Source organism: Paenibacillus jamilae (assembly GCF_050482105.1).
GTDB classification, from domain to species: domain Bacteria; phylum Bacillota; class Bacilli; order Paenibacillales; family Paenibacillaceae; genus Paenibacillus; species Paenibacillus jamilae_B.
This window is the reverse complement of sequence record NZ_JBCNHI010000003.1, coordinates 56,879-172,221: the sequence shown is the minus strand read 5'-3', so window position 1 is coordinate 172,221 and position 115,343 is coordinate 56,879. Positions and strand designations below refer to the sequence as shown.

Here is a 115,343-nt window from a genome sequence, read left to right as displayed (position 1 = left end):
TCGACAAAAGAGGCAGAAAGGGGAAGGTCTGGCATGACAAGCAAAAGGTTCGGAATCATCAGTCTGGTAATGGTTATGATGGCATCTATGATCGCTGCTTGCTCAGGAAGCTCGGCTAAGGAGCCTGCGTCGGGAGATAGCAAGGAGAAGGTCACATTCACGTATTTTAATGCCACTGCGGGAAGAGACATTAATACCAATGAAACGCGGATTGGGAAAATACTGGAAGATCAGACCGGCGTGAACTGGAAGCTAGAGCATTTGGTAGGGGATTCGAATACGAAGATCGGCACGTTTATTGCCAGTAATGACTACCCAGACGTGATTGTACCAGATGGCGCGATTAATAAACTGCTGGATGCCGGGGCTTTTATTCCCCTGAATGATTTGATCGATAAATATGGGCCAAATATCAAGCGTGTATACGGATCGTATTACGACCTGATGAAAGCGGAGGATGGGAATATCTATTTACTGCCGTTCAGTGCGGTAGTCGGCGATTATTTGTCTGCTCCTAACATAGAACAGGGAGCTTTTTGGATACAGCGCAGAGTGTTGAGGGAGGCGGGATATCCAAAAATAAAAACTTTAGATGAGTATTTGGCTCTCATTCGGAACTATGCAAAAAAGCATGCAGGCGAGGATTTAACCGGGTACTTGGTGTTAACCACGCAGGATAGGTTTTATGCGCTTACGAATGCGCCGATGCATCTGGCAGGCTATCCGAACGATGGCGGCACGATTATTGATGGGGAAACACACCAAGCGACGGATTATGGAGATAAGGAAATCACAAAGTGGTATCTTCAGGAACTGAATCAGCTTAACGCAGAGGGCCTGTTTGACAAAGCCTCCTTTGTAGACAATTACGATCAATATTTGGCGAAGCTAACCTCGGGTAAGGTGCTGGGCTTTTTCGATTATCGCTGGCAGGCAGGGCAGTCTCTAAATAACCTGCAGGAGGCTTCCAAGCGTTCGGGTAATGATGATCTGGAATATGTAGGGCTGCCTATTGTATACGACCGGAATATAAAGGATCAGTATCTTGATCCGTCGTCATTTGTTAATAACCGAGGCGTCGGAATCACGGTCAGTGCCAAGGACCCAGTACGTATCATCAAATTTTTCAACAATCTGCTGACCGACGAAAACCAGGTATTATCCAACTGGGGGATCAAAGGTGAAACCTATGATGTAGATAAAAAGGGGCGCTTTTATCGGACCAAGGAGCAAATTAAGAAGACGGGTGAGGATGCGTTCCGTGACTCATTTGGGTTCAAATATTTTGAATACAGCTGGCCGCGGTATGGTAACGGTTCTTCCTTGCCCGACGGCAACTCGGCTAGCCCCGGGCGGCAGCCTGAGGTTGCACGGATGTCGTATACCGAAGGTGATAAAAAGCTGCTTAAAGCGAACGGTGTAGAGTCCTTCTCACAGATGTTTTCCGCACCTGACGAGCGTCCATGGTTCCCAGCCTGGAGCATTCAGGTTGCCCAAGGCTCGCCTGCGCAGATTTTCCAGCAAAAGAAAGGAGACCTACAGCGCAAATATTTCCCGCGCTTGGTACTGTCTGCACCGGCACAATTTGATGCCATTTGGAATGAATACACCACCGAGTTTAACAAGCTGGATGTGAAGGCCTTCGAGGAGCTAATCACGAAGGAGGTTGCCAAAAAAGTCAAGATGGTCGGGGATAAATAAAGGAGGAAGCAGCTATGAGCTACACGTCACCGCCACCTGTTACGACCTCCTCGGGCCATTTGCCGCTCTCACGGCGAACCGGCTTTAGGGGATTTATACACAAGCTGAACCAGCAACGTGCACTCGTATGGATGTCCGTCCCTTTTTTAATCTGGCTGCTTATTTTTAAATATTTACCTCTTTGGGGCTGGGCGATTGCCTTCCAGGATTTTAAGCCTGCCCGCAAGCTGCTTGATCAGCAATGGGTTGGATTGAAGCATTTCCGTTTTCTGTTTCAGGATGAACACTTTTTACGGGTGATGCGCAATACGCTGGCGATGAGCTTTATTAATCTGGTGTTGGGGTTTGTCACCGCTATAACACTAGCAATTGCTGCGTCAGATTGTGTCCAAGCGAGTGGTGTAGACGATCAGCTACTTGCCACATTTTATTTCGTGGGTAGTTGCGGCCAGCATTATTAGTACGGTGCTATCAGCAGACGGCGGCATTGTCAATGAGGTGCTGATGTGGCTTGGACTCATTAAGGAACCTATTCTGTGGTTGGGTGAGGGAAGCTACTTTTGGGGGATTCTTGGAGCGTCGGAGGTATGGAAAAATGTCGGCTGGAAAGCCGAGCTTGTAGAATGAAGCTCCAAAACTTGGGCAGGCAAGAGAGTTATCTCAGGTAACACAAAAAAGCAGGCTATTCTTACATGCTCGGACATGTAAGGATAGCCTGCCTTGTTATCGTAAAGAGAAAAGCGGTGTTATTCCAAGTTGGCGTGTTGACCATACATAGATTCAGAGGTCAGCTTGCGAAGCTCCATCGTTCTGAGCACCAACGCATCTCCATACAGCAGCAGGGTTTGCTCAAACAGTGAGCCCATGGGCTGAATGGTCTGGTAATCTTTGTTGGAAGGGTCCTTGGGTGCACCGGGCAGCTTGACGATGATATCGGCCAGTTTGCCGATGGTGGATTCCGGCGAAGTGGTAAGCAGCGCCAGTGAGGCCCCGAGCTTCTTCGCTTTGTCTGCCATGGAGGTTAGGCTTTTGGTTTCACCAGAGCCTGAACCGATAATCAGCAGATCGCCCTCGCCCAAGCCAGGGGTTACGGTTTCCCCAACGACGTAAGCTTGAATTCCCATATGCATCAGCCGCATGGCCAGCGAGCGAATCATGAACCCTGAGCGCCCCGCTCCTGCTACGAATACCTTATTCGCAGCAGCGATGGATTGGATTAGCTGTTCCGATTCGGTATCGCTAATTAGCTGTGGAACCAATTGCAGCTCCTTGATTACCTCGGATAAATAGTGAGAGGTCTCCATTGGGATTAACCTTGGTTGATGAGCTGTTGCATTTGCGAAGCCACAGCTTTTTTGTCATCTTCGCCAGTGATACCGCCGCCTACGATTACCAGATCCGGTTGAGCTTTTACCACTTCAGCCAGAGTACTCAGCTTGATACCGCCAGCTACGGCTGTTTTGGAGTTTTTTACGACTTTTTTGACGGTTTGCAGTGCCTCAAACGGACTTTGCCCTTCTGCTTGCAGATCGTAGCCTGTATGCACACAAATGTAATCAACGCCTAAAGCATCGATTTCTTTTGCACGTTGCTCCAGGTTTTTAACACCGATCATGTCCACCAGGATTTTTTTGCCGCCTTGTTTCTTAGCTTCTTCTACAGCACCTTTGATCGTTGCATCTTCAGCTACAGCCAAAATGGTCACGATATCGGCACCAGCCTCGGAAGCTTTCAGCACTTCATAGCCCCCTGCGTCCATAACTTTCAGGTCAGCCAGCACTTTTAGATTAGGAAATGCTTCTTTCATTGCTTTTACAGCATGAAGTCCTTCATTGATGACAATCGGCGTACCGATTTCTACGATATCAATATACGATTCCACTTCTTTTACCAATGCAATACCTTGTGGGATATCTACCAAGTCTAAAGCCAATTGAAGTTCCATGTTATTAACTTCACTCCTTAAGTGAATTTGTATTTTGGTGAATAGGTACATGCTTTGTTGAGTCTTACTTATACTTTGTTTTCATGCACAGGTTTGATTGTAAGGCTCCGGTATTCGGTTGAAAAGTACGCACTAATTCGTAACGTAGTTACCCTGACGATACTATAGATCATGAAAACCACCCATAAGAGAGCCATTCTTTTGTCTTCTTTAGCATTATTTCAATAATGAAAATCATCTATTCGCAACCCGTAAAATATACACATCCATGTCAGGTTGCAAAAGTATGGAAATACCGATAATTGAATTGACTTCAAGTTAGGTTTTGACTATATTTGTAATATACTGGTATGTAAAAAGGAAAGCTAACAGCATAACTACCCTGAAGAATAGCTACTAGGCTAGGGGTGTCACGTAATTTTCAGGATAGGGAGGCGGGGTTTAGTGGATGAGGTCCTGAACCAAAGGGAAGCTATTTATTTGTTGTCGGACAGCCACGCGCTCGATAAAGCTTGCGAATTGTTTAGAATCAGCTACACGCATAATGATTGGGATGAAGCGAACAAGGTTGCAGAATATTTACATTCATTGGCTGAAAGCCTGTATCACAACCAATTGAGAAATGCTGCGGACGGCAAGTACGAGACATTGGACACCAAACACCCGCTGGTGTTTTATTATGCTTACAGCTATCTGGCGAAATCGATTTATTATCAGAATATGGGCCAGTATGACGAAGCCAGAGATTATATTATGAAATATAGCGAAATGGGCTGGTTTATGGGGCTCGATCAAAACGGTTATGAAGAAGTAGAGAGATTCCGTTTTCTTGCCAAGGCCAATTTATATACGATTGATCTACTTTCGGGGAAGAAGGAGCTTTTACCAGAGTATGTTCAGTTTCTTCATGACAATGACGAGGAGCTACTACCGGGAATGGTTAGCATTGCCGAAGCAGCTAACTTGAATAATTGGGATATTGACGACCTGCTGAATGACTTTGCCGATGATATTGAGATTTTTGAAGGTTATGAAGATAGAGCTAACCGCGTATATTATTTAAAACTGGTCAACCAATTAGCTATTTACCATTTGAAAAAGAAGCAGTACACCGTTGCCTTGAATTATGTCCTTGTTTCGCTGCACTTCTCTGTTGGTGTGGAAGCAGATGCCGATTTCAGGACACTGGTAGCACTGTTTGAGACTTATCGAGATATGGCAACATCGTCACAGCAAGAGCAATATCACACCATTTTATTAAGGGGGCTTCATAATGAAAAAGGCATTAATCTCGATAACTATGGCCTTAGCGTTTCTTAGTGTTGCTCTTCCGCTAGGAAATACATTGGGCGAACTAGACTCCGTGTATCCTTCGAATCATGGTGTTTTTTCTTATACTGCTTGAGTTTGGATTTGGTTGTCAGACCCAGTAGGGATTTAGTAAATAAGGGGAGCGCACTTTTACGCCATTTGCGGATCAGTGAGCTCCCCCTTCTCATGTCAATAAATGATTTTATTTTACAATATAAGAAGTCAGGTTATCAGCCAGATGTTGCATCGTTTCGCTCGCCTTTTGCATACGCTCCATGACCTCGGTGAAGGAGCCTACCAGGGTGGCCTGCTCCTGAGAAGAAGCAACAATTTGCTCTATTTCCTGCTCCATTTGACGAATGGAGTTTTGCACATCCTTCAGGGCCCCCTCAATATCGACCGTCGCCTTTTTGGACTCTACAGATAGCTTGCGCACTTCTTGAGCAACGACACCGAAGCCTGCCCCTGCTTCTCCGACACGTGCAGCTTCAATCGCGGCATTCAATCCAAGCAGATTGGTTTGATCGGAAATTTCCTTGATGAATACAGCGACCTGATTAATTTTACCCGAGTTTTGTACAGCAAATTGGGTGTTCTTTAAAATGTGTTCACTGGTAGCTTGTAGCTCTTCTGAATGTGCTGTTACATGCTGTACCATTTCAATGAGCTGCTCGGTAATGGAGTGGTTCTCGGATACGATTTGGTCCAGTTGATTTCTGTTGGTCAAATTATAGGAGGCGGCAAACGCTGCAATGACTTCCCCGTTATCGTCAAACACAGGAATACTGATCATATCGAGAGGATAGCCCAGCAATTCAGCCGGAATGTGGGTCAAGCTGGCCTCATGTCCATTTTTAAGCATGGCGAAATTTTTGTAGCCCTCCAGCAGCTCGGAGCCTGTCTCAAAGCCGAGATCCATACCCTCCGATTGAGAGTAAGCCAGAACGTGAGTACGGTCAAAGAGAGCAAGAGTTACTTTTTCACGCATAATCTGTTGTATATAGGGAATGGCTGCAATTAATGCATCTATTGTATTCAAGTGTATTGCCTACCTTTCTTTACTAAATATATTTTTTATAGTCTTATATAATGTCGGTCTAAAGACGGATAAAAGTTATAAAGGTATTGAAATTTAAAGGGAAATGAGTATTTCAGAAAAAAAGGCATATCGTTTCGTAATCGAAACGATATGCCTTCCTATTTAATCTGATCATGTCCGTGGTGTGTATAGGTGGTTCACTTGCCGCGCTGCTCGAACAATTGTGCTATCTCCACAATAACCTTGGTTGCAAGCACCATGTTATCCACTGACACATACTCGTACTTCCCGTGATAGTTCTCCCCACCTGTGAAAATATTCGGTGTAGGCAGTCCCATGTAAGACAACTGTGAACCGTCTGTGCCTCCACGAATCGGCTTGATAATGGGCTCAATATTCAGCTTTGTCATTGCTTCATGTGCGATATCGACGATATGTTTGACAGGCTCGATTTTCTCTTTCATGTTGTAATACTGGTCTCTCAGCTCCAGCGTGATACGGTTGTCTCCATAGACAGCCTGAAGTTCTTTTACGATATTCGTCAAATAGGCTTTCCGGTTCTCAAAGCTCTCGCGATCAAAATCGCGGATAATATAGTATAGCTTGGCTTGTTCTGCTGTGCCAGTAGACTCCAACAGATGATAGAAGCCATCGTATCCGTCGGTATATTCCGGTGCTTCATTCGCAGGTAATCTACTATGCAGTTCCATAGCGATTTTGGCAGCATGGATCATTTTGTTTTTAGCCGTACCGGGATGCACATTCACACCGTGAATGGTAATATGAGCAGCTGCAGCGTTAAAGCTCTCATACTCCAGTTCTCCAAGCGGTCCACCGTCTACCGTATAAGCATATTCAGCACCAAAAGCGGCTACATCAAAGCGTTCAGGTCCTCTTCCAATCTCTTCATCCGGTGTAAAAGCAACGCGGATTTTGCCATGCCTAATCTCTGGATGGTCAATCAAATAATGGATCGCTGTCATGATTTCCGCAATGCCGGCTTTATTGTCTGCACCGAGTAGGGTGGTACCATCTGTTGTGATCAGGGTGTGGCCTTTATATTGAGTCAATTCGGGGAACTCGCGTGGAGAAAGGACTACACCAAGCGAGGCATTCAGCGTAATATCGCCCCCATCATAGTTTTCCGTTAACTGTGGCTTTACTCCTGCACCAGTTAGCTCAGTAGCCGTATCGAGGTGGGCCAGAAAACCAATGACAGGAACCTCCTTATCCGTATTGGAGGGAAGGGTCGCCATTACATAACCATGATCGTCGATAGTTACGTCTGTCATACCGATAGCTTTCAGTTCGTCCACCAGGAGGTTGCCCAATGTGAGCTGTCCGGGTGTGGTGGGGCAAGTGTGGCTGCTTTCGTCGGATTGGGTATCTACCTGAACATATGTAGTCAGGCGGTCAATCAGTTCCTGTTTCATGTGCTGATCCTCCTTGTGTCTTTTCCATCATGGTACGTATTTTATCATGATTGGACTTATAATATGAAAAATTGGTTTAACTTTTCAAAATGACAGGCTGTGTAGGAGCAGTACATACAAAGAGATATCAATCTATAAGTCTCTTAAATTGTGTCTTATTACTGAGTCACTTAACGTTACGTTGATAGATTGGAAGCATAGAATACATTATCAAACGCAAGGGAGGTGAAGACGATGGCGATTCTTTTACCTTCGCAATTCTACAATCTTGCTGCTGGTGTGGGTAAGTCCTTTTTTGAAAACCTGAGAGGCGGTAATAATGCTACGATTACCGTGAATAATACAGGTGCTAATCCGGTTGATCTTGTGGTCACCCGTGTCAATGCTCCTGTGATCACTTATACTATTCCGGCGGGCAATAGCCTTACGTTAGAAGTTGCCTTGCTGCTGGTAGCTGCACTCCAAGCTACTCCAGCTGGAGCAGTAACCGGTACCATCCAAATTGCTACCGCTGATTTTTAATTTGTAACGACTTGAACCTCTAACTCTAGCTTTGCCGAAAGGCAAGGTTAGAGTTTTTTTATTGTTTGAAATTTTCTGAAACTTTTTTCAGGTTGTGCCGATATATACATATGGCATTATAAATAACACACATTGAAAAGGAGTACCCTGTATGAGCTTTAGCAATCCGGTTTTACGTGATGACATTTTTTTGCGTGAAGATGAAAGAGAAGCTAGCGAGCAACGTATGAGCATTGGAGGAACGGTGAACAGAACGTTGCTTCTGCTGGTCCTGCTCATCGCCTCTGGCAGTATTACCTGGTATATGGCCTTCCACGGAACCGTAGAGGTGCTATCGTTGCTGACAGCAGGCTTTATTGGGATGGCAGGCATAGCACTTGCTATATCTTTTTTTCCCAAAACGGCTCCATTACTCTCACCTGTATATGCGATTTTGAGTGGCTTTGCTTTGGGTGGCGTTTCCGCTTTTATGGAATATGAGTACCCTGGAATTGTGGTTAATGCTATTTTGCTGACTGTGGGTATCTTGTTCCTGATGCTCTTTATGTATACACAGCGAATCATCAAAGTGACACGTGGTTTTATCTCATTTGTTGTCTTGTGTACGCTTGCGATTTTTCTGGTGACGCTGGTTGATTTTATTTTGAACCTGTTCGGTATGAATGTTCCGTATATGCATGAAACGGGCTGGGTGGGTATCGGCATCAGTTTATTTATTGTTATTATTGCAGCCTTGAATCTACTCGTAGATTTTAATTTCATTGAGGAACAAGCTGATCAAGGTGCACCCAAATATATGGAATGGTATGGGGCCTTTGCATTGCTGGTCACTTTAGTGTGGCTATATGTAAGAATATTGGATCTGTTAGCCAAGTTTAGCGAGAGAGATTAACGTTTAAAATTACTTCTTAGGGTTCAAATAGAACGAGAAGAAAAGGACGGCTGAATGTCGTCCCTTTTTTGTACAAAAGAGGCGGTTTAAAAAACACATTTTACGTTAAATACATAGAAGTTGGGTAAAACATAGAGGATAGACAGGTAAGGAGGGAAGTATATGTATCAAGTGGTGCTGGTCAGACATGGAGAAAGCGTGTATAACCAACAAAACCTGTTCACAGGCTGGACGGATGTCGATCTGACCGAAAAGGGAACCCATGAGGCCATCGAGGCAGGACGTATCCTCAAGGAGGCTGGGTATACATTTGATTTGGCATTTGCTTCTGTGCTAAAACGTTCTATCCGCACGTTGTATCACATCCTGGATGAGCTGGATCATCTGTGGATACCCGTGCAGAAGTCATGGAAGCTGAATGAACGCCATTATGGTGCTCTTCAAGGGCTTAGCAAGCTGGATTCAGCCGTCCAATACGGAGAGGAACAGGTTCATATATGGCGACGTAGCCTGACGGTGCGGCCTCCTATGTTGGATGCACAGGATGAACGGAGTCCACGCCGGGAAGAGCGTTATCGCCATATTAAGCCGGAGGAGCTGCCGCTCGGGGAGAGTCTGGAAGACACTGTGCATCGGGTCGGTGAGTTCTGGAAGCAACGGATTGTACCGTTGATTCTAAAAAAGGACCGGGTTATCATTTCCGCACACGGTAATACTTTACGGGCCTTGATCAAGTACATGGAGAATCTGGACGAAACCGCATTGCTGGATTTGAACATTCCGACAGGCATCCCACTGGTGTATGAGCTGGATGAGCATATCGATCCTATCCGGCGCTTCTATCTTGGTGATCCGAGTCATATAGAGGCCAAGAAACAGGCTGTGGCCAACCAAAGCAAGGTGACGGAATAAATGAATTTCGATAACACAAAGAGGACAGGGCGCTTTTTTTGCCTCCTGTCCTCTTTGTGTTATATACATTAAGCGTTCGCAGTATCCTCTTTTTCCAGGCTGTCTTCCTCGGCAGGTAGTGCCCATACCGATACACTGCCGGCACGAACAGGAAATATGCCGTAACCATCCTGTTCGATCTTTACGGTATGATCGTGATGACCGGTCAAATCAATCCATTTTTCCCCTGCGCGTTGTTTACCCACGAACATGCTCTTTTTCCCGTCATTTGCATTAGTGATCACCACAGCACAGCCAGAGCCGTGCAATTCGGGAACGCCCTGACGAACCCACCCAATCGTATGTGGATCATCAAAATAATCTTTCTGCTCACCATAAGCTTTGTGGTACCGGGCATACAGGAGCGGGTCTAGCTCAGCCTGCTTGCCTTTCACAGGCGTTTGTCCTCGGATACCGTAGTAATCCCCGTAGAATACGCAAGGATAACCATCTTTGCGCAATAGAATGAGTGCATAGGCACTGGGCTTGAACCAGTCCTCCACCCAAGATTCGAGCGCTTCATGCGGCTGGGAATCATGATTATCGACAAAGGTAACCGAGTTCAGCGGATGGGTATGAACCAGCGTATCCTCAAAAATGGTGCTTAAATCGAAATCCTTGCCACCTAAGGAAGCGCTATGTAGTTTGTAGTGGAGGGATACGTCAAACAGGTCGATTTTATAATCAATAGTATCCAGAAACTTTTGACACGATTCCAGATCCGGTTTCCAAAACTCACCTACCATATAAAAATCCTGCCCACGTTTTTTAATCATTTCTGTAGCAAATTCTCGTACAAATTCATGATTAATATGCTTGATCGCATCGAGACGGAATCCGTTGCATTGTAGAGTATCCACTAGCCATTTGCCCCAGCGAATCATTTCCTTGCGCACATCCTGATGATTATAGTCGATATTGGCGAACATTAAATAATCATAATTGCCGAATTCATCATCTACATTATCGCTCCAGCTTTTATTTTTACCTAAAATACGATAAATTCCTGTCCGGTCCTGACTTGCATCGTAATCCGTTCCGTTAAAATGTTCGAAATTCCATTGAAATGTGGAATACTGACCTTGCCGGCCGGGAAATGTAAATTTAGTCCAGCCTTCGATATCAAAGGGTTCGGAAATGACCTCGTTACGGTTATCCGGATTGACCTCGACAACCTTGAATACTTCGGTTTCATCCGCACCAGCCTTATGATTCATGACCAGATCGACATAGACGGCTACGCCGTGACGAACACAGGCTGCGACAGCCTCCAGCAGGTCTTCCCTGGTTCCGTATTTGGTGCGTACTGCACCTTTTTGGTCAAATTCGCCCAGATCGTAAAGGTCATAGACGCCGTAACCCGTATCCTCGGGCGATTGGCCTTTGGTGACAGGTGGAATCCATATCGCGTCAATTCCTTTGGCCTTCAGTTCCGGTGCCAGGCGGGCAAGCTTCTTCCAGTGAGAACCGTCAGCTTCGACATTCCACTCGAAAAATTGCATCATCGTATGGTTCCTTTTCATGTGCGTCCCTCCTTCATATATAACAAGTTACCCACCAAGTGAGGGGGGCTAAACGTCTGATGGTCAATATGATGTGAATGAAGAACTTCGATCGCTGTATAACGTATGCTAAATCATTAAAATTTGTTATACCTGGAGTGATCCCACCGCCCCGATGGCTAGAAAAGGAAACGTGAAAACGGTAAAATGAATCTAACTTAGCAAGGGTTCGGATTGCGGACAAACCGTGAAGCCCAAACAAGAGAAGGAAGGAGGAATGGACGTGACCCATCCGCAGCAGAATAAGGATGAAGCCAAAGAACCGCTGATGAAAAAATGTACGTATTGTCAGGAGATAAAACCATTAACTGACTTTCAGCGCAGAACCGGTCGCCGGGCGGGTCCATATTCCCGGCGTGGTCCTTGCCGTTCCTGTCGGGGGTTAGCGCCGCAAGAGCGGGCGGTTACGTTCGCTCCTTCCTATGAAGAAACGAAACCCTTGGCTGCTCCTGTAGAGCGGTATAGTTCCGAAGCAGATACGGCTATACACGCGTCCGCGCAGCCTGCCAATGATCCTCAACGCCCCCGCAGAAAGCCCGTCACGGACAAAGCGCGTGAGCGCCATCGGCAACGGGTTCGTCATTTGCTCAGTAGGCTGAAGCCTGCGGATACCCGTGCGTTGCGGCTTAATCGCAACGGCATGATACGGCTAAGAGGCAAAACCGACCAAGGAAGACGCTGGCATCAGGAGATTGAGCTTGACTTGGCGATGATTCTGGTCAGAGAGCGTATGGCGGTGATTGTAAATCCGTACACGGTCCGCAGACTTTATAGCAATAAGGAATTCCGCCAATATGTGCTTAAACGTGATCGTTATACCTGCTTTTTTTGCGGTGGCTATGGCGACACCATTGATCATTTACTTCCTCGGGCTAAAGGTGGACACACCACGCCAGTAAATTGTGTATGCGCCTGCAACGAGTGCAATCAAGTTAAAGCTGCCCGTGATGTAGAGGAATTCATCGAGTCTGGCGTGCCGCTGCCGATTCCTGATGATTTTGAGCCTCCAAGTGCTCCAAATGCTCCCGATGCTTCTGAGGACACCTTACGAACCTAGACCGATTCCTGAGGAATCGGCTACAGTCCGTTAGTAAAGTTCTACATCAAAGCCGGATTCCTTCCAGGCTGTTGTTCCGCCTTCAATAAAGGCCACATTGGTAAAGCCCATCTGCTGGAGTATATAAGCTGCCAAAGCGGCTTGTCCGCCTGCTCCGCAAGTAGTGATCATCGGGCGGTTGCGGTCCCGTAGGCGTTCGTCACGCAAATTCTGTGGAACGTCCAGGTCAGCGCGGATGGGGAGCATGCCCAGTGAAATATTGGCGCTTCCGCGAATCAGGCCGCAAGCACCTGCATCATGAGAGTCTTGTACGTCGATAACGAATGTATCTGGATTCGATTCAATTCGCCGACGTGCCTCCTGTGAATCAATGCCCTGAACGTGCTGTCTCGCTTCTTGAACCATATCTGCAAATGTTTTAGCCATCGATTAAAACCTCCGTAGGAATATATTTTGTATTGGTTTTCATATTAATGAACAGAAACTCACTCTCCTTATTACCCATCTCTAGTATAAAATGCCCCTTTTTTTAAGGTAAACTTGGACAAAAACCGTGCTTATTCTAATTTTTATCTAAAATAACAATAAAAAATTTGCAGAAATTTGTGCAAATTTAAAATTTCTTCGACGATTGGGTTGTGAAAGGTGTAATATAGAGGTATAGGGTTCCGTTTCGGCCTGTTGTAGTCACGAGGGAGCGCTTCGTGAGATATTCCGCAGCAGTAACAACAACAGAATAACGTCCAAGCAATATACAATTGGCATCTGCGATCATCAGTCTTGCCCTTTAGGGTATAGGCCGGTTTAAGCTGTGCTTCTTGCATGTTTAAGGGCGAATTCATTTGAACGTTTTATTGCTAGAGTTTATGATGCAGGTTACGAGAAAGGAATGGACTTCTATTTTCACAGTAAAGGAGGACGTTCACGCATGTCTGAAAACCAACAAGAGGTGGCCGTAACACAAGAAGCTACCAAAGAGTCTCGGGATGTACTGGACCAATTGATGAAACCGGAGGTTCAGCAATCGCTAACCGTGCTGGTAGAGAATCTGCCAAAGTTGACTGAGATGGTTACTTTGATGACCGATGCTTATGATGTAGCACGCAGTCTGGCAACTGACCCTGTCTTTATCGGAGATATGAAAAACTCCATGGGAGAGTTTGTGAAGCCTGTTACAGATTCGGCTAAAGGATTGGCTTCTGCTGCAATTGAAGCAAATGACCGTGTACAAACTACGGACGGCAGTGTAGGTCTGTTTGGCCTGCTCAAAATGCTTAAAGATCCTAATGTACAAAAAACGCTGCGTTTCAGCCAGGCTTTCCTGGATATTCTGAATGAGCGCCAACGCGAAAGCAAATAATTACCTGATCGAGAACGGAGGATGGACATGTCGAAGCAAATTTTGATCTTGGGCGGCGGATACGGCGGATTGCTGGCCGCTCTTACAGCACGCCAGCATATGGACGCTAGCCAAGCAACCATTACAGTGGTAAACCGCTTTGCGTCGCACCAAATTATTACGGAACTGCACCGTTTGGCGGCAGGTACAATTGCCGAAAAAGCTGTGGCGCTTCCTTTGGAAAAACTGCTGCGTAACAAAGATATTATCCTGAAAGTGGATACTGTTTCCGAAATCAAACCGGACGATAAGAAAGTAACTCTGGCCAGTGGTGCTACGTTGAGCTATGACGCTCTCGTTATTTCCCTGGGCAGTGAAACGGCATACTTCGGTATTCCGGGGCTGCAAGAGCATAGCTTCACACTGAAATCAGTGGCAGAAGCCAATCGCATCCGTGCACATGTGGAAGCTCGTCTGGATGCTTACAAGCAATCCGGCAACAAAGCAGACGCTACCATCGTTATCGGTGGCGGTGGTCTGACTGGTGTTGAGCTGGTGGGCGAATATGCTGACAAACTGCCTGCAGTTTGCCGTGAAAAAGGTATCAACTACGAAGATATCAACTTGTATTGCGTAGAAGCTGGACCATCTATTTTGGCGGGCTTCCCTCAACCACTGGTTGATCGTGCAGTAACAAGCCTTGAAAAACGTGGCGTTCAAATTGTAGCGGGTGTTCCGATTACAGAAATGAAAGCTGACGAAGTTCTCCTGAAAGACGGCCGTTCGATCAAAACGAACACACTGATCTGGACAGGCGGCGTACAAGGTAACGCACTGGTTGGCGCATCCGGTATTGAAGTAAACCGCGGTCGTGCAACTGTGAATGGCGCACTGCAATCGACTTCCCATGAAGACATCTTCCTCGCTGGCGACAGCGCAGTGGTGTTCCCAAGTGAAGGCGAGCGTCCATACCCTCCAACTGCACAGTTGGCTTGGCAAATGGGCGAAACAGTGGGTTACAACCTTTTTGCTCACTTTAACGGAGCGAAAATGGAACGCTTTACGCCAGTGTTCTCCGGTACACTGGGCAGCTTGGGTAGAACAGACGCGATCGGTACTGTAGGCGCGAATGGCACCCAACTGAAAGGCGCTGTAGCTACTTTGATGAAAGAAGGCAGTAACATCCGTTACCTGTCCCATATCAAAGGACTTTTTGCACTGGCCTACTAATATTTATATGGTTTATTAAAAGAGAGCGCTGTTCAGCGCTCTCTTTTTTTCATTCTTCGACACTAGCAATGCTTACACATTTCACAAATAGCCTTAACTCACTTCATCTGGGCTAACTCCTCCACCTGTGCTGGAGGGAGCGCGCCATCAAATATACTCAGCTCATCTATAGATCCTTTGAAAGCAGGGTCCCACCAGTTGACCCCTAAGCTGAAGGTTCCCGATTTAGAGGTAAAGACATCCGGGAATCCTGTTCCGGTAAACTGAATTTTGCCATTCACATACACCTCTAACACTCCATGATCTACAGTGAAGGCGAGATGCGTCCATTCATTGGTTTTGATCTTTAGGCCGGTACTACCAGTATACCAAGTTGAACTGCCGGACCAGACCATAGTGTTATCCTTCTCGGGTCCTCTGGGCAGAAGGCTAACCCAGTGGTTGCTATCCATAGCTCCAAAAAAAGTTGGTGTATGCACAGTCAACTCGCTAGGTTTTACCCATAGTGACACAGAATAGGCTGAGCTGGATATGAGTCCTTCAGGCAGAGCAATACCTGACTGTCCATCAAGAACTAAGGCTTGGCCCCTTACGCCTTCAGCATAGGATACATTTCCTCCTTGACGATCAATCCGGTCACCAATAACCTTACCATTGGCAAAAGCATCATTCTGATCCTTTAGATTATTTTCAAATGGATACGAAGCGGTCAATCTTGCCTTCTCATAAGGAGATGCCGTAATGTGAAAAGTTTTGTCTCGACTGCTATCCCCTTTAGCAATAGTAGCTGTCAAAGTGGCGGATACAGCCTTTTCACCGATTGCGGGGCGCTTGATTTCGCCTGTATCGGAAATGACGCCTGGGTCTGAAGTTTTCCAAGTAATCGAGGATCGTCGACTGCCTTCCTTCGGAAGCGTCAAATTAGCCGTCACCCGGCTCGTATCACCAAGATCTAATTCACGATACACACTGTCAACGACTGTCGTATCCGGCATATCAGGGAACTTACTGCCCCAGGCCATTTCACCTTTACTGGATAGAACTGTAAACGCCAAAATATATTGATTCGTTACCTGGTCCCATTGTCTCAGGAATACTCCATCAAACACAGTGCCATCCAGTGTGAGTTGGATATTCGCATCCCCTGACTTACGCCATGTTCCTTGTACATCGCCTTCAATCGTATGATCAGCTCTAAGCTGAATAAACTGCGTATTTTTGATCGTTGCCGAAGAATCACTGCCATGGTTTATATATTGATAATCGCCAATGAATTGTTTCTCATCCAGCTTTGTAAGCGTCTCGCCGCCGTAACGGTAAGGAGCCACCACAGGCCAGTCATCCTGATTCATGAACATTTGGTGTACACGCAGCTCATGAGTCTCCCCCTGCTGAGGGAATCGGGTATGGAAGACAACAAACATCTGTCCGGTTGCAGGATCGGTGTACACCGAGTTATGCCCAGGAGATACATAGCCGTAGCCCACACCTGTACCTGGATCGCCTATTTTGTTATCGAACAAGAAGTTACCCATTAATTTGTTGCCATAAGCTACATTTTTAGTGTTTGCTGGCAGAACAGCGTTCTGTCCTTTGGCATCCTTATAAGGTCCCGTCGGATTCTTGGAGCGAAATAACCTCATGTTATACCCACCGTCCGCTGCAAGTCCGCCGTAGGTTACATACAAATAGTAATAACCCGTTTTTGGGTTGTATTCAATATACGGACCTTCCCCGGACTCACCGTATCCACCTGCAATCTTGGTGCCAAAATAACGATCAATCAGCCGGCCATCCTCTGTAGTTCCATCTTGGCCTGGGTAGATCGGTTTGCCAGTGGCTTTATCCAGCTCCAGCAAAAATATTCCTCCGGACCATGAACCGTACGTCATCCATAAGCGCCCATCTGTATCATAAAAGACTGCTGCATCGATTGCATTTGGAAACACCCGATTCGCGTAAGAACCATCAGCATTAAACCATCCTGCTCTGGGCCCCTTCAGCTTGCCTTCATTAATAAGTTGAGAAATCGGCGTATTTGTCCACTTTTTATCCACTTTGCTATCTTTATCGAATGCAGTTTCCTTTGTAAAACCAGTATTCACAATAGTATCCACATATTGATAGGGTCCTTCAATGTTGGGGGCAACGGCAATACCGATCGCGGAACGTATATAGGTGGAGGAGGCACTATAATAAATCATGTAGGCCCCTTTTGTACCATCCTTATTGACATAATGCTCATTCCAAAACACATCGGGCGCCCATACCGAGAACCCTCCTTTGCTGTCTGCATCATTCTCACCCGCCCAAGCAAAAGATCCAGCCAGATTCTTGGATAAATCTCCGTAAAGGGTATTCCTGGGTGTTGTGTAACCGTTTGCAAAAGAAGTCCAATTTGTGAGATCTTTGGACTTCGCTGCGGCGATATGCGACCCAAATACATAATAAGTGTCACCGTCTTTGACAATCGAAGGATCATGAACCGATACATTAGAGAAGGTAGGCACATCCTGCTTATTGTTCTGGTTCGGCTCTGCTGCTGCAATGTCTTTTGTACCTAATGGTACGGTTGCAATTCCCAATAATAAAGCCAATGTTAATGCAATACTCGACCTGGCTCTACGTTTAACAAAACTTCTCATCGTATACATTGTCCCCTTTCTAAATTGGAATACAGTGATACATTCTGCTTTCATCGCTAAAATACCTTTATATTTATAAATATTATTAATGTATTTATGAATTACATAGCTGTAGGAAAGAAAGAATAATCTATAATTAGGTATATATTATAAATTATGGTTGACGGTATGCGTTTGTGGAGGTACGTTATATATGAATAAAACAGTTATGTTTGTTTGTGAGCTGTTTATGAAAAAAGGAGGGTATTATGAAAATCAGGTTATTCGTATGCTTTATGATCTTAATTAGTATTGCTACTGCACACTCGAATTCGACATCAGCCCAAGCTCAGACCCCTATACACCTGAAGGTAAATAATCATTTCGTTTTATACACCTATCCTGCATCACCTTTTGTGGATACGAAGGGGAGATTACTTATACCGCTTCAAGCGGCTGAAGATATATTGGGTGGTAAAGTAACTTACAATGCAGCGAGCAAAACCGCTTCTGTTGATATTTTGGGGCGTAATGTAACGGCTACGATCGGTTCACCTGAAATATCAGTTAACGGTGAACTGTCGACGATGGACACAGTACCCATCATGAAAAGCAACGCGATGTTTTTACCAGTATCCATTTTGTTAAAGGATACAGATGCGCAGATGGAGTGGGATTCGAAGCGAGGTTTATTAAAGCTAAGACATGATAGCTTTACGGAAAGCCCAGTTCTTATGAAATTTATGGGACAAGATTTAGCCAAAGTCATTGATGCGAATGCGTTTGATCTTACTTCCTTTGACTGGGATCAAAAGCAGGGCGAATTGAATATTCATGCTACGTATAAGAGCGACTTATCGCCCGTCTTCAAACAAGTTGACTTTAATCCTATGATTGTGTATAGCAAAGGGACCTATAGTGTAGATCCTTATTCTAAACCCGGTTCATTTCACAAAGTCAAAATAACCAGCGCAGGTCATTTGGTGTATACAAAAAATATCGGTACAACTAATGCCGATAGTGATTATATAAAATACATTACTTCTGTAGGCAGGCTGATTCAATAATTGAATTCATGATGTTTGTACATCATAAAAAAGCGACAAAGGCTATAATGCCTTTGTCGCTTTTTTAAAAGATTAATTTTTAGAAGGTAGTGATTTGGCTGCTGTTGCCTTTATTACGTACATATCCAACGACTTTGGATACAGACTGTCTGTCTTTAAGGTAATCACTAACGCCATCTGTCAGGTTGTTTTTTTGGTTGTTCGAAAGTTTATTCCAGTCATCCGAATTTACATAAACCTCGACGATAGCTTCACTGCTGTCGCCTCTTACGGTGAAATCAAAGCCGACTCCGTTATAGGTACCATATCTATCAGACAAGTTACGTTGGATCGTGCTTGTATCCAGAGAAGAAGCTATCTTTTTAATCGTTACATCGCCTTTGCTGTTCGTTGTAAAGGTCGCCAATTTATCTCTATTACTGGAGTTCTTCACTGTGCCGTCAATATCGGCATCCTTAAACTCTTTCAAAATATCATCTACGATGTCTTCCAGGTAGCTTTCCTTTCTGCTATCGGATAGGTCATCCCATCTGGCTTTTGTCATTTCGATGGTCACGTCAATATCACTTTTGTTACCATCCAGTGTGATATCCGAGTTCGTATTGTAGGAATCACTGTAATCCTTGTTCAGTTGCTTTTGTAGATCTTTCAAGGTGCTTGAGCTATTTTTGCTCGCATCATCTTTTAACGTCTGATTGTCTTTTTGCAACTGGGCAATGGTAGCGTCTTTCGTTGTGTTCGCTGCTTTGGCTGTGTTCAGTTCCTGAGTCAGCGTTGTAATCTGGTTGTTCAGTGCTGTAACCGTAGATTGATCAATAGGAACGCCGTTGTCAGTAATGACTACGCGTTTGTTTGTGCCATCCCAGGTTACTTTTTTATCCAAAGCTGTACCTGCCAGCTTCAGCGGGATATACGTCACGCCATCCAGCAGAAACGGTTCAGTTTTTGCATCCGAGGCAACCTCGGTTCCGTTATAGATAATTTTAATATTGTTATATACTGCTTGGATCGGCTTAGTTACTTGCGCAGCATATGTAGATTGGCTGAACAGAGCCCCAGAGATGGCCAAGGCCGACACGGCAGTGATGATGACTGGTTTCTTCATGGACTTCAATGATTTCATTCGTTGGTCTACCCCTTTATTTAAGAATTATAGCGTGATACATAGACTAGAGTAACATTAATACATACAAAATCCAACAGGTTGGAAGGGTTGTTATTGATTGTGCTTATATTAGTTAGACGCAAAAGCGATTGTAAAAGTTGCCCTGTTTGCGTAAATAATTTTCCAAGAGTAACCGAACAAAATAAAACAAGCTCGCTGCACAAGACAGCGAAACTTGTTGGTAGTACAGTACATTAAAGCTCAAAAGTCCGATTATTTATGGTCCTTCAGCTTGCCTGCTGTTTCCTGAAGATGACCTTTGGCTTTATCCAATTTACCTTCGGCTTGAAGGGACTTATTATCCGTGGCGTTCCCAATTTGATCCTTGATTTCGCCTTTAGCTTTATTAACATTACCTTTGATTTTATCGCTAATTCCGTTATCCTTCATGGTATAGCCCTCCTCATATAATCAAACTTTCATTCAGCATGCTGTAGTTAGTCATTACCCGAGCGAGGGTAATACGAAACGTAAGGCTGTAGATCACAGACAGGGGCATAATGTTAAATATGGAGTTCATTAGATCGTGAAATGGGGAGTGAGCATATGCTCAAAATTTTATTGTTTATTCTCGTTATTCAACTTATTTATGTATCGGCGTACACACTGCGCATGATTTTGACGCTGAAAGGACAGAAGTACATTGCTGCACTCATCAGCACCGTGGAAGTTACAGTTTATGTGTTGGGTTTGAATGTCGTGCTTAAGTATCTGGATCAAGTGGCAAGTCTTGCGGTATACGCTATAGGCTACGCAGTGGGGATTCTTATTGGAGCGTGGATTGAGGAAAAAATAGCGCTCGGTTATGTCACCGTGAAGGTAATCAGCAATGAGATCAATGGAGGAATTGCCAATGCGCTTCGAGACAAAGGCTACGGCGTTACGGCTTGGCTGGGCAGTGGACGTGATGGAGAACGCCTAGTGATGGAAATATTGGCCAAACGAAAAAACCAGGATAAGCTGTATCAATCCATTCTAAAGCTAGACCCCAAGGCTTTTGTCATTACAGTTGAGCCGAAACAATTTCATGGTGGTTTCTGGACCAAGGCCATCCGCAAATAAGGATTTTGGTAAAATGCGCATATTTTCCGTAGATTGGAGCATATTAATACCCGCACAGGAGTGAATTAACAGTATGCCGACAGGGGATGTTCCCCTATAACAACCGAGGGGGGATATAGATGTACAGACGCCAGGCCCCGGAAATCATTCCAGAGGAAAATACGGCTATTTGGTCGTGTACCAACGAGGGTTGCAACGGATGGATGAGAACGGATTTTACCTTTTTGAGCGAGCCGGCTTGTCCACTTTGCCAAGCCTCGATGGGGCAGGAAATGCGGATGCTGCCGATTCTCAATCGAGCGGGCAATTCCTTTGTCGCTCAGCGCTCTTAAGTGAAGGGTAAGCCCATGATTACGCTGTAAAGTTTATAAACGCCAAAAGCCGCTCCAGCGACATGCTGAGCGGCTTTTGGTTGTGGAATATTCACGAATTATGGCCTCTTGAGGGACTGCACGGAATCACGATATACAATATGCCCCTGTACAAGGACTCGACCAAAACGACTGCCAGGATGGCTTATTTTTTTCATCATTGAGTCCACCGCGGTACGTGCCATTTGCTCAATGTCTACTCCGACTGTGGTCAGTTGCGGAACAATAAGCGTGGCGTATACATCGTTATCAAAGCCGACTACAGAGCAGTCCTCAGGTATGCGGTATCCCAGACCCACCAGCTGGTGCACCAGATTGTGAGCGACCTGATCGCAGTTACACACAAAGGCGGTCGGCAGCGGCTGAGGCAGCTCCATTTCAACATAAACTCCTTCGTCGTCCCGGTCACTGAGCACCCACTCGTTACGGAGGGGCAGCCTGTGCTCCAGCAAGGATTTATAGTAGCCGAGGAAACGATCCTGGATACTGCTGGTGGAATAGATATTACCCACATAAGCAATATCCCGGTGCCCCTGGGCAATCAAATAATTGGTCAGCTCGTAGGCACCGTAGAAATTATCCGTCACCACAGAGTCGATATCGGCATGCTCATCATAAAAATCAAGAAACATTTTAGGCTGGTCCATGGTTTGTACCAGCTCAATATACGGCTTGCTCACTTGTCCCAAAAGAATGAAGCCATCCACCTTACGATCGTAATAAATACGTGGCAGATTAAGCTGTTCTTCGTCCTCACGATGGAGGATGTGAAGGATACCGTAATAGCCGTATGGCTCCAATGCCCGTGAAATTTGCTGATAAATGTGCAGGTAAAACGATTGGCCGGGACCGGTAAAACGTTCAGGGATGATCACACCAATGTTATAGGTGAGCCCCTCCTTCATGGATTTGGCAACGGTATTGAAACGATACCCCATCTCGCCTGCGAGCGTCTTAATACGTTCCTTTAACTCCTCGCTAACCCCATCCTTGTCATTGAGCGCCTTCGACACGGTCACGCTGCTTATTCCCAGCTTATCCGCAATATCCCGCATCGTTACGTTGCTCTTCATTCCTGTTCCGCCTTCCAATTTTAAAAAGATACGCATTTTGCCTATAGCCAGTTAACGGTTACAAAATGCTGATGTGAATATGAATAGCTTATCCGCTTGTAGAAATTCAATTAGCTTAGCGGTGCAGCTGCTTGGTTTAGATACAAGGACTAGCCGTATAGCTGCCCATAGAACAACGATTAGCCTGCGGGTAACAGTTGTTCTATGGATAGTATACATGGTTCGGCAAGCAGGATAAAGCTTACGGCTTAGATCCGCTGGGAAGGACGGTTGCTTGCTTGCAATAGCGCTTCATTACGATGGATCAACTCACGCCGGACAGCGGCGCTGCCGAGAGAACGCAATGGGTCGGACGGTGTATTGAAGGTGTAGTCCTCCAGACGGGCGATGGTGGTCTTCGCTACGTGGATACGGGTATCACTGGATGCGTAGTATATAAAGACTTCATCTTGCTCGTTAACAACTGCCCCATTGCAAAAAATAACATTCGAAACGTCGCCCACGCGCTCCTCATCGTAAGGAGCCAGAAAATGCCCACCGGGCTTGGCAATGACGCGCGTAGGGTCTTCCAGGCTGGTGGCAAAGGTATACAGCACATATCGCAGACCAGCAGCTGTATTGCGTACCCCGTGAGCGATGTGAATCCAGCCGCGGCTTGTTTTGATTGGGGCAGGACCCTGCCCGTTCTTAACTTCGTATACCGTATGATAGCAACGCTCATCAATGACTGTCTCATGTTCAATCACGGGCTGTGTTATATCTTTGCAGAGGCCGAACGCGATGCCTCCGCCTGAGCCGGTGGAAATAAACCCATCTTGGGGACGAGTATAGAAGGCGTACTGACCGTCCACAAATTCGGGATGCAGGACAACGTTGCGTTGCTGCGGAGACTGGGTAGTGATGTTGGGAAGCCGGGTCCATGTGCGAAGATCACGAGTACGGACCAGTCCAGCCTGGGCGACAGCGCTGGAGGTATCGTGGAATGGCGCGTCAGGGTCCTTCTTTTCCGAGCAATAAATACCGTAAATCCAGCCGTCCTCATGCTTCACCAGTCGCATATCGTACATATTGGTTTCTTCCGGGTCGATATCATCCCACACTAGGGGGGCGTCAACGAATCGAAACTGATCAATGCCGTTATCGCTCTCTGCTAAGGCAAAAAACGACTTTCGGTCCAGTCCTTCGGTGCGCGAAACAAGAATGTATTTTCCTTCATGATAGATCGCTCCAGGATTCAATGCCGCATTTACACCCAGGCGCTCCATGAAAAAGGGATTGGCTTGTGCATCCAGATCAAACCGCCAGTGAATAGGGACATGATGGCGAGTCAGCACCGGATAGAGGTAGCGTTCGTAGATGCCGTTATAAAAGGAGGTTTTAACCTCATTGGGACGTGTAATCAGTTCTTCTTGCTGCTGCAGCAGCTCATTGTATTTGTTATGGATCATTGTTTTTCCATCCTTTCTAGCATTTCTATGCAAAAACGGCTGTTATGATATGGGCACTTCCAAGGGCCCGCGATTTCTCTGGCGTCAGGCTTACCATCCGCTTGAACTGACCAGAACCATTCGCCTCTGGCGCGTGGATCAATGATATATTGCCGGGTATAGGTCCATAAATTTTGTACAATTTGCAAAAATCGTGCATCCTGTGTCCGCTGAAACGCATTGTAAAAACCAACCATTGCCTCGGCCTGTACCCACCAAATGCGTGAAGTATCTATCCGCTCTTCCTCCCGCTCGTTGATGAGCGATCCGTCTGGCTGAATAGCCCGCTCAGCTACCGCGCTCGCAATATCCACCACCATATTTACATACTCGGATGGATGATAATCCAGCACATTCATGGCGTCCTCCATCAGCCAGCTGGCTTCGATGTCGTGACCATATGAGGTCAGATCAAGCAGAGAGTGCCATTCACGGTCGAAGAATACTCCCAACTGCCGCGCGGAAGCATCGTAAACACGATGATATAAAATGTCCAGCACGTTTTTCAGTGCAGTTCGAACCTCTTCGTTTGGCTGGGCGCGCAGTAATTGGGTATACGCTTCCAAAACATGAATATGCGTATTCATAGTAATATGCGCGGTGACTCCATTTTCGCTGAGCAGCTCATTAGGCTGCGCGTTCCACGAACGATCATATTGTTCGCCGTATGCCTGTAGAGCGGAATCATATCCTTTTTGCTCTACTAGGTGAAACAGTTCCATTGCCAGTGGTAGTGCATTTGGGTCATCCGTAGCTCTTGCATACTCTGCCAGTGCATAGATCGCAAATGCCTGTGCGTATACATGCTTGCACGTATCTACAGGTTGCCCGGTGTAGTCCACCATCCAGTATATTCCTCCGTGTAATGGATCGAGCAGATGATCTTGCAGAAATGTAAAGGCATGGCGTGCCGCATCTGCATAAGCGCGTTCACCTGTTACACGGGCTGCTGCTGAAAAAGACCAAAGTAGCCGCGCAGTAGCGATGCCACCTTTGTCCGCTTGTTCATGGATGTGTAGATCCACGTCTACCTCGCCATAAAATCCACCATGTGCTTCATCCTTCAAGCCTAGCCAGAATGGGAGTATGTGTTCCTTCCATTCTTGTCTAATTTCGTGTACTAGTGTTTCCAAGAGACAAAGCCTCCTTCGGAAATGATTTATTAGTTTATCGATAACTTTACAATAGTATCATATCTATGCGTTTATAAACTGTCAATCATGACAAATCTATGTTTTTTATAAGTACAGCCTAAGTTTATCAACAAAAAAATATTGTAATTGACACAGTAAGCGCTAACATAATAGAATGATTTTGTTAGTTTAACGATAACCTTATTAAAAACAACAGGAGGGGTCGTCTCATGAAGTTGTCCAAGGTTTTGATGTCATTGCTATCTGTGCTTTTGTTAGCGGGGCTGTTTACTGGCTGTACCTCAAAGAAGGATGCGCCAGGCGCCAGTTCTGATTCGAAGGGGCCGGAAGGGGAAATTACGGTGATCACACAGCGGACAGATATTGTGGATACCGTATTTCAGGATTACGCCAAGGAATTTAACAAGCTTTATCCGAACGTGAAGGTTAATTTTCAGGCATTGGCCGATTATGACGGTCAAATTAAAATTCGGATGGGAACCCGGGATTACGGAGATGTCTTACTGATTCCTGGCAGTATCCCCATTGAAGAGCTGCCCAATTTCTTCGAGCCTCTAGGTACTTATGACGAGATGAAAAACAAGTATACCGGCATTGAGGAGCGTACGGTGAATGGTAACAGCTACGGCATTCCGATTGCGATGGTTTACTCTGGTGTGATTTATAACAAAAAAGTGTTCAAGGAAGCAGGAATCACAGAAATCCCCAAAACACCAGATCAATTCCTGAAAGCATTACAGCAAATTAAGGACAAAACGAAGGCAGTGCCGCTGTTTACGAACTATGCTTCTGGTTGGGCACTGACCCAATGGGAGTCTAGCTTGGCAACAGTAGCGGGTACAAAGGAATACGTAAATGTCACACAACCGAATTCAGATGACAATTTTACGAAGGGTCAGCCTCATTATGATCTATATAAGGTTCTGTACGATGCAGCTAAAAATGGTCTGATCGAAAAAGATCCAACAACTACAGATTGGGAGACCTCCAAGGCGGATCTTGCTCAAGGCAAAATCGGTACGATGGTGCTTGGCTCTTGGGCGATTGATCAGATCAAAAGCGTAGCTTCTAACAAGGATGATATCGGTTTTATGCCTTTCCCAACGAATGCCTCCAAGGTCCTTGTGCCGCTGGCAGGTGACTTTAACCTCGCTATTAACGTAAACAGTGAAAATAAAGAGGCAGCTCGTGCCTGGGTGGATTGGTTTACCGAAAAGTCCAACTATGCTGTAGAGCAGGCAGGTAGCATTAGTCCACTGAAGGGTGCCGCAATGCCTGCCATTTTGAAGCAGTATGAAAATGAGGGAGTTGTTTTTGAAGCGCTAACCCCGTCTCCGAAGGGGCAGGAAGGAATTGTCGATAAAATCGATAAAATGGGCGAAATCGGCTTATGGCAGCCTGATTTCAAGAAACGCATTATTGAGGCAGCGGTGGGTAACCGCTCGGAATCGTATGACACCATTATGAAGGATCTGAACGATGCATGGGTGAAGGCGCGTGCTGAAGTGGCAGCCAAGGAAGCAAAATAGCCATCTGAACTGAACATAAGAAGAGATTGATTGACAGTCGATGGACGGATAGCCAGGAGGTGCAGCATGTTTAAATTTTCGAATCTCAGCTACTCCAAACAAAGAATAGCGATTATTGTTGCCTTTTCATTTATTCCGCTGGCGCTGCTGGTCACTTTTGCGTACTTGCCGGTGATCAATATGTTTAAATACAGCTTTTCGGATTGGAACGGCTATAGTAAGCGTCTGGAATATGTGGGCTTTGAAAACTATATCAAAATCTTTACCGACCCCGAGTATTTCTCGGTGTTTAAGGTCAGTCTGTATTACTTTGTAGCTACGTTTGTACAGATGGGTTTGGCCCTTTATTTTGCAACCATTCTCAGCTTTCAAACCTGGTTTAAAAATTTCTTTAAAGGCATTTTGTTCTTTCCTTCCCTGATGAACGGGGTGGCGATTGGTTTTATTTTTCTATTCTTCTTTAAGCCGGACGGTACCCTCGATACACTGCTTCAGGCAGTGGGGTTGGGTTCATATGTCAAGCTGTGGCTGGGCAACCCGGAAATTATTAATATTTCGCTGTCAGGTACGTCGATCTGGAGATACATGGGTTTTAACTTTATTGTGTTTCTAGGCGCGATTTCTTCCATATCCAGTGATCTATATGAAGCAGCCGATATCGACGGAGCCAACCGCTGGCATCAGTTCCGCTCTATCATTTTGCCGACCATCAAGCGAATTTTGCAGTTGAACTTGATCTTGGCGATTAGCGGCGCGATCAGTGCATTCGATATTCCTTACATTATGACCGGTGGCTCCAACGGCAGTAAGACATTCGTCATTCAGACGATTGATGTCGCATTCAAATACAGCAAGGTTGGTTTAGCCTCCGCGATGGCGGTTGTTTTGCTGCTGATCGTAATTGCTGTTACGCTGCTTCAGCGGTTGCTGATTCGGGGGGAGGAGGACTAACTATGTATAAGCTAAAAAGAGTGCTGGCTAACAGCATCAAGTATGGCGCGCTATTGCTAGGTGCGTTCATTGCTCTACTGCCCATTGTTGTGATTTTGTTTGCATCATTGAAGACGAAGGCTGAATATGCGGCAACCAGTCCTCTGACTCCCCCGGTGAACTGGCTGAACTGGGCAAACTACGCCAAAGCTTTTGTGGATGGAAACATGCTAACCGGATTTATGAACACAGCTTTTATTTTGCTGATCTCCATCATCGGGGCTACATTGACCGGTTCCATGATCGCGTATATTTTGAATCGTTTTAAATTTAAAGGTAAAAGTCTTATGCTGGGTGCGTTCCTGCTCGCTACGCTTATTCCAGGGGTGACGACACAGGTATCGACCTTCCAGATCATTAACAAGCTGGAGCTGTTTAACACGCCTTGGGCAGCTATTTTACTGTATTTGGGAACCGATATTATTGCGGTGTATATTTTCCTTCAGTTTCTGGATTCCATCGCGGTGGCGCTGGATGAGTCGGCTATGCTGGATGGGGCCTCCTATCTGACCATCTACTGGCGTATTATTTTGCCACTGCTGAAGCCTGCCATTGTGACGGTGATCATTATCAAGGGTGTTAATATTTACAACGATTTTTACACCCCGTTTCTGTATATGCCCAAAACAAGCCTTCAGGTGATATCGACGGCATTGTTTAAGTTTAAAGGGCCCTATGGATCGCAATGGGAGGTCATTAGTGCGGGCATTATCATTGCGATTATTCCGACGCTGGTTGCGTTTTTATCATTACAAAAATATATCTATAACGGATTTGCACAGGGCTCAGTGAAATAGAAAGAAATAAAATCAAACGTGTAGGTGAGAGGAGAGTCAAGTATGAGTAAATTAAATGTGGATTTGAATGTAGGTAATGTACGAATTGTAGGAGATAGCCTGTCCAAAATGCCATGGCAGGATAAGCCGGAAGGCAGCGAGGCCCCGGTATGGAGGCATACGGAAAACCCGGTCATTGGACGAAATCCGGTGCCTGGCATTGCCCGTATTTTCAACAGTGCAGTAGCCCCGTATGAGGGACGGTTTGTAGGGATATTCCGTGCTGAAACGATTAATGGACGCCCACATCTGCACCTGGGCTGGAGTGATGACGGATTAGCTTGGGATATTGAAACGGAACGTTTGCATATGGTTGATGAGGAAGGGAATGAGTATCAGCCTAATTATGCTTATGATCCGCGTCTGGTTCGAGTGGAAGACACGTATTATATCATCTGGTGCACAGATTTCTATGGAGCAGCGCTGGGGATCGCACAAACGAAGGATTTCAAAAGCTTTGTACGATTGGAAAATCCGTTCTTGCCGTTTAATCGCAACGGAGTGCTGTTGCCTCGCAAGCTAAATGGAAACTTTATGTTGCTATCCCGTCCGAGTGACAGTGGTCATACGCCGTTCGGGGATATTTTCCTGAGCGAAAGTCCTGACTTGGTCTATTGGGGTAAGCACCGTCATGTAATGAGCAAGGGTGGCCAGGGCTGGTGGCAATCGGTGAAGATTGGCGGCGGACCAGCACCGATTGAGACAACCGAGGGCTGGCTGATGTTCTACCACGGAGTGACAGGTACGTGCAATGGGCTGGTATACAGCATGGGAGTAGCCGTTCTTGATCTGGATGATCCGTCTAAGGTTAAATATCGTTCCTCCAACTTCGTATTGACGCCGGAGGAATGGTACGAAGAACGGGGCTTTGTGCCAAATGTGGTGTTCCCGTGTGCTACACTGCATGATGCGGACACTGGAAGAATTGCTATTTATTATGGAGCCGCTGATACGTATGTAGGTATCGCATACACGACAGTAGCTGACATTATGAAGTATGTCGTCGCAACGGATGAAGTAGTCGCAGATGACCGTGAGTCAGGCCGGATGTAGGAGGAAATTTACATGCCGGAGGATATGTCTTTACAGCAGCTACAGTCCTATATGGGAAGCAGTCCCAAGCCGCAGGATTTTGATACGTACTGGGAACGGGCACTACAGGAGCTGGAACAACAGCCACTGGAGTATACACTGGAGCCCGCCGATTTTGTCTCTCCGCTGGTGGAGTGTTACCATCTGTATTTCAATGGAGTAGGCGGAGCAAGGGTTCATGGGAAGCTGGCTCGTCCCAAGCATTTTACGGAACAAGGTCCAGCCTTGGCTATGTTTCATGGGTATTCCTGCGACAGTGGCGACTGGTTCGACAAGGTGAGCTATGCAGCACACGGATTCACTGTGCTGGCCATGGATTGCCGAGGGCAAGGCGGGCTGTCCGAGGACAATTTGCAGGTTCAGGGAACGACGGTTCGCGGCCAGATTATTCGCGGAATTGACGACCCGGACCCGGATCGGTTGTATTACCGCAACGTATTTTTGGATACGGTACAAACGGTGCGCATTCTCATGTCTATGGAGCAAGTTGACCCTGAACGTATCGGTGCATTTGGCTGCTCCCAAGGCGGGGCGCTGACGGTTGCTTGCGCTGCATTGGAGCCGCGTGTCCGTGTGGCTGTCCCGGTATATCCGTTCCTGTCAGACTATAAAAGGGCCTGGGCACTGGATGCAACGACATCTGCATACGAGGAATTGGTATATTATTTTCGTTGGTTTGATCCCAATCATGTACGTGAGGACGAAGTGTTTAACCGCTTAGGCTACATCGATATTCAACATTTGGCAGATCGGATTCGTGGTCGTGTGTTGTTTGTGACGGGGCTGTCGGACATCATCTGCCCACCTTCCACACAGTTTGCAGTGTACAATAAAATCGTATCTAACAAGGAGATGCTCCTGTATCATGAATACGGTCATGAGTATTTACCCTATCTATCGGATCGAGCCATGAGCGAATTTTTGAAGCTGTAGGGGTTGAACTTAACCAAGGGCTCCTTTATAGTAATAGCTATAACCTTCGTGAAGCGTAATAAATGAATGCCCCATTTGTATAACCTCAATAATATGGTTTGAGGGTCTCTACCAGGAACCGATAAATCCTGATTACAAAAAGTGTACGTCTTGTACATTTCTTGTGGTCAGGATTTTTTTGCGTGTTACGAGGGATTTACATGACAGCAAAGGAGCTAATGTAATGAACTTCAAAGTAGCTATTCTAACCATTGCGACCTTTACGGTAGGTCTGGTGGAGTTGATTATCGGGGGCGTGCTGCCCCAGATTGCACAGGATCTGAATGTCTCTGTAAGCACGGCAGGACAGCTAATCATGATCTATGCGCTCGTGTACGCTATCGCCGGACCGACTTTGTTAGCGTTAACCGCCAAAGTTGAACGAAAACGACTGTACTTGTGGTCGATGTTTATCTTTATCCTGGGAAGTCTGCTGGCTTTCTGGAGTCCGAACTATGCTGTGTTGTTTATATCTCGTATCATTACTGCTGCCAGTGGGTCGTTGATCGTGACATTGTCACTGACCATTGCGGTTAAAGTGGTGTCCAAAGCTTATCAGGCCCGCGTCCTCGGTGTAATCTCCATGGGGGTCAGTTCCTCTATCGTGCTAGGCATCCCAGCCGGGGTGCTGATTGGAAATGCGTTTGGCTGGCGGGTGCTTTTCCTGATTATTGCCTTGTTGACGGTAGTCTCTATGATCATTATGAATTTGTTTATGGAGCGGATTCCAACGGAACACGTTGTGCCTATGCGTGAGCAGTTGAAGTCCCTGAAAAACGTTAAAGTGATCAGTGCTCATCTGGTAACCACATTAACATTAGCAGGGCACTACACGTTGTATGCTTATTTCACACCATTTTTGGAAAACCTCATGGGTTTGAACGCCTCATGGGTGAGTGCAGCCTACTTCGTCTTTGGCCTGGCGGCAGTGAGCGGCGGCTTTATCGGCGGTTCTTTGGCGGACCGATTCGGCACAGCGAAAAGCATTCTAATCGTCGTGGGTGTGTTTATCGCCGTGATGTTCCTGCTGCCGTTCTCGATTCACTCGATGTATATGTTTGCACCACTCCTGATTATCTGGGGGATTTTGAGCTGGGCCTTGTCGCCCCCGATGCAAAGCTATCTTATTGAAAATGCACCCGAATCGGGCAGCATTCAGCAAAGCTTTAATTTCTCTGCACTTCAGGTTGGGATTGCTCTTGGTTCTGCCTTGGGAGGGGCAGTGATTGAGAATAGCGAGTCTGTTGCCACCAACGCTTGGGTAGGCGGGGCATTTGTGATTGTTGCCTTTGTCTGCGGCGTATTTTCCATTACCAGAGCGGGGACATCGCAGACAGTCAGAGGACACCATTCTGTTTCATAGTGCGATAGGCTATCGCCCTCTTTTATAATACGAGAAAACATGCTATACTACACACAATTATGAAGAAGGAGGTGAGGTAGGTGAATCACGAGATGCTGAACAACCGTATTAGCCAGCTGCCGATTGCTATGGCTGGCATTGTTCATGCTTTTCCATACAACGGGAGAAGTCTGTCCAATTTTAATCATACGGTTGTAAACATCGCGAGAAGACGCCTACCTTAACTCGAACGGATTGCTATATCTTCCGAAGAGTCGCGGGGTTGCTCCTGCGGCTCTTTTTGTGTTACCCGGGTAAGGGTCTTCCTAAATAAAGGAGAGCCTGAACATGCATATTATAAACGGTCAACAATTGAAAAAATACCACGCTGCCAACCTGATTTTGGATGGTGCAACGTTTGATATCCATAAGGGAGAAAAGGTGGGGCTTATCGGTCGCAACGGAAGCGGCAAAACGACTTTATTACGCCTAATTGCACGCTTGTCCCACCCGGATGAAGGGCAGCTCGTCATCGCCAAGGATACGAGAATCGGTTACCTGCCGCAAATCCCGGCGGAGTTTGATAGCTTCACCGTATATGAACCGCTGGCTTACGCCTATCGTGAGCTGCGGGATTGCCGTAACCAGATGAGCACGCTGGAACGAGAAATGTCTGATCCGATGGTGGCGGCGAATCCGGGGCTTTTGGAAAAGCTGCTGCAAACATATGCTTCCCTACAGGAGCATTTTGAGCGTAACGGCGGCTACGAAATAGATGCCAATATAGATCAGGTAGCGGATGGGCTACGTATTCCCAGAGCTATGTATACGCGCAACTTTGGATCACTTTCAGGCGGAGAGAAAACAAAAATAGCGCTGGCGTCACAGCTCATTGGACGACCGGATTTGCTGCTGCTGGATGAGCCAACCAACCATTTGGATCTGAAAGGACTGGAATGGCTGGAGCAATTTTTGCAGGGCTACACAGGTGCGTGTGTGGTTGTATCTCATGATCGTTATTTTCTGGATCGAGTTGCTGGTAAAATAATCGAACTAGAGGACGGCGAGGCCTTTACGTACTATACGAATTACAGCGGCTACATCAAGGAGAAGGAAGAACGTCTGCTGCTGCAATTTGAGGATTATAAGGAACAGCAAAAGCGGATTAAAAAGATGAAGGAGGCCATTCGGCGTTTGGAAGAGTGGGGACGCAATGGCGACAATGAGAAGTTTTTCAAAAAGGCAGCCTCCATCCGCAAGGCGCTCGAACGAATGGAGCTGGTGAAGCGGCCTGTACTGGACCCGCAGGGAGCGGAATTTAACTTAAAGCTGGAGGATCGTTCCGGTCGCAGGGTGCTTCAATTCGAGGGCATCACCAAAGCCTATGGAGAACGTCAAATATTAAACGGGGCAACAGGCAGCCTGGAATTTGGTGAAAAGGTAGCCTTGCTGGGCGATAACGGCACAGGCAAAACGACGCTGCTCAAGCTATTGCTTGGTCAGGAAGGTGTAGATGCAGGCACGGTCCAATGGGGTGCGCGCGTCGAGTACGGATATTTGGCGCAGCAAGAGAGAGAACGGGATAGCCGGGCGACGGTGCTTGCTTACTTCAAGGAGGAAGCCGGGCTGGAAGAAGGCGAGGCACGCGGACAGCTGGCGAAGTATTTATTTTATGGTGCGGATGTGTTTAAACCCGTGAGCATGCTGTCCGGTGGGGAGTGGTCCCGCCTGCGGCTGGCGCTGCTGGTTATGAAAAAGCCGAATTTGTTGGTGCTGGATGAGCCGACCAACCACTTGGACATCGACTCCCGCGAGGCCTTAGAGGAAGCGCTGAGCACCTACACGGGAACGGTGCTGGCGATTTCCCATGACCGCTACTTTGTGAACAAGTTGGCTGAGCGCGTGTGGGAGCTGGAAAATGGGAAGCTGTCCTTTTATCTGGGCGGCTTTGATGAATACCGCGCCAAGAAGAGGGAGCTGGATAACGCCCGCCTGCTGAGCGAGGCGGATGCAGGAGTACGTTCGGCACCTGCAAGTAGAGCCGCATCTGGTGGCGGCTCGGTCGCGGGTTCGGCTGCGTCTACGGGTTCAGCCAGCCGTGGCACGGGGACGGCTGCGCGGATAAGAGCGACCACGGGAGCCGATGCGAGCTGCGCTCGCTCCGGGGCGGCAGGTCACTTGGGGACGCCCGATGCCTGGAGTGGGGCACACGGAGCGAAGGCCGCGAAGCCATCTCGCCATCCCGCTGCGTTGCGCGAGCGGTTGGAGCGTGCGATTGCCGCCAAGGAAGCTGCATTGGCGGCGACAGATGCCGAGCTGGAGCTACTCGGCACAAGCAGCGACACAGCGCGCATGGCGGAGCTGTGGAATGCCCGCGAGCAGCTGCAAGCGGAGCTGGATGCGCTGCTTGGCGAGTGGGTTGAACTGGATTAGATGATAGGCTGGTTGCTGGGCCAGCAATGTATATTTGCATTAAAGGATAGCCCTGAGGTAGCACGCCTGCTGAGGGGCTATTTTTGTATGGTAAAGAGAGTGAGTGAAAATAGAATAACCATATATTTAAATAATTTGATATTAATAAATTATTATCTTTTTATTTTACATATAAAGTGAACCGTTTACATTTCGCAACATGTGATATTTTTAAACTGTATGGTTAATATGGACCATTGTTAACTGAAGTTTACATCATCGATAGACATCTTATATATCTAATGCCCGCGTTGCGACTATTTTACGATTCGTTATGGATGGGGGAAATAGTATGTCGGACTCCTTGCTGGAGGTTAGCCAGGTGACGAGAAAAATGGGAAAAAGGTATTTGTTAGATCGTGTTTCTTTTAAGCTTCAAAAAGGAAAGATATATGGATTTATTGGACCTAATGGGGCCGGTAAAACCACAATGATGCGAATCATGACTGGATTAATGCAGCCAACCAGCGGTTCTGTAAAGATAGCTTCATATGATGTGCACACGGATCGGGAAAAGGCGCTATCCAAGGTAGGGGCCATCGTTGAATCTCCGGTCTTTTTTGATTATATGACAGGTAGGCAGGTTTTGCGCAACTTGTCACGGCTGCACTCTGAAATTGCACCCTCTGATCGGGAGGAACATATTGAAGAATTACTTACAAAGGTGAGATTAGAAAAACGAGCAGATGACAAGGTGAAAACCTATTCTCTCGGAATGAAGCAAAGACTAGGCATTGCGCAGTCCATGCTAGGTGCTCCTGAACTGCTGCTGCTGGATGAACCGTCCAACGGTCTTGATCCCATGGGGATGAGAGAGTTGCGAGATATTGTGCTTCAGCTGCGTGCTTCAGCGAATTATGCCTTTTTTATCTCCAGTCATCTACTGGATGAATTGCAACAGATGTGCGATGAACTCATCGTAATTAAAGAAGGCAGGCTAGTTTGGCAGGGGCCAGCTGATCAGCTGATCAAGGAAGGCCAACGTCTGGAGGACGCTTTTATGGGGTTAATGGGACTATGAAGCAATTAATATACAGCGAGTTCGAGCGATTATGGAGACGGAAATGGTTCTGGCTTTTGGTATTATGTACACCAATGCTAGCCTGTTCGACAGGAGTATATTTCTTGCGCACGATGAAGATTCCTGTAGAGGTATTATCCTTAAACTTTGTCGTTACGGGTCTGCGTGAGAATTTGTTTTTAGCATGTAATATAGCTGTGGCTGCTTTAGCGGCTGCTGTATACACAGAGGAATTTCGAAGCGGGCAACTGCGTTTGTTGTTTATGCGCCGGTTTACCCGCGGTCAGATTTTCTGGAGCAAGCTGTTGGTTTTGAATACATCTATCTTGTTTCTTCTCATGGCATTTGCAGTATCCTCGCAGGTGATCGTTGAAGTATGGACTCTTTCATATAATATAAGTGATGAGGGGCTGTCTGGATCTCAGGGATTGCAGATGCTTGAATACTATGGTTGGGCACTTGCCTCATTATTAGCGATAAGCTCCTTATACTGCTTTGTTGCTATGTACAGCAAGAGTGTAACGTATGCAATTGGTGTTTGCATGGTATACAATCTGGGCTCACTGTTATTTGATTCATTGTATTTAAAATTGGCTGCTTTGGTTTCTCATATCCCCTACTTATACAATGTGATTGCATTTATGATTGTTCCATATATGCAGCATACAGGACTAGATAGGTCCTTAATGGGGAATTCGTCTGTGAATGGAGCGATTATCACTGTTGTTAGTCTATATCTTATCTTTTTTACTTGGGGGGCATACCGCCGTTTTGTGACCGATGACTATCTATATTAGGAGGATTTCCTCGTGCTAGGAATCTGGCGAAGTGAAATGGAACGAATTTGGAATCGTAAATCCACTTTTTTATTATATATAGCCTATATATTAATCGTAATTGCAATTATATGGAGTCATAAAGTAACGGGTACGAAGGTCTTACGTTTTGGTGAAGGAACTGTGGTCGTAAATAATCTCAACCTGCCGTGGCTGATGATGAGTGAGGCTGCTTTATTTCTCCTTACAGCAATCCTGCCCATTCTGTATGTAGATCAATTAAGCGGGGATCTCTATTCTGGAGCCTATAGGCTGTATATGATACGACCGTATCGACGTTTTAAGTTCTGGCTCGCCAAGTTGCTCGCACTATCAGCCTCGACAGTCATTTTCATAGGAACAAGCTTGCTTATAGGTGTAATCGCTGGATGGATATTTTTTCCGCACAGCTCTACTTTTTTTAAATATGGTTCATCTATTGCTTCTCTCCGGTCGGATGCTATCCCCTACATACTTGCGTTTTATTTGGTATTAACGCTGGTTTGCCTAGCAAAGCTCATGTTGAGTAGCGCTATATGTTTATTTGTGTCACGACCGTTATTTGCCTATATAGTGATTCTTATCTTATCCGTATTTCTCTTCGAGTTGTTTAGGCCACTCATTATGTTTATGGATCCATTTCGAGAAATATTGCTTGCTCTAAGGGTTGACAACTCATTTGAATTTTGGATGTGTGCAGGAGGAATGATTATAGCCTGCATGATGGTTAGTTTTACACAATGGCAAAAAAAGATTGTTTAGAAATAAGACTTTGCAACCTAAACATTATAAAAGCAAAAAAGATCCAGGTAACCTTTTGAAGGTTACCTGGATCTTTTTTTATACGCATGTTGTTGGAATTCGTGCGGCAGTGCTAGATAGGCTTGTGTATTAAATCCAATATAAGGGTTCCCATTGTGATGTGGAAATGCGGTGTATCGTTTCTTTTCTGCAAAGGACGGGTATTAATTGTCTAGTCCCGCATAGATTGACATAGGGGAAAAGGAGGTATGAGCATGTGGAATGGGATCAAGAAGCTATCTACACTAGCGGCGATCTTGCTGCTAGCGGTTATTGTAAGCGCATGCAATAGGAGTGACGCTTCAGGCAAGGTGCAAATTGAGTTTTTCCAAAACAAGCCGGAGGCCAAGGGTTCATTCGACAAGCTGATCGCACAATTCAATCAGGAACATCCCGATATTGAAGTGACACAGGTCAATCCGCCAGAGGCAGAAACGGTGCTATTGACCCGGGTGGTCAAAAACGATGTACCTGACATTGTGGGGCTTGGGGCCACCGATACCTACTCCATTTTGGCGCAAAGCGGTATTTTTACGGATCTGGCGAATACAGAATTACCGCGTACGGTGGACCCGATTTACCTCAAAATGCTGAAGGATGTGACCGGGGTCGATCCTGTGTATGGAATTCCTTATGCTGCGAATGCGAATGGTGTGATGTATAACAAGACGCTTTTTAAGGAAATGGGATTACAGGTGCCCAAAACATGGGATGAGTTGATTGCAACGGCGCAAAAAATCAAGGCTGCTGGCAAAATCCCGTTCTATTTTACATATAAAGATGATTGGCAAACGAACCTTCCTTTTAACGCACTGGGTCCGAACCTGGTGGGTATTGATTTTTTTCTGCAACGGCGTGAGAATCAGGTCACCTTTCAGGACAAGTACCGCGAGGTTGCGGAAAAGCAACTGGAGCTACTGAAATACGGACATAGTGATAACTTTGGCAAAAACTATGCTGACGGTAACCGTGCTTTCGCTAACGGACAGGGACTGATGTACATTCAGGGCTCATGGGCTATATCTGAAATTCGCAAAGCTAACCCGAAAGTGGAACTCGGATTTTTCCCATTCCCCACAGGGAACGACGCAAAGGCGGTCAAGCTGGTGTCTGGTATAGATACGCTATTGGCCGTTTCGGAAAGCACGCCGCATAAAAAGGAAGCTGAAGAGTTCATTGCCTTCCTATTGAAGCCGGAGAACAGCAAGCAATACATTACGGAACAAACATTGTTTTCAGCGGTGAAGGGAGTCACGCAGGATGATCCGAGTGTGGCAGAGCTGCTGCCGTATTTTAAATCAGGCCGTGTCATTGATTTTGCCGATCATTATATTCCCAAAGCGGTCCAATTGAATTCTATTGTGCAGGCTTTCCTGCAAAACGGAGATATCGACGCCTATCTAGCCAAGCTCGACCGTGAGTGGAATAAGGTAGCTAACCGCCGATAGGGGAGGAGGATGAGACATGAATAAGCGACTGACGACTTTTTACTGGATGACGCTGCCGGCGGTGTTATTGTTTTTTGTATTTTTGACCTTACCTGCCTTGCAGGGATTTTATTATTCGCTTACCAATTGGAATGGATTCGGGCATCAGTATCACTTTGTCGGATTTAAGAACTATATTAATTTGTTTCAGGACGACAATGTGGGTAATGCTTACTGGTTTACTTTCAAATTTGCGATTGTGGTTACCATTGCGATTAATATTCTCAGCTTGTTGATTGCCATGGGTCTGAACGCTAAAATACGGTTTCGCAACTTTTTTCGGGGGATTTATTTTTTGCCTAATATTTTGAGCGTATTGATTGTAGGTTACATATTTAATTACCTGTTCTCGAACGTGTTTACGATTTGGGGACAAAACCTGGGCATCAGTTCATTATCGACGAATATCCTGGGTAGCGAGCAGTTGGCTTGGGTGGGGGTGGTCATCGTAGCCGTATGGCAGGGCATTGCCTTTAATACGATTCTCTATCTGGCAGGACTGCAAACGATTCCGACTAGTCTGTATGAGGCATCCAACCTGGACGGTGCAGGTAAATGGCGCGAATTCTGGAGCATTACCTTTCCATTGATTGCTCCATTTTTTACGATCAATATGGTATTGGCGATGAAAAATTCTCTAATGGTATTCGATCAGATCGTGGCCTTGACGAATGGCGGACCAGGACGGGCCACGCAGTCGATTTCTCATCTGATATACACCGGGGGCTTTAGAGGCGGAGAATTTGCTTATCAGTCGGCTAACTCCGTGATTTACTTTATTGTGATCGCGATCATTTCCATCTTACAGCTGCGATTCCTCCAAAGAAGGGAGATGGATAACTGATGAAAGCAAGCAGACGTACCAACTGGCCTGTGCTGATTCTGGTAGCGTTGGGGACAATATTTATCTTGTTCCCTCTCTATATGACGGTGACGATTGCGCTTAAAAATCCTGAGCAGATGGCGCATTCCGCCTTTGCCTTTCCGACTGAGCTGCATTGGGAAAACTTTAGTCGTGCAGTGGAAATGACTAATTTTTTCAGTGCTTTTCGGAATAGTGTGATGGTGACGACATCGACGGTCGTACTCACTTTGCTCACCAATTCCATGGTTGCTTATGCGATTGCCCGTAATATGCAGCGGCGTTTCTTCAAGGGATTATATTTTTACTTTGTGAGCGCCATGTTTATTCCGTTCCCGATCATCATGCTGCCGATTGTAAAACTGGCCTCGGGCCTTCATATGACTAATCTGTTGGGTCTCATTATGCTGCATACGGTGTATGGTTTGGCGTTTAATGTCTTCGTGTATGTCGGTTATATTCGCTCCATTCCGGTGGCATTGGAAGAGGCAGCCACGGTAGATGGTGCGACGACATGGGGTACTTTTTGGCGCATTATTTTCCCGCTGATGGCGCCGATTAGTGCTACGGTGGGGATTCTCACTTGTCTGTCTACCTATAACGACTTCCTGCTGCCGCTCATTATTATCAGCGATGCGGAGCAATATACGCTACCGCTTGTTCAGTATGTGTTCCAGGGGCAGTTCAATACCGACTTTAATCTGGCCTTTGCCTCGTACTTGATGGCCTTGTTGCCGATGATTGTTGTCTACCTGATTGCTCAAAAATGGATTATCAATGGTGTTACGCAAGGTTCTGTGAAGTAGGGCGGGAGCCAATCATTTCAGGGAGACGTGCCTTCCTAGGAAAATAAAAAGGGGATCTCTATGCCATGGTTCACACAGGTATAGAGACCCCTCTTTTTATAGCGTTGCTATTTAGATGCTTTGCTGTTGCTTGTCAGTGGCTGCAAGGGTACGGTTGTCTCTGCTTCCGGGTCGTCCGTCGTGTAGTAGAACATATAGATAGAAGCTTCCTTCCCTTTGAAATTCTTGTAGACATCCACTGCCTTGTTATTGCCATCTCCGGCGAAATTGGCTGTGATCGGCTTGCCAATGATCCGCTCTTTATCCAGGCCAATATGCGTCTGGTTAATCCCTCCAAACCGAGCATCTTCGCTCTCTGTTTCCACAAACAAATCTGCCCCTTGTTTGTAATAGGTCCATTTCACAGGATAGCCACCGATTTGCGTGGTTAGCGTCTGCTTCTGGTCCGAAATATCAGTTAAACGCCGGGGCGTTTTGTCATCCGAATGGGTCGTAACCTTGTATTTTCCTGTAAATGTAATAGGAGTATCCTTGGTAATCACAAGATGGGCTGGTCGTTCAAAACGGATCGTGTACAGATCGTGTTCCTGATTAGGTGAAGACCAACGGTTACCCTCTAACGTTGTGCCGTTCACAGACAGAAAGTACTTTTGATAAGGTATCATGGCGAATTTCTCCTTGCTTCTGATCGTGACACGGATTTGTGTGGGTGTGACAATCATTTGTTTTAGCAAAACATTCCGATTGTCTTTTTCCAATGGGGTATTCAGCACACTTTTAATCGTCCCGCTTTCCATCTTCTTCTTGCTTAGCTGCAGGTCGAATTTTATGGGTTCATGTATACTTTTCTTGGTTTGCGCATATTGCAGTTTGAAAGCAGTCTGTCCTTCCGGTATATCTGCTTTAGAAAAATACTGCTGGGCTGTATACTCCCCGTTATCTCCGGGTTTGCCAAAAGTCCCCCCAGGCTGCGACATCACAGGCTTGCCGCCTTGGTAAGCAACGATTTGCGGATTATCCCATCTCTTGGGTATCGACGTATCGAAGGTGATTGCCGAGGACAGCATCAGCTTATCCTTCCCTTGTTGAAATACCTGTACCTTCATATCTTGTAAGCCGTTACGATCCAGCTTGAATGTCTGCATCTGAGGCGATGTGACATCGAGCGGCAATTCTAGTTCCTGAATGCTGGTGAGCTCTATATGATCTACGTTCAGCCGTACGTTCTCTGTTTCTTGCTGCGGTGTCCAGTCACTTTCAAAGTATCCGTTGTACCGTTGATTTTTCGGGTCCCATTGCTGAAAGTTATATTCTCCTGCACTGCTTTTTCCCGCAGCATTTTTAAGCGATACACCTTTGACATTCCAAAATTCGTTGTCTGCGCGTTTTCCGATCTCCAGGCTGTACAGAATCACGGTCCGGTTCTCATCGACAATAGCGGTATGCAGCGTCAGCTTCACTCCGTCTTTGGTTACGGATTGCTCCAACGGTTGCCCCAGGTCTTGAGCTAACGCCGTCTCAATTCCACTTCTTCCGTGCAGCAGATTGCCCCAGTTATAATGGATGGCGGCATAGACGGGAACGGCAACGAGGAGTGCGCTCAGCGAGGCGGCGATAGCTATTTTCCGCCAATTTCTATGGCGGTGCGGAGTGAATGAATCGGAAGCGTCGGTTAGCGTAGGGGCGGTATGTCCTGCCTGTTCCATCCGATTCCACATCTCATCAAAGTTAGGATAAGCCAATTCCGAATCATCATTTAACTTGCGCTTCAATGCCTTTTCTACGTTGTTCATGGTTCTCTCCTTCCAGCTTGGGAATCTGTGCGCCAGCCTCCCGCAGTATTTGTTCCATTAACTTTAGCCCTTTGTGTGTTCTGGATTTGACGGTCCCTAGTGGAATTTCCAGTAATTTGGATATTTCCACCAGCGTAAAATCGTGCATGTAGCGAAGTGTCAGCACAGCGCAGATTTTGGCCGGAAGGCGGTTCATGTAAACGGCCCATTCCTCAGCCGACTCGCGTTCCTCCACCTGCCTGTCCACAGGCTTGCCTTCTGTTCCAGTAAAGAGATGGGGATTAGCCGATACCTTCAAATGCAGGCTTTTTTGGCGTTTAAGATGGTTCAGACAATGATTGACCGTAACTTTCATGATCCAGGCTTTTAGTTGCTCGATATGCTCGCGATTGCTGTGAAACAGAGTAATAAACACTTCCTGCGTCAAATCCTCTGCATCCGAGGCGTTATGGACCATGTAGTAGCAGGTTCGGTATACATCCCGTTGATACAGATCAAACAACTCTCGATTACTTTGCAATGATGGCTCTCCTTTCTCGTGCAGTTTATCTATATAACAACTGGAGTCCTCAAAAGGTTCATTTGGTTATGAAAAATAAATCGTCTACTTCGAATGTGTCCATTTTTTCTCCAATGTACCACATAAAAAAAGAAGCCTGTAAATCTCAAAACTGCAGATTTACAGGCTTCTTGTATGTTTCAATGCTAGACCGCTAGACCCTACGGGATGAGCACTCTTTCGCGCAAGAGCACGTCAACGGATAGTTTGCGGGCATACTCTTGCTTAATCAGCTAGCCGTACAATTGTTCTACCCTGAGAACGGGCTGCGAGGATGTCTTCGAGTGCGCTTGGCAGGTCAGCCAAGCTGATTTCGCGCTCAACGAGCTGCTCTAGCTGCTCCGGCTTCCAATCACTGCCGAGATGCTTCCAGATCGCTACGCGGGTGTCATAGGGGCAGAAGACAGAGTCTATGCCCAGCAGATTTACACCGCGCAAAATAAACGGCAGTACCGTCGTAGGCAGCTTGGTGCCTGCTGTCAGGCCGCTCACAGCAACAGAGCCGTTGTAGGTGATCTGGCTGAGCAGCGAAGCGAGCGGCTTTCCGCCTACAGGATCAACAGCTGCTTGCCAAAGCTGCTTGCCTAGCGGTCGGATGCTCTCGCCACCGTCGTAGACCTCCTCACGCGAAATAACCTCGACTGCTCCGAGCGCCTTGAGGTAATCATGCGAATCAGCCTTGCCACTGCTGGCTACGACATGGTAGCCCCTCTTGTGCAGCAAGGTAATGGCAGCACCGCCTACGCCACCTGTCGCACCGGTGACGAGGACCTTACCCTTTTCCGGCGCAACGCCGTTTTGCTCCAGCCGATATAATGACAAGGCTGCGGTGAATCCGGCTGTCCCGAAAATCATCGCCTCTCTCAGCGTGAGTCCGTCTGGGAGCGGGACCACCCAGTCCGCAGGTACTCGCGCATATTGGCTGAATCCTCCGAATTGGGACACACCCAGCCCGTACCCGGTAACGAGTACCGCTTGTCCTTCGCTAAAGCGGCTATCCTCCGAAGAGACGACGGTTCCCGAGCAATCTATGCCGGGTACGAATGGATAGGCTTTGACAATATTGCCATCCTTGCGGGCGGCAAGCCCATCTTTATAGTTGATGCTGGAATAAGCGACACGAATCAATACCTCTCCAGCAGGTAAACTGCCAGTTTCCAAAGAACGAACCTCTGCTTGAACTTCACCGTCCTGCGTCTGATCGACGACAAGGGCATGAAATGACTGAGTCATCTGTAAGAGCCTCCTTTATTACCATTTAAGCCTATGAATGGCCTATATATTCCATCTCTAATATACAAATTATGCTTATGCAGCATACAACAAATCTGCATAGCCTGTCAGCGGCAATGCTCACAAGCTCTCAATCTATTATACCCTTTAGCTTATAATCACGTCGAAAATACCGGATTATGGATATATTCTTGCAATAATCTATTTCAATAAAGTTCGATAATCAATTATAAAGAGAGTGATAAATGAATTCTTACGCATTTTTCAAATCATTTTACGTAAACTGGATGTATTTTCAGAATGACTGTGCTAACATACCCTTTGATCGTTAAATATTCTATGAAGAAAGGTGAATGAATGACAACCAGAGCACTAAAAAATGGTTCGGTATTGTCCGAAGCCAAGGAACTGAATTTGTTCCGTTTGACATGGCCTATTTTCCTTGAATTATTCCTGTTTATGCTGATGGGAAGCGTCGATACATTCATGCTCAGCTCTGTATCTGATAATGCAGTGTCGGGTGTGGGCGCATCCAATCAAATTATTTCAATTGCCATCCTTGTATTAGAGGTTATCGGCAACGGCGCTGCTATCGTCGTAGCTCAATATATCGGTTCTAAGAAACTAGTCGAAGCGGCCCAGGTGACGGGTACGGCCATTACTCTGAATTTAATGGTAGGTCTTTTGCTAAGCGTCATTTTTCTTGTGTTTGGTACTCATATGTTGCAATGGCTGAATGTCCAGGGGGATATTCTGACTTATGCGGAATCCTATATGAGCATCGTCGGGGGAGCCATTTTCCTTCAGGCATTGATTAACTCGCTCGCAGCGACCATTCGTACGCACGGTTTTACCAAAGAAACGATGTATGTATCGGTTTTTATGAACGTGATCCACGTGGTCGGCAACTATGTTTTGATTTTGGGACATTGGGGAATGCCTAAACTTGGAGTAGAGGGTGCTGCCATTTCTACAGTAGGTAGCCGCTTTATTTGTCTCTTGATCTTCTTCTGGCTGATGTACCGGGTAACTGAGGTCCGTGTCGAGTGGAAATATTACGTCCATTTATCCAAAAAGTTTATCTTAAAAATATTGCGTATTGGTGTGCCATCTGCGCTGGAGTCCATCATGTATCAGTCGTGTCAGCTCATATTCACACTGTACGTGACCTATCTGGGTGCAGAAGCGATGGCGACACGTCAATACGCCAATAATATTTCGAGTTATATTTATTTGTTCAGTATGGCAGTTGGTATGGGAACGGCTATCGTAGTGGGAAGACTCGTGGGAGCCAGAGAGAAGGATACGGCTTATAAGCGTGTATTGAGCAGTGTGAAATGGGCGCTGCTCGTGACTGTGATCATTGATGCGATAGTTATCTTTTTCCGTGTACCCTTGCTCGGTTTGTTTACGGAAAACCCTGAGATTATTCGTTTGGGTGCACAGGTTATTTTACTTAGCATTCTGCTGGAAACGGGCCGGACGACGAATATCGTCATTATTAACTCGTTGCGTGCTGCTGGAGATGCCAAGTTCCCGGTCTTTATGGGCCTGATCTCCATGGTCTGCATGAGCTTGCCGCTGGGTTATTTGCTGGTGTTCAAGCTGGATATGGGACTCGCTGGTGTGTGGTTGGCGATTGCTGCTGATGAATGGACTCGCGCTGTCATTATGTATGCCCGCTGGAGAAGCCGGTTATGGGAAAAGCATTCGCTGGTCGAGCACGATGCACCGGATCAGCCTGCAACGCCTGTTCCCGCACACTAATTTCGGTTAGCTGGAACATAGCTTTTCGATAGAGTTGTATACGTGGAGGCAGTTCAAGAGAACATCTTGAGCTGCCTCTTTTTGCTGCATAGAGAGGAAATAGCAGAAACCCCCAAATTATATATGGAAAACGGAATAGGGGGAATGGTGCTGTACAAGTGAAGCGTGGCACCCTTCGTCCGCGCAGTGGCACCACAGGTAAACTTTAAGCTCAGAGCATATCATCATGGCATTCATAAATAGAAGTGTGGTAAATTTACTAAAAAAAAGATATACTTTTGTTGCACTAACGCAGTACATGAAAGACAAGGAGTGTACCGATGAAGAAGCCAACGATTGAAGATGTTGCCCAGAAGGCGGGAGTGTCTAAAAGCACGGTCTCGCAATTTCTGAACAAACGATATAAATATATGAGCGACCAAACCAAAGACCGGATCGCCGAGGTTATTCAAGAGCTGAATTATCAGCCTAACGGGCTGGCCCGCAGCTTGAAGCAAAACCGGACATTTATGGTGGGAGTCATTGTAGCCAACATTGATTACACGCTGTCGATTCAGTCTATCCGTGCGATTGAGGAGGAATTGCAGCGCTTTGGCATTCAGGTGATCATTTGCAACGCCGATGAAAACCCTGACAAGGAAAGTCAGTATATTGAGATGCTCAAGGCCCGTCAAGTGGACGGCTTAATCATCTTCCCGACAGGAAAGCATGCAGACATTTACAACCAACTCATTCGTGAAAAATATCCGTTGGTGTTTTTGGATCGCTTGGTGGATGGTGTCAATACACGCAGCCTGCTGTTGGATAACGAAATGGCAATTAAGCTGGCGATTCAGGAGCTTGTGGTTCACAAACATGAACGAATTGCGCTGATTACCCTGCCCCTTGGCTTAAATCGGATTACTCCACGAGTGGAGCGGCTCAGCGGATATAAAAAGGCGCTGGAGGAGCATGGCCTGCCATTTCGTGAAGAATATACGCACAGCGTGCCGAGAGAAGAAATCCAGCAGACGCTGAAGGAGCTATTCCAACTGCCGGAGCCGCCGACTGCGTTGTTGGCCGGGAATGATATCGTGTTGGCTGAGGTGTTGAAGTATGTGAATGCCCGTCGCATACGTATTCCGGCAGAACTGTCCATTATCGGGATTGACGATGCGGAGTTTGCCCATATTTACAATCCACCGATTACGACCATTACACAACCGATTGCGGATATGGGGAAGCAAGCGGCAAAAACGCTGCTGTCCAGCATTGAGGAAGGCGGCGAGTCGGTTCCGATTATTTATCGATTTGTGCCGGATATCAATCGGGGGGAATCTGTCAAAACGCTGTAAACGAGCACCATGTCACATATTATAAAAATAGCCCGTATTCCTTTGTACAACCTGAGTATGCGCATGCTGCTCAGGTCACACAAATGTGGATACGGGCTATTGGAAGTTAAGGCTGACTTTGGATCTGGCCTTGTTGAGCTTGCGCTCATAACGGTGAAGGTTATGCGGGGAATGGACCCAGACTAATTTGTGCTGGCGCTGAGCAAAAAAGCTTCCAGTTCGGCTCGCGTCGGATAGCCATCCATGTCTCCAGCCGACATGACAGCCAGTGCGCCAAGTGCATTCCCTCGCTTGACCGCTTCTGCCAGGGATAAGCCCTCCAGCAGAGCGCTGATCACACCTGCGGCAAAGCCGTCACCTGCGCCGACAGTATCCACAACATGATCTACGCGGAAACGCTTGACATATCCCTCCGCATCTGCGGATTTGTAATAGGCGCCTTCGGTTCCCAGCTTGATGATCACCAGCGAGGTGCCGCGATCGAGGTAGAATGAAGCGATATCTTCAGGTGAAGTATAGCCTGTTAGTATTTTACCCTCGTGAATGCCTGGCAGCAGCCAGTCGCACCCCTCAGATGCTTCGTTAATCGCCTTCACCATCGTTTGTGTGTCAGGCCATAACTTAGGTCTGAGGTTGGGATCGAAGGATACAGTTTTGCCTGCCTTTTTCATAAACTGCTTCGCATGTCGGGCAAAGTCGCGACATTCAGGTGAAAGTGCGACAGAAATACCTGTAAAGTGCAAGTGGCGAGCCCCAGCAAAGTAAGCTTCGTTAAAATCAGAGATGCTCAGTGTGGAAGCGGCGGAATGCTTGCGAAAATATTCGACCTCAGGGTCGCCGCTGGTAACCTTAGATTTTATTAGCATCCCGGTAGAGTGATCTTTGGTAAACATGACATTTTGAGTGTCAATCTTCTCCTGACGGAGTGCATCGGCAATGAACTTGCCGAACGTATCCTCGCCGAGCTTGGTCACAAGCCCAGCTCGTAGTCCCAAACGCGACAAACCGGCCGAAACATTTGTCTCCGCCCCGGCCAGCGCTTTGGTGAATGAACGCACCTCATCCAGAGAGCCTGCTTCATTGGCATAAAACATGGCCATAGGTTCTCCGAAGGTGACAGCATCCAATGTTGCGGTCATTTGAATTCCTCCTTATGTTTAGTAAACTTAATCTGTAAGCGTATGCACCACTTGAATAAAATGAAATTATCACATAAATCGGTTTTTCACAATGAGTAAGTTGATATATTTGCTAAAAACTTTTTGGGGAATATAGATAAAAAAATGTATTCTTGTTTATCAAAAGGTAAAAAACGTGTAAAAATTCGCGATTATTAAGGATTTTTCTAGGAATAATGAAGTTTTGGGTTGACACCCTCTTAGATAATTATTACAATTCTAGCTAAGAAGTAGAGTTAGAAACCGCTTTTATAACAATTCCGTTGATAAAAAAGTTTATCTAAACAGGAGGAATGTTTTTATGGAAATGCGTTATTCAACTCATCCCGAACATGCCAAGCATTTTACAACTGAAGAGTTGCGTCAGCACTATCTGATCCAGGAGCTTTTTGTACCTGAGGAAGTAAAGCTGGTTTATACGCATGAAGATCGTGTTATTATCGGGGGCATTCATCCCGTGAATAAATCTGTTGCACTGGAAGGCAGCGATCAAATCAAAGCGGATACTTTCCTGGAGCGCCGCGAACTGGGTGTGTTTAATGTTGGCGGCAGCGGTACGGTTAAGGTGGATGGTGAAACCTACGAGCTGGCCACAAAGGACTGTCTCTACGTAGGTAAAGGTGCCAAGGAGTTGATCTTTGAAAGCGATTCCAGCGTAAAACCTGCGAAATTTTATATCGTTTCAGCCTTGGCTCATACCACGTATCCAACGGCAAAGCAGTCTTTTGCCGATGTGCCGTCTGAAAGTTTGGGTTCGCAGGAAACAGCCAATAACCGCACGTTACGCCGCTTTATCCATGACGAAGGCATTCAAAGCTGCCAACTGGTTATGGGTATGACCACGCTGGAAAACGGCAGTGTGTGGAACTCCATGCCGACCCATGTTCATGACCGTCGCATGGAAGTGTATTTCTATTTTGAACTGGACGAAAACGCCAGAATGTTCCACCTGATGGGTGAGCCGAACGAAACACGCCATCTGGTCATGAAAAATGATGAAGCCGTTATTTCTCCGCCTTGGTCTATCCATTGCGGTGCAGCTACAGGCAGCTATACCTTCATTTGGGGCATGGCCGGTGAAAATAAAACATACAAAGACATGGATCAGGTAGCCATGAGCGAGCTGCGTTAATCCGGTCATTGCATTGGAGCGTAGGCCTGCAAGCGGCTGAGGAACCATGGTCATCCCATTCGTGGAAAGGATCAGGAACATGACGAAAAAGAAAGTTTTGGAGCATATCACTTCGGTTGGTGTTGTCGCAGTCATTCGGGGAAATACAGCGGAGGAAGCGTATCAAATGTCCAAAGCCTGTATTGAAGGCGGCTTGGATAATATTGAGCTTACGTTTACCACACCGGATGCAGATCAGGTCATTCGAAGATTGAGAGACGAATTTAAGGATCGGGCCGTTATTGGTGCAGGAACTGTACTGGAGTCACTGACGGCGAGAATTGCCATTCTGGCCGGAGCAGAATTTGTCGTGAGTCCTTCTTTTGAAGAAGAAACAGCGAAGCTCTGCAATTTGTATGCGATTCCTTATATGCCTGGCTGCATGACGCTGAATGAGATCAAGGAAGCTATGAAATTGGGTAGTGATGTCGTGAAGTTGTTCCCGGGCAACACGATGGGTGCGGACTTTGTTAAGGCTGTCAGAGGACCAATGCCCCACGTACAGATTATGCCAACCGGTGGCGTTGATCTGGATAATATGGAAACCTGGCTGCGTAACGGATGTGTGGCCGTGGGCATTGGAGGCAATCTGACGGCTCCAGCCAAGGAAGGCCGCTACGACTTGATCACAGAAAATGCAGCGCGTTATGTAGCCAAATACAAAGAAGTACGTGCAGCGTTGTAGGCTTCAGAAAAATAGGGTTTTATACTAATTGGTGATGGAGGCGTAGGCATGGGTCTGAACGATTTTTCATTGGATTTTTTCAGTCTAAAAGGTAAAACGGCGATTGTAACAGGGGGCAACAGTGGCTTAGGTCAAGGATATTCTGTAGCTTTGGCCAAAGCAGGCGCAAACCTGTTCATTGTAGCTAACAATGATGATTATGAAGAAACAAGACGTCTGCTGGAGCCAACGGGTGTGAAGTTTGCTTTTCACCAGGCTGACCTGACTGAAAAAGCATCCCTTAAAAAACTCGTAGAAGAGTGCATCAAGGAATTTGGCAAAATTGATATCCTTGTCAATAATGCGGGTACGATTCGTCGCGCTCCTTTACTGGAGTATAAAGATGAAGATTGGGACGCTGTTATGGAGATCAACCTGAATGCTGTATACCATTTGAGCCAGGAAGTGGCGAAGATAATGGTAGAGCAAAAAAGCGGGAAGATTATCAATGTTGCTTCTATGCTTGCTTTCCAGGGCGGTAAGTTCGTTCCGCCGTATACAGCAAGTAAGCACGCCGTGGCTGGCATAACCAAGGCATTTGCGAACGAATTGGCGGTTCATAACGTGCAGATTAATGCGATTGCCCCGGGTTATATTGCTACGGCGAACACAGCTCCAATTCGTGCGGATGAGAATCGCAATCAAGAGATTTTGTCACGTATTCCTGCGGGTCGTTGGGGTGATCCGTCTGACCTGATGGGGGTTGTTGTTTTCCTCGCCAGCCAAGGTTCAGACTACATGAACGGTCATATCTTGGCGGTGGATGGCGGCTGGCTGGTACGTTAACAGCGCCGATCACATCGAAGCAATGAACTGAAAGCTGCCTCAAAAGGAACTTGTCCTTTCAGGCAGCTTTTATTTGTTTGATGAACCTGTAAGCTGAATATGAAGATTTGGGGCGTTGTGTCGATCCGTCCTATGCATATGGCACGAATGCCTTTATAATTTAATGAGATAAAAATTGCCTAGGCTCCAGCCGTTACACTTGGTTGGAGCCTTTGAGCATAATACAGAATGGATTGGAGAATGGAGAGATGAGTTCACAGCAACACCAACGAGCTTTAGTATACAAATCGTTATGGCATGCCGGTCCTTGGCTGCTTGCCGCAGGGATCATCCTGGTAGGTGCCAATCTGCGCGCCTCGATTACTTCGGTAGGACCTCTTATCGGTTTAATTAAGGATTCTTTGCATATTTCGAATACACTAAGTGGTCTGTTAACGACATTACCGCTGCTTGCTTTTGCACTGCTGTCGCCTTTTGTAGCCAAACTGTCGCGCCGCTTCGGGTCGCCGCTTGTTATTTTTGCAGCCTTACTGCTGTTGACCGCAGGTATTGTGGTGCGCTCGACGCTGGGAGTGACTGCACTATTTGTCGGGACTGCGATGCTGGGACTAGCTATTGCTGTGTGCAATGTTTTGCTGCCGAGCTTGATCAAAGAGGAGTTTCCCCGCAACAGCGGACTGATGACTGGCGTATATTCCGTATCCATGAATGTGGTCGCTGCAACAGCATCCGGTCTGAGTATACCGCTGGCTCTGAACGGAGGGATGGGCTGGCGCGGTGCTTTGGGAATATGGGGAATCGTGGGTGTCATAGGTATTTTACTCTGGGTGCCCCAGCTTCTGAAAGTGCGCCGAACGGCTAACCAAGCGGCAGTGTCTGCCCGAACGGTGAATGTGTATAAATCGTCTTTGGCTTGGAAGGTAACGCTGTTTATGGGACTGCAATCTGCCCTCTTTTATGTTCCTGCTGCCTGGTTTCCCGAAATGATGAGCGGACAGGGAATGAATTCAGAGACTGCGGGATGGATGCTGTCTGTGATGCAATTTTCACAAATGCCATTTACTTTTATTGTGCCAATTTGGGCGGCGCGAGTGAAGGATCAGCGGATTTTGGTTCTGATTATGGCTGTGCTCTATTTTATCGGTCTGGGTGGATTTCTGATTGGGGCTACACAGTGGAGTGTAATTTGGGTCATTTGTATGGGTGTAGCCGGTGGTTTCGCTTTCCCGCTAGTCATGATGTTCTTCAATTTGCGGACGCGGACACCGCAGCAGGCTGCAGAGCTGTCAGGTATGGCGCAATCCTTTGGTTATTTGCTGGCAGCGACAGGGCCGACACTATTCGGTTATTTACATGATGCGACACAAGGTTGGACAATTCCGCTGCTTTTACTCTTGTGCTTGAGTGTTCTGCTTATGTTTACAGGACTGGGAGCAGCCAAGAAACGATATGTCGGAGGCGAGGTGGATGATCAGGCTGCAATTTGATGCAGATGGCTATAGTGTAGTCTATAATGCAGATCGTGTTATGTTGTTGGCTAAAGAGTTTGCGTTGTTGCGCTTTTTATACGATAACCGGAATCAAGTGTTCACCCGGGAGCAACTGCTGGATCGTGTGTGGCCACTGGAATATCCAGTGGAGCGTACAGTGGATGATCATATCTACAGATTGCGCAAAAAACTTAAGTCATGGACGGGACTCCGTATTCATACGGTTAGAGGATATGGCTACAGCTTAACCCTGACTGGCATACAACCGCGAAATCATCCTTCTTTGCACGATCAGGAAGTGCAGGACGCCGTTCATGGACTTTTCCGAAAATATCACCTGCTGGGACAGGGCGGTTCCATCAAAGCACTGGCTGAACAGCAGGAGCAGATGGGTTTCCAAATGTCTGCCTATTATCAAATGTATACCCGTTTTGTACAGGCGGATGTGGCGTGGTTCTTAAAGCAAGAGGATTTCGCCCCCGCAGACCGTCTGTACTGGATGCTATTGCTATATACAGGCACAGCGGGGGTAACGGATCACGGGCTTGCTCTATGTGAGCGTGCGCTTATTAGCGGATTGCTGTCCAGTGATCAAGAGCGTGAATTGCGCATCCTTAATATCCTGGAGGCTTATGTGGAAAATGGACAACCTGAACGCGCACAGGTAGGTCTACCCCTGACCCTCAAGGTCATGGAGCGGGATGATCTCGATAAATTTGTGATGCCGGTTGCGCTCATGGAGATGTACATGTATCTGGTCGCCAATCATATGGAAAAGGCTACCGAACTGTCTGATCGTCTGGAAGGCATGCTGTCGGAAGCTCCGTATTTGCGCGAACTGGGCCGTTATCGCATGATGCGCGGACTTATGCTTTTGCGTACTGGAGATGTGGACCAGGCCGAGCGGCTCATGGATGAGGGGCTGGTCACCCTTGATATGGCAAAACAGGAACTGCTAAAGATCAAAGCGGTTAGTCAAATTCGCAGTTTCTTAAAGCTGTGCGGCCCGTATCCTATGCTGGAAGAGAAGTATGCGGCTCAATACGATCAACTTGATCGGGACAATAGCTTAACACTGCATCGTTCGGCGCTGAGGTGCTGGCTGGAGCAGATCCTTTTTGTGGCCTGATTTTTTTAGCTGTCTGATTTTCCTCTGATATAGGCCCGCTAGAATGTTCTTATTGCTAAAGAAGCAGAAAATGAGAGCAGGGTGAGTAGAAATGAAGGAAAATAAAGAATTGCAATCCACGCCTAGCATTTGGCGTAATGGTCGTTTTCGGCGGATGTTTGCGGCACATACCGCTGCTTCCTTTGGCGATTGGTTCGATGCTATCGCCATTCAGGTGCTTGTAGCTTACCGCTGGGAAGCGGATCCCATGCTGATTGCGCTGATCCCGGTAGTTATGGCGCTACCGGGTCTGCTGCTCGGTTCCATTGCGGGCACGTTAGCCGACCGGGTACATAAGGCCCGACTGATGATCGGCTGCGATGCGGCTATCGCCTTATTGACGCTGGCCATTCTCGCCGTCCCTGGTCCGGCGTGGCTGCTGCCTTTGCTTGGTTTGCGCGCGGCAGCTGGCGTATTCCAGATGCCTTCACAGCAAGGCTTGACCCGTACAGTAGTCGCCAGTGGCGATCTGTTCCGTGCAACCTCACTAAATGGGCTGGTCAACCAGGCTTCCAAAGTAGCGGGACCGTTGCTGGGCGCCTTGACCTTGACTGTGTTGTCCCCGCAAGCATGCATTATCCTGAATGCACTGCTGCGCCTCTGCTCCGGCCTCTTACTATGGCCGCTTCGTGGCATCGGCCCGGCGCTGGCCAGCACAGACCAGCAAGCGATTGCTGACGAGCAGCTAGAAAAATCGACATCGGTTACAGCGCATGAGTCCGATGATGCCAAGATACAGGCGGAGCCTGCTCGCGCGTCCCGTTTTTTCAGCCAGTGGCGGGAGGGATGGTCATTCCTCTGGCGCAGTCGAATGCTATTGCACACCCTCGTATTCGGGCTATTCGGCTTGATCGCCATTCTTATGATCGACTACCAGTTTCCTACGCTGCTGCGAGTGCTCGCCCCAGGCAACGAATCGCTGCTCGGCTGGCTAGTTTCAGCTATAGGTGCTGGCGCAGTCGGCTGTATGCTTGTGCTTAATCGCTTGAATCGTATAAGTGCAGGCTGGGGACTCGGTGGAGGGTATGTACTGATTGGCGGAGCGATTGCCGCTTTAGGCTGGGCGCAACCCGGGACAGGACTACCCGTACTGCTTACGATCGGGGCCATGCTAGGTGTGGGGAATGGTCTGTACATTATCACCCAGAATTACATATTACAAGCCAAAACCCCTGCTGATATGGTGGGGCGTGTCTTCGGTATTCAAAGTACCGTGATTGGAGCGATCATGGTCATTTCGCCGCTTGCCGGGGGCGTATTGATCCGAATAGCAGGGGCAGGAACGGCTTTTGTCTGGATCGGGATGACTGTTGGAATCCTGGGTTTGGCAGGACTTCTGCTTCAATCCGTAATTTGGCGCGAGTCTCTTGCTGATCCTACCCCTTCGACTGAACAAAATGTCGATCTAGCGTAATCGTTTGCTTCCATCTAAACAATTTATATTATTGCAGCATCAATATTTTTAGCATAGGAGAGATCATGTTGACTGAAAATTATTCGTCCGCAACGCCAGTGGCACGACTGCTTGAAGGATCACGAGTGTACTTGCGTCCCATTAACGTGGAGGACACCGAGCTGTATTATAATACGTTGTTTCATCAGGAAGTGCGGAGGCTGACGGGCACACAGAGAAGCTTTACCAAAGAGCAAATTGCTCGTTATATAGAAGCCAAAGGGCAGGATTCCTCAAGCCTGCTGCTGCTCATTGCACTTCAGGAAGATGATCGTGTCATCGGGGATATTGCGCTACAGGATATGGACAGCCTGAATCGCAGCGCCAACATCCGTATTGCGATCAATGAGCAGGGGAATCAAGGTAAAGGCTACGGCACCGAAGCGCTTGTGCTCATGCTAGGCTATGGATTCGGCATTTGTAACCTGCATCGGATTGAGCTGAATGTATTTGATTTTAATGAACGGGCCATCCGTTGCTATGAAAAAGTAGGCTTTAAACGTGAAGGTGTGCAGCGGGATGCTCTATTTTATAATCATCAATACCACGATTCGATTTTGATGAGTATGCTGCAGCATGAATACTGTGCCCGGTATGTGGAAAAAACAAAAAGTTGACTCAATGACGTTTACAGGGGTTTAAAGAAGAGATATAATTAAATGATAAAGTTACTTGTTTGCGCAAGGATGACCGACAACATCAAATGAATATATGAATTATCGGAGGAGCCTGTCACCAAGGCTCCTTTATGCCTTTTTAGGGGAACCTGTGCTGTATGCGGGTTTCCCTTTTTATTTTGCGAGTTGTTGGTCTGTTTAAGGTCAGACACATATTTTGGATGATTGTTCTGCATTTTATGGTTATCCGTTTTCTTCAATTGTAGATGCTGCGCAAATGAGTTTAGGGATTAAATAAAAGGAGGCTATGAGCCATGCAATTTATTTTGTATCTTCTTTTGATTCTATTGTTTACAAAAATAGCCGGTCATCTATCAGTTAAGCTCGGTCAACCTGCGGTATTGGGGAAGCTGATCGCTGGTATCGTACTGGGCCCGGCAGTTTTGGGATGGGTGCAAAATGATTCGCTGATTCATGACATGTCTGAAATCGGCGTGTTGCTGTTGATGTTCATTGCCGGGCTGGAAACGGATCTGGATCAGCTTCGGCGCAACTGGAAGCCTGCGGTAGCAGTGGCTGTCGGGGGTATTATTTTGCCGTTACTCTGTGGTTTTGGGGTTGGTGAAGCCTTTGGGTTTTCAGTGCATGAAGGATGGTTTTTGGGGATTGTCTTGAGCGCAACTTCCGTAAGCATTACGGTGCAGGTGCTCAAGGATATGAACAAGCTGAATACCCGAGAAGGCTCGACCATTTTGGGCGCAGCGGTATTGGACGATGTGCTCGTCGTGGTGCTGCTTGCGGTCATGATGAGTATATTCGGTATGGGTGGAGAAACTTCGCTGGGACTTCTTGTTGGCAAAAAGCTAGTTTTCTTCGTAGTAGCTATTTTGGGTGGCTGGTTTGTTGTTCCATGGATTATGAAAATACTTGCCCCTCTCAAAGTGACAGAAGCTGTGATTACTGCTGCGTTGGTCATTTGCTTCGGTTTTGCGTATTTTGCAGATTTGATGGGTATGGCGGGCATTATTGGAGCTTTTGCTGCGGGGATTGCCATTTCGCAAACAAGCTTTAAGCATGTCGTAGAAGAAAAGGTGGAGCCCATTGCTTATTCCATCTTTGTTCCTGTATTTTTTGTCAGCATTGGCTTAAATGTATCTTTTGAGGGAGTGGGGCAACAGCTTGGGTTTGTTGTTGTTTTGACATTGATAGCACTGGTGACGAAGTTGGTCGGAGGAGGCATCGGTGCACGGCTGACAGGTTTTAATACCCGTTCCTCGCTTGCGATTGGTTCTGGCATGATATCTCGCGGAGAAGTTGCACTTATTATCGCAGCCACGGGGTTACAAACAGGCCTGCTGGCACAACAGTATTTTACATCAGTCATCATTGCCGTTATTTTGACGACTTTGGCTGCACCTCCAATTCTTAAGCTAAGTTTTAGTGACAGGAAGGCTGTAAGCCAAGTTAAACAGTAGAAGATTGGACGAACCAGACATACAGTAAGACCCTTCTGATTCATTTTCCCAGCAGGATGGAAAGTGATCGAAGGGTCTTTTATGTCGGAATGTTCAGTTCAGTCGCAGAATTAGGACTCGGACACGACAGTGAAACGTTGGTTCAAATGTTGTGGTTTTTCGATTTCGTCAACTACGGCAACTGCATAATCCTCATAGCTGACATAGCTTGCACCTTTGGAATTAACCAGCAGTGTGTCTTTGCCCACTTGGTAAGAGCCTGTACGTTGGCCCAGAGCAAATTCCGCGGAAGGACTAATGAACGTCCAGTTCAGGTCGCTGGTGCCGCGTAGAATCTCGAGGTTTTTCCCTTGGTTATGAGCTGTTGGATATACAAAATCAGGGAATTCGGGGGTATCCTTGACCAAGAGCGTCTGGGACTCATCCGTAAACAAGCTGCCTGCACCACCTACGACAATCAGGCGAGTACCGGATACATGGCGGAGAGCCTCAATCAGCACGTTACCTGCATCTACATGCAGATGCTCTTGTCCGAGAGGAGCGGCAAAAGCATTAACAACGACGTCAAAGCCCTTCAGATCATCTGTTTTCAGATCAAAAATGTCCTTTTGTACTACAGCAGCACGCTTGTCCGTTACTTTAGCCGGATCACGGACGATGGCGGTGACTTCATGCCCTCTGTCTAATGCTTCTTTTACGATATTACTTCCTGCTTTACCGCCTGCACCAATAACTGCAATTTTCATAATAGAATAGCCTCCTATAAATAGTTTGGGTGATATATTGGCTTGATTCATGCGTTGCATGATGTTCATACTTGAACTTTAACATGTAACTATTATAGTTACAATATAAAATAAAAGTCAAGCTCTTCTGACGGGCAAACTAAAGTCCTCCGATTGGAAAGAGAGGAACTCGTTTAAATATAAGGTGATACTGAATGAGTAAATGTAAACCATATTGAATACATGTAGACCGCAAATAAGAAAGGAAGAGTGAAACGATATGAGTAAAAAAGTACAGCTGGAGCCCGCAGCGCAAAAATTCGCAGACGATAATGCCAAGCCTCCGTTTTTGTATGATTTGGGCCCTGAAAAAGGACGTGAAACGGTCAATGAGGTTCAATCCGGTCCAGCAGATAAACCTGCCGCAGATCTGGAGGATCTGTCGATTCCAGGTGGCCCTGGCGGTGAGGTAAAGGTCAGAATTGTTCGTCCCCAACAGGTGACAGGCGATCTCCCGGTCATTGTATATATCCACGGAGCAGGCTGGGTATTCGGTAACGCTCATACGCATGATCGTCTGATTCGTGAACTGGCGGTGGGCTCACAGGCAGCCGTTGTATTCCCGGAATACAGCTTGTCGCCTGAAGCCAAATATCCAACGGCGATTGAGGAAATTTACGCGGTCGTCCAATGGGTGGCACAGCACGGGCGCGAGCATGGGCTGAAGCCCGATACGCTGACGATTGCCGGAGATAGTGTCGGTGGTAACATGACCGCAGCTGTAACTCTGCTGGCCAAAGAACGCAGTGGCCCTGCCATTCGGCAGCAGCTGTTATTCTATCCGGTGACCGACGCTTCTTTTGATACGGAGTCGTACCATGAGTTCGCGACAGGGTACTTCCTGAGTCGCGAAGGCATGCAATGGTTCTGGGATCAATATACGACAGATCCCAACGAACGGGCGCAGATCACGGCGTCCCCATTACGTGCCACTATTGACCAGCTCAAAGGTCTACCACGTGCACTGGTTATTACAGGCGAGGCCGATGTATTGCGTGATGAAGGGGAAGCCTATGCGAACAAGCTGCGTGAAGCAGGGGTAGATGTAACCGCTGCTCGCTTTCAGGGCATCATACATGACTTCGTGATGCTGAACCCATTGTCAGAAACTGTGGCCAAGCGTGGTGCGATCATGCTTGCCACCTCGTGGCTGCGCCAAGGATTTGAGGGCTAGATTACTATAAAGCAATGCAAATGGCTCCTTTATTTGTGATCTGATCGTGTCCTATAAAGGATGAGGCTGTCTTCTCCTGTAGATTCTAAAGCAGGGGGGGCGGCCTTTATACATATCTCCATTGAAACCGCTTCACGTTCGTCGAACAGAGTGATAATATAAAATTTGAACGAGTTTGACCGACATTTGGCCTAAGGGGGATATCCATGCCATTTCAGGGACAACGCATTTTACCTGCAGCTAAGCATATGAAGCAATTGGAGCATATTTTGGACAGCTCTTATGAGTATGCTGTTTTTCTGGATACGCACGTAGCGCAGCTGCGCAACCTATATCAGATGGCAAGGAGCCGCAATAAACAGATGCTTCTGCATGCCGACCTGGTGCAAGGATTGAAAAATGACGAGTACGCCGCTGAGTATTTGTGCCAGGAGATTAAGCCATTTGGGATTATCTCGACCCGTTCCGGGGTCATTGCGACCGCCAAAAAAAAAGGGATTCTTGCTGTACAGCGAGTGTTCCTGCTGGATACGATTGCGCTGGAAAAAAGCTACGCACTGGTGGAAAAAATGCGCCCCGATTATATTGAGGTGCTGCCCGGCGTTGTGCCACCGATGATTGCGGAGGTTAGTGAGCGTACGGGTATTCCAATTTTGGCAGGCGGGCTTATTCGTACCCCTGAGGATGTGGAAGCGGCATTGGCAGCTGGAGCCGCAGCTGTTACGACCTCCAATAAACAGCTGTTTGAGCACTATAAACGATAGCTTTTATTTGAATCAAGTGGGCGACCTACATAACCAGCAAGGAGATTGGAAAATGACAGAGCAGTACATTCTTGCCCTGGATCAGGGCACAACCAGTTCGCGGGCTATCTTGTTTAATCGGCAGGGAAAAGTAGTGTACAAGGCACAGCGGGAGTTCCCGCAGTATTTCCCCCAGCCGGGATGGGTAGAGCACAACGCGAATGAAATATGGAGCTCTATTTTGGCCGTCATCGCCTCCTGTCTGTCGGAATCAGGTGTGAAAGCCAGCCAAATTGCTGGGATAGGCATTACCAATCAACGGGAAACCGTGGTGGTATGGGATAAGCATACAGGTCTGCCTGTATATCACGCGCTGGTATGGCAGTCACGGCAAACGGCCGCGATTTGCGAGGACTTGAAAAGCCGTGGGCTTGATCAAACTTTTCATAGTAAAACTGGCTTACTCATTGATCCCTACTTTTCGGGTACCAAAGTCAAATGGATACTCGACAACGTGGAAGGAGCGCGAGCCCAGGCGGAGCGCGGTGAGCTGTTGTTCGGTACAATCGATACCTGGCTGATCTGGAGACTGTCCGGCGGTAAAGCGCATGTAACGGACTACTCTAACGCTGCTCGTACGTTAATGTACAACATTTATGATCTGAAATGGGATGAGGAGCTGCTGGATATTCTCGGCGTTCCTGCGTCTATGCTGCCTGAGGTAAAATCGTCCTCCGAAATATATGCGAATACAGTGGATTATCATTTTTTTGGACAGGAAATTCCCATTGCCGGAGCGGCGGGCGATCAGCAAGCAGCTTTGTTCGGTCAGGGCTGCTTTGACCAGGGCATGATTAAAAATACATACGGTACGGGATGCTTTATGCTGATGAATACTGGAGATGAACCCTGTGAATCGAAGCATGGATTGATTACGACCATTGCATGGGGGTTGAACGGTCAGGTGAAGTATGCGTTGGAGGGCAGCATTTTTGTAGCCGGGTCTGCTATTCAGTGGCTGCGAGACGGGCTGCGTATGTTCCGCGAGGCCAAAGATAGTGAAGCGTATGCGGCGCGGGTGACCTCGACGGAGGGGGTATATTTTGTCCCGGCCTTTGTGGGGCTTGGCAGTCCGTACTGGGATAGCGACGTGCGCGGCGCGACCTTTGGCTTGACGCGGGGAACGTCCAAGGAGCATTTTATCCGAGCGGTACTGGAATCACTGGCCTACCAGACCAAAGATGTTCTAACCGCTATGGCGAGCGACTCGGGTGTACCTGTGCGCTCATTACGTGTAGATGGGGGTGCAGTGATGAACGAGTTCCTGATGCAGTTCCAGAGCGATATTCTGGGTCTGCCTGTGGAACGACCTGCTGTGAACGAGACCACTGCACTGGGGGCGGCGTATTTGGCAGGGCTGGCAGTCGGCTTCTGGGACAGTTTGGATGAAGTCCGGGGATATGCTCAAAGTGACCGAACCTTTACTCCAACCATGAGCGAAGAGGTGCGGGCTGAACGATATGGTGGCTGGAAAAAGGCGGTCCATGCCGCAATGGCGTTCAAGTAAAAGTGTTTTTACGAGAGCAGGCAGTCATCTGGCAACAGGCAGATTTCCCTTTTCATCGTGAAGGGTGTGTGCTACGATATAGATAAGTTAATACTCGTCAGGAGACTTGGAGAGACCATAAGCCGCTCGGCATCCGCCGCAGCGATGTTCGTGGTCTTTTTTTGTACCTTTTGATGATTCGGTGTCAGATTATATAGCAGACATGTACAAAGTTGGAGGGATAGATGATGGGAGAACAGGGATTTGCTGCACAGGAGAGAACGGCCGCTTTGGAGCGTATGGAGCGTGAGCATTTTGATATTTTAATTATTGGCGGCGGCATTACAGGGGCGGGAATTGCGCTGGACGCAGCGGACCGCGGGTTGAAGACGGCTCTGGTGGAAATGCAGGATTTTGCAGCAGGCACATCCAGTCGTTCTACCAAGCTGGTGCATGGCGGTCTTCGTTATTTGAAGCAATTTGAGGTTAAAATGGTAGCCGAGGTCGGGAAGGAACGAGCCATCGTATTCGAAAATGGTCCTCATGTGACCATCCCGGAGCGTATGCTGCTTCCTTTTCACCAGGGCGGCACATTTAATGCGTTCACCACCTCGATTGGTTTGCTGGTATATGATTTCCTCGCCGGCGTGAAGCGTAGTGAGCGCCGCCGCATGCTGGACATCCAGGCTACGCTGGAGCGCGAGCCTTTGCTGAAGAGAGAAGGACTGAAGGGAAGCGGTAGTTATGTGGAGTACCGCACAGACGACGCTCGACTGACGATTGAGGTGATGAAGGAAGCCGTTACACGCGGGGCGCTGGCCGTGAACTATGCCAAGGCTGACAAGCTGCTATATGACAGCGGGCGAATAAGTGGCGCCAGTGTAACCGATCGGGTAACGGGAAAGCCGTACGAAATCAGGGCTTCACTGGTCATTAACGCTGCCGGGCCATGGGTGGATACGTTGCGGGAAATGGATCGCTCCAAAGAGGGCAAGGTGCTTCGCCTGACGAAGGGTATCCATTTGGTCTTCGATGCGGAGCGCTTCCCACTTCAACAGGCCGTGTACTTCGATACACCGGATGGACGCATGGTATTTGCGATCCCGCGTGACGGCAAAACCTATGCAGGTACGACCGACACGGTGTATGAGGGAGATACGGCGCATCCCCGGATGACTGCCGAAGACCGGGCGTATGTGCTTCAAGCGATCAACGGGATGTTCCCGGATGTGAAGCTGACGGTTGCAGATGTGGAATCCAGTTGGGCAGGGGTACGCCCGCTCATTTATGAAGATGGTAAAAGCCCTTCAGAAATTTCACGCAAGGACGAAATTTGGGAATCCCGTTCAGGTCTGATCACGATTGCAGGCGGCAAGCTGACAGGCTACCGGAAAATGTCCGAACTCGTCGTGGATCGTGCGGTACGGAAGCTGGGCCGCTTGCATGGGCAGAGCTTTCGGGCATGCCGCACGAGGCACATCCCGATTTCGGGCGGCAGTGTAGGTGGCTCGGCGGGCTGGGACGCTTTCGTGAGCAAGCAAGCCATAGCGGGCGCTGCGCTTGGTCTGCCGCCAGAAACCGCCAGAGCATGGGCTGTTCGCTATGGCTCTAATGCGGAGCAGTTGTTTGCCATAGCGATACGGAGCATGAAGAACGCCACCGAGACGGAAGCGGCGTTGCCTATAGAAGTGCGTGTTCCGCTATTGTACGCGATGGAACAGGAAATGACGGTGACGCCGTCTGACTTTTTCATACGCCGAACCGGGGCACTGTTCTTTCAGATTGCCGAGGTGAAGCGCTGGAAACAGGCTGTCGTCACGTTGATGTCCGAACATGCAGGCTGGAGCACCGAGCAAGAACGCCAATATACGACTGAGTTGGATGCTTACCTGTACGAAGCGGTGACCCCTGTAGAGGTAGAGGCGAAACCCGGCGTTGTTAAAGCTATCTGACAGGAATGACGATTGTGTATGCCTGAGCGCTCCGCTTCACCACAATCGTTTCTGTTCTCACTGCAGCTTGAAGTGAAAAAGGGACCTACAAAACAAAAGCAGCGATTCTCTATTTATAAGAGAATCGCTGCTTCTTTGTATAAGGATGGCTTACAGTATCAAGTGGAACAGGAACGGCGCAGCCGCCAGGGTAAAGAGGGCGGCGAGCACCATCGAGATGCTGGAGATGGTACCTGTCAGCGAACTGAATTCGAATGCTTTGGAAGTACCCGTACCATGAGCACCGGTACCGAGCAACACCCCACGTGAAACTTCATTTTCAATCCGGAACAGCTTGACGATCATCGGGCCAATAATAAGACCGCTCAATCCGGTCAGAATAACGAATACAGCCGTGACTGTCGGATTACCGCCAATCGTCTGCGATACATTCATCGCAATAGGTGTCGTAATGGAGCGAGGAATCAAGCTGCTCAGCAGCGAAGAATCCAGGTGCATCCACTTGGCGAGCGCCATGGAGGATAACACGGCTATGACCGATCCAGATAACACACTAAGCACGATTTGAGCCGCGTGTTTTTTTAACACAGGGAAATATCGGTACAAAGGGACAGCAAATGCAATCGTAGCTGGCTGTAGCAGCATGGATAGAAAATGAGCGCCTGAATTATAAGAACGGTAGTTCACACCCGTCAGCGTCAAAATCAAAATGATAACAACAGGTGTAATGAGCAATGGGGACAAATACACCTTGGGCAATGTGCGGTACATACGTTTGGCCATCCAGTAAATAGCAAGTGTCAATATAATACATAGAAGACCGGTCATGATGATTTATGCTCCTTTCGTTTACCAAGCAGACTGGCGATCATACCTGTGCAGGCCATCACCAGAAAGGTGCCAAGCAGCACGACCAGCATAATGCTCATGCCGTCGTGTTCCAGCATCGGCCAATAATTCATAACGCCAACAGCAGAGGGAATAAAGAATAATAGCAGCTCGGCCAGCAACCAGTTTGCGCCAACCTCGATCCAGCTCAGTCGGACCACGCCCGTTTGCAGCAGGATAAAGAGAATCAACATACCGATGATACTACCGGGTATAGGCAGGTGGAGCCAGGAGACCAGCGCGTTCAGGATGAGCGAAAAGGCCATCAGGACGGCGATCTGAAGGACACCGCGTATGAAGCTTTTCATATATAATGTCTCCTATCTTTGAGATCCGTTATTTTCAAACTGTAATGAAATTTTACATCACAAGCTTTCATGAGTAAAATGCATATAAAGAATGAAATCTATTCCGTTTGGCTATGAGGGAAGGTGTAGTTTTGGATATCCGACATTTACAATATTTTTTGGAAGTCGCGCGGTTGCGCAGCTTTACCAAGGCAGCTCAGAGCATGTTTATTACTCAACCGACGATCAGTAAGACGATTAAAAGCCTGGAAGAAGAATTGGGAGTTACTTTGTTCGATCGTATTGGCAAAAAAATCGAACTGACGGATGCAGGCAAAGTCATTGAGCTTCAGGCACAAGCGATTGTGAAGTCATTCCAGAGCTTATCCTCAGAACTGAGTGATTTGATGAACCTGAAAAAAGGACATATCCGCATCGGTCTGCCTCCTATGGTCGGGTCTAGCTTTTTTCCGCGTGTCATTGGTGAATTTCACAAGGCTTTTCCTGATGTGACGATTCAATTGTTCGAGGATGGAGCGAAGAAGGTGGAACAGGACGTAGAAGCCGGGGCGCTGGATATCGGGGTGATTGTGCTGCCTCCGGTTGGAGATATGTTCGAGACATTTCTATTTGTGGAGGAAAAGCTGAATTTGCTCGTTCATCCAACGCATGCATTGGCTGAGTGCAAGGAGGTGCCGCTATCCGCATTAGCGGAGGAGGCATTTGTACTATTCCGTGAGGATTTTACGCTACATGACCGTATCATTGCCGAATGTGTTCGTGCTGGCTTTCAGCCGCGTGTAGTCTATGAAAGCTCCCAATGGGATTTGATCAGCGAAATGGTTGCTGCCAACCTGGGAGTAGCGTTATTGCCAGAGGCAATATGCCGGGATTTGGATTCCGAACGCTTGCGTGTTCTTCCGCTCGTTGATCCTGTCATTCCTTGGCATTTGGGGATGATTTGGCGGAACGATCGTTATCTGTCCTTTGCCGCCAGAGAGTGGATTTCTTTCACACAACGCTTGTTGCAGACAGCATATGGCGGAAGTCGTCGGTGAGAAGGACGGATGTGGCTTACATCATAAAAAAGCTGCCCCGAGGGGCAGCGAAGTAGCTTGCTTCTATGAGTGTGTTTGGTTGATTGCGCGCTTGGTGTGAAGGTACTTGTCCATAATACGGTCAAGCCTGGAGGATTTGTCCAATACACGTTCATCTCTTAATCCGTGTAAGTCAGCCATGCGATTCAGTTCACGGCGTTCCTTTTCCATGAGTTTTTCCAATTGTTCGAGGTCCACAAAGCCCACCCCCCATGTCGATTGTAAGGCATGTCTCCATTAGCGGCAGAAGTTTTTATTAACGATTGTTATTTCCATTTTACCACTTTTTATTAACATTAATCCAGCTTTCCTGACATTTAGCGACTAATAATTATGGTTTTGCCATTTTTACCTGATTACGTCCTGAACGTTTAGCTTCATATAATGCCTCGTCTGACTTTTCCAGTAAGTGCCTTGATGCAATGACAGGAGAACTGCCTGCGCCGATGGATACGGTTAAAGAGATCACGGTTCCGTCATTCAAGAGAAAACATTCATTTTCCACAGCTTTCCGAATCTTTTCGGCAAAGCTTGCTACTTTCTGACTATCGCAATTTCCAATTATAATGGCAAATTCCTCTCCACCTTTACGGGAGGGATATGCTCTCGTAGTCGACTCCCGGTTTAACAGAAGTCCCAGCTGGCTTAAGACGGTGTCTCCGTTCAAATGACCATACGTATCATTAATTTTTTTAAAGTGGTCAATATCTAGCATCACAAGTCCAAAGGGTTGTTTCGTAGCCTTGGAGGCATGAAGTGCCTCTTCAAACAACGCATCAAAGGCACGTGGACTGTATAGCCCGGTTAAATGATCACGATTTGCAGCTTCTTCTAGCAGATGAATAGCCCGTTCTGTTTTTTTGATATGGGACATCATAAAATAAGTGAACAAGCCGCCCAGCATCTTAACGGTTGTGATTATTATAATAGTTTCCGAATTCGGAGGATTAGCCACAAAGAAAGTAGATAACAGCGACACAACAACAGCTCCGAGCACGGCTGACATCCATTTGCTGAGTGTTAGCCTTTTTTCTCGAATAAAGATAAGTGAAACGATTAATGTCATGAAGCAATTGACAGTAGCAGTCAGAGAAATATCCGTCCAACCCCCTGTGAGGTAAATACGGTACAGACTTATGATCAGGGTGGTCAGCAGACCGGATACCGATCCTCCCATATAAACAGATATGATAATCGCCAATTGGCGCAAATCAACCACAAAGTACCCCTGGATCCATAAACCGGTCATCATTAACAGAATGCCAAACAGGCCCAGCATTAAACCGTTGATTACCTGATGAATGAGTGCATGGTTTGTCAGGTAACGTTCATATTTCCGTGAAAACAAATTTCCAAAGAATAAGAAGCTCGTTAATAACGCAAAATTGTTAATTAATTCTTTTAACATATCCCTGTCCTTTATGCTGTGATGTGAGTTGTAGTATCGTTGGGAATAAAGTAAAAGGCCTCATTTTCTATATTTCGGTAAAAAGTAGATATGAATGAATACCAATCGACCACAAACGATTCTTATGTCCCTTACGTTTCGTTGATCTACGTGGTACAGTGTAAGGACTATGACCGGAACGGGTGATCGTATGAAGGAACCAATTCACATATCGGTGCGTCCACTTGTGGAATATGTGCATCGGAGTGGCAGCATTCAGAGCGGCTTTCGCTCGAATAGCAGTATGCTGGAAGGAACTCGCGTGCATCAGGTTATCCAAAAGGGTTACAAAGAGCATGATCGCAAAGAGGTACATTTACGTACAGAAATTTCGCATAAGGGCGAATTGTTCATCATTGAAGGTCGCTGTGACGGGCTGATTGAGCTGGACGGCGTATGGACGGTTGACGAAATTAAATCGATCTCTCTGCCCCTCGAAGATATTCAGGGAGACGGCCAGCCCGTGCACTGGGCACAAGCATTTCTGTACGCCTATATGATTGCTCGTGACGAGCAACATCATTCCATGCAGATTCAACTTACTTATGTACAAGCGCACAGTGAAAATATTCGCCGCTTTAGACGGATGCTATCTTTTGCAGAGCTGGAAGCTTTCGCTCAGGAGATGATTGCTGGTTATGCACCGTATGCATTCCTGCTGAGAGCACATGCGGAGAAGAGGGATGCCAGTATTGCTAGGTTAGACTTTCCCTTTGACACGTATCGCTCAGGTCAGCGAGCTTTAGCAGGTTCGGTGTACAAGACGATTGCCGAAGGAGTCAACTTGTTTGCCAAAGCGCCCACAGGCATTGGTAAAACCGTTTCCACCTTATTCCCTGCGATTAAGGCAATGGGCGAAGGGCTGGCTAGACGAGTATATTATGTAACGGCTCGTACCACAACCCGGGCAGCTGCTGAAGAGGCTTATGCCCGAATGCAGGCCCAAGGGCTGCACATGCATGTGGTAACGCTGACGGCGAAGGATAAAATTTGCTTCAAGGATGAAAATGATTGCGATGCAGGAGCATGCAGCATGTGCGAGGGCTATTACGACCGGATCAACGGTGCGGTGTCCGATATTTTGGCGAATGAGACGTTAATGACGCGGGCGGTGATTGAGCATTATGCGCGCAAGCATAAGGTATGCCCCTTTGAATTTTCACTAGATGTGGCATATGCCTCGGATGGTATAATCAGTGATTATAATTATGTTTTTGATCCACGAATTTCTCTGAAAAGATTACTGGAGGAGCACAAGCGAAAAGGTGTTGTACTGGTGGATGAGGCACACAACCTGGTGGAACGTGGCCGGGACATGTTTTCGGCGGAAATCCTGAAATCTTCTTTTTTGGAACTGAAAAGAGAATTTAAGTCACTAAACCCGGAGATTGCTGCGGCTGCGAGTGCGGTGAACGCACAGATGATTACGCTGCGCAAGCTACATGCGGATACAGGAAAAGCAGTGGAAACAGCAGCACCGCAAGAGGTGCTAGAGCTGCTAGTGCCTTTTGTGGAAGCCGCTGAACGTGAACTGGTGACGGGGAGCAGTACAAGTCGCGCAAGCAGTGAGGGTACGGCCTACGCATTGCTTCTGGATACGTATTTTACCGCTCAAAATATGCTGCGAATCGCTGCTTTATACGATGAACGTTACGTTACTTATATTGAAGCGGGGCGCAGTGAGGTGAGGATCAAGCTGTTCTGCCTCGATCCTTCGCACTTGCTGGGACAGGCTGTAAAGAACTACCGCTCAACTATATATTTTTCGGCGACATTGACACCGCTTGCTTATTACCGGGACATGCTCGGAGCAAGCGAGGAAGACTATACGTTACAGGTCCCTTCCCCTTTCCATCAGGAGCAATGGGATGTACGTCTGCTGCCGCTCTCCATCCGTTATCGGGATCGTGAGCGTTCCAAAGGAGCGATAGCGGATATGCTGGCTGGATTGGTTGCGGAGCGGAAAGGGAATATCCTTGTGTTTTTCCCGTCTTATCCATATCTGCGAGAGGTATATGAGGAATTCATGCTTCGGGACGTGTGTGCAGATACGCTGGTGCAAAGTCTAGGCATGACCGAACCCGAGCGGGATCGGTTCCTGGAGGCCTTCCAGCCTGGGCAAGAGCACACCCTGCTTGGCTTTGCCGTACTGGGTGGTGTGTTTGCTGAAGGCGTCGATTTACCGGGTGATCGCTTAAACGGGGTAGTGGTCGTCGGCGTCGGCTTGCCGCAAATTGGAGCGGAGCGGGATGTGCTGCGGGATTATTTTTCGGAACAGGGACGAAATGGTTTCAACTATGCGTATGTATATCCGGGAATGAACAAGGTTCTTCAGGCAGGTGGCAGACTTATTCGCACAGAGCATGACGAAGGGCTGCTGGTCCTGGTAGACGATCGTTTTGCCAAGGAGCCGTATGCTTCTTTGTTGCCAGATGAATGGAAAAGTTACCATTTGACAGAACAAGCAGGATTAAGGAAGGAATGGATGGACTATGAATTTTAATTTTCATAATGACTCCATACGCGGGGTGCTGCGTAGCTTTGGGCATGAGGATGCCGAGTTGGATAATATAGAGACTTTTGTGACATTTGCGCGCTTGGCTAACGGTATTTTCAGGGAAATGGATACAGATTTGACCAAGTTGGGGGCTTCTCAAGGTCGGATTATTGTTCTTAGCCTGTTGCATTGCCATGCGCCGCATCGCATGACACCATCGGAGTTAGCGGAAAAAGCGGATGTCACGCGTGGGACCATGACGGGACTGATCGACGGTTTAGAGCGAGATGGAATGATAGAACGTGTGGCTCACGAGAGTGACGGACGGATGGTGACTGTCGGATTAAAAGAGACGGGACGAGAACTTCTAAGCAAGATAGTCCCTTATTATACAAAGTTGATCCGTTCGTGTATGTCTGAGTTTACGCCACAGGATCATAAGATGATGAAGAGTTTGCTCGGAAAAATGAAAAACGGTTTTGAGCGGTCGTTGCCGAAATGCTGATTTCCTGGTGTCGGGAATAAGGAATAGGAGAGAGGGAATATGTTCTTTTATACAGATGAGGTCTATGAATCCCGTGATTTTGGCTCAATGGATGCCAGAGAAGGCGAGTGGAGAAATTGCGAGTTTACCCGATGTCGCTTTCGGGGCGTAGAGATGAATGAGTCGCTTGTAGAAGACTGTACCTTTGTGGACTGTGATTTTACCGGAGCCATTCTGAATGCATCTCACTACAAAGAATCTGCTTTTACGAATTGTCTATTCACCAGCGCCAATCTGTTTGTAGTCCGGTTTGATAACTGCAAGCTGGTAGGTTCAGATTTTGCGGGTGCCAATATGGACGGCATCACGATTACGGGTGGAGACTGGTCTTATACGAACTTGCGTCATGCCGATTTAAGAAAACAGGATTTGCGAAAAATACGATTTAAAGAAGCTGACTTATCCGAATGCAATCTGGAAAAGGCAGATTTGCGGGAGGCGGATCTTACCCGGGTAAGACTGCACAAAGCCCATCTTCAAGGAACGGACCTGCGAGGTGCGAAGATGGAAGGTGTCAATTTTAAAGATTTGAACATCACCGGAGCCAAGTTGGATATCGAGCAGGCAGTAGCAGTGGCACGCTCCTATGGAGCCAAGGTAGATAGCTAAAAGCACGGAGATACAGGAGCTATCCGACCTGTGTTACTCCGTGCTGGACAAATTGAGGACTACTAAATCTATTAGATTAATCTTTATTGGATACCGGTAGTAGTGGAATCGCTGCTGCCGGATTCTGATTGGGCAAACGATCAGCTCCCACGGGATCTAAAGGTTGTTGTGGTACCGTCCAGTTGCGTGCCGTATCTACGGCAGTTTGCTGTTCCAGCAGGCGCTTAGCCACTTCATAGCACTCTTCGACATGCCGATTGCCAATGGTTCGCATGGCAGTAAAGCCAATCGCCGCGGCTAGCCCTTGTCCCAGTAGCGGGACAAACTTGCTAACCTGCTTGGTGGCGATGCGAATTCCCATTTTCCGCAAAATATTCACAATGGCTTCTCGGGTGATAAGTCGCCCGATCAGCTTGCTGCCAACCGAGGTGATAAAGCCATACACCATCGACTTGGTTTCTGCATCCAGACCCTCCAACTGCTTTTCAGATAATCCGAATTTTTCATTAATGGCAGGCAGCAGCTGCATCAATATGCCAACATCTGCGAGAACGTCAGCTCCCGGAATCGGGACCAATACAGCTCCTCCCGAAGCTGCAGCCCTTTTCGTCACCATGGATTTGCACTCTTTGCGGATCTGCTCCAACTCTTCTATTGTTCGAAATGTCATATGCATCTCTCCTTCATACGCTTCCGATTAGGACCTATCATTCTACCCTGTTATTACACACATTTCTACCTTGATTAAGCACGGAGCAACAAAAAAACGCTCACTCAGGCTCTATCGCACATTTACTCCTGTGAAGCGATCAGGCATAATGAAGGATGGTTGCCGATAAAAGAACAAGCCTGTTTTACGGGGATAAAGGAAGGAAGAGACAGATGAGTCAGACAAACGTTTATTTTAATCATGATGGTGGAGTGGATGATCTAGTATCCCTGTTTATGCTGCTTCAGATGGAACAGGTTCATTTGACCGGAGTATCGGTTATTCCAGCAGATGGTTACCTGGAGCCGGCGACGGATGCCAGCCGTAAAATTATTGATCGTTTTGGACAAAATAAAGGCCCTGTTGAAGTCGCCAAGTCTAATTCACGCGGTAAAAATCCGTTTCCTGCCGCTTGGCGTTTACATTCCTTCTATGTAGATGCATTACCCGTGCTGAATGAATCGGGCCGAATGGAAGCACCACTTTCATCCCTGCCAGCTCATCAGCATCTGATCGAAAAAGTACGCGGAGCTGAAGGTAAAACGCTGTTGCTATTCACTGGACCGCTAACCGATCTGGCACGGGCGCTGGATGAAGCACCGGATATTGAAGCCAAGATTGAAAAGCTGGTATGGATGGGCGGCACCTTTGAAAAAGGGAATGTGGAGGAGCCGGAGCATGACGGTACCGCAGAGTGGAATGTGTTCTGGGACCCGGAAGCGGCATATCGGGTATGGCAAAGCGGCATCACCATTGATCTGGTAGCGCTGGAAAGCACAAGCAAAGTGCCTTTAACTCCTTCCGTACGCAATCGTTGGGCTGCCGAGCGCCGATATGAAGGCATTGATTTCCTGGGCAATTGCTACGCAGGATGTCCTCCGCTTGTGTACAGTGAGACCAACTCAACATATTACCTATGGGATGTACTGACTACTGCATCTGTAGGACGCCCAGACATTGTCAAGAAAAAGACCGTGCATTGCAGCGTTATCGCAGAGGGCCCAAGTCAAGGCAGAACGGTGGAGCAGGCGGATGGACGTCCTGTGAATCTGGTATATGATACAGACCCTGAAGCCTTTTTTACGTATATGGCGGATTTGGCTAAGCTGGCTGCGCCCAAACGTTACTAAGCCAACGGTTTACGGACCTGTGGCATAAAGTGATCATACTGTTTAGTATGTATTCATAGCTAAAACCCGTGACGTTATCGGTCACGGGTTTTATTACTATAATCTGCGCCCCATATGATTACAAACCTACTGCTGTTTCAGGCTGACTCCTGGTATATTTTCAGAGTAAACTGGAGCGTGATCTCCGTCCCTCTGCCAGGTTCGCTAATCCCTGTCATTTTACCATTCATTCGTTTCAACAGCTGTTTGGTAATCTGCCAACCCAAGCCGGGATTGTCATATGAGGGAGAGTACCCATGGTCATGCTCAAGCCACAATTTCAGCTTATTCGGAGATATACCAATTCCGGTATCCTTCACCCGTACTTCCAATTCAACCTCAGGCGCATCGGTCACAGATTGAGTGGTCGCAGATAAGATGACTGATCCTGTGCTTGTAAACTTCACTGCATTATCCACCAAATTAATCAGCATACGCCGAATTTTAGCCTCATCCCCGATAAAAATAGGCGAACTGGCAAGATTCCAATCCAGCTTCAATTCTAAATTCCGTTGCACAGCTACTTCTGTGTACAAGCTCAACACATTTTCCATCATCGTTCTCAGGTCAAACGGGTCCTCAAGATCATCAATCTGTCTGGATTCAATATTGCTATAATCCAAAATATTATTCAACAGCATCATAAGTGAGCGACTGCTCGACTCCATGATACTCATATATTGCTGTTGTTCTTCTGTTAACTCCGTGGTCAGCATGAGATCCGTGGCTCCCCAAATTTCAGTGAGCGAAAACCGAATTTTATTACTCAGGGAAGAAATCAAATCCAGCTTGTTCATAGAAGAGACTTCAGCATCGAACTTGTCTTTTTCCAGTTCTACCACATAACCCAGAAATACAGCCATAGCCTGAAGAGCCTTTATTTCCGTTTCTGTCAAATGGGCAGATGGCGCATCCAAAACACAAATGGTTCCGTAAGCCTGACCATCTTTCATGCGAATAGGAATTCCTGTAAATGAGTGGTTCCCAATGGTTTTAGTCACATCTAAACCACATGTATGCGGGTGAGTAGACGTTTCCGAAATGGTGAGATAATCGGCTGAATGCTTCAGCACCAGACTGCAATAGCTAAGCTCAAAAGGAAGCTCCTCACCATTGCGAACCAGTACCTCTTCCCGGTTAAATGAATCTAAGATCACATTGGTAACCCCATCGTTAGCGGCAATAAAAATGGTATTTACATGTAAAATATCACTCAGCACATCAATGACGTGTGCGGTAGCTTCTTGAATACTATTATAAAAACCTGTAGGTGAAGTAGTCATGTGTCTCCAATCCTGATGCAAAGTGGTGGTGATCAAAACTCTAGTAGTTTGTGTACCCCATTCCCGGTTCTCTGAAAGTGTTGTTGGAGCGTATCGTTAATTATACATGATTATTTCATTATAAACCGAGCTTTCTACTTCGATTTACCTATTCATTTGCACAAACCTTCATCTCCTAGGTCTAGTCTACAGTTTTTCTGAGAGGTATGGGGTATGCGAGTACACATTTATGAAATCATAAAATGATTTTTTTGGTTTTTTATACATTCGTTTGCAATCTCATCATATGAAAAAAGTGTAATTAAATAGGAGGATAGAACCAGTAAAATCATGTAAATATTCTATATAATAGGTTCAGAGGTGGAATTATGAATAGACTGGAAGCCCTAGATCACTTCCATAAGACCTATGGGGAAGCTGTGTTGAATCAGAAATTACATCAGGTGGCGTCTTTGTATGAGCACAGAAAAGAAGAGCTTATCTTCTCTTTTATCCAGTCCTTTCAATTGATCTGCCTGCAAGCGAATTCTGCAGAAATGGCCAAAATAAGCATCGGATATATTACCTATTCTATGCGGCGCACATATCTGATGGATCGCAATTATAACTATGTCATCGAGGTGTATGGTAAGGATTGGTACTTTGACCCTCAACCTTGGCATGGAACCTATGATGCAGGCTGGGCGTTCAGCTTGTTGGCAGAACTGGAGGACGAACTGAATCAGCTTCGAAAACCTTATATGAATAAGGTTATTCAGCCTGATGTCGAGCGATATGTCCTTCAGGCTGTGTGGGAATTTCATCAATACATTTTGAAATTAGCTAAAGACGCTATACAGCAGGCTGTACAACTCCCTGAATTCCAAGCATTGAAATGCGAGAACGATTTGGAAATAAGAATAGGAGAGTATAAAGGAATCAGTGAGGTGGTGTATCCAACAGCTTATGGAGTACTACATGATTCAACAGGATAATCGTATTACAGAGTATATGTTTCCAGTAGAGACAAATCGTAGACAAATGTTGGAATGGGCAGAACGCTCATTGTGTACTGATGAAGAGTCTATTTTGCAATGTTATGTATCAGGCGATGCGGACTATATTGATTTTATAGAGCAACCAGTAGCCATTGTTTCTGAGCAACTAAAGGAAATCTTTGATATATACCAAGCCGGATTACGCTGGAAGCTGATTGTTTTTGCTGATATGCAGCGTATGCAGCAAACGAGGTATTGGCTGACTCATCCGCCTAGCCTGATGTGTTTATCACCACTTAGCGAATGTCATAGGGACGGTACACTGAAGAAAATCATTTTAGATGAATATGCAGTCGAGAATCATAAGATATTCAGGGTTCAGCATGCCAATCAGCATATCATTGTGGACCTAGATGTGGCTGAATGCATGTTGAAGTTTAATCTGACAGGGATGAAATTACAAAAGGTCGATACGGAGAGGCCGTCTATATAAAGGAGAGTCCGATCATGAGTGAGAGCTATGTGGTGGATGGGGCGCAGATACACTGTACCTATGGAAGTCATTCGGGCAGGTTTAGTGTTTCATCTAACAGGGGGATTAGTATTGGTGATAAATTGCAGGGGAATATTCAGGATTTTCACCCGCAGACGCATATCCAATCTTTCGGCATGTGCCGTAGTATGCACAATCCTGCAGTTTCTTCTGCTAACAAGGGCAATTCTGGGAGAATCATTCCGCAGCCCTGCAAACCGAGCGTGTCAATGCCTTGGTTGAATGGAAAGAAGGATGTATACGTAGATCAATCTCCGGCTCTGATGAGCTGCTCCACGAACCTATGCATGTGGTGCGGAAAAATTTCATTCACGTCAGATGGGCAGGAATAGCTACTCATTGTAGAAACATCACATGCTAAGACAAATGGGGGGAGTAAGATGGGACTGGCAGGAGCTGTGCTGACTTATGGAAATATTAGAGTGAATGCGCCGTATGAAATTGTCCGTCTGCTGGATATTCAATTGACACAGAAGGTAAATGAGCACGGCAAAGTGTACATCACGGCTCTCATACCGGATGAAGATCATGCGAAATATGATGGTTTAGCCCATGATGAGGATGTGCTAGAGGTATACGAGATGGATGAAGATCGAGGCACAGTAAGCATCTTTAAAGGAATCGTCACCCATATTAGAATTGGTTTCAAAAATGGTGTATATCACATGTACATAGAGGCAGCCTCTTTTACATATATGCTGGATCGACAACGGAAAAATCGTTCGTTTCAAAACAGCAGCTTGACGTATTATCAATTGTTTAGGGAGCTTATAGATAGCTATCCACACGGCGATTTTATTGACATGACGGACAGTAACCAAAAGCTCGGCGGCTTTACTATTCAGTATGGGGAGAGTGATTGGGAGTTTCTGAAAAGGATGGCCTCTCATCTGCACACTGGTCTGATTGCCGAGATTACATCCGTATTTCCGCGACTATGGTTAGGTACCTCCAAAGAACAGGTGAAAGGTGAGCTGAGCAGCATTAACTTTTCAATCCAAAAAACAAAGTCAGGCCCCCAGTATATGTATGCTGAAGTGGAGGATACAAAACGTTTTGAACTTGGAGATGTGGTCTTGTTTCGGCGAAAGCATTGGGTGATTGATCAGATTCATGCAGAGATGAAGCAAGGTATTATGACATATGACTACGTTCTCGTTCCAGAAGCGGGCATTCCGAGGGAGGTTATACATAATCAGTTTATCAAAGGTGCTTCTATTGAAGGGAAAGTTATTGAATTAAATAGCGAAAACGAATCCGTTAAACTTCACTTGTCCGTAGACTCCACGCAGTCCAAGGCTGAAGGGTGCTGGTTTTCTTACCCCACTATGTATACCGGTGATGGGATCGGCTGGCATTGCATGCCCGAGCTTGGGGATCATGTTCATTTGTATTTTCCATCCAATAAGGAAAAGGAAGCTCGTGTAGTTCAATCTCTGCGTAAGAGAGACTACACAGGAGATGAAATCAGCCAGCCGTCTAGAAAGCTGTTTCATACCAAAACACAAAAAGTGGCGAGATTCGATGATAAGGAATTAGCCCTCTCCACCCAGAAAGACAAGATACTTGTACGCTTAAATCCTGCTTCGGGTATTCACGTGTACAGCCATCATGATCTTACATTTCACGCCGATACAGACTTGGTGCTGCATGGCAAAAAGGTACAGATGACCGCTACTCGCGAAATATCTCTGGCGTGCAAAAACAGCTATATCCGAACCGATGGAACGCTCCATATCAAGGCTAGTAAGTTCATGAAGAATCAGATGCCTGATGCCGAACTGAAAGCTTATCAATCCCTGATTCAAGAATTAAAAGGGAAGGGATCTCCACAGTGGGTGCAGGATTTGCTGCTTCAGTACAAAACCGACTACTACAAGGCCGTGGCAGCAGGGGACAAAAAGGGGGCCAAGGAAGCAGCAGCCAGGGCCAAGCAATTGCGTCAGCAGGTGGCAGAAATAGATCGTATGCCTGCCTGGGCCAGAGCGCAAATGCATGAATACACGTCCCAGTGGTGGGAAGCGCACGGCGCAAGCGACAAGGCCAAGCAAAAGCAGATGCATCTTCTTGCCAACCAACTGCGTGACCATGTGCTAATTAACGAACTGATTCGTGGGCATTCAGCTAAATCCTATCTCGATGCGAATCGGCTGGAGGAGCTTTCCGGGCAATACGCCGATGCGGCTCATAAGCTGACCGTTGCCGACCAAAAGGCTATGGCTAAGGAAGCGGTGGCCCTGCGGAGTAAGTATGGCGTGAACAGCCAGCTCGCTAGAGAGAATTTGAACAAGCTTGCCAAAAAGTATCCAGACAGCTTCTCGTACAAGCTACCAACTACAGGTGATTGGGATAAAGAGCTTAACGCCGCACTGCACGATTTTGCGAAAAAATACGGCCTGGAGAATAAGGGCTATGGTCGTGATGTGCTGGCCGTATACCTGCATCAAGTAGCCAATGGCATTCTTCCATGGCCTAAGGTTAGCAAGCCTGCAACGCCAGCAGTTCCAACAACGAAAACGGAACCGGGCAAGAAGACGCCGACTACTCCTGATAAACCGTCGAAAGAGGAAACGAAGCCATTAGATCCTAAGGATTATAAAGATGGATTGGTAGCGGTGAAAAAGATTGAAAGCTATATAAGTAGTAAAGGCATAAAAGGTAATCAAGCCCGGGCTCTGTACAGAGTAAACGATTATACCAATAACAGTATCATTCAAAAGAAGCTGTCCTCGAATCGTAAAGCACCGCTTGTGTTTTTCTTTGAAGGGGATGGTTCTTATAGTTATAAGCAAAAAGATCATCCAGAGGGTCGATATGGAGCTATGGCAATTGTGGTGATAGATGGCGAGATTAAGTATACAAGTAAAACTGCTAGTACGCTTCCTGACTATGAAAATGAGGACGCCACGGTAAATGATGGGGTATATGAATTTGTAGGTGGATGGCACAAAATTAATAATCTAAAAAAGAGGTATCCAGCGTTACGCGTTAGAAATGGAGGAGTGGTACCTTCAACGAAAGGTAAGAACAGGAAGCCCCATAATGCAACTGGTATCAACATTCACAAGGGTTACGATGAAGATAAGTTGCCTGATAAAACTTCAACTGGCTGTATTACGATCCATAAAGATGAGTTTACACAATTTCTTATTGTGCTAGGTGTGGTGAAGCATTCTTTAAAAGAAAAACCTAATGAATCGATTCAAGGACTAGCTATAATTGACCGAAAAGACAGAGAGAAATAGTATAAGCAATGAAAAAAAGTAGTGTGTAGGAGGGAGGGGGTTGAATGAGGAAAACAATAGTATGTTGTCTGGCGTTTTCAATTTTATATGGTTGTGTCCAACATAATGATAGTGCAACACAGAGCGAATATAACAAAAGTAATACAAAGCAGGTAGTAAAACCAATACAGAATAATAAACAGACAAAGTGGATGTGGCTTCAAGGAGAAAATGATAGTGAGTCTTTAGACTATTTGGCGAATATGGATGACTCTACAGGCAATACCTATATTGATTTAGATGACATTGTAGATGAGTTATATGTAAACAATAAGGAGAATTTCCCTAAAAGTGAACTGGAGATACACCGAATCTCTGATGATGGCAAAGTCATAGTTTTATACAGAGAAACAAACTATTTGAATTATAGTGCTTTCCTAATCTATGACTTATCCACGTCTAAGAAATTATATCAGTTCAATATACCAAATAGCTACTATGCTGTGGTATCCCCTGATTTAAGTAGATGTATTTATACAAAGAATGGGGACTTTTATCAATATAGTATTCAGGAACGACTTACTAAAAAGCTCAATGTTTTGAGCTATACAGGCACAGATGATTCTGCTCTTTTTGATCATTTTTCTCCAGATAGCAAGAAGCTCTGTATACAGGATGGGTATAATAACTTAATCATTTTCGATCTACTGAACAATAAAGAAATTAATCGAATCAGCATGGGGCAAGAGAATATACAGGTTAAAGAATGGCTTAAGAACGACCTACTGGTCTATACCAACAACGATACTAACCGGACATTTATGTTGAATTTAAAGAATGAGCAGAGGAGGTTGTTGGAAAAGGCCTCTGAAGCTCCTGTTTTAACCTTGGATAGCCGCGTGACCGCTTATTTGAACTCGTCGGGAGAAGTAGAACAACATGATACTCAAACAGATCTGCGTATGAAATACCCTGATATCATGCATAGGATAGGATTCCCCACCGTTCCTAAACAATGGGTGCAGACTACAACGAATTTGATGCGATATCAGAAAAGTATTCCGGCAAAGAAGATTAGCGCATCTTCTACGCTTTCTGACCAAGCAGGGAACTCCTATGCTGCCCGTAACATCATGGATGGAGATGCGAGCACAGCTTGGTGTGAAGGAGTTAAGGGAGACGGAATTGGAGAGTGGATCAAAATTGATTTTGGTTCTGTACAAGAACTGAACGGTTTCAAGCTTATCAATGGTTTAGCTAAGTCATCCAATGCCTTCCAAGCAAATAATAGAGTTAAACGAATGAAACTGGAGTTTTCAAATGGACAGACCATGATGATAGATAATGATTTTATAAGAAACGAATTTCTGGATAAACCTATTCATACTTCTTTTGTGAAAATAACGATTGAGGCCGTAGAGCGAGGAACCAAATATCACGATACATGTATGTCGGAGATACGATTCTTCTAGCATCCCTAACAAAGGAGATAGCCTATGAAATGGAAAGAGCCAACGTTTGGTGCAACCCCTATGTTGAAAGCTTTAACAACCGCTAATGCACACAGAAAAGCACAGGCTTTTGATCTGGTGGCAGAACAGAAGAAACAGAAACTGAATTACCCCGACTGGGCCCAGTCCTGGCTGCGTAAATACAAAGAGGACTGGTACATCGCTCAAGCCAACGGTGATGAGGTAGGCATGCGTAAAGCACAAAAGCTAGCAGAGGGGCTACGAAGCAAATTACGTGAAATGGCCACATTCCCCAAGTGGGCTCAAGAGGAAATGAAAAAAGAAACAATCCGCTGGATGACTGCAGAGGCAAGCGGGAATATCAGGGAAAAGTTAGCTGCTGAGAAGGTGGGACGAGCCATTCGAGAGAAGTTGGGGCTGATCGATACTAGTATTAAAGAACCACCAAAAGAACCAGTTACCAATAAATCAAAGGATGGTTCTAAAACTGAACAAGCACCTCCTGATAAATCAGGAAATGATAGCTTTGAAGCTGAGCTTGCTAAATTTCCGGAATCATACAGGCCAGCTCTAATAAAATTACACAAGCAGCATCCTTCTTGGCGCTTTATAGCAGAAGAAACGAATGTAGATTTTAATAGTTTTCTCAAGGCAGAAATGAAAAATGGACTGGTGTGTACGGAAGTAGACAAATATGGATATTCACCATCTTGGAGAGACCCTAAGTTCAAATATGATAGAGGATATAACGCCGCTTCCCCTAAAGCAGTTTCATATTTTTTAGACCCGCGTAACTTTCTGACTGAATCTCGTGTATTTCAATTTTTGTCGGGAAAGTATGATAAGAACACTCAAAATAAAGATGCTGTTAATAAAGTGCTCAGCAAGAGCTTGGCTAATAAAGGGGATGTATTCTTAAAGGCAGGTGGCAATGAAGCGAGTGCAGTATTTTTAGCAGCAAAAGCTATGGTTGAATCAGGGGGCGGAACTTCAACTTTAGGTAAGGGACAGGTTCCGGGATATATCGGATGGTACAATATGTATGGCATTGGCGCAAACGATGGGAGTGCGCTCAAAAATGGTGCAAAAAAAGCTAAGTCAGAGAATTGGAATTCTGTCGATAGTGCAATAATTGGTGGAGGTAAATGGATTTATAGAAATTATATTCAAACAGGGCAAGATACGCTTTATAGCTTAAAGTGGAATGTAAATTCCTTTAGGAATAACGGAACTGTTAGTAAGCAGTATGCCACGAATATTATGGATGCTTATGTAAAATCGGATCGCTTTTCCAAGGGTCTTAAAACCGTAGATGCACCTCTTACTTTTAGAATACCCGTATATAAGAATATGCCTGCAACGGCTTGTCCTGAACCTACACAGGCTTCATCAAGGTAATCAAACTATCATAAAATAGGCATTTTGAAAGAAGGGAAAGTGTGATTAGTGATAAGTTATTTGCACTCGTTTTAGTTGTTTTAATTCTTAGTGGTTGTGGTGTGAATAAAGAGGCCGAGGTAAAAAATATCGCTCCTAAACCATCTACATCAACTGTTGTTAGTCCTGAGATAACGGAAGATACTAGTAAAGTTACTGTGGAGGATACTGGGAAAACTAATGTGCAAGATTCTAACACCTTAGATCAGTTTATAAAGGAAATCCAACCCCCAAATGAGCAGCTTCAGAAAATGCTAAGAGAAGATTTGGACCTTGATGGAAAGCCGGAATACGTGCTTGCTTTTGGGTTAGAAAAAGGGGTGATTGACAACATATTTGTAGTCCGGAAGGATGCTGGCTATCATATCATTGGTAAATTAGAGGACCCAGTTATGGTTGCACATCTTAATACAGACATGAAAATTATGAAATTAGATCAAACAGAACAAAAATTTATAGTTGTATATTCAACTAGCGAAGTGAATGAGGCAGAAGGCTTCTCTATATTTGCTTTGAACCATAACCAAATTAACAACCTTAATTACAGTTATCCAGAAGCAACAGGGCAAGGGAGCAGGAAGCTAGAGGACATTAATAAAGATGGTGTTTTTGAGGATGTGAGTTACTACCGTTTTCAGGATATTCAACAACATACGATAATAACATATCAAAAATTCGACAGCACCGGACCCGAAAAAACAAAAGTACTATACGAGAATGGAAATAAAAAATTTGTATATCCCACGGTTCCCAAAGATATTATTCAAAATTATTTGGAAGATCGTTATCTTATGAATCGCTTCTTGATACACTTGCCTGAAATGGCGGAATTCACTGCGTTGTCAGCAAGCTCGAAAAATCATTTTGAAGATATCATAGATTTTTCCGCTATGGACTATACGGGATTAGATCTGAACATAAAAGAGATTGCTAATGAGGCTAATCAGCGGGTGTTTTTGGTAAAGAGTAGCTCAGAAGAAGAGGAATCAAACCAAGGACTTCTATTTACATTAGAAAAGCAGTCAGGCAAGTGGAAGATTATGAGTATAGAGATGAACGATAAATTGTAGAAAGTGTGATATCCAGCATGAATTACTTGAAGTACGGGCGAACTTGTTGCGTCCTGTTACTACTCATTTCCTGTGTAGTGCTGAATGGGTGCATGAAGGGACAGGATTCTCCAGCAACTGAAACAAATCATGTACTATCTCTCCAAAATGACGATAAAACAACTTCCTATTCGAAAAAGCTGGATACGTTAGTGAAAAAACTTCATATAGTCAACGATGAAAATAAGGATTCTGATACCAGACAAAATAAGCTTGAGGAGTTCACACAGGAACTTAATTCGTTGTTAAATGATCCTGAAAGTTCAGAGATGAAGGATGAAGAATTAGTAGAAAAGTTCGATAATAATCTCACTATCTTAACAAAATCGTTTCAGTTAAAAAGTGGGCAGCTAAACGTTAGAATTGTGAATTATAGAGCACCTAAAACCCTGACAGATACGATCGGAGATAAATACACATTTATTCAGTGGTGGAGTTCGAAGCAACTTGTACACGCCCAGATGATTGAGGATGGCGGGCCAGAATTGACTACAGACTTTGTGGTTCGAGATTCAGACCAAGGAATACAGTTGTGGTTAGGGGGACATGTTTCCATATATCATCCAGATCCCGTATTTGTTGCGTTGTGGGAATTCTCCAGAGAAAAATGGACACAGAAAGAAATAGTAACAGATAAGATAAAGCTTCCGGATGCGTGGGAATTGAACGAGAATACAGATGAGTTTATTTTAGAGAATCGACAACATGATAGCATGAGTATCGGAGTTTTAGACCACGGCGATGGTTTCTTAATAGACAGTGATGATTCTGAACAAAACCTTATCATTGAGTTCTCCAAAAGTGGAGAAGTCCGTATTGATTCCGAATATAGCAGCGCCTTGAATACTTATAGTGAACGGCAAAGTTATGAACTCATTCAAAAAGAATATTCAAGAAATGGAATAGTGATTAAATACCCTCAAATTATAAAACTCAAGGATATTGCAAAGCAGAAATCTTTAAACCAAATTCTTAAGACTGATGCTTTAGAAGGATTACAAAACTATGCGGATTCCAATGCCGGAGTCCATGTCGAAATTGATTATGAGATCAAACGACAAAGTGAACGATTCTTGAGTGTTCAATATACGGGTATTCATTATATGAAGGATGCAGCCTATGCTACTCATATGTTTTATACCACGAACCTGGATATGAGGCAGGTTTCAAGAATAAGATTGAGAGATCTGATAAAAGTCGAGAAACCTTTTATTGAGCTTATAAAAAGCGGGAAGATTACAACTGTTCAGCCGGAGCAACAAGGGTTAATCGGTGATTTCACAAAAGATGACTTGATTCAATTGTTAACAAATGCGGATGCAACCAAAGGTTCGCTTGCGGAAGTAGAAATGGAATCGTTTAGTTATCTCACAAATGATTCGTTGGGAATGAGTGTACCTATGGCTCATGTAGTAGGGGACCATGCGGAGTATGAAATTCATTTTGCACAAATTCCAGAGAATATCAGGCAGAATGAGAAACTATGGAGTGAGCTAAGTTCTGTTGAGGATCAGTCTGTTTCCACAGTTGGCGGTGAAAAATTGGATACCGACCAATATGAAATTGAAGAGTCGCAGTCTTTTCAAACTACTCTCGAAGGCTTTGGAAAAGTACGTTTTGTATCCACATATGGGTATTCAGAAGGTTTTCGTAAATTCTTTTTCTTCCTACTGGATGACCAAGGACATATTCTATATCCATTCCCCAATTTCTACGGGAACCGTGAGTGGGTTGCACGTTACGGAGGAGTAGAAGCAGTGGCCTTCAAGGATGTGAATAAGGATGGATTGAAGGATGTTATCATCATTGCCGATGTTGACAACGGGATTCATGGGCCTGGTAGAGTTGATGAATTCCCTATAGCGGATATTTATTTTCAGAAAAAAAATAAAACTTTTACCACGCTCCCTGCATTAGATGAGACTCTTAACGATCAGGGACATAATCAAACCATTAAAGATGTCGTTCAATACGTAAGCAAACAACGGATAAACGTAAACTAACCGATAAAAAGGAGCGGTAACATGGGATATCCAATCATCAAGTATAACGGGACGGTTTTATCTCTTAAAAATCCGAAAGTTAAAGTTGTACAGAAAATGAATGAGCATGTGAAAGTCTTTTTGACAGGTGTGTTAACTGGGACTCAAATGGAAGAGTACACAGATCATATGGAGGCAGGGGCGAAGTTAGTTGTTTCTTATATGAATGATGATCATACACAGATTGTGTTGTTTCGGGGATTAGTCACACAGTTCAGGATCAAGTTGGTGTCCAATGTAGCTCATTTGGTTGTCGAAGCTCTATCCTATACAAGCCAGCTGGATGAAGTGCTGCATAGACAATCTTTTCAAAATGTAAAGATGAAGCTGCAAGCATTGCTTGAACACGTGCTCAAATCCTATCCCAAAGCCAATTGTACGAGCCGGTTGAAGGATCAACTTTTACAGGAATTTACGATGCAATTTGATGAGACGGACTGGTTGTTTCTGAAACGTATAGCGTCACGGCTCGGTTGGGGACTAATACCTGATCCGATTGGAGAAAAACCTCAGTTTTATTTTGGATTACCAGACGGCGTCAATCAAGGGGAGCTCAGGCAGTATAACTACTCCATGACCAGAAAAAACAAACCAGGGGCAGGTAAGGACGACAACCTTTTGTATTATAAAGTGCAAACGACAGGGGCCAAAGATGTCCTGCTGCAAATGGGGACTGAGGTTAAATTTAAAGGGAAAACTTTATACGTCCTGCAGTCTGTGGCATTTATACGTCATAGTGCTTTGTGGCATGAGTATGTGCTGACTACAGCGGATGGAATGAAACAGGATTTGATTGAAAATGAAAGTATTCGTGGTATCTCGTTAAAATCGAAGGTTATTGGAATCGAGCAGGACCACGTGAAGGTTTTCTTTTACGAAATGGACAAGGTTAAGCCGAACGTTAAGGAAACCTACGCTTTTCCAACGGCTACATTTTATACATCAGAAGGAAACACAGGATGGTACTGTATGCCGGAGTTGTTTGACTTTGTAGACATTTACTTTCCGACCGCTAAAGAAAAGGACGCCCTTGTAACCCACTCGATCCGCAAGAGATCCAAAGGCGGTGATTTTATTAAGGACCCGTCCACGAAGATTTTTATGACCAAGTACCGCAAAGCTATTATTTTTGAGAAAAATGAAATTTTAATCACGGGGAACGACGATGAAGTAGTGATTCGGCTACTGGATGACCACGGGATTGAGTTGCGGAGTAAAAAGGACATCCGTGTTAAGGCAGATGGAAACCTAGTATTCAATGCGGGGAACACCATTCAAGTCACAGCCAAAGATGCCATCGGTTTAAAATGTAAAACGAGCTTGGTCGAAATGGACGGTAACATTAAAATGACTGGAGAAAAGATAAAGACGCAGTAAATAAAATCACCAAGAGAGGGGGAGAAGCATGGCTAAAGAAACTACAGGAGCAATCGTGAATGAGAAAGCGCCAACTCAGGAGGATATCGTCCAGGAATGGAAACGTAAAATAAGCAAAGGCGAATATCCCTTTATTTATGTAAATCAGCCTCTCACCCAAAGTGACAAACGGTATACGGGTCAGGCAACGAGTAATAAGGCTCCTTAGGAGCCTTATTTACTATTTTTAGTAGCCCAACTAAAGAGAATGTTCATCTGTGCAACTTTCACCTAACATACAGTTACAAAGACCTATTCCGCCCAAGCTATGTACTGTGACCAGAAATACTGAATTCAATGACTTTATACTTATTTTTCCTCTCGACTATATCACTCGTAAATAGGATGCACTATAATTATACTACTTCTTAATTTGGTAAAAATTAGACGTAACATTTATAATAGCTCTTCTCAGGAAGAAAGGGTCTTGTATTTGGGAACTTCGCTGTTGATAAACCAATCTGGCCCAGAGACGTCGATCACTTCTTTGGTTTTATAACTATAGTAGATGGTAATTTTACTGTCTTCGTGACCCTTAATGTACCCATACAGATATATTCTAGAGTGGACAGCAGGATCATCTACAACATAATCCTTTAATATGAAGTCGGCATTATAGTGCTCTTTAATGAATTCCACAGCGATAGGAGTGGCAACGGTTATTAATTCTTTTTCTTGAGATACTGTGGACCCGCATCCTGCTAGAATAAGTGGCGCCATAAAAAGTATTAGACATAGCTTAAAAGGTATGTTCATTTATGTACTCTTCTCCTAACATACAGTTACAAAGTCCCAATCGTTATTAGGTATGAACCGCGACCAGAAATGCAGTAACCAACGACTTTATACTTATTTTCACCTTCATCTATACCACAAGTAAACAGGAAATATTATAATGATTTTACTTCCTTAGATTGGAAAAATGTATTCTTGAACTGGAATGAACTTAATATGCCTTTTTTTCATACAAATGGTTGATTTTTAAAATGGTGGAACATTCTTTTTAGGGTATCGACTGTCAATGAACCAATCCGGTCCGGTTACACTAAGCACTTCCTTTTTTTCAAAATCGTAAGCAATAGATATCGATTGACCTTCATGTCCTTTTATATAGCCGATTAGATGAACTGTATTATTAACATAGCTACCTATATAGTCATAACTCTTAAATATGAAATCAGCTCTATAATATTTTTTGATGTATTCTTTTCCAATAGGAATACCTGTTCTAACGGCTTCTTCTTTTTTTACATTTGATGCGTACTGCATGTAATAGAGAGCTCCTACTAGGATGAAGATTAAGATAAGAGCAGTAACCCAAAATTTTTTCTTTTTCAATTTTTAGATGCTCCTTTTTTGAAAGTATCAACTTTTTCTAACTTTATAATATATTAGGTGATTAGACAAGGTGGGGAAATAATTGCAGTATATTAGCGAAAAAACGTACTGGAAGATAGCAGATGAGGCTTACCTATTGGATATTGATCCAAAGACTTATAAAAATGAAGATATTCCTGGTTGGAGGGTTGTTGATTTAGACGAGAAACTATTACATGACACAAATGGTTCTGGATTCGATGCGACCGTTTTTCATAATGAGGATAGCAATCAGGTGATCATAGGGTATAGGGGTACAGAGCCAGGAGGAAGACCACTATGGAGTAGAATGATGGACATAGGAACAGACATCAACGACGTCGTGGGTGGACGAGCAAAAAATTTAAACCAAGTTCACGATTATTATGTAAATAATCAAGAAGAGATAAAAAAGTTCCCCCCACAGGTACAAAGTTCATTTCATCAGTATGAGGCCCAGTATCAGGATAATCAATTTACAAAAGCTCAAACACTGTACGATGAAGTGAAGAAGAAGTATCCCGCTGCTGAAATATCTACGACAGGTCATTCTTTAGGCGGTGCAGAAGCAGAATATATTGCAGTGAAAAATGGTTTATCATCCGTGAGTTTTGCTGCTCCGGGCATTGTACATTTATTGCCTGAAGATCTTCAAAAGAGGGTAAAAGCAGGAGAATTCAAGAAGACTAATGTGGCTTTTGCCCATCCCGGAGATAGCGTTGGTGGGGGAGCCACTAAGGCTAACCAACATGTGGGGGAAACATATCATATTGGGAGTGATTATAAGACTGCCAACGTAGCCAAGTTTACTATTCCTGTTTCAATTCCCTTGGAAAGAAAAACCGAATTGGAAAGACTTTTTCTGGGCCCCAAGTGGACTCCTATTGTTTATGTTCCGATTACATTGCCTATGATGCAGCAAGATGCATTCACCAAATTCTATAATTCTGTATTAGGTGGAGAGCACACTCACAGTATGAAAAATTTTACATTTGATGAAAACGGCAATATTAGCAATCCGTTGTACACCATGGATGGACAATTGGTCGAAGGAAATCCGCGGGTCCAGGCGTACGAGCAAATGCTGGCTGCGCAGGCAGAGCTCAAGCAAGTCATGGGCGATTTGGTCGAACGCTACGGTGGACAGTGGGGTGCCTTGGGACAGTTCGCTGCTAATGCACTAGGTGTGAATTTGATGGGGGCAGGACAACAAAATGGCCGCGTTAATAGTGGAGCTTATTTTGTAGGCAATAAAAATGGGGGAACAATTCAATTAACACCCGAAGAGCTAAAGCATGCGGCTAATCAGATGCGTTCTAGCTTGCATGGATTTTCTAGCGATACAAGAGCTTCCATTCAGTTGTTTCAGGCTCATATCGGCACAAGTGAAAGTCAGTCTTTGACCCCGCTTGCGCATAGTGCTACGGCGACACTGGATCGAATTAATCGCTGGTATCAGGAATCGATTACTGAGATAGCAGAGTATATCGATCGCAAGGGCCAGGAATTTGCGATGGTGGACCAATAAGAAAGCGCAGCTGGAAGAACACAACGGGAGGCGAAAGAGATGAGCAGAATATCTTTGAGCCTGGGGGATCTGCGAAGGGCTGTACAGCAGTGCGAACAGCTAAAGCAAAGACTTCAGCATCAGGAGCAACAGATGAAAAATATATATAGCCGTCTGCAAGACTGGCGGGGCGAGTCGGCTGCGGAATTAACACGTAAAATGGAGATGTTTCTCCAAGGAACCACGGCACGGATACAAGAGCTGGATGACCACAAAGAGCAGCTTAAACGTTATATTCGCAAAATGGAGGAAGCCGATCGACGGGAAGAAAAACGTAAACGGGCAGCCCAATGGTGACAAGCATAACTTTCTGCTACTGTAGCCAGTTACATAACTTAAAGGAACCGTACAACCGCTAGGGGGGATTCTGCGGAGTACGGTTTAATTTGTTTACATAAAAACTACATATATAGTAGAAGAAATATATAGTAGAAAAAAATGATCGCTCCGCAAATGGCAACGAAAGTACCTGTGAAGTCTACAGCTTTAAGGTTGCTGTTATTGTTGGAGCATTGTTATGCTCACTACAGTTAATGTAAGTTTCATAGGATCAATGGAAATAGCTACTTATTTCCTTTCGTTGTTATCGGTCCTTTGGTAGGATGGATCTAAACCGAGATTTTTGAAATCGGTAAGTGTAAAAAATGTTCTAAAGCTACAAAGTTCGACATATTGTTCGTTTTTTCGCGATGTATACTATTGAATCAGGGATTTTAGTTTGCTATTTATCGCATATTTATGTATAATCTATCGTGTTGAAAGATTGATTGTACGTAATATGCTGATGAGGGTGGGTTCATGACGCTGCTCGACAGTAACGAAAGTAAGAAGCGGATGTGCCAGATTTACAATGAAGTGTCAAAGGAACTGTTCGGCTTCGGGACTACGCTGTTGCGGGCCACCGTTGAGAACAATATTGTTACCTTTGTTGCGAAGCACCGGCGTTCTCCACGCTCGGCGGCATTGGAAGTGGAAGCCCCCGGCTTGAAGCTGGAAGTGGATTTCCGAATGTCCATGCTGTATAAGAAGAGACTTCGCGAGAAGCTGATTGAGGATATGGAGCTCGATATAGAAGCTTTACTGCGCGACTATGATTCAGCAACGCAGTGGGCCATTACGAACATCATACTGAAGGAATCCTAATAAAATTGGATATTCGGCTTTTCGCTTCGGATCTATCTGAGGGGAGAACCTGTTATAACGCGCAGCGGGATCAACTTATTCTTTGTTTACGAAGAAAAGTATTCTTGTTTTACAAGAGTACTTTTCTTTTTTGTGTCATAAAGGTGTGCAGATTAAAAACAGGGGGAGTTTCATATGAAAAAGTGGTTTAAAGGATTTATGGCTGTGACCTTGGCATCTGTGGTACTGGCAGGTTGCGGCAGCAATGCTACAGGTGGTCAGGCAGATGGAAAAGATGGCTCAGCCGACGGGAAAAAGAAACTGGTTATTTCCACATGGGGCTTCTCCGAGGACTTTTTTAATAAAGAAGTGTACGAGCCTTTTGAAAAGGAACATAACGTTGATATTGTTGTAGAAATCGGAAATAACGCGGAACGGTTGAACAAAATCAGCCAAGGCAGCAGTGACGTCGATCTGATTTATCTGTCTGATTATTATGCCCAACAAGGAATTCAACAAGGGCTATTCGAGAAGTTGGATCGCAGTAAGGTGCCAAACCTGAACCAAATTTATGATATCGCCAAAGCACCACTGGGTGAGGAATATGGCCCTGCTTATACAGTCGGACGCCTCGGTATTGCCTATAATCCGGAGCTGGTGAAGAAGAATGTGACCTCCTGGGTCGACCTGTGGGGCAATGAATTCAAAGGAAACGTGACTCTGCCGAATATTACGGCAACTGCTGGACCGATGATGGTGGATGCAGCTTCCAAGGTGGCGGGTAGCAAGGAATTTAATGAAGATCAAGCCTTTGGGAAACTGAAAGAGCTGAGTCCGAATATTGTTAAGTTTTATAGTAAAACGTCCGAGTTTGTGAACATGTTTAGCCAGCAAGAAATTGCAGGCGGCCCGATTATGGAAATGTACTTCAAAGATTTGCAGGCTGCTGTGCCAGGAGCGAAATTCGTAGCTCCTAGTGAGGGTGCCTACGCAGTAATGAATACGATTAATGTAGTGAAAGGGTCAGATCAGAAGGAACTGGCTGAGGAATTTATCAACTGGCAGCTGAGCAAGGAAGTTCAAGAAAAATCCGCGAAGGCAAAGGTTGATTCTCCGGTGAACACACAGGTGGTACTCTCCGGTGCGGATACAGAGGGAATTACGTACGGTGCAGATGTAGTGAATAAGCTGACCAAGCTGGATATGAAATTCGTTAACGATCACATCAAGGCATGGACAGATCGCTGGAACCGGGAAGTTGCACAATAATGAAGAAGATCATATTAGATGTAGATACAGGCATTGATGATGCGTTGGGTATTTTACTCGCAGCCAAAAGTGGCCAGCTGGACATCCAAGCGATTACTACGGTATGCGGTAATGTTTCACTTAAACAAGCAACATTGAATACTTGCAAAATCCTCAATCTGCTGGATAGACCGGATATTCCGGTCTACCAGGGAGCAGAGGCACCATTAATACGCAAAGGCCTGCACGAGCACCGTGTTCATGGAGAAGACGGCATCGGAGGCGCATTGAGTGGAGTGGTCCCAGCCATCTCTGCATCCGAAGGTTTTGCGCCGGATATCATCATTGATACCGTGATGGCTCACTCGGGGGAAGTAACGCTGGTTTGTACTGGACCGCTTACTAATCTGGCGTTGGCGCTGCTGAAGCGTCCCGATCTGACGAATCACGTCCATGAGGTCATTTTTATGGGCGGTGTTATTCACGGGTGCGGCAATATTACACCTGTAGCGGAGTATAACATGTATGCGGATCCTGAGGCCGCACGGATCGTATTTCACGCAGGCTTTGGTCGTTTAATACAGGTGGGGCTGGATGTAACACGGAAGGCGCTGCTGACTGCGGATCATGTTGCTCGTCTGACCCGTCCGGAGATTCGTAATTATGTAGCTGAAAGCACGGCTGTTTATACCAAGCGTTATGAAGAACGCAATGGGGTAAAAGCGTGTGCACTTCATGACCCGCTTGCCGTAGGGGTCGCACTGAATTTAAGGTTAGTAGATACCTCGTTGTTATATGTCGACGTGGAAACCTCCAGTCGTATATGTGACGGACAAACGGTAGGCGATGTGCAGAACCGGCTTAATCATAGTCCCAATATGACGGTGTGCGAACAGGTGGACAGCGAAGCTTTTCTGGAGCTGTTTATCCAGGTGCTGAACAAGGAATAACATTTTGATAACCGCAAGGAGCTACCCATGAAGAAAACATACTTGTATTGGCTGCTGCTGCCAGGTTTGCTCTTTCTGGCGGTGTTCATGGTCATTCCGATTGTGTTGACGATCGGTTCGACCTTCGTACAGAACAGCTCATTCACCCTAGAAGGCTATCTCCATTTCTTCAAGGACCCTTATTTTCTGAAAATACTGCTGACTACGCTGGAGGTCAGTGTCGTAACGACCCTCGTATGCGTATTGCTCGGTTTTCCGACGGCTTATTATATTTCACAAAAGGCCCCGCGTCGTAAAGGGATTTTGCTAGCGCTGGCCATCTTTCCCTTGTTGACGAGCCCTGTAGTGCGTTCATTCAGCTGGATGGTCATTTTGGGCCGCAAGGGCTTATTAAACAACGTGCTAATCAGTTTGGGGCTCGTCGATGAGCCGCTGAATATTTTGTACACTCCGGCAGCGATGATTATTGGTCTGGTTCATTTGTTTTTGCCGCTGATGATCATTTCACTGATTGGTGTGCTTGAAAATATCGACGGTGACCTTGTCCATGCTGCGCAGAGTCTTGGAGCCTCCAGATTCAGCGCATTTCGTAAAATTGTATTCCCGCTATCTGTTCCAGGACTGATCATTGGAAGCATTCTTGTTTTCGTGGGCAGCTTGACGGCTTATACGACTCCAGCATTGCTGGGAGGAAAACAGCGGGTTATCGCTACATTTTTGTATCAAAATGCGATGACGCTTAACGATTGGTTTTTAGCTTCTGTTATCGCGACAATTATGATTGCTATTACATTTATCGTGGTCGGTCTCTTAAATAAGGCGGCCCATAAACTCAATCCGAAGGGGTAGGTGGATATGCGGGAGAAACATTACGGACTAGGCTTCTTTAGCCTGCTGGTCTTCATCTTTCTGCTCGGTCCGCTGTTGATCATATCGGTCACTTCTTTCGAGCCGGGCACGGTATTAAAATTTCCTCCGCAGGGCTTTTCCTTGCGCTGGTATGAAAATATTTTCGAAGTGGATTTGTTTATGTCCACATTCAAAACATCGATCGTCGTCTCTTTGCTGGGCAATATCTTGGCGCTGCTCATCGGTATGCCAGCCGCTTATGCGCTTAGTCGTTTTTCGTTTCGCGGGAAGGATGCGCTGAATGCCTTGTTCCTTTCCCCGCTGCTTATACCCGGTATTGTGCTTGGTTTTACACTGCTGCGTTATCTGATCATTGTGTACCATTTGCCAGTATACGCTGGACTTTTGATCGGACATACGGTGATTATGTTGCCGTTCATTATAAGGGTCATTGCCTCCAGCTTGTCTAACTTTGATTTTGCGATTGAGGAAGCAGCGCTTAGTTTGGGAGCTGGACGGCTGGAAACCTTTTTCAAGGTGGTTCTACCCAACATCCGTTCAGGTATTATTGCGGCTATCCTGATTGCCTTTCTGGAATCATTCAACAATGTCGACATTTCCGTCTTCATGACAGGACCGGGCTTCAGCACCCTGCCTATTCAAATGCTGACTTACGTCGAAAATTATTTTGATCCGACGATTGCAGCAATTTCGGTTATGCTGATGATTTTAACGGGTATCCTGATGTTCTTGATTGAACGACTGATGGGATTGTCTTACTTCACTAAAAGGTAATGGAGGCTTCAACCTTATGGCACTGCTTACTCTGGATCGCGTTTCGGTCGCTTATGACAACCAACTGATCTTGCAGGATTTCGATTTGCAGCTCGAACGAGGGCAATTGCTCTCGTTGCTTGGACCGAGTGGTTGTGGCAAAACGACTACACTTCGTCTTATTGCAGGATTTCTCGAAGCTAAACAAGGGACATTTTTGTTTGGCGATAAGGATTATACCCGAGTCCCAGTGAATAAACGGAACTTTGGTTTTGTATTTCAAAGTTATGCGCTTTTCCCGCATTTGTCGGTTTTTGATAATGTCGCCTTTGGTTTACGCTTGCGTAAAGTAAAAGAAGATGATGTAAAACGACGTGTTATGACCATGCTGGATACGGTGAGCCTGGCGGGATTCGAAAAACGTTTCCCTGGCGAACTATCAGGCGGACAGCGTCAACGTGTCGCAATTGCACGAGCACTGGTAATTGAACCCGACCTGCTATTGTTTGATGAACCTCTAAGTAACTTGGATGCTAACCTGCGTGTGAATATGCGTGTAGAAATCCGCCGTATTCAACAGGAACTGGGCATCACTACCGTGTATGTATCGCATGATCAGGAGGAATGTTTTTCGATTTCTGACCAGGTTGCGATTATGAATAAGGGGAACATCGAGCAATTAGATGCTCCATCGACCATTTTTAAATATCCGACGACCGAATTTGTCGCCCGTTTTATTGGGTTTAATAATTTTCTAAGCTTTGACGAGCGTACGGAAGAAGGAGAGCGTATTCGACTGAATACAGGTGACCTTTCGTTTAGCGTAATACGTAATCAGGGTACAGTCCAACCGGGTGCTCGCCAAGGTGCTATTCGCCCAGATGATTTGGTCATTCGAACAGAAGGCAACGAGACAGGGGAAAATGAGCTTCCCGGTATCATTAAGGTAAGTACTTACCTGGGGCGTAGCTACCAGTACGTGGTAGAGACGGCGAAGGGAAACTTTACGGCTAATCAGGAAATGGATACGCCTTACTTGAGTGGTCAACGGGTTACCCTGCATTTTCCGGCAGATAAAATGGTGCTGGTCCAATAATCAGCGGGTTCGATGAAGGAGATACATCATGCGTGCAGACAAAATGATTTTACAAGTTAAGGTGTATAACAGCTACTACAAAACGTTCGAGGAAGGCAATGTGGCTATACTTGACGGCAAATTTATGTACATTGGTCAGCGCGGTCTGGAGTCTTTTGAGGCTACTGAAATTGTGGAGGGACACGGGAAATATATGATTCCCGGCCTGATCGATATCCATTTGCATATCGAAAGTACGATGGTCACCCCCGCGACCTTTTCCTATGGACTCATTCGCAATGGGGTCACGACAATTGTACCGGAACCGCACGAAATGGCGAATGTTTTTGGATTGGAAGGCATTCGGGAAATGATGGAAGCCAGCAAAGATTGCGTGGCTGATATGTTTTACGGGATTCCTAGCTCTGTACCGGCGACGCCATTGGAAACCTCAGGGGGCGAGATTGACATCCCCGAGATTGATACTTTGTTGCAGACGGGCGAGATGATCTGTCTGGGTGAAATTATGAATTATGTGGATGTCATTCGTGATCCTGAGAGCAAAACGAACCGCATCTTACGTCATGTGCGTGAGCACTACCCAGAGCTGATTATTGAAGGTCATACACCGCAGCTGCTTGATCTGGATCTGCATCAGTTGATCTATGCAGGAATAGGCTCGGATCATACCCATCAAAGCATTGAAGGTATGAAGGCCAGAATGGCCGCCGGGATGTTTATTGAGATCCAGGAAAAATCCATGACCCCTGAGGTGATGGACTATCTCATTCAGGAGGATGTGGCACAACATTTTTGCTTCGTAACGGATGATGTGATGCCGGATTCTTTTGTAGAGCGAGGACATCTGAATCACATCGTAAGTAAAGCGATCGGGATGGGAATGAAGCCGGAGGATGCGATTTATGCAGCTACGTATACTCCTGCTGCCCGTATGCGTATGCATGACCGCGGTACCATTGCCCCAAGCAAAATAGCCGACTTTGTCCTGCTATCGGATTTGGAGCAGTTTGATGTGGAGCAAGTCTACAAGGATGGTCACAAGGTATTTGATAAATTTGAGGAATACCATCAGGCACAGGTAAAGTGCCAGTTCCCTGCCCACTTTTATCAAAGTGTAAAGCTCAATCCGCTTATGGAACAGGATTTTACTGTGAAGTTGGATGTAGCGGATGGCACACATTCATGTCGCATCATGATGGTCAAGGATGGATCTACTTTTACAAGCGAACGGATTGCACCTGCACAAGTAGAGCAGGGTGAACTGTTATGGGAACATGGTGAACATGCACTCATTGCTACGTTTGAACGGTATGGCAAGAACGGTAACCGTGCTTACGGTTTAATCGGGGGAGATACGATTAAACGTGGCGCAGTGGCTACCACCTATTCGCACGATAACCATAACTTGCTTGTCGTGGGGCATAACAAGCAAGATATGATATTGGCTGCGAATACCGTTCTATCCAGCCAAGGGGGCTTTTGCGTAGTTGAAAATGGCAACGTGCTGTCCCATTTACCGTTAACGGTGGGCGGAATTTTAACAGAAGGGCCGCTAGAAATGGTTGCTGCCCACGTGAAGGAGCTGCGTTCAGCCTTACTGTCGCTGGGCTATCGCCATTATAATCCAATCATGTCGCTGAGTACTCATTCTTTGCCAGTCAGCCCGGCATTGAAAATTACCGATCACGGCTTGATTGATGTAAATGCAGGCAAGGTTGTGTCCTTGATTGTGAATCCTTCCGAAATACAAGAATAATTAAAGAGTCGACCCTCTGCGGGGCGGCTCTTTTTTTGTTGTGGTTAGAATATGGAGTTCGGCTCTGATTGGTATGTAGCGTTTGCTTTGACAATCAATTCACGTAATCTTCATGATTTAACCATAATAAAGCCTTGCAATACACATAGATAGTGTTATAATTAAAACAGGATTTAGATTAAGTCTAAATTAATTGCTAAATATTTTTTGGATTCACGCATGGGATTTAGAAGAAAATCAGACACTACTGTTAGCGAGCATCCAGCATCACTCAACTATACTTTGAATAATAATGAGAGGGGATTTTACACATGAGTACATTAAATCATACGAACGCACCTACACAAGAGGCCATTCAAGAACTGCACAAGGCATTGAACCGACACGTGGCTACTTGGTCTGTACTGTACACGAAGCTGCATTATTTTCACTGGTATGTGAAAGGACCTAAATTCTTTACACTGCATGCTAAATTCGAGGAGCTTTATAATGAAGCAACAGCTAATCTGGATACGATTGCCGAACGTTTGTTAGCTATTGGCGGCCGCCCTGCTGCGACCTTGAAGGAGCATTTGCAACTGTCAGCTATTCAGGAGTCCGCCGGTGAACAGACAGCTGACGAAATGGTGAAGGCTGTTGTAGCCGATTTTAAAACGATTACTGTTGAATTGGCTAATGGTATGGAAGCAGCTGAAGCGGCACAGGATAAAGCGACAGAGGACCTTCTGAATGGCTTGAGAGAAGAAGTGGATAAACATATCTGGATGCTTAACGCATATCTGGGGTAATTTTTTGGGGGTGATTTCCACGGATATGGAGATCAGGTGAACAAGCTGCACATCCCGTTGGTTCCAGCCTGCTACAGGAGTATAATGACGAAGAAGCATGAAAGACCACAGGCTCATGGGCAAGCGAGCTACCGGGATGGGGTGTAAGTTATGGAAGTGAAACAACAGCTTTTGCATGAAGCGGAGCAGTTTATATATACATGTTATGAGGAGCTGGGCCGAAGCCGCAATGATGCGGAAGCCCGGCTTCTTGATATTCGTCATGACATAGAGACTACTGGAACGTACGATCATACTTACGAAGAGCTGGAACAAGGGGCACTTATGGCTTGGCGGAATAGCAATCGTTGTATCGGTCGCTTGTTTTGGGACAAGCTTTTGGTCAGGGATGCACGGGACGCATCAGATGCGACGCAAGTGTTCCACGAGCTATTGGAGCATATCCGCATAGGAACGAACGGCGGTAAAATTAAACCAACACTTACTGTATTTCGCGCCTCCCAGCCGGGACAGCCGAATATTCGTATCTGGAATCATCAGCTTATTCGTTACGCTGGATATGAAACGGATCAAGGGATTATTGGAGATCCGATCTCGGTGGATTTCACCAATGCTTGTAGGGATATGGGGTGGCAAGGAGCGATGACTGCTTTTGATGTATTGCCGTTGGTTGTGGAAGCAGGCGGTCAGCCTCCCAAGCTCTTTGATATTCCTGAACATTTGGTGATGGAGGTGCCCATTGAGCATCCGGAACTGTCATGTATAGCCTCTCTGGGATTGCGTTGGTACGCTGTGCCTATGATTTCGGATATGACGCTGGAGATTGGTGGTATCATCTATACAGCAGCTCCTTTTAACGGCTGGTATATGGGAACAGAAATCGGTGCCCGTAATTTTGCGGATACTTTTCGTTATAATATGTTGCCACAGGTGGCAAAACTGATGGGGCTGGATACGACGAGTGAAACAACGCTATGGCGTGATCGGGCGCTGGTGGAGTTGAACATTGCTGTGCTTCATTCCTTTAAAAAAGCGGGGGTCAGCATTGTCGATCATCATACAGCAGCAGCACAATTCAAATTGTTTGAGGAACGGGAAGCCAAGGCTGGTCGTGCGCTGACGGGTAATTGGACGTGGCTGATCCCGCCATTATCCCCAGCAACCACGCATATTTTTCATAGCTCTTACGATAATCGGCTTGTGAAGCCAAATTTCGGAGCTCAGGCAAAGCCATATAAGCCAAGACAGGCTAAACCAGCTTCAGATGTAGCGCTACCACCAAAGCCGCAAGGCTGTCCTTTTCATTCTGCATAACCTAACGAGGGACTAATGCCAGATCAGGACTCTGGTTTATCCCATACAACGATTAATAGGGTCGCGATTGGCCCTATAAGTAGCGAGAGCGCAAACCAGTTAAGCCTGCCTCGATTTTTGGTCTGTGCCAAGCCGGCATTAATAAGGGCAAGCGTCCCCCAACCTATATAATAATCTTCTGGCATGGTATTCTCCTTTACAAAAAGGTATAATATCGTACTGTGCATTGTATGAGCACATTCATAATTTCATAAGTCTTATCGTAAATATAACTTTATATATCTTGGTTTGAGGAGCGAAGCTAAGTTGGAGAGAAATCAGGCAGAGCGCATTGTCGCTGAGCTTTTGGAACGAGCTGCTATAGGCGTAACAGTGAAGCTGGAGAAACGTTTTCCTGGTGGACGGCTGATCGGGGGCAAATATGCCATGCATGCTCACGCCATTACCATGTATACAGATGTTATTGAAACACAATGTTTACAGATGTTCGGCAGCGCAGATCGAGTTGAGGAGTATTTTACAGTTGTGCTTGCGCATGAGATCGGGCACGCCGCCGATACTGAATTAGAGGGCCTCTCCGATGCGATGGAGCAAGAGAACAGGATCGGGACCCGGCAGCAGCTTGCACTGCAAATTGAGGAAAACGCATGGAACTATGCGCTTAGACTGGTGCCTGAAATAGAAGCAACGTTTATTTCTGCCGTAATAGACGAGTCCCTGCTTGCCTATCGAGCCCCGATTATGGAGCAGTCTGACATTGCGTAATATGAATGATCCCAGAGCCGTCAGGCTCTTTTTTATTATTTAGAACCAATAAGGTGTACAGAAAAATTTAAAGAAGCAGCTTTTTAAGCTGTGACACGCGACCTTGTGACAATTCCAGCATTTCGGCTAATTCTTTTTGAGATACATTAGGGTACTCCTCCATGAGCTGCTTTAGCTTATTCAGGAGCTCATTCTGGTTTCTGTAGCTCCTTCTTTTCTTTGGCTGGGCAGGACGCGTTTCACCTAAATGGCTGGAAGGGTTGTCACTCTTCAGATTTTCGATACAACTCTTGCAGATCAGATGGTCTCTGAAATAGCTTAAATGATCAACGGCACCACAAAAATAACAAGAAACCCCCGTATACTTGCGAATCATCAGCCCCTCCGGTGTAATAAAAAAATCGAGGGCATCTCCAATATTAATATTCATAGAAGTGCGCAGTTCTTTGGGTAGCACAATGCGTCCCAAATGGTCTAATGGTCGTGTCATTCCTGTGTTCTTCATTATTTTTCTCCTTTCTTGGAATGCGCTTATGGTGGCAGGAATTGTATGTTATGTATACTGGAAGTACAAAGCGCTTATATTACAGTTTGTTTTGGTATAGCTATGCTAAAATAAAGCTCCGGCATAACGACCAATTACGTCTGCCGGAGCTTGATACAGCCAATGAATCTAAGATGTCATGTCGAATTACTGTGGGTTGGTTGTCCAAATACCGGCTACTTTTAATTGGACCCGTGGAGGCAGCTTCAATGCTGCTAATGTCAGATCAGCCAAATCCTGTGGCTGAAGCATGCGGTCCTCATCACCAATAGGCAATCCCGCATTTACCGCCAACTCTGTATTGACCGTGCTTGGTGTCAGCGCGGTGACACGAATGTTGGATTTGCGAACTTCCTGCATCAGCGCTTCCGTGAAGCCCATCAAAGCGAATTTGGATGCGCAATAAGCTGAGCCTGTTGCAAAACCCCGTTCCCCTGCTGTGGAGGAAATGTTAATGATGTTTCCGCTCTGTTGCGCCAGCATGCTTGGAAGAGTGGCGTGTGTAACATAATAGGTTCCCATCAAGTTTACGCGAATAATACGTTCCCACTCTTCGGGGTCCATATCTGCGACTGTACCAAAGGTGGCGATGCCTGCATTGTTGATCAAAATATCGATGGCGCCTAGCTCATGCTCCAGTGAAGCTACAGCGGCAGCGGCCTGTGTACGATCCGATATATCTGCAACAGCACTCACCACCTTTACACCGTATGTACTCCCCAGTGAATCCTGTAGCTTTTGCAGATCGTTCAATGTGCGTGAGATTAACCCCAGATTAACGCCTTCCTTGGCCAAGGTTTCGGCAATTGCCTTACCGATTCCTTTGCTGGCTCCTGTAATAATAGCTGTTTTATTCTTAAGTTCCATCCAGTCTCCTCCTTATTGTTATATAACGTGATTGTGCAGCTGAGCACATGGTTACATTATACTAGGTTGAACTCCTTGAACCAAACTTCGTCCCGCTGAGCATTATGCATTGGCCTCCTATTTGGTAATATCAATATCTCCTGAAGTGGTTTCGACCTTGATCACACTTGCGGCACCAGGAACAGACTCGGGCGTATTTATGCTTCCAGAGTCAGAGTGGACATTATAGACACCTTTAAAGTCGGGGGCCTGCTTAATTTTTACATCACCTGAATCAGAATTCACTTCCAAATTGGATATGGTGCGTTGTGTAATATTAGAACTCCCTGAGGTTAGGGTAAGAAGGCCGTTACCGCTATAATCGCGGATGGTAGCATCTCCTGAAGTAAGCTCTAGCTTCATATCTGCTGTAAGCTGATCGGCTATAAAGCTGCCGGATGTTAGATTTGCGATCAGGTGGGTACCCCGAAGGTTTGTAATCTCGGCAGTGCCTGAAGTAGCGGTGATAGAAGTATTCTCCACGGAGGCATCTTGAAGTTTTACATTTCCTGAATGTGCATCTATCTGCAGATTAGTTAGTGCTTCTCCAGAAGGCATCTCTACAGTAATTGTTTGATTCAAATCAGGGGTAAATGTAAAGAAAGACAAGGAAGGGGCCGGTTTGGATTGAATGGTAAGCTTACCGTTCTCAATTCGGGCGTTTTGAACCTGGTTGGCCACTTTTGTCTGAACCTCTCCGCTGATACGTATCGTACCTTGGTCGCCAGCACCGGGAGTAAACAAAATAGAGACATCATCAGAGCTGTCCAATTTCAGGTTCTGTAGCTGACCACGAGCGAATGTCCATTTTTTATTTATAGCTGTTGTTTCTTTCATTGCTTGTTGATTCCACGGAGCACCGTAGACCACCATTCCGGCTACACCGATGACGATGCACAGCCCTGCTGCAATAAACCACTTTTTATTCATGTTGTTAGTAAGCTCCCCTCAGGGTAGTCTGGTTCCATTTCCAGTATCGTACTGTGCCCTTCACCATAAGGAATAGGAGATAACGTACTCCAGGCAGCAGTAATAGCCCCATACCTGTTAGCGTGATGGAGAAAAAGAGTTTGGTCGGGTAAAAGGTGCTGTTGAGCATGTAATCAGTGACGGCGAGTAGAGGGGCTGCAACGAAACTGACCGCTGCTGCGGCCAATGAAGCCCAGACCGCCCATAGGGTAGCCATAATCGGGATGGAAATCAACAAATTGAGAAACAACAGCCCTAAGAAAGTAAAAAGATTGCGTGCAAAGCTTCCTTGGCGAAGTGGAGAAGGAGCGTTCCAGCCTGCATCGGGAACATCCAATGCTTCTCGGGCAATATCCTCTGGATTACCCAGTTCATGGGCAATCTCAGTTTCGCTTTTTCCATGGACCAAGCCGTAGTCAAAATGCTGGCTCAAATCACTAAGCAGCTCATGGCGTACCTCTGCCGGGAGGGGAGCAAGACGCTGCTCCACCTCTGTAAGAAACTGTTTTCTATTCATCAGGATCTCCTTCCTTCAGTAGGCGTGCAACATGATGGACAAAATCATTCCATTCCTGTGTAAGTAATCTTGTATAATGGCTGCCAGTTTCGGTTAGCCGATAATATTTACGAGGAGGACCCTCGGTCGATTCCTGTAAATACGTTGTGCAGTATCCCTCTGACACCAGACGGCGAAGCAGTGGGTATAGGGCTCCTTCTGCTACTTCAATATGACGGGAGACGGCTTGAGCCAACTCGTAGCCATAGCGGTCTCTACGCCCAATTAGAACTAGAACGCATAGCTCCAGTACCCCTTTTTTGAATTGGATGTTCACATTCACGAGCGATGCTCCCTTCCTGATGTAATCATAGTTCATAGGTGTCGTTCGGAATAAGGGGAAGAAACGTGTGTTTGTGCATAATTTGTCACGGGTACTAATTATAAGTTAGTAGTCAGGTATAATTTAACATCACGTACTGATTAATGCAAGGTACTAAATTTTTAATAATAAAATTTTCGGTACCCAATGGGCTGCTTTTCTCTCTTGAAGGCTTACATGGATAGCGAATGATGTAGAATTAAGTAGTCTTATTTGGAAAATCCTCGATTCCTGACTGGCTACACCAACCGAAGTTGCTTTAATTTCATTCATTAAAATGATAGATTGTAAAGTATTCAATAGAGTTAAAGATTTCCTATTATGAAGAGGTGGATAAAGGATGGATTGGAAAAACTGGTATAGGGAACTGGAACAGGATGATGAGACTTGGGATGTGTCGGAGGAGGTTGTACTGCGTGGTGTGGCGCATCTTGATTTTTGCGGACAGCCATCGGAAGCAGAGGTCGAATTTATCGTAGGAGCCGAGTCTGAAGAACAGGCACAGGCTATAGAAGAACCAACGGAGCTTCAGAAAAAAACATGGGAGGTGTATGTGGCAGGTTCATCAGCGATCCATTCTCAAGTGTTGGATTCCATACACCATTATTATGTAGACATCGTGGAAAGGTATCGGAAGGCATACAGCTCATGGGGGGAGGACCCTAATGAATATGCTCCTTATATAGAGCAAACGGAGCAATTGCTGGATCGAATTCAGCTCATATCTATACTGATTTCTGACTCATCGGAAAAAGATGAGCTGTATTTGAATTTTAATTGTTCATGGGATCGAGAACATGGCTTAGGAGTACATCTAAAGCAGATGAAAACCGAGCATATTCAAGGTGCATATACATTATATGATTTGTAATAAACAAACCCCCTTCCGGTCTCTAATAGAAAGACCAAAAGGGGATCGGATTAGTGCATAATGACACGATTGGATACGATAAAAGTATTAGTTGGATACAGACAGCATGGCCCGGGCTGCTTGAGCCGCCTGTACCATTTTCCGCAATGCGGCAACAGATTCCTCCTTGGTGCGGGTTTTCAGGCCACAGTCTGGATTAACCCAGAACAAATCCGATGGCAGCACGCGCAAGGCACGCTGGATCATGCCTAGCATTTCTGATTCATCAGGGATGCGCGGGCTGTGGATATCGTACACGCCCAGACCAATGCCTTTATTGTAAACCTGATCCTCAAAGCTAACAATCAGTTCACCGTGGCTACGAGAGGTTTCAATAGAAATCACGTCGGCATCCATGTCTGAGATGGACTGGATCATATCCTGGAATTCGGAATAGCACATGTGTGTATGGATTTGGGTCGCAGGCTCAACGGTGGCCGTGGTCACAAGGAAGGCTTGAACGGCCCAATCCAGATAGGCCTGCTGTTGTTCTTTCTTTAACGGAAGCCCTTCGCGAATTGCGGGTTCATCCACCTGAATCATGCTGATACCTGCTTGCTCGAGTGCTTCTACCTCAGCTCGCAGCGCCAGAGCCAACTGCAACGCAACTTGTCTGCGTGGAATATCATTACGTTCGAAGGACCAATTCAAAATGGTCACAGGACCTGTAAGCATTCCTTTAACTGGCTTGGAGGTTAACGATTGGGCAAAGGCGGTCTCTTCCACGGTCATAGGTTGATCGAACGACACATCTCCGTAAATAATCGGCGGTTTAACACAGCGGGAACCGTAGGATTGCACCCATCCGTTTTGTGTAAAAGCAAAGCCTTTCAGCTTTTCGCCAAAAAACTCCACCATGTCGGTCCGTTCAAACTCCCCATGTACAAGCACATCTATGCCAATGTCCTCTTGAATATCAATCCATTCCTTAATCTGCTGTTGAATGAACGTCCGATATTGCTCGGCAGACCATTCTCCTTTGCGATAGTGCAGACGGGCCTTACGGATCTCGGCGGTTTGCGGGAAGCTGCCGATGGTTGTCGTAGGCAGTGGAGGCAGCTTCAGCTTATTTTGCTGAATTAAACGGCGTTCCGCGAAAGGAACGCTGCGTGACAGAGGCTCTTTTGCCAGCAGGTCGGCCAGGTCAACCGCTGTCTGTACCCTTGCCGCTGAGTTGTTGAAGCGGGCTACCGCATCCGCACTGTGCTCAAGCTGGGCAAGTGCAGATGGATCGTGCTTGCCAAGTGCAGCCGTCAAGACTGCGATTTCATCCAGCTTTTCATCGGCAAAGGCCAGGGCATGTACCAGCTCTCGATCCAGCTTGTGCTCTGCTTCCAGACTGACTGGCACATGCAGCAGGCTGCACGATGGCTGCACGATAAGCTGTGCTGCATTGATCTGTGCTGCTAACTGACCCAACAGTGCAGCCACGGCATTCAGGTCGCTGCGCCATATATTGCGCCCGTCAATGACACCAGCACCCAGCGTTTTCCCTTTGGGGAAGCCATGCCGGGATATATGCTGGAGATTTGCACCGTCATCGTATACAAAATCAAGACCTAGCCCCTGTACCGGAAGTCCAGTCAGACGCTCATAATGATCCAGACTGCCAAAGTAGGTTTGCAGCATGATGTTTAGGGAGGGAGCAGCTTGGGTCAAAGCTTCATAGACCTCCTGAATAATATCCAGATCCTCTACCGGGAATGAGGTGGTCAGGACAGGTTCATCGATTTGAACCCATTGAACGCCTTCTGCTGCGAGTTCTGACAGGACTCGGGCGTATAAAGGCAGGAAGGTTCGTATAATAGAGACCAGATTCTTACGATCATAGCCTTTGGATAAAACAACAAATGAATAGGGACCGATGAGAACCGGTTTACCGTCAATGCCTAGCTCCTGTTGTGCTTCACGATAAGCGAGTAAGGGCTTATTTTCAGTGAGCACTGGAGTCGCATTTGCCAATTCGGGAACGATGTAGTGGTAATTCGTATTCATCCATTTGGTCATTTCACTGGCGGTAGCTCCCTTTTGCCCACGTGCGATTCCGAAATACACAGACAGAGGAACCGGACCTGCGGGACGATAATTGAACCGTTCAGGAACAAGACCGAACATCACGGATGTATCCAGCATTTGATCGTAATAGGAGAAATCGCCGACAGGAATGCGGTCAATGCCTTTGTCACGCTGTTTGCTCAGATGCTCCAGACGCAATCTTTTCATCTCACTATGCAGTTCGCTCTCGTCAATACTGCCTTGCCAGAAGCGTTCCAGTGCTTTCTTCCATTCCCGGTTCCCGCCGATACGTGGGTAACCCAGATTACTGCTGCTTAAACCGGACAATGAAGGCTGTTCATTAATAGACATGTATTGTTTCCTCCTAACTGGTAGCCAGTTTATTTTTACGTACCAAAAAAGGCATTCCGTCCCCCAAAGCTAAAAATAAGTAGGGGAAAGAATGCCTCCGTGATTAAAATTCAAAAATACGGCGACTGCTCTTAACACCTCCCTATCTTCCGTAGGTACTGCGATGTTGTTAAAATAGGCAGGTCTCCTGACTTACGGATCATGACGTTCAGCATCCCTTCCCGGTCTGTGGACCAGTGGGTGTATGAGCAGCTGAACATTCCCCGTTTACAGTGGCGGGACCGTCCCGGATTTGCACCGGCTTCCCTTTTAAGTCTGATCTGGATAGAACAGACACCTATCTCCAAGCTATGCGATTAAGGTATGACGAATAATTATGCACTCGTATACTTGTTCACCATCATAAGTGAAACTTACAGGATGTGCAATAGAAACAGTAATAGAAATAGGTGTGGAATCTGTTAGTTATATATAAAAGGAGACAAGCCCAACCCATCGTGGGGGACTTGTCTTGGATATAGCAGCTTGCTATGTAGAACATCGGGTTTTAAGTCAATGAAACGGTGTAACCTGCTTGAGTACTGGCTTTCACATCTACCAGGCGCTGATTACGGCTGCCCCGAAAGGGGAGGGTCAAATCCTTTTGCTGTTCAACAAAACGGCCGTCCACAATCACGTCACACAAGAGAGCTAGCTCCTGTCGTTCCTGATCGATGAGCAGCTCCTCGTAAACAAAGCCCGTATAGGCCCATACGGTTCGGTCGGGACAAGCTGCGCGGAAGTCACGCACAAATTGCGAGCATTCTGTTGCTGAGAAAAAAGGGTCGCCCCCGCAAAGAGTCAGTCCGTCCAACAACGGATTATCCATGATATCTCGGATGACTTCCTGTTGACGCTCGGGCGTGAATGGCTCCCCTGCGCGGAAGCTCCATGAAGCTGGGTTAAAGCAACCAGGACAGGCATGACGGCAACCGCTAATGAACACAACGGTGCGCAGGCCGTATCCTTCATTCAGAGATTCCGGAATATAGCCGCACAAATTCACTTATGCTTCACCCGGTCGCGAACTTCGGCTTGCTTGGCAGCATTAAAACGAACGGTATAATCACCTGTCAGATATCCGGTTACCCGACGTAAACGCTGAAAATGCGTATGTTCCTCATCTGTGCCGCATTGAGGACAGCTTGTCCCGATAATTCCTTCATAGCCGCATTCCGTGCAACGATCCACCGGATGGTTGATGGAGAAGTAACCAATGTTCTGATGCAGTGCGTACTGAACAATTTTAAGAAACGCATCCGGGTTATTACGTGCATTACCGTCCAGCTCGATGTATGAAATTGCACCAGCATTACATAAATTATGGAACGGAGCCTCCAAGCTGATTTTACGAGCAGCGGGAAGCTTGTAATACACTGGAATATGGAAGGAATTCGTATAGTATTCCCGGTCATTGACCTCAGGGATAATTCCGAAATCACGTTGATCCAGTAATGTGAACTTGCCCGACAGACCTTCGGCAGGCGTCGCGAACAATGTAATATTCAGATTGTGATGCTCACTCATTCGATCACAATACACGCGCATGGAGGTGATGATTCGCTGTGCTTCACGGTATACAAAATCATCCTCTCCGTGGTGTTTCCCGTATAATGCTTTCATGCACTCAGCCAGCCCGATAAATCCGATCGAAAGCGTACCGTGTTTTAGAACGCTTCCCACCTTCTCGTCAGGTCTCAGTTCTTTTCCGCCTTCCCATACCCCTTCGCGCATCATAAAGTCCGAGGCTTTGGCCGGCTGGCTGGTCTGAATATGGTAGCGATGGATTAGGCCATCTACTGCAATTCGCATAACCTCTTCCAGTCTCGCGTCAAAACGATCACGATCAGGGGTCAGACGCTTGCCTGTGCAAATACCATATTCAATCCCGAGCCGTACCAGATTAATGGTATTAAATGAGAGATTACCTTTCCCGCTCTGACGGTTTCTGCCAAAACGGTCAGAAATAGTGCGGGTACGGCAGCCCATCGTGGCAATAATGGTATCCGGGTCATCTGCACGGTAATAGGGCAGGTTGAAGGTAGCATCCACATTTACAAAATTGGGATACATCCGCTTGCTGGAGCACTCGACCGCCTTTAAGAACAAATCGTAGTTGACATCGCCCTCTGCCTGGTTGACTCCTTTTTTACATTGGAAAATATGCTGTGGAAAAATAGGAGTTTCCCCGCTGCCCAGTCCGCGAATTGTGGCCTCCAGCAGAGATTGCGATACAAGCCGACCTTCAGCAGAAGTACACATCCCGTAATTCAGTGAGGTGAACGGAATCTGTCCTCCTGCCCGACTGCTCATCGTGTTCAGATTATGAATGAGCGACTCGGCGGCCTGCCGGGTTTCTGTTTCCGTTTCCTCACAGGCAAATGAGTATGAACGAGGGCAGACTTCTTGCAAATGGGTATTGGCTAGATGCAGTTCGTCATCAGACCAGCTGGAGTCTATTTCTTCCTCGAACAACCGGAGTCCTTTACGCAGGTGCTTACGGAAGGAACGAGCAACGTATGGAGCAAGGTCCCAATCTATTTTATTGGCAGAGACACCACCGAATTGGCTGTTTTGCTGAGACTGGAATATGATGGCAACCAATGCCATAGCAGACATAATCGTTTGCGGTGTCCGCACGGAGCCATTGCCAGTATTGAAACCGTCTTGCAGCAAACGACCAAACGGGATAAAGATACAATTTGTAGTTCCGAGCGCATATTGGTCCAAATCGTGAACATACACATACCCGTGGTCAATTGCGTCCGTCAACTCTGGCGGTAGCACACGCAGGCGCGCATACCATTTGGCATATTCCGAGCCGAGCTTGCTCATTTTGCCGCTAAACGATTCTCCATTCAAATTTGCATTCTCCCGCAGCATGTCCAGATCTTGTGCCCCAATGACCCGCTCGCCGATATCGTATAATTGATGTTCCTCCAGCACTTTCATTGTAAAACCCTCCATATAGTAAAAAATATATATATTTCACAAAAACAACATATTGATGATATCTAGTGATAACCAATTGTTTCGATCTATATATTGTATATACGTAGACATTGCGAGTATGTGACTATTGTCACGTCGACAGGAGCAGGAAGTACAAAAAAGCCAGATATAGAATAAGGGACACATCCAAAGATATGCACCTTACTCTACACCTGGCCACTTGCGGTTACAGTGAAATAAGTAGGTTTTCGCGTACATAGTATATGATGTTGGGATATAAATTTTTAGAAGGTTCAGAGCAGCTTTTTCAGTTGGGACACCCGGCCTTGGGAGATATCGAGCATTTCTGCATACGCTTTTTGTGGCAGATCGGGATGTTCCTGAATCAGCTTGCGGAGCTTTTTTACCATTTCACCTTGCTGTACTCTGGACTGTTTGGGTTGCCAGGCTGTATTGGCTTGGGGCGACTTGGTATGTTCTTGAGCCTGGAGGGCATCATTGCCTGTGGCATGCACATGTTCATCGTTCTTTAATAACTGGATGCAATCAGCGCAAATAAAGCTGTCCCGAAAATAAGTTAAATGATCCACCGCACCGCAAAATTTACAGGACACACCGGTGTATTTCCTTAATACAAATCCCTCTTCATCCACGAAAAATTCAAGCGAATCACCGATATTGATATCCATTGTGGTGCGCATCTCCTTAGGGAGTACGATTCGTCCCAACTGGTCAAGAGGCCTTGTCATTCCAGTATTTTTCATCAACGCTTCCTCCTTCAATGATATATCCTGATTATACCAAAAATTATCATTTTTAGCTTTAGATATAAGAGGGAAATGCAACTTTTTTTCTCTGGATACTGCGGTCTACCTCTCATCCAATTTAGGATGATTTCGGTATTGTTGCCGGTGTACTCCTTTTTCGCTATGATATATTCAATCGCTTTTATACAGATCTTTTCATTATATTTTGAGTGGGATAAGGAGATGACGGATTTGAGTCATGAAACAACGGGTATCGAATATTTATTTCAAGATCCGAAGATTCACCTGGACGAGCGTGTACGGGATCTCGTGTCGCGACTAACCCTAGAGGAAAAGATCGAATCTATGCTGCAATACCAGCCGGCCATTGACCGTTTGGGAGTCGCAGCTTACAAGCACGGTACGGAAGCGGCACACGGGATCGCCTGGTTGGGGGAGGCAACTTCATTTCCTCAGCCTGTAGGGTTGGCGTGTACATGGGATACGGAGTTAATGCGTCAGATCGGCTCTGTTATTGCAGATGAGGCGCGTGTCTACTATCGTCGTGATCCAAAATTGAACGGTCTGACCCTATGGGCACCTACAGTAGATATGGAACGCGACCCAAGATGGGGGCGGAACGAGGAAGCCTACGGTGAAGACCCGTATTTGACGGGAGAATTGTCGAAGGAGCTAGTCAAGGGGATACAGGGTGATCATCCGGTATATTTGAAAGCGGTTGCGACATTAAAACATTTTCTCGGTAACAATAATGAAGTGGACCGGGGAGTCGGCTCTTCCAGCATAGACCCACGTAACCTGCGAGAATATTATCTGAGAGCTTTCGAGAAGCCTTTTAGGGAAGGCGGAGCCCAGTCAATGATGACTTCTTACAACTTGATTAACGGCACGCCTGCTACGCTATACCATGGGGTTAACGATATTGTCAGAGGCGAATGGGGAATGGACGGCTTTGTCGTAAGTGATGCGGGTGATGTGATGGGGATTGTAAACGACCATCAATATTACGATTCCCATACGCCAGGCGTGGCTGAATCGATTCGTGCAGGAATTGACAGCATTACCGATGATGCCGAGCTCTCCAAGCAGGCGATTCGAGAAGCTTTGGAGCAGGGCTCGCTACAAGAAGAGGACTTGGATCGGGCATTGTTCCATACGTTCCGTGTTCGTTTTCGTTTGGGCGAATTTGATCCGGCGGAAGACAATCCCTATGCCTCCATCGGGGAGGAGGCTTTAATGACAGAGCAAGCCCGTGAATTGTCATTGCGTGCGGCGAGGGAGCAGATCGTCTTGCTCAAAAATGAGCAAGGACTTTTGCCATTAAGCCCTGACCAATGCGGCAAAGTAGCGGTCATTGGTTCGCATGGCAATGAGGTGTTCCGCGACTGGTATTCCGGTACGCTACCTTACCGAATTACACCGCTGGAGGCGATTCGTGCCAAGCTCGAAAGCGGGAACACGAAGGAACGTGTCGTGTACTCCGACGCCAAGGATCGCGTAACCTTGACGGCGGCGACTGACGGAGCGAAGCTCACAGTCCATGCTTCTGGCGATATCCGCCTGTCCCGCGATGGAGAGCCAACGGTATTGACCATGACCGATTGGGGCTATGGCAGCGTGACGCTGAATGATGAGCATCTGGGTACCTATGTGACGAGCGATGAGCAGACGCTTCGCGCGACAGCTGATGAAGCGTATGGCTGGTATGTCAAAGAGGTTTTTGGACTGACTCCTGTGGAGCAAGGGGGACATCTGTGGACCACGTGGAACGGCAAGCCAGTGAGTGCAGGAACGGAGGGCTCATTAAAGGTAATGGAGTCCGCGTCTCCAGCACCTAATGATACAGACTCTAACCATACGACGTTCCATATAGAGAAGGTCTCGGATGGGATAGCGGAGGCGATAGCCGCTGCGCAAGCGGCAGATACAGCGATTGTATTCGTTGGAAATCACCCGCTCATTAACGGAAAGGAAGAGAATGACCGCCCAGGCTTGGAACTGGCTGCTTCCCAGCAACGACTTATCGAGGAGGTATATCGTGTTAATCCGAATACGATTGTGGTTCTGACGGGCAGCTATCCCTTTGCAATTCCTTGGCTTCAAGAGCATATTCCAGCGATCGTATACACGTCTCATGCAGGACAAGAGCATGGTACCGCTATAGCGGATGTATTGTTTGGAGATTACGCACCAGCAGGACGTCTCAACATGACCTGGGTTCAGAGCGAGGATCAATTGGGTGATATCAAGGATTATGATATCATTCGAAGCGGTCGTACCTATCAATATTTTGAAGATGAACCGTTGTATCCATTTGGACACGGGTTGACGTATTCGCCGTTCGAATATAGCGACCTGCATACAGACGCCCATAAGGATAACGTTAAATCTATGGCTGCACTTGACGCCGCGGGTACTCTCCAGGTGTGGGTAGATGTGACGAATCGGGGCGTATCTGTTGGCGAAGAGGTTGTACAACTATATGTGCGCTCTGAAGCCTCGCGCGTAAAGCGCCCGTTGAAGACATTGTGTGGATTTCAACGCATTCGCTTGGAGCCAGGTGAGACGCGAACGGTTTCTTTTACAGTTCAAGTGAAGGATTGGGCGATTTGGGATGTCACACGGGATTGCTATTGCGTGGAATCAGGTGAATATACATTGCTGGCAGGTGCCTCTTCAGCAGATATTCGATTGGAGCATCCTGTGTACGTTCGGGGTGAAGCTATTCCTCCCCGACAAGCTGGACCAAGGATCCGAGCTGAAAACTTTGACGATTGCTTCAACATCATATTGGATGAAAGCAAGGAGCAAAAGGAGGCCTGTGTACGTTCCCGTTCACGGCAACGTTCCAGTTGGATCGCCTTTCATGGCGTAGACATGAATACGGTGAGTGTAGCCGAGCTTCGGTGCCGCGTGTCAGGCAACAGCAGTGATGCAGCAATCGAGCTGCATTTGGATGCGCCAGACAGCCAAGCTGTGGCACACATTAACGTGGGCAATACAGGCGGGGAACAAGTATGGGTGACACTTTCAGAAGGAGTACAATCCTTCTCTGGCATCCGGGATGTATATCTGTCGCTCAGTGGGGAAGTACGACTAGGTCATTTTACTTTGGATGCTAGTGCTCCAGCAGGCTCCAGTTTTCAGGCTTGAACTTACATCTGACATCACGTACAATGCATTCAACGAAGTTTCTACAGCTTAGGGGTGTCATCTCATTTGAATAGTGAAAAAAGACTACGCACCGCAACGCCCAAATGGCTTGGAATTGCAGTAAAGGCGCTTGTCTATTTGGAAAAACACGGGGAGCTTTGTGCTAGTGGTTCTATTGCACGCTCCATTGATTGCGAAGTTACTTTGGTGCGCAGGGTGCTGACGCGACTTGTGCAGGCGGATTTGATTGCAGCACGTGAAGGGCGTGAGGGGGGCTATGTGCTCACCCGTTCGGCGGATCATATTACGCTTGCCGACATATACCATGCCATTGAAATATGTGATCCTATTTTCCCAGGTATGATGCATGAACCGGAGACCAATCCTTTTTGTGAGGAGTTAGCGATAGCCGTATCTGAAATTTTAACTGAGAGTGAACGACGTATGCTAGAGGTATGGGAATCTCATACGCTCGCTTCGCTCGCCAAGCGTACATCACTTGTGATAGGGAATTGCAGTCGTGCAGAAGATCAGGATGCCAAGTCTTCATCCCCAAGGGAGTAGCATCTTTCCATGTAAAAGGATAATAGCCGATACGACACTCAAAAGAGGGTTGTATCGGCTATTTTCGTGTAAGGGTCATGTTCAAATTATATTTCATATGAGCAAACCCGGTTACGTCCTGCTTTTTTAGCCTCATATAGGGCTTTATCTGCCTGTTCTAGCAGAGCGACTCCAGATATATCTTCTCCTGTGCCTGGGAAGGTGGTCACGCCGATGGACACGGTGACTTTAAGGATCAGCCCGTCCGCCAAAACAAACTCATACTGATTTACTCCGCTAAGAATCTGATTAGCTATGCGTAACGCTTGTCGAAAAGCACAATTTGGCAAGAGCACAGTGAATTCTTCTCCCCCGCTGCGGGTGACTACATCATTAGTACGGCACTTTTCCATTAGAATCTGTCCAAGCTGACGCAGCACTGCATCTCCTGCGGCATGTCCGTAGGTATCATTTACTTCTTTGAAATGGTCAATATCCAGCACCAGTACAGATAGGTGCTCATGCCGTTGGCGAGCTTGAGGAAGCTGCTCTTCCAATGAAAATTCAAGCTGCCTTCTGTTGCTTAAATTGGTGAGATGGTCTGTATAGGAGGTACGCTCCAGACGAAGTAATAGCTCATTGGAGGTATTGATGGACTCAGCAATGAGGTACAGAAGACATCCACCAACCATCGAAATGAAGAACTGGAGCGGATAAACATGCAGAACATCATCAAGATTTTTCAAATTAACCATGAGGGAACAGAATATAAAGCCTAAAGCAAAAGTGTTCATAATAATTAGCTTGGGCAAACGTGACCAGGACAAATGTGACAGTATAGCGCATGCCAGACCAGCGAGCAGCATAAAGAGGGCACCCACGACGGCTTGAGTGTTGATGCCAAACAACAAAAGTCTGCCTAGACATATAAAAAGTGTTGCCATGAGCGCAGCAGGGGCGCCGATATAAGCTGCGGTAGCTACGATAGCCAGATGACGAAGATCAGCAATGGTATTAAATCCTACTGGAATGGAGTAGTACATGATGACAATGCCATAGCACCCAAAAAGGGCGCCTCCGATCCAATGTACCCTGCGCGTTAAGGTGTGTAGACGGATTTTATACCTTTGTGAAATAAGACCGGTTATGTACAAAAAGGTGACAAGAATACAGGTATTTACAAAAAACGTACTGAACAAGATGATAACCCTCCCGAGAGGCATATTCCTTCATTTTATCAAAAAGAACTGACATTAGGCTTAAAAAAGAAAAAATTTATTGAAATTTATTACGTTGAGTTGGCTTATAACGTTTCTGATCACGTGCTTGGTGCATAACTGGGAATAGATTGAGCATACTCCAAAGATACATTAATTAGGAAATAGGTAGTGTTTACTGCTGCCATTTTGGAGATGAGGTTTGCTCATGATTCGCTATCCCTATCGCAAACATAATAGAAAATTGGGTGCGGATAAGAAAAATGGAAATTCTCCGCGCTATTTAAAAATCGAGACTTGCTTGGAAACTAACCTACAGCAAATTAAAAAATTGACGTCAGATAGTCCAGATTTTCTAATTCGCCGCTTTAAAGTGGGCCTTAAGGCAGAAGTCCCGGCCGCTATTGTATTTTTGGATAGTATGGCCAAAACGGATACGGTGAACGAACTCATCATGAGATCCATGCTTAGTCGTCCATCTGCTGAGGTGGCTGTTGAGGCGGAGGGCGCAGAAGAGCTATACGCAAGAATACAGAGTCACGCGCTTGCACTGGGAGAAGTGAAGGACTGCGATGATTGGAGTTCCATGATGGAACAACTATTAATGGGGGACACGATTATCCTATTGGAAGGCTGCGAACAAGCCATTGCCTGCGGCACACGCGGGGGGGAGACACGCGCAGTCAGCGAGCCAACAACACAGACAGTCGTCAGAGGACCGAAAGAGGGATTTGTAGAATCCCTGTTCACGAATATTTCTCTCGTCCGGCGGCGGATTAAAAGCTCCGATCTCAC

The 115,343-nt window shown here is 46.2% G+C and carries 107 protein-coding genes, 1 pseudogene and 2 riboswitches (1 of these 110 cut by a window edge); of the genes and pseudogenes, 72 read left to right on the top strand and 36 right to left on the bottom strand.

The features are described from left to right. Window positions 1-33 precede the first annotated feature (33 nt). Both ABEW32_RS02045 and ABEW32_RS02040 read left to right on the top strand, forming a co-directional pair. Window positions 34-1,701, top strand: coding sequence for an ABC transporter substrate-binding protein (locus tag ABEW32_RS02045; protein ID WP_430184238.1), 1,668 nt, complete (start codon window positions 34-36; stop codon window positions 1,699-1,701). Window positions 1,702-1,715: 14 nt separating this feature from the next. Continuing rightward, a pseudogene (locus tag ABEW32_RS02040) lies at window positions 1,716-2,307 on the top strand (sugar ABC transporter permease); the annotation flags it as partial. 140 nt (window positions 2,308-2,447) lie between these two features. Here ABEW32_RS02040 and hxlB read toward each other — a convergent pair. After that, a complete protein-coding gene (hxlB, locus tag ABEW32_RS02035) occupies window positions 2,448-3,005 on the bottom strand; it encodes a 6-phospho-3-hexuloisomerase (RefSeq protein WP_430184236.1) in 558 nt (185 codons plus the stop codon). A gap of 5 nt (window positions 3,006-3,010) precedes the next feature. Further along, entirely contained in the window at window positions 3,011-3,646 is a 636-nt protein-coding gene (hxlA, locus tag ABEW32_RS02030; RefSeq protein WP_430184234.1) for a 3-hexulose-6-phosphate synthase, read from the bottom strand. 444 nt (window positions 3,647-4,090) lie between these two features. On the opposite strand from hxlA, the gene ABEW32_RS02025 reads away from it, so the two are divergent. Next, window positions 4,091-4,966: a DNA-binding protein gene (locus ABEW32_RS02025; RefSeq protein ID WP_430184232.1), complete on the top strand. Its 876-nt coding sequence runs from the start codon at window positions 4,091-4,093 to the stop codon at window positions 4,964-4,966. A 193-nt stretch (window positions 4,967-5,159) separates the two neighbouring features. On the opposite strand, the gene ABEW32_RS02020 is transcribed toward ABEW32_RS02025, so the two are convergent. After that, window positions 5,160-5,615: a methyl-accepting chemotaxis protein gene (locus tag ABEW32_RS02020; protein WP_255305578.1), complete on the bottom strand. Its 456-nt coding sequence runs from the start codon at window positions 5,613-5,615 to the stop codon at window positions 5,160-5,162. A gap of 578 nt (window positions 5,616-6,193) precedes the next feature. Continuing rightward, on the bottom strand, window positions 6,194-7,429 hold the full coding sequence (pepT, locus tag ABEW32_RS02015) for a peptidase T (protein WP_430184230.1): 1,236 nt from the start codon (window positions 7,427-7,429) through the stop codon (window positions 6,194-6,196). Window positions 7,430-7,663: 234 nt separating this feature from the next. Here pepT and ABEW32_RS02010 point away from each other — a divergent pair, with 234 nt between their 5' ends. The 3 genes from ABEW32_RS02010 (at window position 7,664) to gpmA (ending at window position 9,755) form a co-directional block, all read left to right on the top strand. After that, the gene (locus ABEW32_RS02010; protein WP_430184228.1) at window positions 7,664-7,951 is read left to right on the top strand and encodes a hypothetical protein; all 288 of its coding nucleotides are present in this window, start codon (window positions 7,664-7,666) and stop codon (window positions 7,949-7,951) included. A gap of 151 nt (window positions 7,952-8,102) precedes the next feature. After that, window positions 8,103-8,843, top strand: coding sequence for a Bax inhibitor-1/YccA family protein (locus ABEW32_RS02005; protein ID WP_430184226.1), 741 nt, complete (start codon window positions 8,103-8,105; stop codon window positions 8,841-8,843). Window positions 8,844-9,005: 162 nt separating this feature from the next. Further along, on the top strand, window positions 9,006-9,755 hold the full coding sequence (gpmA, locus tag ABEW32_RS02000) for a 2,3-diphosphoglycerate-dependent phosphoglycerate mutase (RefSeq protein WP_430184224.1): 750 nt from the start codon (window positions 9,006-9,008) through the stop codon (window positions 9,753-9,755). A gap of 68 nt (window positions 9,756-9,823) precedes the next feature. Here the strand turns inward: gpmA and ABEW32_RS01995 are convergent, their stop codons facing one another. Next, the gene (locus tag ABEW32_RS01995; RefSeq protein WP_430184222.1) at window positions 9,824-11,317 is read right to left on the bottom strand and encodes an alpha-amylase; all 1,494 of its coding nucleotides are present in this window, start codon (window positions 11,315-11,317) and stop codon (window positions 9,824-9,826) included. A 262-nt stretch (window positions 11,318-11,579) separates the two neighbouring features. Between ABEW32_RS01995 and ABEW32_RS01990 the strand changes: the two genes are divergently transcribed. Beyond that, window positions 11,580-12,413, top strand: a complete 834-nt coding sequence (locus tag ABEW32_RS01990; protein ID WP_430184662.1) for an HNH endonuclease — start codon at window positions 11,580-11,582, stop codon at window positions 12,411-12,413. A 30-nt stretch (window positions 12,414-12,443) separates the two neighbouring features. Here the strand turns inward: ABEW32_RS01990 and ABEW32_RS01985 are convergent, their stop codons facing one another. Continuing rightward, the gene (locus ABEW32_RS01985) at window positions 12,444-12,839 is read right to left on the bottom strand and encodes a rhodanese-like domain-containing protein (protein WP_430184220.1); all 396 of its coding nucleotides are present in this window, start codon (window positions 12,837-12,839) and stop codon (window positions 12,444-12,446) included. Window positions 12,840-13,341: 502 nt separating this feature from the next. On the opposite strand from ABEW32_RS01985, the gene ABEW32_RS01980 reads away from it, so the two are divergent. After that, window positions 13,342-13,773: a DUF1641 domain-containing protein gene (locus tag ABEW32_RS01980; protein WP_017426146.1), complete on the top strand. Its 432-nt coding sequence runs from the start codon at window positions 13,342-13,344 to the stop codon at window positions 13,771-13,773. 27 nt (window positions 13,774-13,800) lie between these two features. Next, window positions 13,801-14,982 carry an NAD(P)/FAD-dependent oxidoreductase gene (locus tag ABEW32_RS01975; protein ID WP_430184218.1) on the top strand — a complete coding sequence of 394 codons (1,182 nt, stop codon included), beginning with the start codon at window positions 13,801-13,803 and terminating at the stop codon, window positions 14,980-14,982. Window positions 14,983-15,080: 98 nt separating this feature from the next. On the opposite strand, the gene ABEW32_RS01970 is transcribed toward ABEW32_RS01975, so the two are convergent. Further along, complete coding sequence (locus ABEW32_RS01970; RefSeq protein ID WP_430184216.1) at window positions 15,081-17,627, bottom strand: LamG-like jellyroll fold domain-containing protein; 2,547 nt, start codon at window positions 17,625-17,627, stop codon at window positions 15,081-15,083. 248 nt (window positions 17,628-17,875) lie between these two features. Between ABEW32_RS01970 and ABEW32_RS01965 the strand changes: the two genes are divergently transcribed. Beyond that, entirely contained in the window at window positions 17,876-18,673 is a 798-nt protein-coding gene (locus tag ABEW32_RS01965) for a copper amine oxidase N-terminal domain-containing protein (protein ID WP_430184214.1), read from the top strand. Between the two features lie 79 nt (window positions 18,674-18,752). Here ABEW32_RS01965 and ABEW32_RS01960 read toward each other — a convergent pair whose 3' ends face one another. Together ABEW32_RS01960 and ABEW32_RS01955 are read right to left on the bottom strand one after the other, a co-directional pair. Beyond that, window positions 18,753-19,796 carry a stalk domain-containing protein gene (locus tag ABEW32_RS01960; RefSeq protein WP_430184212.1) on the bottom strand — a complete coding sequence of 348 codons (1,044 nt, stop codon included), beginning with the start codon at window positions 19,794-19,796 and terminating at the stop codon, window positions 18,753-18,755. A 255-nt stretch (window positions 19,797-20,051) separates the two neighbouring features. Next, on the bottom strand, window positions 20,052-20,228 hold the full coding sequence (locus ABEW32_RS01955) for a CsbD family protein (protein ID WP_013373642.1): 177 nt from the start codon (window positions 20,226-20,228) through the stop codon (window positions 20,052-20,054). Between the two features lie 156 nt (window positions 20,229-20,384). Here ABEW32_RS01955 and ABEW32_RS01950 point away from each other — a divergent pair, with 156 nt between their 5' ends. Together ABEW32_RS01950 and ABEW32_RS01945 are read left to right on the top strand one after the other, a co-directional pair. Then, entirely contained in the window at window positions 20,385-20,900 is a 516-nt protein-coding gene (locus ABEW32_RS01950) for a DUF2179 domain-containing protein (RefSeq protein ID WP_430184210.1), read from the top strand. Window positions 20,901-21,019: 119 nt separating this feature from the next. Continuing rightward, window positions 21,020-21,232, top strand: a complete 213-nt coding sequence (locus tag ABEW32_RS01945; protein ID WP_430184208.1) for a cold-shock protein — start codon at window positions 21,020-21,022, stop codon at window positions 21,230-21,232. 98 nt (window positions 21,233-21,330) lie between these two features. Here ABEW32_RS01945 and ABEW32_RS01940 read toward each other — a convergent pair whose 3' ends face one another. The 3 genes from ABEW32_RS01940 to ABEW32_RS01930 form a co-directional block, all read right to left on the bottom strand. After that, window positions 21,331-22,344: a substrate-binding domain-containing protein gene (locus ABEW32_RS01940; protein ID WP_430184206.1), complete on the bottom strand. Its 1,014-nt coding sequence runs from the start codon at window positions 22,342-22,344 to the stop codon at window positions 21,331-21,333. A 248-nt stretch (window positions 22,345-22,592) separates the two neighbouring features. Then, window positions 22,593-23,792 (bottom strand): glycoside hydrolase family 130 protein, encoded by a 1,200-nt coding sequence (locus tag ABEW32_RS01935; protein WP_430184204.1) that lies wholly within the window; start codon window positions 23,790-23,792, stop codon window positions 22,593-22,595. Continuing rightward, entirely contained in the window at window positions 23,789-24,964 is a 1,176-nt protein-coding gene (locus ABEW32_RS01930) for an AGE family epimerase/isomerase (RefSeq protein WP_430184202.1), read from the bottom strand. Before ABEW32_RS01930 ends, ABEW32_RS01935 begins: the two co-directional genes overlap by 4 nt. Before the next feature lie 230 nt (window positions 24,965-25,194). On the opposite strand from ABEW32_RS01930, the gene ABEW32_RS01925 reads away from it, so the two are divergent. The 14 genes from ABEW32_RS01925 (at window position 25,195) to ABEW32_RS01860 (ending at window position 40,010) form a co-directional block, all read left to right on the top strand. After that, window positions 25,195-26,514 (top strand): ABC transporter substrate-binding protein, encoded by a 1,320-nt coding sequence (locus ABEW32_RS01925; RefSeq protein ID WP_430184200.1) that lies wholly within the window; start codon window positions 25,195-25,197, stop codon window positions 26,512-26,514. Window positions 26,515-26,580: 66 nt separating this feature from the next. Further along, complete coding sequence (locus ABEW32_RS01920; protein ID WP_430184198.1) at window positions 26,581-27,465, top strand: carbohydrate ABC transporter permease; 885 nt, start codon at window positions 26,581-26,583, stop codon at window positions 27,463-27,465. A gap of 2 nt (window positions 27,466-27,467) precedes the next feature. After that, entirely contained in the window at window positions 27,468-28,301 is an 834-nt protein-coding gene (locus tag ABEW32_RS01915) for a carbohydrate ABC transporter permease (protein ID WP_430184196.1), read from the top strand. A 42-nt stretch (window positions 28,302-28,343) separates the two neighbouring features. Next, window positions 28,344-29,393: a glycoside hydrolase family 130 protein gene (locus tag ABEW32_RS01910; protein WP_430184194.1), complete on the top strand. Its 1,050-nt coding sequence runs from the start codon at window positions 28,344-28,346 to the stop codon at window positions 29,391-29,393. Between the two features lie 12 nt (window positions 29,394-29,405). Continuing rightward, window positions 29,406-30,365: an acetylxylan esterase gene (locus tag ABEW32_RS01905; RefSeq protein ID WP_430184192.1), complete on the top strand. Its 960-nt coding sequence runs from the start codon at window positions 29,406-29,408 to the stop codon at window positions 30,363-30,365. Window positions 30,366-30,420: 55 nt separating this feature from the next. Then, a riboswitch (purine riboswitch) is annotated at window positions 30,421-30,520 on the top strand. Window positions 30,521-30,588: 68 nt separating this feature from the next. Then, complete coding sequence (locus tag ABEW32_RS01900; protein ID WP_430184190.1) at window positions 30,589-31,767, top strand: MFS transporter; 1,179 nt, start codon at window positions 30,589-30,591, stop codon at window positions 31,765-31,767. A gap of 80 nt (window positions 31,768-31,847) precedes the next feature. After that, on the top strand, window positions 31,848-31,991 hold the full coding sequence (locus ABEW32_RS01895; protein ID WP_016822706.1) for an RAxF-45 family protein: 144 nt from the start codon (window positions 31,848-31,850) through the stop codon (window positions 31,989-31,991). Between the two features lie 103 nt (window positions 31,992-32,094). Further along, window positions 32,095-34,179 (top strand): ribosomal protection-like ABC-F family protein, encoded by a 2,085-nt coding sequence (gene abc-f / locus ABEW32_RS01890; protein ID WP_430184188.1) that lies wholly within the window; start codon window positions 32,095-32,097, stop codon window positions 34,177-34,179. Between the two features lie 331 nt (window positions 34,180-34,510). Beyond that, window positions 34,511-35,239: an ABC transporter ATP-binding protein gene (locus tag ABEW32_RS01885; protein WP_430184186.1), complete on the top strand. Its 729-nt coding sequence runs from the start codon at window positions 34,511-34,513 to the stop codon at window positions 35,237-35,239. Continuing rightward, complete coding sequence (locus ABEW32_RS01880; RefSeq protein WP_430184184.1) at window positions 35,236-36,036, top strand: ABC transporter permease; 801 nt, start codon at window positions 35,236-35,238, stop codon at window positions 36,034-36,036. Before ABEW32_RS01885 ends, ABEW32_RS01880 begins: the two co-directional genes overlap by 4 nt. 12 nt (window positions 36,037-36,048) lie before the next feature. Then, the gene (locus tag ABEW32_RS01875; RefSeq protein WP_430184182.1) at window positions 36,049-36,816 is read left to right on the top strand and encodes an ABC transporter permease; all 768 of its coding nucleotides are present in this window, start codon (window positions 36,049-36,051) and stop codon (window positions 36,814-36,816) included. A 254-nt stretch (window positions 36,817-37,070) separates the two neighbouring features. Beyond that, window positions 37,071-38,303, top strand: coding sequence for an ABC transporter substrate-binding protein (locus ABEW32_RS01870; RefSeq protein ID WP_430184180.1), 1,233 nt, complete (start codon window positions 37,071-37,073; stop codon window positions 38,301-38,303). A gap of 16 nt (window positions 38,304-38,319) precedes the next feature. Then, window positions 38,320-39,186, top strand: coding sequence for a carbohydrate ABC transporter permease (locus ABEW32_RS01865; protein ID WP_430184178.1), 867 nt, complete (start codon window positions 38,320-38,322; stop codon window positions 39,184-39,186). Continuing rightward, a complete protein-coding gene (locus tag ABEW32_RS01860) occupies window positions 39,186-40,010 on the top strand; it encodes a carbohydrate ABC transporter permease (protein WP_430184176.1) in 825 nt (274 codons plus the stop codon). Before ABEW32_RS01865 ends, ABEW32_RS01860 begins: the two co-directional genes overlap by 1 nt. Before the next feature lie 107 nt (window positions 40,011-40,117). On the opposite strand, the gene ABEW32_RS01855 is transcribed toward ABEW32_RS01860, so the two are convergent. The 3 genes from ABEW32_RS01855 to ABEW32_RS01845 form a co-directional block, all read right to left on the bottom strand. Further along, window positions 40,118-41,803 carry a DUF4179 domain-containing protein gene (locus ABEW32_RS01855; RefSeq protein WP_430184174.1) on the bottom strand — a complete coding sequence of 562 codons (1,686 nt, stop codon included), beginning with the start codon at window positions 41,801-41,803 and terminating at the stop codon, window positions 40,118-40,120. Beyond that, entirely contained in the window at window positions 41,763-42,323 is a 561-nt protein-coding gene (locus tag ABEW32_RS01850; RefSeq protein ID WP_430184172.1) for an RNA polymerase sigma factor, read from the bottom strand. Before ABEW32_RS01850 ends, ABEW32_RS01855 begins: the two co-directional genes overlap by 41 nt. Before the next feature lie 264 nt (window positions 42,324-42,587). Continuing rightward, on the bottom strand, window positions 42,588-43,595 hold the full coding sequence (locus ABEW32_RS01845) for an acrylyl-CoA reductase family protein (protein WP_430184170.1): 1,008 nt from the start codon (window positions 43,593-43,595) through the stop codon (window positions 42,588-42,590). 357 nt (window positions 43,596-43,952) lie between these two features. Between ABEW32_RS01845 and ABEW32_RS01840 the strand changes: the two genes are divergently transcribed. The 3 genes from ABEW32_RS01840 (at window position 43,953) to ABEW32_RS01830 (ending at window position 46,882) form a co-directional block, all read left to right on the top strand. Further along, window positions 43,953-45,362, top strand: a complete 1,410-nt coding sequence (locus tag ABEW32_RS01840) for an MATE family efflux transporter (protein WP_430184168.1) — start codon at window positions 43,953-43,955, stop codon at window positions 45,360-45,362. 320 nt (window positions 45,363-45,682) lie between these two features. Next, window positions 45,683-46,696 carry a LacI family DNA-binding transcriptional regulator gene (locus tag ABEW32_RS01835; protein ID WP_430184166.1) on the top strand — a complete coding sequence of 338 codons (1,014 nt, stop codon included), beginning with the start codon at window positions 45,683-45,685 and terminating at the stop codon, window positions 46,694-46,696. Window positions 46,697-46,705: 9 nt separating this feature from the next. Next, window positions 46,706-46,882 (top strand): hypothetical protein, encoded by a 177-nt coding sequence (locus ABEW32_RS01830; RefSeq protein ID WP_430184164.1) that lies wholly within the window; start codon window positions 46,706-46,708, stop codon window positions 46,880-46,882. On the opposite strand, the gene ABEW32_RS01825 is transcribed toward ABEW32_RS01830, so the two are convergent. Further along, window positions 46,879-47,835, bottom strand: a complete 957-nt coding sequence (locus ABEW32_RS01825; RefSeq protein WP_430184162.1) for a sugar kinase — start codon at window positions 47,833-47,835, stop codon at window positions 46,879-46,881. The genes ABEW32_RS01830 and ABEW32_RS01825 overlap by 4 nt on opposite strands. 340 nt (window positions 47,836-48,175) lie before the next feature. Between ABEW32_RS01825 and kduI the strand changes: the two genes are divergently transcribed. The 8 genes from kduI (at window position 48,176) to ABEW32_RS01785 (ending at window position 56,758) form a co-directional block, all read left to right on the top strand. Beyond that, window positions 48,176-49,006, top strand: coding sequence for a 5-dehydro-4-deoxy-D-glucuronate isomerase (gene kduI / locus ABEW32_RS01820; RefSeq protein ID WP_430184160.1), 831 nt, complete (start codon window positions 48,176-48,178; stop codon window positions 49,004-49,006). A gap of 79 nt (window positions 49,007-49,085) precedes the next feature. Continuing rightward, window positions 49,086-49,730: a bifunctional 2-keto-4-hydroxyglutarate aldolase/2-keto-3-deoxy-6-phosphogluconate aldolase gene (locus tag ABEW32_RS01815; RefSeq protein WP_013373614.1), complete on the top strand. Its 645-nt coding sequence runs from the start codon at window positions 49,086-49,088 to the stop codon at window positions 49,728-49,730. A 48-nt stretch (window positions 49,731-49,778) separates the two neighbouring features. After that, entirely contained in the window at window positions 49,779-50,555 is a 777-nt protein-coding gene (gene kduD, locus ABEW32_RS01810) for a 2-dehydro-3-deoxy-D-gluconate 5-dehydrogenase KduD (protein WP_290409740.1), read from the top strand. Between the two features lie 248 nt (window positions 50,556-50,803). Then, entirely contained in the window at window positions 50,804-52,042 is a 1,239-nt protein-coding gene (locus tag ABEW32_RS01805) for a CynX/NimT family MFS transporter (RefSeq protein WP_430184158.1), read from the top strand. Next, window positions 52,023-53,174 (top strand): winged helix-turn-helix domain-containing protein, encoded by a 1,152-nt coding sequence (locus ABEW32_RS01800; RefSeq protein WP_430184156.1) that lies wholly within the window; start codon window positions 52,023-52,025, stop codon window positions 53,172-53,174. Before ABEW32_RS01805 ends, ABEW32_RS01800 begins: the two co-directional genes overlap by 20 nt. 91 nt (window positions 53,175-53,265) lie before the next feature. Next, window positions 53,266-54,627, top strand: coding sequence for an MFS transporter (locus ABEW32_RS01795; protein WP_430184154.1), 1,362 nt, complete (start codon window positions 53,266-53,268; stop codon window positions 54,625-54,627). 65 nt (window positions 54,628-54,692) lie between these two features. Continuing rightward, window positions 54,693-55,283: a GNAT family N-acetyltransferase gene (locus tag ABEW32_RS01790; protein WP_430184152.1), complete on the top strand. Its 591-nt coding sequence runs from the start codon at window positions 54,693-54,695 to the stop codon at window positions 55,281-55,283. A gap of 314 nt (window positions 55,284-55,597) precedes the next feature. Continuing rightward, window positions 55,598-56,758: a cation:proton antiporter gene (locus ABEW32_RS01785; protein WP_430184150.1), complete on the top strand. Its 1,161-nt coding sequence runs from the start codon at window positions 55,598-55,600 to the stop codon at window positions 56,756-56,758. A 110-nt stretch (window positions 56,759-56,868) separates the two neighbouring features. On the opposite strand, the gene ABEW32_RS01780 is transcribed toward ABEW32_RS01785, so the two are convergent. Then, on the bottom strand, window positions 56,869-57,504 hold the full coding sequence (locus tag ABEW32_RS01780) for an NAD(P)-dependent oxidoreductase (RefSeq protein ID WP_430184147.1): 636 nt from the start codon (window positions 57,502-57,504) through the stop codon (window positions 56,869-56,871). Window positions 57,505-57,763: 259 nt separating this feature from the next. Between ABEW32_RS01780 and ABEW32_RS01775 the strand changes: the two genes are divergently transcribed. From ABEW32_RS01775 to ABEW32_RS01760, 4 genes are all read left to right on the top strand, one after another. Continuing rightward, on the top strand, window positions 57,764-58,717 hold the full coding sequence (locus ABEW32_RS01775) for an alpha/beta hydrolase (RefSeq protein WP_430184145.1): 954 nt from the start codon (window positions 57,764-57,766) through the stop codon (window positions 58,715-58,717). Window positions 58,718-58,923: 206 nt separating this feature from the next. After that, entirely contained in the window at window positions 58,924-59,481 is a 558-nt protein-coding gene (locus tag ABEW32_RS01770; protein ID WP_430184143.1) for a glycerol-3-phosphate responsive antiterminator, read from the top strand. Window positions 59,482-59,533: 52 nt separating this feature from the next. Next, window positions 59,534-61,027 (top strand): glycerol kinase GlpK, encoded by a 1,494-nt coding sequence (glpK, locus tag ABEW32_RS01765; RefSeq protein WP_430184141.1) that lies wholly within the window; start codon window positions 59,534-59,536, stop codon window positions 61,025-61,027. Between the two features lie 227 nt (window positions 61,028-61,254). Next, window positions 61,255-62,958, top strand: coding sequence for a glycerol-3-phosphate dehydrogenase/oxidase (locus ABEW32_RS01760; RefSeq protein ID WP_430184660.1), 1,704 nt, complete (start codon window positions 61,255-61,257; stop codon window positions 62,956-62,958). A gap of 150 nt (window positions 62,959-63,108) precedes the next feature. Here ABEW32_RS01760 and ABEW32_RS01755 read toward each other — a convergent pair whose 3' ends face one another. Together ABEW32_RS01755 and ABEW32_RS01750 are read right to left on the bottom strand one after the other, a co-directional pair. Further along, window positions 63,109-63,786 (bottom strand): CidB/LrgB family autolysis modulator, encoded by a 678-nt coding sequence (locus ABEW32_RS01755; protein WP_430184139.1) that lies wholly within the window; start codon window positions 63,784-63,786, stop codon window positions 63,109-63,111. Further along, window positions 63,783-64,154 carry a CidA/LrgA family protein gene (locus ABEW32_RS01750; protein ID WP_430184137.1) on the bottom strand — a complete coding sequence of 124 codons (372 nt, stop codon included), beginning with the start codon at window positions 64,152-64,154 and terminating at the stop codon, window positions 63,783-63,785. Before ABEW32_RS01750 ends, ABEW32_RS01755 begins: the two co-directional genes overlap by 4 nt. Before the next feature lie 131 nt (window positions 64,155-64,285). Between ABEW32_RS01750 and cidR the strand changes: the two genes are divergently transcribed. Beyond that, a complete protein-coding gene (cidR, locus tag ABEW32_RS01745) occupies window positions 64,286-65,191 on the top strand; it encodes a cidABC operon transcriptional activator CidR (protein ID WP_430184135.1) in 906 nt (301 codons plus the stop codon). Between the two features lie 63 nt (window positions 65,192-65,254). Here the strand turns inward: cidR and ABEW32_RS01740 are convergent, their stop codons facing one another. Both ABEW32_RS01740 and ABEW32_RS01735 read right to left on the bottom strand, forming a co-directional pair. Further along, window positions 65,255-65,428 carry a Spo0E family sporulation regulatory protein-aspartic acid phosphatase gene (locus tag ABEW32_RS01740; RefSeq protein WP_430184133.1) on the bottom strand — a complete coding sequence of 58 codons (174 nt, stop codon included), beginning with the start codon at window positions 65,426-65,428 and terminating at the stop codon, window positions 65,255-65,257. A gap of 133 nt (window positions 65,429-65,561) precedes the next feature. Further along, the gene (locus ABEW32_RS01735; RefSeq protein WP_430184131.1) at window positions 65,562-66,638 is read right to left on the bottom strand and encodes a GGDEF domain-containing protein; all 1,077 of its coding nucleotides are present in this window, start codon (window positions 66,636-66,638) and stop codon (window positions 65,562-65,564) included. A gap of 169 nt (window positions 66,639-66,807) precedes the next feature. Between ABEW32_RS01735 and ABEW32_RS01730 the strand changes: the two genes are divergently transcribed. Genes ABEW32_RS01730 through ABEW32_RS01720 form a run of 3 tightly spaced genes read left to right on the top strand, consistent with a single transcriptional unit; the run spans window position 66,808 to window position 70,327 of the window. Continuing rightward, on the top strand, window positions 66,808-69,180 hold the full coding sequence (locus ABEW32_RS01730; RefSeq protein WP_430184129.1) for an ATP-dependent DNA helicase: 2,373 nt from the start codon (window positions 66,808-66,810) through the stop codon (window positions 69,178-69,180). Then, window positions 69,170-69,679 carry a MarR family winged helix-turn-helix transcriptional regulator gene (locus ABEW32_RS01725; RefSeq protein ID WP_430184127.1) on the top strand — a complete coding sequence of 170 codons (510 nt, stop codon included), beginning with the start codon at window positions 69,170-69,172 and terminating at the stop codon, window positions 69,677-69,679. The genes ABEW32_RS01730 and ABEW32_RS01725 overlap by 11 nt, the downstream gene beginning before the upstream one ends. A 39-nt stretch (window positions 69,680-69,718) precedes the next feature. Further along, complete coding sequence (locus tag ABEW32_RS01720) at window positions 69,719-70,327, top strand: pentapeptide repeat-containing protein (RefSeq protein WP_430184125.1); 609 nt, start codon at window positions 69,719-69,721, stop codon at window positions 70,325-70,327. A gap of 76 nt (window positions 70,328-70,403) precedes the next feature. Here ABEW32_RS01720 and ABEW32_RS01715 read toward each other — a convergent pair whose 3' ends face one another. Further along, on the bottom strand, window positions 70,404-70,997 hold the full coding sequence (locus ABEW32_RS01715; RefSeq protein ID WP_430184123.1) for a hypothetical protein: 594 nt from the start codon (window positions 70,995-70,997) through the stop codon (window positions 70,404-70,406). A gap of 212 nt (window positions 70,998-71,209) precedes the next feature. On the opposite strand from ABEW32_RS01715, the gene ABEW32_RS01710 reads away from it, so the two are divergent. Next, window positions 71,210-72,166: a nucleoside hydrolase gene (locus ABEW32_RS01710; RefSeq protein WP_430184121.1), complete on the top strand. Its 957-nt coding sequence runs from the start codon at window positions 71,210-71,212 to the stop codon at window positions 72,164-72,166. Between the two features lie 137 nt (window positions 72,167-72,303). Here ABEW32_RS01710 and ABEW32_RS01705 read toward each other — a convergent pair whose 3' ends face one another. Next, window positions 72,304-73,488, bottom strand: coding sequence for a GAF domain-containing sensor histidine kinase (locus ABEW32_RS01705; RefSeq protein WP_430184119.1), 1,185 nt, complete (start codon window positions 73,486-73,488; stop codon window positions 72,304-72,306). Window positions 73,489-73,856: 368 nt separating this feature from the next. Between ABEW32_RS01705 and ABEW32_RS01700 the strand changes: the two genes are divergently transcribed. From ABEW32_RS01700 to ABEW32_RS01655, 10 genes are read left to right on the top strand one after another with little or no spacing between them, the layout of a single operon-like run. After that, the gene (locus ABEW32_RS01700; RefSeq protein WP_430184117.1) at window positions 73,857-74,462 is read left to right on the top strand and encodes a hypothetical protein; all 606 of its coding nucleotides are present in this window, start codon (window positions 73,857-73,859) and stop codon (window positions 74,460-74,462) included. Next, window positions 74,446-74,958: a hypothetical protein gene (locus tag ABEW32_RS01695; protein ID WP_430184115.1), complete on the top strand. Its 513-nt coding sequence runs from the start codon at window positions 74,446-74,448 to the stop codon at window positions 74,956-74,958. The genes ABEW32_RS01700 and ABEW32_RS01695 overlap by 17 nt, the downstream gene beginning before the upstream one ends. Before the next feature lie 14 nt (window positions 74,959-74,972). Continuing rightward, complete coding sequence (locus ABEW32_RS01690; RefSeq protein ID WP_430184113.1) at window positions 74,973-75,350, top strand: DUF4280 domain-containing protein; 378 nt, start codon at window positions 74,973-74,975, stop codon at window positions 75,348-75,350. Between the two features lie 48 nt (window positions 75,351-75,398). Continuing rightward, on the top strand, window positions 75,399-78,263 hold the full coding sequence (locus ABEW32_RS01685; RefSeq protein ID WP_430184111.1) for a phage baseplate assembly protein V: 2,865 nt from the start codon (window positions 75,399-75,401) through the stop codon (window positions 78,261-78,263). 44 nt (window positions 78,264-78,307) lie between these two features. Then, window positions 78,308-79,714: a discoidin domain-containing protein gene (locus ABEW32_RS01680; RefSeq protein WP_430184109.1), complete on the top strand. Its 1,407-nt coding sequence runs from the start codon at window positions 78,308-78,310 to the stop codon at window positions 79,712-79,714. Between the two features lie 24 nt (window positions 79,715-79,738). Beyond that, window positions 79,739-81,112 carry an N-acetylglucosaminidase gene (locus ABEW32_RS01675; RefSeq protein WP_430184107.1) on the top strand — a complete coding sequence of 458 codons (1,374 nt, stop codon included), beginning with the start codon at window positions 79,739-79,741 and terminating at the stop codon, window positions 81,110-81,112. A 41-nt stretch (window positions 81,113-81,153) separates the two neighbouring features. Continuing rightward, window positions 81,154-82,221, top strand: coding sequence for a hypothetical protein (locus tag ABEW32_RS01670; protein ID WP_430184105.1), 1,068 nt, complete (start codon window positions 81,154-81,156; stop codon window positions 82,219-82,221). A 17-nt stretch (window positions 82,222-82,238) separates the two neighbouring features. Continuing rightward, a complete protein-coding gene (locus ABEW32_RS01665; protein ID WP_430184103.1) occupies window positions 82,239-84,263 on the top strand; it encodes a polysaccharide deacetylase family protein in 2,025 nt (674 codons plus the stop codon). 21 nt (window positions 84,264-84,284) lie between these two features. Next, entirely contained in the window at window positions 84,285-85,679 is a 1,395-nt protein-coding gene (locus ABEW32_RS01660; protein WP_430184101.1) for a hypothetical protein, read from the top strand. 28 nt (window positions 85,680-85,707) lie between these two features. Further along, window positions 85,708-85,887, top strand: a complete 180-nt coding sequence (locus ABEW32_RS01655) for a hypothetical protein (protein ID WP_430184099.1) — start codon at window positions 85,708-85,710, stop codon at window positions 85,885-85,887. Window positions 85,888-86,129: 242 nt separating this feature from the next. Here the strand turns inward: ABEW32_RS01655 and ABEW32_RS01650 are convergent, their stop codons facing one another. Together ABEW32_RS01650 and ABEW32_RS01645 are read right to left on the bottom strand one after the other, a co-directional pair. Further along, the gene (locus ABEW32_RS01650) at window positions 86,130-86,474 is read right to left on the bottom strand and encodes a hypothetical protein (RefSeq protein ID WP_430184097.1); all 345 of its coding nucleotides are present in this window, start codon (window positions 86,472-86,474) and stop codon (window positions 86,130-86,132) included. Window positions 86,475-86,699: 225 nt separating this feature from the next. Next, window positions 86,700-87,056 carry a hypothetical protein gene (locus tag ABEW32_RS01645; RefSeq protein ID WP_430184095.1) on the bottom strand — a complete coding sequence of 119 codons (357 nt, stop codon included), beginning with the start codon at window positions 87,054-87,056 and terminating at the stop codon, window positions 86,700-86,702. Between the two features lie 82 nt (window positions 87,057-87,138). On the opposite strand from ABEW32_RS01645, the gene ABEW32_RS01640 reads away from it, so the two are divergent. The 11 genes from ABEW32_RS01640 (at window position 87,139) to ABEW32_RS01590 (ending at window position 98,538) form a co-directional block, all read left to right on the top strand. Continuing rightward, window positions 87,139-88,602 carry a lipase family protein gene (locus tag ABEW32_RS01640; RefSeq protein ID WP_430184093.1) on the top strand — a complete coding sequence of 488 codons (1,464 nt, stop codon included), beginning with the start codon at window positions 87,139-87,141 and terminating at the stop codon, window positions 88,600-88,602. A 39-nt stretch (window positions 88,603-88,641) separates the two neighbouring features. After that, window positions 88,642-88,938: a WXG100 family type VII secretion target gene (locus ABEW32_RS01635; RefSeq protein WP_430184091.1), complete on the top strand. Its 297-nt coding sequence runs from the start codon at window positions 88,642-88,644 to the stop codon at window positions 88,936-88,938. A gap of 501 nt (window positions 88,939-89,439) precedes the next feature. Continuing rightward, window positions 89,440-89,784 carry a hypothetical protein gene (locus tag ABEW32_RS01630; RefSeq protein WP_013373571.1) on the top strand — a complete coding sequence of 115 codons (345 nt, stop codon included), beginning with the start codon at window positions 89,440-89,442 and terminating at the stop codon, window positions 89,782-89,784. A 174-nt stretch (window positions 89,785-89,958) separates the two neighbouring features. Beyond that, window positions 89,959-91,032, top strand: coding sequence for an ABC transporter substrate-binding protein (locus ABEW32_RS01625; RefSeq protein ID WP_430184089.1), 1,074 nt, complete (start codon window positions 89,959-89,961; stop codon window positions 91,030-91,032). Next, on the top strand, window positions 91,032-91,961 hold the full coding sequence (locus tag ABEW32_RS01620) for a nucleoside hydrolase (protein ID WP_430184087.1): 930 nt from the start codon (window positions 91,032-91,034) through the stop codon (window positions 91,959-91,961). The genes ABEW32_RS01625 and ABEW32_RS01620 overlap by 1 nt, the downstream gene beginning before the upstream one ends. 27 nt (window positions 91,962-91,988) lie before the next feature. Then, window positions 91,989-92,810, top strand: a complete 822-nt coding sequence (locus ABEW32_RS01615; RefSeq protein WP_016822759.1) for an ABC transporter permease — start codon at window positions 91,989-91,991, stop codon at window positions 92,808-92,810. Window positions 92,811-92,816: 6 nt separating this feature from the next. After that, a complete protein-coding gene (locus tag ABEW32_RS01610; RefSeq protein ID WP_013312456.1) occupies window positions 92,817-93,605 on the top strand; it encodes an ABC transporter permease in 789 nt (262 codons plus the stop codon). A gap of 16 nt (window positions 93,606-93,621) precedes the next feature. Further along, window positions 93,622-94,680 (top strand): ABC transporter ATP-binding protein, encoded by a 1,059-nt coding sequence (locus ABEW32_RS01605; protein ID WP_430184085.1) that lies wholly within the window; start codon window positions 93,622-93,624, stop codon window positions 94,678-94,680. 28 nt (window positions 94,681-94,708) lie between these two features. Next, the gene (locus ABEW32_RS01600; protein WP_430184083.1) at window positions 94,709-96,436 is read left to right on the top strand and encodes an adenine deaminase C-terminal domain-containing protein; all 1,728 of its coding nucleotides are present in this window, start codon (window positions 94,709-94,711) and stop codon (window positions 96,434-96,436) included. A 311-nt stretch (window positions 96,437-96,747) separates the two neighbouring features. Next, complete coding sequence (locus ABEW32_RS01595; protein WP_430184081.1) at window positions 96,748-97,224, top strand: Dps family protein; 477 nt, start codon at window positions 96,748-96,750, stop codon at window positions 97,222-97,224. Window positions 97,225-97,374: 150 nt separating this feature from the next. Beyond that, window positions 97,375-98,538, top strand: coding sequence for a nitric oxide synthase oxygenase (locus ABEW32_RS01590; RefSeq protein ID WP_430184079.1), 1,164 nt, complete (start codon window positions 97,375-97,377; stop codon window positions 98,536-98,538). A gap of 23 nt (window positions 98,539-98,561) precedes the next feature. Here the strand turns inward: ABEW32_RS01590 and ABEW32_RS01585 are convergent, their stop codons facing one another. Beyond that, window positions 98,562-98,723: a hypothetical protein gene (locus tag ABEW32_RS01585; RefSeq protein WP_430184077.1), complete on the bottom strand. Its 162-nt coding sequence runs from the start codon at window positions 98,721-98,723 to the stop codon at window positions 98,562-98,564. Window positions 98,724-98,844: 121 nt separating this feature from the next. Here ABEW32_RS01585 and ABEW32_RS01580 point away from each other — a divergent pair, with 121 nt between their 5' ends. Then, window positions 98,845-99,303, top strand: a complete 459-nt coding sequence (locus ABEW32_RS01580; RefSeq protein ID WP_430184075.1) for a hypothetical protein — start codon at window positions 98,845-98,847, stop codon at window positions 99,301-99,303. 67 nt (window positions 99,304-99,370) lie between these two features. On the opposite strand, the gene ABEW32_RS01575 is transcribed toward ABEW32_RS01580, so the two are convergent. From ABEW32_RS01575 to ABEW32_RS01555, 5 genes are all read right to left on the bottom strand, one after another. Beyond that, window positions 99,371-99,808 (bottom strand): AbrB/MazE/SpoVT family DNA-binding domain-containing protein, encoded by a 438-nt coding sequence (locus ABEW32_RS01575; RefSeq protein WP_430184073.1) that lies wholly within the window; start codon window positions 99,806-99,808, stop codon window positions 99,371-99,373. A gap of 186 nt (window positions 99,809-99,994) precedes the next feature. Then, a complete protein-coding gene (locus ABEW32_RS01570; RefSeq protein ID WP_430184071.1) occupies window positions 99,995-100,714 on the bottom strand; it encodes a 3-ketoacyl-ACP reductase in 720 nt (239 codons plus the stop codon). A 117-nt stretch (window positions 100,715-100,831) separates the two neighbouring features. Next, the gene (locus tag ABEW32_RS01565) at window positions 100,832-101,683 is read right to left on the bottom strand and encodes a DUF4097 family beta strand repeat-containing protein (protein WP_430184069.1); all 852 of its coding nucleotides are present in this window, start codon (window positions 101,681-101,683) and stop codon (window positions 100,832-100,834) included. A gap of 4 nt (window positions 101,684-101,687) precedes the next feature. Beyond that, the gene (locus tag ABEW32_RS01560) at window positions 101,688-102,239 is read right to left on the bottom strand and encodes a DUF1700 domain-containing protein (RefSeq protein WP_430184067.1); all 552 of its coding nucleotides are present in this window, start codon (window positions 102,237-102,239) and stop codon (window positions 101,688-101,690) included. After that, the gene (locus tag ABEW32_RS01555) at window positions 102,232-102,561 is read right to left on the bottom strand and encodes a PadR family transcriptional regulator (protein ID WP_430184065.1); all 330 of its coding nucleotides are present in this window, start codon (window positions 102,559-102,561) and stop codon (window positions 102,232-102,234) included. Before ABEW32_RS01555 ends, ABEW32_RS01560 begins: the two co-directional genes overlap by 8 nt. 379 nt (window positions 102,562-102,940) lie before the next feature. Here ABEW32_RS01555 and ABEW32_RS01550 point away from each other — a divergent pair, with 379 nt between their 5' ends. After that, window positions 102,941-103,471 (top strand): DUF6985 domain-containing protein, encoded by a 531-nt coding sequence (locus tag ABEW32_RS01550; RefSeq protein WP_430184063.1) that lies wholly within the window; start codon window positions 102,941-102,943, stop codon window positions 103,469-103,471. An 87-nt stretch (window positions 103,472-103,558) separates the two neighbouring features. Here the strand turns inward: ABEW32_RS01550 and metE are convergent, their stop codons facing one another. The 4 genes from metE to ABEW32_RS01530 form a co-directional block, all read right to left on the bottom strand. After that, the gene (gene metE / locus ABEW32_RS01545; protein ID WP_430184061.1) at window positions 103,559-105,877 is read right to left on the bottom strand and encodes a 5-methyltetrahydropteroyltriglutamate--homocysteine S-methyltransferase; all 2,319 of its coding nucleotides are present in this window, start codon (window positions 105,875-105,877) and stop codon (window positions 103,559-103,561) included. 160 nt (window positions 105,878-106,037) lie between these two features. Continuing rightward, window positions 106,038-106,233: riboswitch (cobalamin riboswitch) on the bottom strand. Between the two features lie 191 nt (window positions 106,234-106,424). After that, window positions 106,425-106,922: an anaerobic ribonucleoside-triphosphate reductase activating protein gene (gene nrdG, locus ABEW32_RS01540; protein ID WP_430184059.1), complete on the bottom strand. Its 498-nt coding sequence runs from the start codon at window positions 106,920-106,922 to the stop codon at window positions 106,425-106,427. Beyond that, a complete protein-coding gene (locus ABEW32_RS01535) occupies window positions 106,919-108,868 on the bottom strand; it encodes an anaerobic ribonucleoside triphosphate reductase (RefSeq protein ID WP_430184057.1) in 1,950 nt (649 codons plus the stop codon). Before ABEW32_RS01535 ends, nrdG begins: the two co-directional genes overlap by 4 nt. A 293-nt stretch (window positions 108,869-109,161) precedes the next feature. Continuing rightward, a complete protein-coding gene (locus ABEW32_RS01530) occupies window positions 109,162-109,632 on the bottom strand; it encodes an AbrB/MazE/SpoVT family DNA-binding domain-containing protein (RefSeq protein ID WP_430184055.1) in 471 nt (156 codons plus the stop codon). 234 nt (window positions 109,633-109,866) lie between these two features. Between ABEW32_RS01530 and ABEW32_RS01525 the strand changes: the two genes are divergently transcribed. Both ABEW32_RS01525 and ABEW32_RS01520 read left to right on the top strand, forming a co-directional pair. Further along, the gene (locus ABEW32_RS01525; protein WP_430184053.1) at window positions 109,867-112,788 is read left to right on the top strand and encodes a glycoside hydrolase family 3 C-terminal domain-containing protein; all 2,922 of its coding nucleotides are present in this window, start codon (window positions 109,867-109,869) and stop codon (window positions 112,786-112,788) included. Window positions 112,789-112,854: 66 nt separating this feature from the next. After that, window positions 112,855-113,352, top strand: coding sequence for an Rrf2 family transcriptional regulator (locus ABEW32_RS01520; RefSeq protein WP_430184051.1), 498 nt, complete (start codon window positions 112,855-112,857; stop codon window positions 113,350-113,352). 86 nt (window positions 113,353-113,438) lie between these two features. Here ABEW32_RS01520 and ABEW32_RS01515 read toward each other — a convergent pair whose 3' ends face one another. Next, window positions 113,439-114,530 carry a diguanylate cyclase gene (locus ABEW32_RS01515; protein ID WP_430184049.1) on the bottom strand — a complete coding sequence of 364 codons (1,092 nt, stop codon included), beginning with the start codon at window positions 114,528-114,530 and terminating at the stop codon, window positions 113,439-113,441. A gap of 226 nt (window positions 114,531-114,756) precedes the next feature. On the opposite strand from ABEW32_RS01515, the gene ABEW32_RS01510 reads away from it, so the two are divergent. Further along, a protein-coding gene (locus ABEW32_RS01510; RefSeq protein WP_430184047.1) for a spore germination protein crosses the window boundary here: on the top strand, window positions 114,757-115,343 show its 5' end (the start). It continues 1,048 nt past the right edge of the window; 587 of the gene's 1,635 nt are visible here — the first part of the coding sequence; the start codon lies at window positions 114,757-114,759; its stop codon lies off the right edge, out of view.

Excerpts from the sequence above, each read along its gene's own strand:
- pepT (WP_430184230.1), bottom strand. The coding sequence starts at position 7,429 with ATGAAACAGGAACTGATTGACCGCCTGACTACATATGTTCAGGTAGAT.
- ABEW32_RS02010 (WP_430184228.1), top strand. The coding sequence starts at position 7,664 with ATGGCGATTCTTTTACCTTCGCAATTCTACAATCTTGCTGCTGGTGTG.
- ABEW32_RS02020 (WP_255305578.1), bottom strand. The coding sequence starts at position 5,615 with ATGGTACAGCATGTAACAGCACATTCAGAAGAGCTACAAGCTACCAGT.
- ABEW32_RS01910 (WP_430184194.1), top strand. The coding sequence starts at position 28,344 with ATGAGTAAATTAAATGTGGATTTGAATGTAGGTAATGTACGAATTGTA.
- ABEW32_RS01585 (WP_430184077.1), bottom strand. The coding sequence starts at position 98,723 with ATGCCAGAAGATTATTATATAGGTTGGGGGACGCTTGCCCTTATTAAT.
- ABEW32_RS01935 (WP_430184204.1), bottom strand. The coding sequence starts at position 23,792 with ATGATCCATAACAAATACAATGAGCTGCTGCAGCAGCAAGAAGAACTG.
- ABEW32_RS01830 (WP_430184164.1), top strand. The coding sequence starts at position 46,706 with ATGTCACATATTATAAAAATAGCCCGTATTCCTTTGTACAACCTGAGT.
- ABEW32_RS01770 (WP_430184143.1), top strand. The coding sequence starts at position 58,924 with ATGCCATTTCAGGGACAACGCATTTTACCTGCAGCTAAGCATATGAAG.
- ABEW32_RS01620 (WP_430184087.1), top strand. The coding sequence starts at position 91,032 with ATGAAGAAGATCATATTAGATGTAGATACAGGCATTGATGATGCGTTG.
- ABEW32_RS01690 (WP_430184113.1), top strand. The coding sequence starts at position 74,973 with ATGAGTGAGAGCTATGTGGTGGATGGGGCGCAGATACACTGTACCTAT.
- ABEW32_RS01790 (WP_430184152.1), top strand. The coding sequence starts at position 54,693 with ATGTTGACTGAAAATTATTCGTCCGCAACGCCAGTGGCACGACTGCTT.
- ABEW32_RS01920 (WP_430184198.1), top strand. The coding sequence starts at position 26,581 with ATGTTTAAATTTTCGAATCTCAGCTACTCCAAACAAAGAATAGCGATT.
- ABEW32_RS01530 (WP_430184055.1), bottom strand. The coding sequence starts at position 109,632 with ATGAAAAATACTGGAATGACAAGGCCTCTTGACCAGTTGGGACGAATC.
- ABEW32_RS01960 (WP_430184212.1), bottom strand. The coding sequence starts at position 19,796 with ATGAAATCATTGAAGTCCATGAAGAAACCAGTCATCATCACTGCCGTG.
- ABEW32_RS01825 (WP_430184162.1), bottom strand. The coding sequence starts at position 47,835 with ATGACCGCAACATTGGATGCTGTCACCTTCGGAGAACCTATGGCCATG.
- ABEW32_RS01905 (WP_430184192.1), top strand. The coding sequence starts at position 29,406 with ATGCCGGAGGATATGTCTTTACAGCAGCTACAGTCCTATATGGGAAGC.
- ABEW32_RS01550 (WP_430184063.1), top strand. The coding sequence starts at position 102,941 with ATGGATTGGAAAAACTGGTATAGGGAACTGGAACAGGATGATGAGACT.
- ABEW32_RS01870 (WP_430184180.1), top strand. The coding sequence starts at position 37,071 with ATGTGGAATGGGATCAAGAAGCTATCTACACTAGCGGCGATCTTGCTG.
- ABEW32_RS01725 (WP_430184127.1), top strand. The coding sequence starts at position 69,170 with ATGAATTTTAATTTTCATAATGACTCCATACGCGGGGTGCTGCGTAGC.
- ABEW32_RS01780 (WP_430184147.1), bottom strand. The coding sequence starts at position 57,504 with ATGAAAATTGCAGTTATTGGTGCAGGCGGTAAAGCAGGAAGTAATATC.
- ABEW32_RS01965 (WP_430184214.1), top strand. The coding sequence starts at position 17,876 with ATGAAAATCAGGTTATTCGTATGCTTTATGATCTTAATTAGTATTGCT.
- ABEW32_RS02005 (WP_430184226.1), top strand. The coding sequence starts at position 8,103 with ATGAGCTTTAGCAATCCGGTTTTACGTGATGACATTTTTTTGCGTGAA.
- ABEW32_RS01755 (WP_430184139.1), bottom strand. The coding sequence starts at position 63,786 with ATGACCGGTCTTCTATGTATTATATTGACACTTGCTATTTACTGGATG.
- ABEW32_RS01565 (WP_430184069.1), bottom strand. The coding sequence starts at position 101,683 with ATGAATAAAAAGTGGTTTATTGCAGCAGGGCTGTGCATCGTCATCGGT.
- ABEW32_RS01650 (WP_430184097.1), bottom strand. The coding sequence starts at position 86,474 with ATGAACATACCTTTTAAGCTATGTCTAATACTTTTTATGGCGCCACTT.
- ABEW32_RS01605 (WP_430184085.1), top strand. The coding sequence starts at position 93,622 with ATGGCACTGCTTACTCTGGATCGCGTTTCGGTCGCTTATGACAACCAA.
- ABEW32_RS01980 (WP_017426146.1), top strand. The coding sequence starts at position 13,342 with ATGTCTGAAAACCAACAAGAGGTGGCCGTAACACAAGAAGCTACCAAA.
- hxlB (WP_430184236.1), bottom strand. The coding sequence starts at position 3,005 with ATGGAGACCTCTCACTATTTATCCGAGGTAATCAAGGAGCTGCAATTG.
- ABEW32_RS01945 (WP_430184208.1), top strand. The coding sequence starts at position 21,020 with ATGTACAGACGCCAGGCCCCGGAAATCATTCCAGAGGAAAATACGGCT.
- ABEW32_RS01800 (WP_430184156.1), top strand. The coding sequence starts at position 52,023 with ATGATCAGGCTGCAATTTGATGCAGATGGCTATAGTGTAGTCTATAAT.
- ABEW32_RS01815 (WP_013373614.1), top strand. The coding sequence starts at position 49,086 with ATGACGAAAAAGAAAGTTTTGGAGCATATCACTTCGGTTGGTGTTGTC.
- ABEW32_RS01625 (WP_430184089.1), top strand. The coding sequence starts at position 89,959 with ATGAAAAAGTGGTTTAAAGGATTTATGGCTGTGACCTTGGCATCTGTG.
- gpmA (WP_430184224.1), top strand. The coding sequence starts at position 9,006 with ATGTATCAAGTGGTGCTGGTCAGACATGGAGAAAGCGTGTATAACCAA.
- ABEW32_RS01855 (WP_430184174.1), bottom strand. The coding sequence starts at position 41,803 with ATGAACAACGTAGAAAAGGCATTGAAGCGCAAGTTAAATGATGATTCG.
- ABEW32_RS01775 (WP_430184145.1), top strand. The coding sequence starts at position 57,764 with ATGAGTAAAAAAGTACAGCTGGAGCCCGCAGCGCAAAAATTCGCAGAC.
- ABEW32_RS01630 (WP_013373571.1), top strand. The coding sequence starts at position 89,440 with ATGACGCTGCTCGACAGTAACGAAAGTAAGAAGCGGATGTGCCAGATT.
- ABEW32_RS01860 (WP_430184176.1), top strand. The coding sequence starts at position 39,186 with ATGAAAGCAAGCAGACGTACCAACTGGCCTGTGCTGATTCTGGTAGCG.
- ABEW32_RS01610 (WP_013312456.1), top strand. The coding sequence starts at position 92,817 with ATGCGGGAGAAACATTACGGACTAGGCTTCTTTAGCCTGCTGGTCTTC.
- ABEW32_RS01535 (WP_430184057.1), bottom strand. The coding sequence starts at position 108,868 with ATGAAAGTGCTGGAGGAACATCAATTATACGATATCGGCGAGCGGGTC.
- ABEW32_RS01675 (WP_430184107.1), top strand. The coding sequence starts at position 79,739 with ATGAAATGGAAAGAGCCAACGTTTGGTGCAACCCCTATGTTGAAAGCT.
- ABEW32_RS01955 (WP_013373642.1), bottom strand. The coding sequence starts at position 20,228 with ATGAAGGATAACGGAATTAGCGATAAAATCAAAGGTAATGTTAATAAA.
- ABEW32_RS01720 (WP_430184125.1), top strand. The coding sequence starts at position 69,719 with ATGTTCTTTTATACAGATGAGGTCTATGAATCCCGTGATTTTGGCTCA.
- ABEW32_RS01835 (WP_430184166.1), top strand. The coding sequence starts at position 45,683 with ATGAAGAAGCCAACGATTGAAGATGTTGCCCAGAAGGCGGGAGTGTCT.
- ABEW32_RS01880 (WP_430184184.1), top strand. The coding sequence starts at position 35,236 with ATGAAGCAATTAATATACAGCGAGTTCGAGCGATTATGGAGACGGAAA.
- ABEW32_RS01615 (WP_016822759.1), top strand. The coding sequence starts at position 91,989 with ATGAAGAAAACATACTTGTATTGGCTGCTGCTGCCAGGTTTGCTCTTT.
- ABEW32_RS01975 (WP_430184218.1), top strand. The coding sequence starts at position 13,801 with ATGTCGAAGCAAATTTTGATCTTGGGCGGCGGATACGGCGGATTGCTG.
- ABEW32_RS01995 (WP_430184222.1), bottom strand. The coding sequence starts at position 11,317 with ATGAAAAGGAACCATACGATGATGCAATTTTTCGAGTGGAATGTCGAA.
- ABEW32_RS01665 (WP_430184103.1), top strand. The coding sequence starts at position 82,239 with ATGAATTACTTGAAGTACGGGCGAACTTGTTGCGTCCTGTTACTACTC.
- ABEW32_RS01595 (WP_430184081.1), top strand. The coding sequence starts at position 96,748 with ATGAGTACATTAAATCATACGAACGCACCTACACAAGAGGCCATTCAA.
- ABEW32_RS01970 (WP_430184216.1), bottom strand. The coding sequence starts at position 17,627 with ATGAGAAGTTTTGTTAAACGTAGAGCCAGGTCGAGTATTGCATTAACA.
- ABEW32_RS01560 (WP_430184067.1), bottom strand. The coding sequence starts at position 102,239 with ATGAATAGAAAACAGTTTCTTACAGAGGTGGAGCAGCGTCTTGCTCCC.
- ABEW32_RS01685 (WP_430184111.1), top strand. The coding sequence starts at position 75,399 with ATGGGACTGGCAGGAGCTGTGCTGACTTATGGAAATATTAGAGTGAAT.
- ABEW32_RS02045 (WP_430184238.1), top strand. The coding sequence starts at position 34 with ATGACAAGCAAAAGGTTCGGAATCATCAGTCTGGTAATGGTTATGATG.
- ABEW32_RS01985 (WP_430184220.1), bottom strand. The coding sequence starts at position 12,839 with ATGGCTAAAACATTTGCAGATATGGTTCAAGAAGCGAGACAGCACGTT.
- ABEW32_RS01760 (WP_430184660.1), top strand. The coding sequence starts at position 61,255 with ATGGGAGAACAGGGATTTGCTGCACAGGAGAGAACGGCCGCTTTGGAG.
- ABEW32_RS01695 (WP_430184115.1), top strand. The coding sequence starts at position 74,446 with ATGATTCAACAGGATAATCGTATTACAGAGTATATGTTTCCAGTAGAG.
- ABEW32_RS01680 (WP_430184109.1), top strand. The coding sequence starts at position 78,308 with ATGAGGAAAACAATAGTATGTTGTCTGGCGTTTTCAATTTTATATGGT.
- ABEW32_RS01940 (WP_430184206.1), bottom strand. The coding sequence starts at position 22,344 with ATGAAGAGCAACGTAACGATGCGGGATATTGCGGATAAGCTGGGAATA.
- metE (WP_430184061.1), bottom strand. The coding sequence starts at position 105,877 with ATGTCTATTAATGAACAGCCTTCATTGTCCGGTTTAAGCAGCAGTAAT.
- ABEW32_RS01660 (WP_430184101.1), top strand. The coding sequence starts at position 84,285 with ATGGGATATCCAATCATCAAGTATAACGGGACGGTTTTATCTCTTAAA.
- ABEW32_RS01655 (WP_430184099.1), top strand. The coding sequence starts at position 85,708 with ATGGCTAAAGAAACTACAGGAGCAATCGTGAATGAGAAAGCGCCAACT.
- ABEW32_RS01600 (WP_430184083.1), top strand. The coding sequence starts at position 94,709 with ATGCGTGCAGACAAAATGATTTTACAAGTTAAGGTGTATAACAGCTAC.
- ABEW32_RS01805 (WP_430184158.1), top strand. The coding sequence starts at position 50,804 with ATGAGTTCACAGCAACACCAACGAGCTTTAGTATACAAATCGTTATGG.
- ABEW32_RS01900 (WP_430184190.1), top strand. The coding sequence starts at position 30,589 with ATGAACTTCAAAGTAGCTATTCTAACCATTGCGACCTTTACGGTAGGT.
- ABEW32_RS01635 (WP_430184091.1), top strand. The coding sequence starts at position 88,642 with ATGAGCAGAATATCTTTGAGCCTGGGGGATCTGCGAAGGGCTGTACAG.
- glpK (WP_430184141.1), top strand. The coding sequence starts at position 59,534 with ATGACAGAGCAGTACATTCTTGCCCTGGATCAGGGCACAACCAGTTCG.
- ABEW32_RS01715 (WP_430184123.1), bottom strand. The coding sequence starts at position 70,997 with ATGACATTTCGAACAATAGAAGAGTTGGAGCAGATCCGCAAAGAGTGC.
- ABEW32_RS01845 (WP_430184170.1), bottom strand. The coding sequence starts at position 43,595 with ATGACTCAGTCATTTCATGCCCTTGTCGTCGATCAGACGCAGGACGGT.
- ABEW32_RS01915 (WP_430184196.1), top strand. The coding sequence starts at position 27,468 with ATGTATAAGCTAAAAAGAGTGCTGGCTAACAGCATCAAGTATGGCGCG.
- ABEW32_RS01730 (WP_430184129.1), top strand. The coding sequence starts at position 66,808 with ATGACCGGAACGGGTGATCGTATGAAGGAACCAATTCACATATCGGTG.
- abc-f (WP_430184188.1), top strand. The coding sequence starts at position 32,095 with ATGCATATTATAAACGGTCAACAATTGAAAAAATACCACGCTGCCAAC.
- ABEW32_RS01865 (WP_430184178.1), top strand. The coding sequence starts at position 38,320 with ATGAATAAGCGACTGACGACTTTTTACTGGATGACGCTGCCGGCGGTG.
- kduI (WP_430184160.1), top strand. The coding sequence starts at position 48,176 with ATGGAAATGCGTTATTCAACTCATCCCGAACATGCCAAGCATTTTACA.
- ABEW32_RS01735 (WP_430184131.1), bottom strand. The coding sequence starts at position 66,638 with ATGTTAAAAGAATTAATTAACAATTTTGCGTTATTAACGAGCTTCTTA.
- ABEW32_RS01950 (WP_430184210.1), top strand. The coding sequence starts at position 20,385 with ATGCTCAAAATTTTATTGTTTATTCTCGTTATTCAACTTATTTATGTA.
- ABEW32_RS01575 (WP_430184073.1), bottom strand. The coding sequence starts at position 99,808 with ATGAAGAACACAGGAATGACACGACCATTAGACCATTTGGGACGCATT.
- ABEW32_RS01705 (WP_430184119.1), bottom strand. The coding sequence starts at position 73,488 with ATGACTACTTCACCTACAGGTTTTTATAATAGTATTCAAGAAGCTACC.
- ABEW32_RS01700 (WP_430184117.1), top strand. The coding sequence starts at position 73,857 with ATGAATAGACTGGAAGCCCTAGATCACTTCCATAAGACCTATGGGGAA.
- kduD (WP_290409740.1), top strand. The coding sequence starts at position 49,779 with ATGGGTCTGAACGATTTTTCATTGGATTTTTTCAGTCTAAAAGGTAAA.
- ABEW32_RS01750 (WP_430184137.1), bottom strand. The coding sequence starts at position 64,154 with ATGAAAAGCTTCATACGCGGTGTCCTTCAGATCGCCGTCCTGATGGCC.
- ABEW32_RS01795 (WP_430184154.1), top strand. The coding sequence starts at position 53,266 with ATGAAGGAAAATAAAGAATTGCAATCCACGCCTAGCATTTGGCGTAAT.
- ABEW32_RS01570 (WP_430184071.1), bottom strand. The coding sequence starts at position 100,714 with ATGGAACTTAAGAATAAAACAGCTATTATTACAGGAGCCAGCAAAGGA.
- hxlA (WP_430184234.1), bottom strand. The coding sequence starts at position 3,646 with ATGGAACTTCAATTGGCTTTAGACTTGGTAGATATCCCACAAGGTATT.
- ABEW32_RS01885 (WP_430184186.1), top strand. The coding sequence starts at position 34,511 with ATGTCGGACTCCTTGCTGGAGGTTAGCCAGGTGACGAGAAAAATGGGA.
- ABEW32_RS01590 (WP_430184079.1), top strand. The coding sequence starts at position 97,375 with ATGGAAGTGAAACAACAGCTTTTGCATGAAGCGGAGCAGTTTATATAT.
- ABEW32_RS01710 (WP_430184121.1), top strand. The coding sequence starts at position 71,210 with ATGAGTCAGACAAACGTTTATTTTAATCATGATGGTGGAGTGGATGAT.
- ABEW32_RS01785 (WP_430184150.1), top strand. The coding sequence starts at position 55,598 with ATGCAATTTATTTTGTATCTTCTTTTGATTCTATTGTTTACAAAAATA.
- ABEW32_RS01925 (WP_430184200.1), top strand. The coding sequence starts at position 25,195 with ATGAAGTTGTCCAAGGTTTTGATGTCATTGCTATCTGTGCTTTTGTTA.
- ABEW32_RS01840 (WP_430184168.1), top strand. The coding sequence starts at position 43,953 with ATGACAACCAGAGCACTAAAAAATGGTTCGGTATTGTCCGAAGCCAAG.